Source organism: Flavobacterium aquaticum (assembly GCF_003259835.1).
GTDB classification, from domain to species: Bacteria; Bacteroidota; Bacteroidia; order Flavobacteriales; family Flavobacteriaceae; genus Flavobacterium; species Flavobacterium aquaticum.
Window position 1 is genome coordinate 57,672 of sequence record NZ_QLMI01000007.1, and the last position, 115,343, is coordinate 173,014.

107 protein-coding genes (1 of these 107 only partly in view) are annotated in these 115,343 nt (G+C 32.8%); 44 read left to right on the forward strand and 63 right to left on the reverse strand.

Annotated features, from left to right (window positions below; genetic code table 11):
• Positions 1 to 27: 27 nt before the first annotated feature.
• From B0I03_RS11080 to B0I03_RS11110, 7 genes are all read right to left on the reverse strand, one after another.
• Complete coding sequence (locus tag B0I03_RS11080; RefSeq protein ID WP_111567505.1) at positions 28 to 2,265, reverse strand: cation:proton antiporter domain-containing protein; 2,238 nt, start codon at positions 2,263 to 2,265, stop codon at positions 28 to 30.
• Between the two features lie 74 nt (positions 2,266 to 2,339).
• Positions 2,340 to 3,116: a polysaccharide deacetylase family protein gene (locus tag B0I03_RS11085; protein ID WP_111567506.1), complete on the reverse strand. Its 777-nt coding sequence runs from the start codon at positions 3,114 to 3,116 to the stop codon at positions 2,340 to 2,342.
• A gap of 2 nt (positions 3,117 to 3,118) precedes the next feature.
• Positions 3,119 to 3,727: a putative polyvalent protein kinase domain-containing protein gene (locus tag B0I03_RS11090; RefSeq protein ID WP_111567507.1), complete on the reverse strand. Its 609-nt coding sequence runs from the start codon at positions 3,725 to 3,727 to the stop codon at positions 3,119 to 3,121.
• A 45-nt stretch (positions 3,728 to 3,772) separates the two neighbouring features.
• The gene (gene purB, locus B0I03_RS11095) at positions 3,773 to 5,116 is read right to left on the reverse strand and encodes an adenylosuccinate lyase (protein ID WP_111567508.1); all 1,344 of its coding nucleotides are present in this window, start codon (positions 5,114 to 5,116) and stop codon (positions 3,773 to 3,775) included.
• Positions 5,117 to 5,193: 77 nt separating this feature from the next.
• A complete protein-coding gene (locus B0I03_RS11100; protein ID WP_111567509.1) occupies positions 5,194 to 5,880 on the reverse strand; it encodes an SIR2 family NAD-dependent protein deacylase in 687 nt (228 codons plus the stop codon).
• A 52-nt stretch (positions 5,881 to 5,932) separates the two neighbouring features.
• Positions 5,933 to 6,718 (reverse strand): anti-sigma factor, encoded by a 786-nt coding sequence (locus B0I03_RS11105; RefSeq protein ID WP_111567510.1) that lies wholly within the window; start codon positions 6,716 to 6,718, stop codon positions 5,933 to 5,935.
• Positions 6,711 to 7,241, reverse strand: a complete 531-nt coding sequence (locus B0I03_RS11110) for an RNA polymerase sigma factor (RefSeq protein WP_111567511.1) — start codon at positions 7,239 to 7,241, stop codon at positions 6,711 to 6,713. The genes B0I03_RS11105 and B0I03_RS11110 overlap by 8 nt, the downstream gene beginning before the upstream one ends.
• Positions 7,242 to 7,296: 55 nt before the next feature.
• Between B0I03_RS11110 and B0I03_RS11115 the strand changes: the two genes are divergently transcribed.
• A complete protein-coding gene (locus B0I03_RS11115; protein WP_111567512.1) occupies positions 7,297 to 7,968 on the forward strand; it encodes a TrmH family RNA methyltransferase in 672 nt (223 codons plus the stop codon).
• Between the two features lies 1 nt (position 7,969).
• Here the strand turns inward: B0I03_RS11115 and nhaA are convergent, their stop codons facing one another.
• The 3 genes from nhaA to B0I03_RS11130 form a co-directional block, all read right to left on the reverse strand.
• Complete coding sequence (nhaA, locus tag B0I03_RS11120) at positions 7,970 to 9,118, reverse strand: Na+/H+ antiporter NhaA (RefSeq protein WP_111567513.1); 1,149 nt, start codon at positions 9,116 to 9,118, stop codon at positions 7,970 to 7,972.
• A 67-nt stretch (positions 9,119 to 9,185) separates the two neighbouring features.
• Positions 9,186 to 9,959, reverse strand: coding sequence for a carboxypeptidase-like regulatory domain-containing protein (locus B0I03_RS11125; protein ID WP_111567514.1), 774 nt, complete (start codon positions 9,957 to 9,959; stop codon positions 9,186 to 9,188).
• Between the two features lie 86 nt (positions 9,960 to 10,045).
• Positions 10,046 to 11,947, reverse strand: a complete 1,902-nt coding sequence (locus B0I03_RS11130) for a DEAD/DEAH box helicase (RefSeq protein WP_111567515.1) — start codon at positions 11,945 to 11,947, stop codon at positions 10,046 to 10,048.
• Between the two features lie 183 nt (positions 11,948 to 12,130).
• Between B0I03_RS11130 and B0I03_RS11135 the strand changes: the two genes are divergently transcribed.
• Entirely contained in the window at positions 12,131 to 12,745 is a 615-nt protein-coding gene (locus B0I03_RS11135; protein WP_111567516.1) for a trimeric intracellular cation channel family protein, read from the forward strand.
• Here the strand turns inward: B0I03_RS11135 and B0I03_RS11140 are convergent.
• Positions 12,714 to 13,295, reverse strand: a complete 582-nt coding sequence (locus B0I03_RS11140; RefSeq protein WP_111567517.1) for a non-canonical purine NTP diphosphatase — start codon at positions 13,293 to 13,295, stop codon at positions 12,714 to 12,716. The genes B0I03_RS11135 and B0I03_RS11140 overlap by 32 nt on opposite strands.
• Before the next feature lie 248 nt (positions 13,296 to 13,543).
• On the opposite strand from B0I03_RS11140, the gene B0I03_RS11145 reads away from it, so the two are divergent.
• The gene (locus B0I03_RS11145) at positions 13,544 to 14,803 is read left to right on the forward strand and encodes an aminotransferase class I/II-fold pyridoxal phosphate-dependent enzyme (RefSeq protein WP_111567518.1); all 1,260 of its coding nucleotides are present in this window, start codon (positions 13,544 to 13,546) and stop codon (positions 14,801 to 14,803) included.
• A gap of 49 nt (positions 14,804 to 14,852) precedes the next feature.
• Here the strand turns inward: B0I03_RS11145 and B0I03_RS11150 are convergent, their stop codons facing one another.
• Positions 14,853 to 15,971, reverse strand: coding sequence for a GTP cyclohydrolase (locus B0I03_RS11150; protein WP_111567519.1), 1,119 nt, complete (start codon positions 15,969 to 15,971; stop codon positions 14,853 to 14,855).
• A gap of 1 nt (position 15,972) precedes the next feature.
• The gene (locus B0I03_RS11155) at positions 15,973 to 16,941 is read right to left on the reverse strand and encodes a transporter (RefSeq protein ID WP_111567520.1); all 969 of its coding nucleotides are present in this window, start codon (positions 16,939 to 16,941) and stop codon (positions 15,973 to 15,975) included.
• Positions 16,942 to 17,054: 113 nt separating this feature from the next.
• On the opposite strand from B0I03_RS11155, the gene B0I03_RS11160 reads away from it, so the two are divergent.
• The 6 genes from B0I03_RS11160 to B0I03_RS11185 all read left to right on the forward strand — a co-directional run bounded on the left by B0I03_RS11160 (position 17,055) and on the right by B0I03_RS11185 (position 23,303).
• The gene (locus B0I03_RS11160; RefSeq protein WP_245903025.1) at positions 17,055 to 17,303 is read left to right on the forward strand and encodes a DUF4834 domain-containing protein; all 249 of its coding nucleotides are present in this window, start codon (positions 17,055 to 17,057) and stop codon (positions 17,301 to 17,303) included.
• Between the two features lie 86 nt (positions 17,304 to 17,389).
• Positions 17,390 to 19,828, forward strand: a complete 2,439-nt coding sequence (locus B0I03_RS11165) for a YfhO family protein (RefSeq protein WP_111567522.1) — start codon at positions 17,390 to 17,392, stop codon at positions 19,826 to 19,828.
• Positions 19,829 to 19,864: 36 nt separating this feature from the next.
• Complete coding sequence (locus B0I03_RS11170) at positions 19,865 to 20,053, forward strand: hypothetical protein (RefSeq protein ID WP_146603293.1); 189 nt, start codon at positions 19,865 to 19,867, stop codon at positions 20,051 to 20,053.
• Positions 20,050 to 20,517: a hypothetical protein gene (locus B0I03_RS11175; protein ID WP_111567524.1), complete on the forward strand. Its 468-nt coding sequence runs from the start codon at positions 20,050 to 20,052 to the stop codon at positions 20,515 to 20,517. Before B0I03_RS11170 ends, B0I03_RS11175 begins: the two co-directional genes overlap by 4 nt.
• A 7-nt stretch (positions 20,518 to 20,524) precedes the next feature.
• Positions 20,525 to 21,817 (forward strand): glycosyltransferase family 4 protein, encoded by a 1,293-nt coding sequence (locus B0I03_RS11180; RefSeq protein ID WP_111567525.1) that lies wholly within the window; start codon positions 20,525 to 20,527, stop codon positions 21,815 to 21,817.
• A gap of 19 nt (positions 21,818 to 21,836) precedes the next feature.
• Positions 21,837 to 23,303 (forward strand): oligosaccharide flippase family protein, encoded by a 1,467-nt coding sequence (locus B0I03_RS11185; protein WP_111567526.1) that lies wholly within the window; start codon positions 21,837 to 21,839, stop codon positions 23,301 to 23,303.
• Between the two features lie 125 nt (positions 23,304 to 23,428).
• Here B0I03_RS11185 and B0I03_RS11190 read toward each other — a convergent pair whose 3' ends face one another.
• Entirely contained in the window at positions 23,429 to 24,106 is a 678-nt protein-coding gene (locus B0I03_RS11190; RefSeq protein ID WP_111567527.1) for a hypothetical protein, read from the reverse strand.
• Positions 24,107 to 24,360: 254 nt separating this feature from the next.
• Between B0I03_RS11190 and B0I03_RS11195 the strand changes: the two genes are divergently transcribed.
• Together B0I03_RS11195 and B0I03_RS11200 are read left to right on the forward strand one after the other, a co-directional pair.
• Positions 24,361 to 24,558, forward strand: a complete 198-nt coding sequence (locus tag B0I03_RS11195) for a hypothetical protein (RefSeq protein WP_111567528.1) — start codon at positions 24,361 to 24,363, stop codon at positions 24,556 to 24,558.
• On the forward strand, positions 24,542 to 25,102 hold the full coding sequence (locus tag B0I03_RS11200; protein ID WP_111567529.1) for a Smr/MutS family protein: 561 nt from the start codon (positions 24,542 to 24,544) through the stop codon (positions 25,100 to 25,102). The genes B0I03_RS11195 and B0I03_RS11200 overlap by 17 nt, the downstream gene beginning before the upstream one ends.
• 97 nt (positions 25,103 to 25,199) lie before the next feature.
• Here B0I03_RS11200 and B0I03_RS11205 read toward each other — a convergent pair whose 3' ends face one another.
• A complete protein-coding gene (locus B0I03_RS11205) occupies positions 25,200 to 25,703 on the reverse strand; it encodes a hypothetical protein (protein ID WP_111567530.1) in 504 nt (167 codons plus the stop codon).
• Between the two features lie 122 nt (positions 25,704 to 25,825).
• Between B0I03_RS11205 and B0I03_RS11210 the strand changes: the two genes are divergently transcribed.
• Positions 25,826 to 26,947: a cysteine desulfurase family protein gene (locus B0I03_RS11210; RefSeq protein WP_111567531.1), complete on the forward strand. Its 1,122-nt coding sequence runs from the start codon at positions 25,826 to 25,828 to the stop codon at positions 26,945 to 26,947.
• Positions 26,948 to 26,961: 14 nt separating this feature from the next.
• Positions 26,962 to 27,381, forward strand: coding sequence for a hypothetical protein (locus tag B0I03_RS11215; protein ID WP_111567532.1), 420 nt, complete (start codon positions 26,962 to 26,964; stop codon positions 27,379 to 27,381).
• A gap of 62 nt (positions 27,382 to 27,443) precedes the next feature.
• Here B0I03_RS11215 and B0I03_RS11220 read toward each other — a convergent pair whose 3' ends face one another.
• Together B0I03_RS11220 and pyrE are read right to left on the reverse strand one after the other, a co-directional pair.
• Complete coding sequence (locus B0I03_RS11220) at positions 27,444 to 27,836, reverse strand: SRPBCC family protein (protein ID WP_111567533.1); 393 nt, start codon at positions 27,834 to 27,836, stop codon at positions 27,444 to 27,446.
• 65 nt (positions 27,837 to 27,901) lie between these two features.
• Positions 27,902 to 28,549, reverse strand: coding sequence for an orotate phosphoribosyltransferase (gene pyrE / locus B0I03_RS11225; protein WP_111567534.1), 648 nt, complete (start codon positions 28,547 to 28,549; stop codon positions 27,902 to 27,904).
• A 7-nt stretch (positions 28,550 to 28,556) separates the two neighbouring features.
• Between pyrE and B0I03_RS11230 the strand changes: the two genes are divergently transcribed.
• Entirely contained in the window at positions 28,557 to 29,156 is a 600-nt protein-coding gene (locus B0I03_RS11230) for an NUDIX hydrolase (RefSeq protein WP_111567618.1), read from the forward strand.
• Positions 29,157 to 29,454: 298 nt separating this feature from the next.
• Here the strand turns inward: B0I03_RS11230 and B0I03_RS11240 are convergent, their stop codons facing one another.
• Entirely contained in the window at positions 29,455 to 30,117 is a 663-nt protein-coding gene (locus B0I03_RS11240) for a hypothetical protein (protein ID WP_146603294.1), read from the reverse strand.
• A 15-nt stretch (positions 30,118 to 30,132) separates the two neighbouring features.
• Complete coding sequence (locus B0I03_RS11245) at positions 30,133 to 31,857, reverse strand: M14 family zinc carboxypeptidase (RefSeq protein ID WP_111567537.1); 1,725 nt, start codon at positions 31,855 to 31,857, stop codon at positions 30,133 to 30,135.
• A gap of 176 nt (positions 31,858 to 32,033) precedes the next feature.
• Between B0I03_RS11245 and B0I03_RS11250 the strand changes: the two genes are divergently transcribed.
• Both B0I03_RS11250 and B0I03_RS11255 read left to right on the forward strand, forming a co-directional pair.
• A complete protein-coding gene (locus tag B0I03_RS11250) occupies positions 32,034 to 33,380 on the forward strand; it encodes a DEAD/DEAH box helicase (RefSeq protein WP_111567538.1) in 1,347 nt (448 codons plus the stop codon).
• Entirely contained in the window at positions 33,381 to 34,016 is a 636-nt protein-coding gene (locus B0I03_RS11255; RefSeq protein WP_245903028.1) for a class I SAM-dependent methyltransferase, read from the forward strand.
• 151 nt (positions 34,017 to 34,167) lie between these two features.
• Here B0I03_RS11255 and coaD read toward each other — a convergent pair whose 3' ends face one another.
• Together coaD and B0I03_RS11265 are read right to left on the reverse strand one after the other, a co-directional pair.
• Positions 34,168 to 34,626, reverse strand: a complete 459-nt coding sequence (gene coaD / locus B0I03_RS11260; protein WP_111567539.1) for a pantetheine-phosphate adenylyltransferase — start codon at positions 34,624 to 34,626, stop codon at positions 34,168 to 34,170.
• A gap of 3 nt (positions 34,627 to 34,629) precedes the next feature.
• A complete protein-coding gene (locus tag B0I03_RS11265; RefSeq protein WP_111567540.1) occupies positions 34,630 to 35,604 on the reverse strand; it encodes a D-alanine--D-alanine ligase in 975 nt (324 codons plus the stop codon).
• Between the two features lie 179 nt (positions 35,605 to 35,783).
• Here B0I03_RS11265 and B0I03_RS11270 point away from each other — a divergent pair, with 179 nt between their 5' ends.
• Both B0I03_RS11270 and B0I03_RS11275 read left to right on the forward strand, forming a co-directional pair.
• Positions 35,784 to 36,443 carry a PASTA domain-containing protein gene (locus tag B0I03_RS11270; protein WP_111567541.1) on the forward strand — a complete coding sequence of 220 codons (660 nt, stop codon included), beginning with the start codon at positions 35,784 to 35,786 and terminating at the stop codon, positions 36,441 to 36,443.
• Entirely contained in the window at positions 36,430 to 37,467 is a 1,038-nt protein-coding gene (locus B0I03_RS11275; protein WP_111567542.1) for an RluA family pseudouridine synthase, read from the forward strand. The genes B0I03_RS11270 and B0I03_RS11275 overlap by 14 nt, the downstream gene beginning before the upstream one ends.
• Before the next feature lie 24 nt (positions 37,468 to 37,491).
• Here B0I03_RS11275 and B0I03_RS11280 read toward each other — a convergent pair whose 3' ends face one another.
• A complete protein-coding gene (locus B0I03_RS11280; RefSeq protein WP_111567543.1) occupies positions 37,492 to 38,676 on the reverse strand; it encodes a cytochrome-c peroxidase in 1,185 nt (394 codons plus the stop codon).
• A 137-nt stretch (positions 38,677 to 38,813) separates the two neighbouring features.
• Between B0I03_RS11280 and fabG the strand changes: the two genes are divergently transcribed.
• Together fabG and B0I03_RS11290 are read left to right on the forward strand one after the other, a co-directional pair.
• Positions 38,814 to 39,560: a 3-oxoacyl-[acyl-carrier-protein] reductase gene (gene fabG / locus B0I03_RS11285; protein ID WP_111567544.1), complete on the forward strand. Its 747-nt coding sequence runs from the start codon at positions 38,814 to 38,816 to the stop codon at positions 39,558 to 39,560.
• Between the two features lie 72 nt (positions 39,561 to 39,632).
• Positions 39,633 to 41,660: a hypothetical protein gene (locus tag B0I03_RS11290; RefSeq protein WP_111567545.1), complete on the forward strand. Its 2,028-nt coding sequence runs from the start codon at positions 39,633 to 39,635 to the stop codon at positions 41,658 to 41,660.
• On the opposite strand, the gene B0I03_RS11295 is transcribed toward B0I03_RS11290, so the two are convergent.
• The 7 genes from B0I03_RS11295 to B0I03_RS11325 are packed head-to-tail and all read right to left on the reverse strand — an operon-like array spanning position 41,655 to position 48,170.
• Positions 41,655 to 42,503, reverse strand: a complete 849-nt coding sequence (locus tag B0I03_RS11295; protein WP_111567546.1) for an aldose 1-epimerase family protein — start codon at positions 42,501 to 42,503, stop codon at positions 41,655 to 41,657. The two genes, B0I03_RS11290 and B0I03_RS11295, sit on opposite strands and share 6 nt — an antisense overlap.
• Before the next feature lies 1 nt (position 42,504).
• The gene (locus B0I03_RS11300; protein ID WP_111567547.1) at positions 42,505 to 44,037 is read right to left on the reverse strand and encodes a hypothetical protein; all 1,533 of its coding nucleotides are present in this window, start codon (positions 44,035 to 44,037) and stop codon (positions 42,505 to 42,507) included.
• A 12-nt stretch (positions 44,038 to 44,049) separates the two neighbouring features.
• Positions 44,050 to 45,192, reverse strand: coding sequence for an ABC transporter ATP-binding protein (locus B0I03_RS11305; protein WP_111567548.1), 1,143 nt, complete (start codon positions 45,190 to 45,192; stop codon positions 44,050 to 44,052).
• 3 nt (positions 45,193 to 45,195) lie between these two features.
• On the reverse strand, positions 45,196 to 45,756 hold the full coding sequence (locus B0I03_RS11310) for a GNAT family N-acetyltransferase (RefSeq protein ID WP_111567620.1): 561 nt from the start codon (positions 45,754 to 45,756) through the stop codon (positions 45,196 to 45,198).
• A gap of 19 nt (positions 45,757 to 45,775) precedes the next feature.
• On the reverse strand, positions 45,776 to 46,384 hold the full coding sequence (locus tag B0I03_RS11315) for a DUF2238 domain-containing protein (protein ID WP_111567549.1): 609 nt from the start codon (positions 46,382 to 46,384) through the stop codon (positions 45,776 to 45,778).
• 7 nt (positions 46,385 to 46,391) lie between these two features.
• Entirely contained in the window at positions 46,392 to 46,886 is a 495-nt protein-coding gene (locus tag B0I03_RS11320; protein WP_111567550.1) for a DUF4199 domain-containing protein, read from the reverse strand.
• Positions 46,887 to 46,925: 39 nt separating this feature from the next.
• Entirely contained in the window at positions 46,926 to 48,170 is a 1,245-nt protein-coding gene (locus B0I03_RS11325) for an MFS transporter (protein WP_111567551.1), read from the reverse strand.
• A 170-nt stretch (positions 48,171 to 48,340) separates the two neighbouring features.
• On the opposite strand from B0I03_RS11325, the gene B0I03_RS11330 reads away from it, so the two are divergent.
• On the forward strand, positions 48,341 to 49,696 hold the full coding sequence (locus B0I03_RS11330; RefSeq protein WP_111567621.1) for a M28 family metallopeptidase: 1,356 nt from the start codon (positions 48,341 to 48,343) through the stop codon (positions 49,694 to 49,696).
• A 107-nt stretch (positions 49,697 to 49,803) separates the two neighbouring features.
• Here B0I03_RS11330 and clpB read toward each other — a convergent pair whose 3' ends face one another.
• The 3 genes from clpB to fahA form a co-directional block, all read right to left on the reverse strand.
• Positions 49,804 to 52,407 carry an ATP-dependent chaperone ClpB gene (gene clpB / locus B0I03_RS11335; protein WP_111567552.1) on the reverse strand — a complete coding sequence of 868 codons (2,604 nt, stop codon included), beginning with the start codon at positions 52,405 to 52,407 and terminating at the stop codon, positions 49,804 to 49,806.
• Between the two features lie 255 nt (positions 52,408 to 52,662).
• Positions 52,663 to 53,844 (reverse strand): hypothetical protein, encoded by a 1,182-nt coding sequence (locus tag B0I03_RS11340; RefSeq protein ID WP_111567553.1) that lies wholly within the window; start codon positions 53,842 to 53,844, stop codon positions 52,663 to 52,665.
• Positions 53,845 to 54,041: 197 nt separating this feature from the next.
• Complete coding sequence (gene fahA / locus B0I03_RS11345) at positions 54,042 to 55,328, reverse strand: fumarylacetoacetase (RefSeq protein ID WP_111567554.1); 1,287 nt, start codon at positions 55,326 to 55,328, stop codon at positions 54,042 to 54,044.
• Positions 55,329 to 55,440: 112 nt separating this feature from the next.
• On the opposite strand from fahA, the gene glyA reads away from it, so the two are divergent.
• On the forward strand, positions 55,441 to 56,715 hold the full coding sequence (gene glyA / locus B0I03_RS11350; protein ID WP_111567555.1) for a serine hydroxymethyltransferase: 1,275 nt from the start codon (positions 55,441 to 55,443) through the stop codon (positions 56,713 to 56,715).
• Between the two features lie 69 nt (positions 56,716 to 56,784).
• Here glyA and B0I03_RS11355 read toward each other — a convergent pair whose 3' ends face one another.
• From B0I03_RS11355 to B0I03_RS11400, 10 genes are all read right to left on the reverse strand, one after another.
• Positions 56,785 to 57,804, reverse strand: coding sequence for a M28 family metallopeptidase (locus tag B0I03_RS11355; protein ID WP_111567556.1), 1,020 nt, complete (start codon positions 57,802 to 57,804; stop codon positions 56,785 to 56,787).
• An 86-nt stretch (positions 57,805 to 57,890) separates the two neighbouring features.
• Positions 57,891 to 58,661: a tryptophan synthase subunit alpha gene (trpA, locus tag B0I03_RS11360; RefSeq protein WP_111567557.1), complete on the reverse strand. Its 771-nt coding sequence runs from the start codon at positions 58,659 to 58,661 to the stop codon at positions 57,891 to 57,893.
• A gap of 36 nt (positions 58,662 to 58,697) precedes the next feature.
• On the reverse strand, positions 58,698 to 59,891 hold the full coding sequence (gene trpB, locus B0I03_RS11365) for a tryptophan synthase subunit beta (RefSeq protein WP_111567558.1): 1,194 nt from the start codon (positions 59,889 to 59,891) through the stop codon (positions 58,698 to 58,700).
• On the reverse strand, positions 59,881 to 60,516 hold the full coding sequence (locus B0I03_RS11370) for a phosphoribosylanthranilate isomerase (protein WP_111567559.1): 636 nt from the start codon (positions 60,514 to 60,516) through the stop codon (positions 59,881 to 59,883). The genes trpB and B0I03_RS11370 overlap by 11 nt, the downstream gene beginning before the upstream one ends.
• Positions 60,513 to 61,298, reverse strand: coding sequence for an indole-3-glycerol phosphate synthase TrpC (trpC, locus tag B0I03_RS11375; protein WP_111567560.1), 786 nt, complete (start codon positions 61,296 to 61,298; stop codon positions 60,513 to 60,515). The genes B0I03_RS11370 and trpC overlap by 4 nt, the downstream gene beginning before the upstream one ends.
• A 2-nt stretch (positions 61,299 to 61,300) precedes the next feature.
• Positions 61,301 to 62,293 carry an anthranilate phosphoribosyltransferase gene (gene trpD / locus B0I03_RS11380; RefSeq protein ID WP_111567561.1) on the reverse strand — a complete coding sequence of 331 codons (993 nt, stop codon included), beginning with the start codon at positions 62,291 to 62,293 and terminating at the stop codon, positions 61,301 to 61,303.
• Between the two features lie 92 nt (positions 62,294 to 62,385).
• Positions 62,386 to 62,952: an anthranilate synthase component II gene (locus tag B0I03_RS11385; RefSeq protein ID WP_181452391.1), complete on the reverse strand. Its 567-nt coding sequence runs from the start codon at positions 62,950 to 62,952 to the stop codon at positions 62,386 to 62,388.
• A gap of 71 nt (positions 62,953 to 63,023) precedes the next feature.
• Complete coding sequence (locus B0I03_RS11390) at positions 63,024 to 64,424, reverse strand: anthranilate synthase component I family protein (protein ID WP_111567623.1); 1,401 nt, start codon at positions 64,422 to 64,424, stop codon at positions 63,024 to 63,026.
• A 207-nt stretch (positions 64,425 to 64,631) separates the two neighbouring features.
• Positions 64,632 to 67,034 (reverse strand): alpha-ketoacid dehydrogenase subunit alpha/beta, encoded by a 2,403-nt coding sequence (locus B0I03_RS11395; RefSeq protein WP_111567562.1) that lies wholly within the window; start codon positions 67,032 to 67,034, stop codon positions 64,632 to 64,634.
• Between the two features lie 183 nt (positions 67,035 to 67,217).
• A complete protein-coding gene (locus tag B0I03_RS11400; protein WP_245903030.1) occupies positions 67,218 to 69,968 on the reverse strand; it encodes a gluzincin family metallopeptidase in 2,751 nt (916 codons plus the stop codon).
• Between the two features lie 245 nt (positions 69,969 to 70,213).
• On the opposite strand from B0I03_RS11400, the gene B0I03_RS11405 reads away from it, so the two are divergent.
• Positions 70,214 to 72,181: an endonuclease gene (locus B0I03_RS11405; RefSeq protein WP_111567564.1), complete on the forward strand. Its 1,968-nt coding sequence runs from the start codon at positions 70,214 to 70,216 to the stop codon at positions 72,179 to 72,181.
• Positions 72,182 to 72,290: 109 nt separating this feature from the next.
• Positions 72,291 to 72,725, forward strand: coding sequence for a hypothetical protein (locus B0I03_RS11410; protein ID WP_111567565.1), 435 nt, complete (start codon positions 72,291 to 72,293; stop codon positions 72,723 to 72,725).
• Between the two features lie 48 nt (positions 72,726 to 72,773).
• Here B0I03_RS11410 and glmM read toward each other — a convergent pair whose 3' ends face one another.
• A complete protein-coding gene (glmM, locus tag B0I03_RS11415) occupies positions 72,774 to 74,162 on the reverse strand; it encodes a phosphoglucosamine mutase (protein ID WP_111567566.1) in 1,389 nt (462 codons plus the stop codon).
• 193 nt (positions 74,163 to 74,355) lie between these two features.
• On the opposite strand from glmM, the gene B0I03_RS11420 reads away from it, so the two are divergent.
• The 4 genes from B0I03_RS11420 (at position 74,356) to B0I03_RS11435 (ending at position 78,635) form a co-directional block, all read left to right on the forward strand.
• Complete coding sequence (locus B0I03_RS11420; RefSeq protein WP_111567567.1) at positions 74,356 to 74,952, forward strand: acyl carrier protein phosphodiesterase; 597 nt, start codon at positions 74,356 to 74,358, stop codon at positions 74,950 to 74,952.
• On the forward strand, positions 74,939 to 75,604 hold the full coding sequence (locus B0I03_RS11425) for a DNA alkylation repair protein (RefSeq protein ID WP_111567568.1): 666 nt from the start codon (positions 74,939 to 74,941) through the stop codon (positions 75,602 to 75,604). Before B0I03_RS11420 ends, B0I03_RS11425 begins: the two co-directional genes overlap by 14 nt.
• 53 nt (positions 75,605 to 75,657) lie before the next feature.
• Positions 75,658 to 77,475, forward strand: a complete 1,818-nt coding sequence (locus B0I03_RS11430) for a chloride channel protein (RefSeq protein WP_111567569.1) — start codon at positions 75,658 to 75,660, stop codon at positions 77,473 to 77,475.
• A 194-nt stretch (positions 77,476 to 77,669) separates the two neighbouring features.
• A complete protein-coding gene (locus tag B0I03_RS11435) occupies positions 77,670 to 78,635 on the forward strand; it encodes a Fic family protein (RefSeq protein ID WP_111567570.1) in 966 nt (321 codons plus the stop codon).
• A gap of 4 nt (positions 78,636 to 78,639) precedes the next feature.
• Here B0I03_RS11435 and B0I03_RS11440 read toward each other — a convergent pair whose 3' ends face one another.
• Complete coding sequence (locus tag B0I03_RS11440; protein ID WP_181452388.1) at positions 78,640 to 79,731, reverse strand: helix-turn-helix domain-containing protein; 1,092 nt, start codon at positions 79,729 to 79,731, stop codon at positions 78,640 to 78,642.
• Between the two features lie 137 nt (positions 79,732 to 79,868).
• On the opposite strand from B0I03_RS11440, the gene B0I03_RS11445 reads away from it, so the two are divergent.
• The 4 genes from B0I03_RS11445 to B0I03_RS11460 all read left to right on the forward strand — a co-directional run bounded on the left by B0I03_RS11445 (position 79,869) and on the right by B0I03_RS11460 (position 85,329).
• The gene (locus B0I03_RS11445; protein ID WP_111567572.1) at positions 79,869 to 81,089 is read left to right on the forward strand and encodes a choice-of-anchor L domain-containing protein; all 1,221 of its coding nucleotides are present in this window, start codon (positions 79,869 to 79,871) and stop codon (positions 81,087 to 81,089) included.
• 10 nt (positions 81,090 to 81,099) lie between these two features.
• On the forward strand, positions 81,100 to 81,603 hold the full coding sequence (locus tag B0I03_RS11450) for a hypothetical protein (protein ID WP_111567624.1): 504 nt from the start codon (positions 81,100 to 81,102) through the stop codon (positions 81,601 to 81,603).
• A gap of 80 nt (positions 81,604 to 81,683) precedes the next feature.
• Entirely contained in the window at positions 81,684 to 84,515 is a 2,832-nt protein-coding gene (gene uvrA / locus B0I03_RS11455; protein WP_111567573.1) for an excinuclease ABC subunit UvrA, read from the forward strand.
• 88 nt (positions 84,516 to 84,603) lie between these two features.
• The gene (locus B0I03_RS11460) at positions 84,604 to 85,329 is read left to right on the forward strand and encodes an LOG family protein (protein WP_111567574.1); all 726 of its coding nucleotides are present in this window, start codon (positions 84,604 to 84,606) and stop codon (positions 85,327 to 85,329) included.
• A 34-nt stretch (positions 85,330 to 85,363) separates the two neighbouring features.
• Here B0I03_RS11460 and B0I03_RS11465 read toward each other — a convergent pair whose 3' ends face one another.
• Positions 85,364 to 86,227, reverse strand: a complete 864-nt coding sequence (locus B0I03_RS11465) for an alpha/beta hydrolase (protein ID WP_111567575.1) — start codon at positions 86,225 to 86,227, stop codon at positions 85,364 to 85,366.
• Between the two features lie 167 nt (positions 86,228 to 86,394).
• On the opposite strand from B0I03_RS11465, the gene B0I03_RS11470 reads away from it, so the two are divergent.
• The 8 genes from B0I03_RS11470 (at position 86,395) to B0I03_RS11505 (ending at position 94,809) form a co-directional block, all read left to right on the forward strand.
• The gene (locus B0I03_RS11470; RefSeq protein ID WP_111567576.1) at positions 86,395 to 87,213 is read left to right on the forward strand and encodes a M48 family metallopeptidase; all 819 of its coding nucleotides are present in this window, start codon (positions 86,395 to 86,397) and stop codon (positions 87,211 to 87,213) included.
• 64 nt (positions 87,214 to 87,277) lie between these two features.
• Positions 87,278 to 88,567, forward strand: coding sequence for an MFS transporter (locus B0I03_RS11475; RefSeq protein ID WP_111567577.1), 1,290 nt, complete (start codon positions 87,278 to 87,280; stop codon positions 88,565 to 88,567).
• A gap of 40 nt (positions 88,568 to 88,607) precedes the next feature.
• Positions 88,608 to 89,327, forward strand: a complete 720-nt coding sequence (locus B0I03_RS11480) for a hypothetical protein (protein WP_111567578.1) — start codon at positions 88,608 to 88,610, stop codon at positions 89,325 to 89,327.
• A 197-nt stretch (positions 89,328 to 89,524) separates the two neighbouring features.
• Complete coding sequence (lon, locus tag B0I03_RS11485; protein ID WP_111567579.1) at positions 89,525 to 91,987, forward strand: endopeptidase La; 2,463 nt, start codon at positions 89,525 to 89,527, stop codon at positions 91,985 to 91,987.
• A 120-nt stretch (positions 91,988 to 92,107) separates the two neighbouring features.
• Positions 92,108 to 93,127: a type IX secretion system protein PorQ gene (gene porQ, locus B0I03_RS11490; protein ID WP_111567580.1), complete on the forward strand. Its 1,020-nt coding sequence runs from the start codon at positions 92,108 to 92,110 to the stop codon at positions 93,125 to 93,127.
• Between the two features lie 89 nt (positions 93,128 to 93,216).
• Entirely contained in the window at positions 93,217 to 93,618 is a 402-nt protein-coding gene (locus B0I03_RS11495) for a hypothetical protein (RefSeq protein ID WP_111567581.1), read from the forward strand.
• Between the two features lie 21 nt (positions 93,619 to 93,639).
• On the forward strand, positions 93,640 to 94,323 hold the full coding sequence (gene cmk / locus B0I03_RS11500; protein ID WP_111567582.1) for a (d)CMP kinase: 684 nt from the start codon (positions 93,640 to 93,642) through the stop codon (positions 94,321 to 94,323).
• A gap of 21 nt (positions 94,324 to 94,344) precedes the next feature.
• The gene (locus B0I03_RS11505) at positions 94,345 to 94,809 is read left to right on the forward strand and encodes a hypothetical protein (RefSeq protein ID WP_111567583.1); all 465 of its coding nucleotides are present in this window, start codon (positions 94,345 to 94,347) and stop codon (positions 94,807 to 94,809) included.
• Between the two features lie 48 nt (positions 94,810 to 94,857).
• On the opposite strand, the gene B0I03_RS11510 is transcribed toward B0I03_RS11505, so the two are convergent.
• From B0I03_RS11510 to truA, 8 genes are all read right to left on the reverse strand, one after another.
• Positions 94,858 to 95,835, reverse strand: a complete 978-nt coding sequence (locus B0I03_RS11510) for an MlaD family protein (RefSeq protein WP_111567584.1) — start codon at positions 95,833 to 95,835, stop codon at positions 94,858 to 94,860.
• Positions 95,836 to 95,842: 7 nt separating this feature from the next.
• A complete protein-coding gene (locus B0I03_RS11515) occupies positions 95,843 to 96,589 on the reverse strand; it encodes an ABC transporter ATP-binding protein (protein ID WP_111567585.1) in 747 nt (248 codons plus the stop codon).
• Positions 96,590 to 96,591: 2 nt separating this feature from the next.
• Positions 96,592 to 97,377, reverse strand: a complete 786-nt coding sequence (locus B0I03_RS11520; protein ID WP_111567586.1) for an MlaE family ABC transporter permease — start codon at positions 97,375 to 97,377, stop codon at positions 96,592 to 96,594.
• Between the two features lie 159 nt (positions 97,378 to 97,536).
• Positions 97,537 to 98,172 carry a hypothetical protein gene (locus tag B0I03_RS11525; protein WP_146603295.1) on the reverse strand — a complete coding sequence of 212 codons (636 nt, stop codon included), beginning with the start codon at positions 98,170 to 98,172 and terminating at the stop codon, positions 97,537 to 97,539.
• Positions 98,173 to 98,379: 207 nt separating this feature from the next.
• Positions 98,380 to 99,564, reverse strand: coding sequence for a hypothetical protein (locus tag B0I03_RS11530; RefSeq protein WP_111567588.1), 1,185 nt, complete (start codon positions 99,562 to 99,564; stop codon positions 98,380 to 98,382).
• 212 nt (positions 99,565 to 99,776) lie between these two features.
• A complete protein-coding gene (lpdA, locus tag B0I03_RS11535; protein ID WP_111567589.1) occupies positions 99,777 to 101,165 on the reverse strand; it encodes a dihydrolipoyl dehydrogenase in 1,389 nt (462 codons plus the stop codon).
• Between the two features lie 353 nt (positions 101,166 to 101,518).
• Complete coding sequence (locus tag B0I03_RS11540) at positions 101,519 to 103,270, reverse strand: ABC transporter ATP-binding protein (protein WP_111567590.1); 1,752 nt, start codon at positions 103,268 to 103,270, stop codon at positions 101,519 to 101,521.
• 39 nt (positions 103,271 to 103,309) lie between these two features.
• The gene (truA, locus tag B0I03_RS11545; RefSeq protein ID WP_111567591.1) at positions 103,310 to 104,056 is read right to left on the reverse strand and encodes a tRNA pseudouridine(38-40) synthase TruA; all 747 of its coding nucleotides are present in this window, start codon (positions 104,054 to 104,056) and stop codon (positions 103,310 to 103,312) included.
• 97 nt (positions 104,057 to 104,153) lie between these two features.
• On the opposite strand from truA, the gene B0I03_RS11550 reads away from it, so the two are divergent.
• Positions 104,154 to 104,648 carry a metallophosphoesterase family protein gene (locus B0I03_RS11550; RefSeq protein WP_111567592.1) on the forward strand — a complete coding sequence of 165 codons (495 nt, stop codon included), beginning with the start codon at positions 104,154 to 104,156 and terminating at the stop codon, positions 104,646 to 104,648.
• A 100-nt stretch (positions 104,649 to 104,748) separates the two neighbouring features.
• On the opposite strand, the gene B0I03_RS11555 is transcribed toward B0I03_RS11550, so the two are convergent.
• Positions 104,749 to 105,159 carry a DUF4293 domain-containing protein gene (locus B0I03_RS11555; RefSeq protein ID WP_111567593.1) on the reverse strand — a complete coding sequence of 137 codons (411 nt, stop codon included), beginning with the start codon at positions 105,157 to 105,159 and terminating at the stop codon, positions 104,749 to 104,751.
• 186 nt (positions 105,160 to 105,345) lie between these two features.
• Between B0I03_RS11555 and rho the strand changes: the two genes are divergently transcribed.
• Positions 105,346 to 107,133 carry a transcription termination factor Rho gene (gene rho / locus B0I03_RS11560; protein WP_111567594.1) on the forward strand — a complete coding sequence of 596 codons (1,788 nt, stop codon included), beginning with the start codon at positions 105,346 to 105,348 and terminating at the stop codon, positions 107,131 to 107,133.
• A 41-nt stretch (positions 107,134 to 107,174) separates the two neighbouring features.
• Here the strand turns inward: rho and B0I03_RS11565 are convergent, their stop codons facing one another.
• The 7 genes from B0I03_RS11565 to B0I03_RS11595 all read right to left on the reverse strand — a co-directional run bounded on the left by B0I03_RS11565 (position 107,175) and on the right by B0I03_RS11595 (position 111,942).
• A complete protein-coding gene (locus tag B0I03_RS11565; RefSeq protein WP_181452390.1) occupies positions 107,175 to 107,597 on the reverse strand; it encodes a hypothetical protein in 423 nt (140 codons plus the stop codon).
• Positions 107,543 to 107,935, reverse strand: coding sequence for a DUF1801 domain-containing protein (locus B0I03_RS11570; protein WP_111567596.1), 393 nt, complete (start codon positions 107,933 to 107,935; stop codon positions 107,543 to 107,545). Before B0I03_RS11570 ends, B0I03_RS11565 begins: the two co-directional genes overlap by 55 nt.
• Before the next feature lie 58 nt (positions 107,936 to 107,993).
• On the reverse strand, positions 107,994 to 108,848 hold the full coding sequence (locus tag B0I03_RS11575) for a hypothetical protein (RefSeq protein ID WP_146603296.1): 855 nt from the start codon (positions 108,846 to 108,848) through the stop codon (positions 107,994 to 107,996).
• Between the two features lie 55 nt (positions 108,849 to 108,903).
• Entirely contained in the window at positions 108,904 to 109,653 is a 750-nt protein-coding gene (gene tpiA / locus B0I03_RS11580; RefSeq protein WP_111567598.1) for a triose-phosphate isomerase, read from the reverse strand.
• Between the two features lie 111 nt (positions 109,654 to 109,764).
• Positions 109,765 to 110,265 carry a TlpA family protein disulfide reductase gene (locus tag B0I03_RS11585; protein ID WP_111567599.1) on the reverse strand — a complete coding sequence of 167 codons (501 nt, stop codon included), beginning with the start codon at positions 110,263 to 110,265 and terminating at the stop codon, positions 109,765 to 109,767.
• A 3-nt stretch (positions 110,266 to 110,268) separates the two neighbouring features.
• Positions 110,269 to 111,342 (reverse strand): DoxX family protein, encoded by a 1,074-nt coding sequence (locus tag B0I03_RS11590; protein ID WP_111567600.1) that lies wholly within the window; start codon positions 111,340 to 111,342, stop codon positions 110,269 to 110,271.
• Between the two features lie 60 nt (positions 111,343 to 111,402).
• A complete protein-coding gene (locus tag B0I03_RS11595) occupies positions 111,403 to 111,942 on the reverse strand; it encodes a DUF1599 domain-containing protein (protein WP_111567601.1) in 540 nt (179 codons plus the stop codon).
• An 89-nt stretch (positions 111,943 to 112,031) separates the two neighbouring features.
• Between B0I03_RS11595 and folP the strand changes: the two genes are divergently transcribed.
• Positions 112,032 to 112,853 carry a dihydropteroate synthase gene (folP, locus tag B0I03_RS11600; protein WP_111567602.1) on the forward strand — a complete coding sequence of 274 codons (822 nt, stop codon included), beginning with the start codon at positions 112,032 to 112,034 and terminating at the stop codon, positions 112,851 to 112,853.
• A gap of 3 nt (positions 112,854 to 112,856) precedes the next feature.
• The gene (locus B0I03_RS11605) at positions 112,857 to 113,594 is read left to right on the forward strand and encodes a hypothetical protein (RefSeq protein WP_111567603.1); all 738 of its coding nucleotides are present in this window, start codon (positions 112,857 to 112,859) and stop codon (positions 113,592 to 113,594) included.
• A 120-nt stretch (positions 113,595 to 113,714) separates the two neighbouring features.
• Here the strand turns inward: B0I03_RS11605 and rlmH are convergent, their stop codons facing one another.
• Positions 113,715 to 114,188, reverse strand: a complete 474-nt coding sequence (gene rlmH, locus B0I03_RS11610; RefSeq protein ID WP_111567604.1) for a 23S rRNA (pseudouridine(1915)-N(3))-methyltransferase RlmH — start codon at positions 114,186 to 114,188, stop codon at positions 113,715 to 113,717.
• 53 nt (positions 114,189 to 114,241) lie between these two features.
• On the reverse strand, positions 114,242 to 115,343 hold the 3' portion of the coding sequence (locus tag B0I03_RS11615; RefSeq protein WP_181452392.1) for a TonB-dependent receptor. It continues 374 nt past the right edge of the window; only the last 1,102 of its 1,476 coding nucleotides appear in the window; its start codon lies off the right edge, out of view; its stop codon occupies positions 114,242 to 114,244.

Sequence of the window (115,343 nt, forward strand, 5' to 3'; positions counted from 1 at the left end):
TAACTTAAAAAGAGATTAAATAGTATTTTACCCCTTCAAAAACTCATTAATCTTTTTTCTATCGCCAGCAATCCATAAAATATCATCTGATTCTAAAATCCAGTGTGATTCTGGGTTTAAGATACGTTTTCCGTTACGTTCGATTCCTACGATAATACCATGTGTTTTCTCTCTAATTTGTGATTCTCGGATGCTTTTTCCGATGCAAACACGGTTTTTAAGTTCTAATTGTTGTAAGATGATGTCTTCTTTTTCTATGGTTTCTGGAGCGTCGATTTCGTGCTTGTCTAAGTAACTCTTGAATAATTTTACTTGTTCGTCCGTACCAATTATGTTGATTTCGTCACCTGGAAATAAGCGCTCGGTTCTTATCGGAATATTAATCGTGACATCACCACGTTTAATAGAAGCGATATTGATTCCAAATTGCTCTCTAATTTTTAATTCTTCTAAGGTTTTACCAGCTAAATTCGATTCTTTTGCAATAATTAAATCGGCCATGTGACCATCCCAAGGTGACAGTACATTCTGTCTTTTGTTGGCTTGTTTCGTAATTTCTCTATCGTTGAAGTTTTTCAAGAAATGACCTTCGATTTTGTTGTAAAAAGCATGCAATCGTTTCGGGAATAAAATGTAAGAAACAATTCCAATAACTAAAGCAATAATAGCAATTACGGGAGAGAAAAACTCATTCAATACAAATCCGAAATAGAATAAGGTTAGCGCAATTCTAAAGAATACCAATACAATAATCGGACCTTGATATTTTCTGACTTGCATTAATTCCTGCACTTGTTCCACAGCCACTCTTCGCAACGATAATGCCCATAAAAAAGGTGATAAAATGACAACCGTTATTAAAGCAGCAATGGCATTTCCAAAACGCGAATCTTCTACCAAGGGCAGAATATATTTCGAAGAAAGTAAAATAATTGCCACAATAATAATCGAGTGAATTATTACTTGAGTTAAGTAGGCTTTCAATACAATTTGCCAAGTACTAACCGATTTGATAGCTTCGGTATTGGCGCTGTATCGTTCGATTTTTTTAACCCAACGTCTTGGTAATTTTTTCTCTAAATAAGACGAAAATGGTGTTGAAAATTTCACCATAAACGGAGTCGTAAAGGTGGTTATAGCCGAAACGGCTACGACAATTGGATATAAAAAATCGCTAGTTACATTCAACGTCATTCCCAATGTAGCGATGATGAATGAAAACTCGCCAATTTGCGATAAACTCATACCAGTTTGTATGGATTGTTTCAACGGTTGTCCCGAAAATAAAGCGCCAATGGTTGCACTTAACGATTGTCCTAAGATAACAACCAACGTTAAAATGGCTACAGGAAATCCGTATTTCATTAGCATTTCAGGATCTATCAACATTCCGACCGAAACGAAGAAAACCGCACCGAATAAATCTTTTACGGGTTTTACTAAATGTTCAATGTGTTCCGCTTGTGTGGTTTCGGCAATAATCGAACCCATGATAAAAGCACCAAGAGCAGGAGAGAAGCCAACATTTGCAGCAAATAAGACCATTAATAAACACAAAGCCAATGAAACTATTAGTAACATTTCATCAGTTAAAAGGTGTTTGGCTTTTTTTAGTAAAGTTGGTATAAAGAAAATTCCCGCTACAAACCAAATGGTTAAGAAGAAAACCAATTTTAAAACGGATTGCAATAATTCGGTTCCAGAAAACTGTTGACTAACAGCAACGGTTGACAACAAAACCATCATTAAAATGGCTAAAATATCTTGTACAATTAAGGCTCCAATTACATTTCCGGCGAATTTTTGTGTTTTTACGCCTAATTCGTCAAAGGTTTTTAAGATGATGGTTGTGGAAGATATGGATAAAATAACGCCTAAAAACAAACTATTCATTTTTCCCCAATCCATCAATTGTCCTACGAAATAACCTAAGGCTACCATTGATATGATTTGGGTTAAAGCGGTTATGGAAGCTGTTCCGCCGACTTTCATTAGTTTTTTAAAACTAAATTCGAGTCCTAAACTGAATAAAAGAAATATTACACCAATTTCTGCCCAAACCGTTACGCTATTCATGTCTTTAACCGTTGGAAAAAAACCGAATTTATTTCCTGCTAAAAAACCAGCGACCAAGTAACCTAAAACTAATGGTTGTTTTAAGATTCTAAAAATGAGTACAGCTATGGCTGCAGTGACTAAAATTAGTCCTAAATCGCTAATTAAATTGGGTAAATGAACAGTGGAAGCAGTTAGTAATATTGGCATAAATTTGAATTTTTACTAAAATAGTGAAAAGGGTTGGTTTTTCAAAATTTCAATTCTCTATGCGCTTAATTTTATTATTTTTTTAACGAATTTAGTTCTCGAAGAGTATAAAATTTCATTTGGTTTGAAACCACAAATTGACAAATTATTTCTACTGTTTTTAGTTCTACTTCATATTCTTTTGTTGCCTTTTCAACAGGTTTGTGTCCGTAAAAAACGACTATTTTATTGTGTTTTTTAGCGTAATTTAAAACTTTAGTAATGTAATTCAGGCTGAAATGTTCGTAGTTGCTGTCGATACCAATTCCGTTTGCTAATCGAGTTCCGTTGTAGAAATTGGAGTTGTCGGCTACTTTTTTGCCGCCTTTTGCTGTTCCTCTGATGATTTTGAAGTGTTTTTGTAATTCATAATCCAAGGTTTGTGTTTTGGCTCCAAATGGATAAGCAAAGGATTTAATTTCAATACCTTCTTTTTTAAACGCTTCGATTAATGGAAAAATTTCAACTGTTAAATAGTGCTGTTTGTTGTTTTTCTTAGTGAATTCTTTTGCATTGAGATGAAGAAAACCGTGACCAGCAATTTCATGCCCTTTATTTTGAAGTGCTTTTAAATTTGAGATATCTGAAGTTGTAAGCTTTTCAAAATTACTCACACAAAAAGTCACTTTCCAATTGTATTTTGAGAGTTTTGTATCTGCTTCTTTCCATTCGTTTACGAAATAATCGTCAAATGTGATAACAACTCCAGCTTTGGAATTTGTGGTTGCGGTTTTGGAAGATGAACAAGAATAAAAGAAAAAACCTATCAGTAAACTAATGGAAATTAATTTTATACTGATAGGTTTTGGCATGTTTAAATGATATAAAATACAGTGTCGATAAAAAACAAAAAACCATTTTGAGTTAATACATTTTCATCATGTAAATCTTCTAAAATAATTCCATAGTTTCTATTGATATAATCATTATTTCTTGAGTTTTCAAATCCATTACTCAACATAAATTGCTTTACTAATTCTAAATCTGTTTTCTCAGTTGCTTTTACAAATGGCTGTTCTACAACTGCATATAAAACATTTTCACTCTTATAAAATCCTAAAAGTTCATAAGCCGTATCAGAAAAGAAATAATTATTTAGCAATAAATTATTTAGGTAATCAATCCAAGAAGTGTAATATATGGAATCGTTTAGCTTGAGAACACTTTTGTCATCTTTTAAATATACTTTCTGTTCTGCACCTTGAGAAATATAATTTTCAAGATTAATGTTTTCGACCCAAAATTTATTTTGTTCAATAAATTCAATTAAACTCTTTGTTTCTTTTTCTTTGAAGTACTTATCTTCTTTAACCAAATTACTTGTTGCTTCGCTTCTTCTAAGGAAACTAATGACTGTTTGGATAAAATCTCCATGCTTAACTTGGCTCTTTCCTGAAAGGATATGTTGTATTTCATCGTTCACAAGTTTAGATTAAAATGATAATCAAAGATAAAGAAAATTTTGAAATTAAATCCCCAAATAGTTACTAGGTGTAATTTGCATTAACTCTGCTCTCACTTCTTCTGAAACGTTTAATGTTCCGATGAAATTGTGAATCGCTTCTTTGTTAATTACAGTATTCGTTCTGGTTAAGTCTTTTAAAGCTTCGTATGGATTTGGATAGCCTTCACGGCGTAAAATCGTTTGGATAGCTTCTGCAACTACCGCCCAGTTTTTCTCTAAATCTTCTGCGAATTTTTCTTCATTCAACAACAATTTGTTTAATCCTTTTAAAGTAGCTTCGAAAGCGATTAACGTGTGTCCCATTGGTACACCAATATTACGTAAAACCGTACTGTCAGTCAAATCGCGTTGTAATCTTGAAAGTGGTAATTTTGCTGAAAGATGTTCAAAAATCGCATTCGCAATTCCTAAATTCCCTTCCGAATTTTCAAAATCAATTGGGTTTACTTTATGTGGCATAGCCGAAGAACCAATTTCGCCTGCTTTAATTTTTTGTTTGAAATAATCCATAGAAACATATGTCCAAATGTCTCTATCTAAATCGATTAAAATCGTATTGATACGTTTTAAAGCATCGAAAAAGGCTGCAAAATGGTCGTAATGTTCAATTTGTGTCGTTGGGAACGAATGGTGTAATCCTAAACTATTTTCTACGAAATCTGTCCCGAATTTTTTCCAATCCGTGTTTGGATAAGCTACTTTGTGAGCGTTGTAATTTCCAGTTGCGCCACCAAATTTAGCTGCAAATGGTACGTTGAATAATAAACGCATTTGCTCTTCTAAACGTTCTACGAACACTAAAATCTCTTTCCCTAAACGAGTAGGAGAGGCTGGTTGACCGTGAGTTCTAGCTAACATTGGAACGTTTTGCCATTCCATTGCTAATTCTTTTAATTTTGCAATTACACTTACTAAACCTGGTAAATAAACGTTTTCAAATGCTTCTTTAGTTGAAAGTGGAATCGCTGTATTGTTGATATCTTGAGAAGTCAATCCGAAATGAATAAACTCTTTAAATTCTTGTAATCCTAAACTATCGAATTTAGATTTGATGTAATATTCCACCGCTTTAACATCGTGATTCGTTGTTTTTTCGGTTTCTTTAATCCAAAGTGCATCTTCGGTTGAAAAGTTCTTATAAATAGCTCTTAAAGAATCGTAAATCGATTTGTCAATTTTAGCTAATTGAGGTAAATCAGCTTCGCGCAAAGCAATAAAATATTCAACCTCTACCAAAACGCGGTATTTAATTAAGGCTTCTTCAGAAAAATAAGGAGATAATGAAATAGTTTTGCTTCTATAACGACCATCAATTGGCGAAATAGCGTTTAATTCTGTTAATTGCATTTTGTTGTGTGTTGTTTAAAGAAGTGCAAATTTAGTAATTAGTGATTAGTTATGAGTAATTAGTTTCGAGTTTTTTACTATAAATTTAAAAGTTCTTCTTTCACAATTTTCATTCCTTCAACTGCGGTTAGTGGTAAAACTTTCAACTCATTTGGTAAATCATAAATCGTGGCTGGATTTGGATCGATATAATACACGGGAACATTTTGATTCACATAATTCATCAATCCTGCTGCAGGATATACTTGTAAAGAAGTTCCGATAATGATTAAAATATCAGCGGTTTCTACGATATCAATAGCATGTTCAATCATAGGAACATCTTCGCCAAACCAAACAATGTGAGGACGTAATTGATTGCCTTCTAAATCGAAATCGCCTAAATTTAAATCGTGTTTCCAGTCGATTACGAAGTTTTCGTTTGAAATGCTTCTCACTTTTAATAATTCACCATGTAGATGAATCACTTTATTGCTTCCAGCTCTTTCGTGTAAATCGTCAACGTTTTGGGTTATGATGTGAATGTCGAAATGTGCTTCTAATTCGGCTAGAATTTCGTGGGCTTTGTTGGGTATAACTGTTAAAAGTTGGGCTCTTCTTTTGTTGTAAAAGTCCAATACTAATTCGGCATTTTTCTTCCAACCAATTGGCGAAGCTACTTCCATTATGTCATGACCTTCCCACAAGCCATCAGCATCTCGGAATGTTTTAATTCCGCTTTCGGCACTAATTCCAGCACCTGTTAGTACTACAATTTTTTTCATTTTTCTTTTGCAATTTTAAAAAACAAATGCGCCATAAAGACGCATTTGAATATTATACTTTTCCTAAGGTATAGAGTTGTTCCATTGTTGGTCCGGCACTTCCGCCAGCTGGTTCTAATGTAATTCCGAAGGCTTGTGCTTCGTTTGCGTTTTCTACTTTAATTACTTTCGTTGTACTTGTAGCATACGAATCAAGCAATCCAATACTTGTAGGGGTTAAAACAGGTTCTAATTTTAATGCCCATACTTGGTACACCATTCCTTCAGGAGGAGTTGGTAATCCAGAAGCATCAATGTATACTTCTTTTGTGTTTTTGTTGTAATATGCTTTTGCATAAGCGTTTGGTGCTACTTGTTGTCCTGCTAAAGCAACGGCAATGTTACTTGTATCTCTTAAAATGGCTAAAACTTCTTCAGATTCTTTTTTCTTCAATTCTAAATCCACAACCGATTCTTGTAATAAGTCTTTTTGTGTAGAAACGTTATTCAAGGTTTCGTTAGTTTGATTTAATTTATAAAATTGAAGTCCGAAACCAATAACTAATACTGCTGCGGCAACCCAACCCGTATATTGTGACCAATTTGAACGTGGTTTCATGGTTACTACTTTGCTTCTTCCTAATAATTCGGCTCTGATTTTTTCAAAATTCGTTGCTGATAAATGAGGTGCTACACTGTGTGATAAATTAATGACTGCTGATTCAATAGCCTTAATTTCCTCTCTCACTTCAGGATATTGTGCTGCCATTTGATTGACTTCCGCAATTTCTTCATCGGAAAGTTTTCCAAATACATACAGTTCTAAAATACCTGATTCTATATATTCTCTACTATTCATTGATCATTAGTCTTAATTCATTCATACAATTTCTGTTCTGCGTTTTCACGGTTCCTAATGGAATCTCTAATTCATCAGACGCTTCTTGTTGGGTATACCCTTTAAAAAACAACAAATCAATTAGTTGGATGCACTTTGGTTTCAATTTCTTGATAAACTCTTTAATTCCAATCGCATCTATTTTGTTGATGGTCTTCGAGTTATCGTCAAGTATATGTACGAAATTATCGGTAGATAAGTTTTTTTGATTGTTGTTAAATCCTTTTGAACGTAATTTATCAATAGAAGTATTACGTGCAATATTTAACATCCAAGTGTAAAGTCGGCCTTTAGAGGTATTGTAAGTATCAATATTTTTCCAAATTTTAACAAAAACTTCCTGAAGTACATCTTCAGCTTCTTCTTTGTCTTTAATTAAATTGAAAATAATTCCGTACAAACTCTTCGAATAATTATCATAGAGTAGCGTAAATGACCTATCGTCTTTTTTAAGTAATAGGGGCAAAAGTTCTTCTTGTGTCATGCAATTTTCTTTTTTTTGTCTAAAATAATAAAAAAAGTAGTATTATTTTTGCGATATGGAGAAATTTAATCAAGAGTTGTTAACATATTTAGAAGGTTTTCTTACCGAGAATAGAAAAGAAGGCTTTTTACGAGTGTTGAAAAACAGAACCAAACATTTCACTATTGCTATGGAAGATGTGTATCAATTGCACAATACTAGCGCAGTAATGCGTAGTTGTGAAGTTTTTGGAATACAAGAATTGAATGTAATTGAACAAAAATTTGGTAAGCGAATTGACACAGAAATTGCAATGGGCGCTCAAAAATGGGTAGATGTGAATCGTTTTAAAACCGTTCAAAGTTGTATTGATGAGATGAAAGCAAAAGGGTATCAAATTATTGCTACAACCCCTCATAATGACTCTTGTATGTTGCACGAATTTGATATTTCTAAACCTTCAGCTTTGTTTTTTGGAACAGAGCGAAACGGATTATCGGAAGAAGTAATTCAGCAAGCGGATGGTTTTTTGAAAATTCCGATGGTGGGTTATACCGAAAGTTTGAATATTTCGGTTTCTGCAGCGATTATTATCCAAAATATTACGAATCGATTAAGACAATCTAATATTGATTGGCAATTATCGGAAGAAGAAGTTTTAGAAAAACGTTTAGATTGGACTCGAAAATCGATAAAAGATATTGAGTTTATTGAAAAGAAGTTTCATGAAATGAATTCAAGTTACTAGTTTATTCTTCGAGATGCATATCTTTCAACGATAGTTTTAAAGTTATGAATCCGATTATTCCAGCAATTAAGGAAGAAAGCAAGATTATAAATTTTGAATTATTAATGATAGTTTCATCTTCAAAAGCTAAAAGCGTGATGAAAATCGACATTGTAAAACCAATTCCTGCTAAGAAACCTACACCAAGTATGGATTTCCAGTTGAGTTCATTCGGAAGTTGACACAATTTTAGTTTAATTGCTAAAAACAAGATGGTAATTATTCCTAATGGTTTTCCAATAATAAGTCCTAAAGCAATTCCAATGCTATAATTTTGGGATATAATACTATTAAAATCAGAACCAATTATAATTGCAGTATTAGCTAATGCAAAAATTGGCATGATGATAAATGCGACAGGTTTGTGTAAAAAGTGTTGTAAAATATAGGATGGTGATTTTTCTTCACCATCTCCAAAAGGAATCGCAAAAGCTAATAAAACTCCAGTAATTGTTGCATGCACTCCAGAATGCAACATAAAATACCACATTATAATTCCTCCAATAAGATAAGGAATAAGAGAGTGTACTTTTAATCGATTTAAGACTAATAAAAAAGCAAAAATCCCTAAAGCAATTAGTAAGTTGGTCCATAATAATGTTTTGGTATAAAAAACGGCAATTATAATGATTGCACCAAGGTCGTCAATTACCGCTAAGGCGGTTAAAAATATTTTTAGTGAAGTAGGTACACGATTTCCTAATAATGATAAAATTCCCAAAGCAAAGGCAATATCAGTTGCCATCGGAATTCCGGCTCCTGATTGTGTACTAGTTCCAAAATTAAATAGCAAAAAGATAGTTGCAGGAACAATCATTCCGCCTACAGCTCCAAAAACAGGAAGTAAAGCGTCTTTTATATGTGATAACTCGCCTTTGTATATTTCTCTTTCTAATTCTAAACCAATTAGTAAAAAGAAAATTGTCATTAATCCATCGTTAATCCAGTGTTCAATACTATGACCTGCAAATTGGGTTTCCCACAAATGAATGTAGGAATTTCCGAAGTTTGAATTGGCTATAAACAAGGAAGTCATGGTAAAGGCAATTAAGACTAGTCCGCCTGATTTTTCGCTTTCAAAAAAGTCTTTGTATAATTGAGTTGCTTTCATTCTATTTTTATTAAGCGTTACTGTTTTTAAGTAACTGAATTGTCAAATAGTGAATAGGAATTTGAAATTATTTATTCTTCTTTAAGATTTTATAATCTTCATAGCACGCACTAATGGCATCCATGATTTGTAAGTCGTTTGCAGTTTGAATAAAATATTCGGAATAATTACAATTTTGAAGAATTAAAGGAATGTCTTCTTTATTGATTTCCAATAATGCTGCAAGTGTTTCTCTATCAAATTTAGTGGCTAAAAGATTTCTAACGGTATCATCCTTTTTCATTTCTTTTAGCTTTTTCATTTCTTTTGGACGTTTGCCAAAGATATTATACAGGAAATCAGCTGGATTTGAAATAGAACCCAATACTTTTGCAATGGCTCCAGGTCGGTAAGTTCCAGCTTCGTAACCGGCTTTTAGTCCAGAAATACTGTAGCGATAAGAATCATCGGCAACAGGAATTAATTTGGTATCAACGTCAACATAGCCTGTTAAATTGTATTTAGCAACTACAACTTCGTCTAAAACATACGTTTTTTCGCTAAGATAAATTTTAGTTGGGTTTTGTTTAATCCAGTCGTTAGTTACTTTTACTTTTACATTTTCATAACCCACATAAGTAAATAATAAGGTGTCATTTACTTTAGCTTCAATTTCAAATGTTCCGCTTGGAGTGGTTACGGTTCCTTTTACGCGTGAAGCGTTAATAACGTGAACGTTAGCCATTGGAAGCTTAGTATCGTTATGAATTACGGTACCTTTTATATTCTTTACCAGAGAATCTGTTTGTGAAAAACAGATATTAGAAATTAATGCAAAAAGAAAAACTACAAAATATCTCATCCTTTAAATTATTGATTCAAAAATACGAATCAAAAGGTGATATTTTGTAGTTTTCTATAAAATTATAAGAAAATTAACGAAAATCGTTAGCTTCTTCTTGGTCTTCTTGGTCTTGATGAATCTCCAGCGCTTTCAGCACGTCTTGGAGCTCTGTCAGAAAATCCGCCTTCTCTTCTTGGAGCCGAACTGCTTCTTTCTCCTCTAAAACCTCCATCTCTTCCACCTTCTCTTCTTGGAGCCGAACCTCTATCGCTTCTGAAACCTCCGTCTCTTCCGCCTTCTCTTCTTGGAGCAGAACCGCTTCTTTCACCTCTAAATCCGCCTTCACGTCTTCCGCCACCAGAATTTCTTCCGTTGTGATCGCGTCTTCCGCCACCGTCGTTTTTAGAAATTTCAACGTTGATTCTACGACCATTCATGTCATATCCGTTAAGAACAGACATTACTTTGTCAGTATGTTCACCATCGGTATTAAAGAATGAGAAACCTTCTTTTACATCTACTTTAAATACGTCATCTCTGCCTAAATCTAAAGTTTCTTTGATGAAATCTTTTAATTGCATCCAATCGAAATCGTCTCTAGCCCCAATGTTGATGAAATAACGAACTGGATCACCCGCTCTAATTTCTCTTGGTTCAGAACTTCTTTCTCTATCACTTCCTCTTTCGCCTGTTAAATCACGTTTTGATTTGTAATAGTTAATGAATCTATTAAATTCAACAGAAACCATTTTCTTAATTAACTCTTCTTTAGATAAACCATCTAAAACTTCATTAATTGCAGGTAAATAGGTGTCAATATCATGATCAACTTCTGTGTCTTTAATTTTATTCGCTAAGTGTAATAACTGAATTTCGCAGATTTCAATTCCAGAAGGGATTGTTTTTTCTTGGAATTTTTGTTGGATAATACGCTCGATTGAATGAATTTTTCTCAATTCACTTTTCGTAACGATTACAATTGAAGTTCCTAATTTTCCAGCTCTACCAGTTCTTCCCGAACGGTGATTGTAGGTTTCAATTTCGTCTGGTAATTGATAATTTACTACGTGCGTTACATTATCAACGTCAATTCCACGAGCTGCAACGTCAGTAGCAACCAACATTTGAATTTGACGACCACGGAATGATTTCATTACGCCATCACGTTGTGCTTGCGATAAATCTCCGTGTAAAGCCGCTGCGTTGTAGCCATCTTCGATTAATTTTTCAGCAACTGCTTGTGTATCACGTTTTGTTCTACAAAAAACTACTGAGAAAATGTCTGGATTAGCATCAGCTAAACGTTTTAAAGCTTCATAACGGTCTCTTGCGTTTACTACGTAATATTCGTGAGAAACGGTAGCCGAACCTGAATTTTTGTGTCCAACCGTAATTTCTTCTGGGCTCGACATGAATTGTTTCGCAATACGCGCTACTTCAGCAGGCATTGTTGCAGAGAATAACCAAGTGTTTTTCTCGTCTGGTGTGTCCGATAAAATGGAACAAATGTCTTCGTAGAATCCCATGTTTAACATCTCATCTGCCTCATCTAAGATACAAAAATCGATGTTTTTAATGTTTACAAGACCTCTGTTAATCATGTCTTGCATTCTACCTGGTGTAGCCACAATAATTTGTGCACCACGTTTAACTTCTCTAGCTTGTTCTGTAATGCTTGCACCACCATAAACAGCCACAGTATGTAACCCCTTTATGTACTTTGAGTATAATTTAATCTCGTTGGTGATTTGTAAGCATAATTCACGTGTTGGCGATAAAATTAAGGCTTGAGTATTTTTGTTCTCAGCATCAATTTTTTGAATTAGCGGGAAACCAAAAGCTGCGGTTTTCCCTGTACCTGTTTGCGCTAGGGCAACTAAATCTGTGTTTTGTTCCAATAGTACTGGAATCGCTTTTTCTTGTACTTCTGACGGATTCTCAAATCCTAGATCTTTAATCGCCAGCAGTAGCGACTCATTCAATCCTAATTGTTCAAATTTATTCATAAAATATTTTAAATTGGGTGCAAAGGTACGCTTTATAAATCAGATTAACTAATTTGTTACTAATTGATTTTCAATTAATTACATTTTTGTGTTTTTTCACAGATTTTATAAAATATGTTTTATTGCAAGAAAGTGTGCTAAAAAAATTAGAAAGTGAGGTATTTTTGTATCAAAATAAGAGCTATGTTTGAACTGCTAGACATTATTGGAACATTAGTATTTGCTATTTCAGGTGCTTTGACTGCTATTTACAAAAAATTAGATTTGTTTGGCGTATATTGTATAGCTTTTGTAACGGCTTTAGGTGGAGGAACGGTTCGCGATGTCATGATAGGAAGAACGCCAGTAGGATGGATGTTAGATATCGATTATGTTTACATTATTACCCTTGGATTTTTTCTTTCAATTGTTTTTAATCGCTATTTAGAGCGTTTACGTATCTCCATGTTTTTATTTGACACGATTGGATTAGGGGTTTTTACCTTAATTGGTTTAGAAAAAGGTTTGGAATTTGGACTAAGCCCAGTTATTTGTGTAATCTTAGGAACTATTACGGCTACTTTTGGAGGTGTTATTCGCGATATTTTGTGTAATGAAATTCCGGTTTTGTTCCGAAAGGAAATTTATGCTACGCTTTGTATTGCTGGGGGAATTTTGTTCTTCTTATTACAAGAGTTACAAATACAAAGCAATATTATTTCATTAATAGTCGCGGTTTTTATTATTTCTTTCAGATTAATAGCCTTTAAGTACAATTGGAGTTTACCTATAGGCTCTGTTTTTGTAAAAAAAGAATAAGTTCTTTTACAGCAATTCCTCTATGACTAATGGTTGATTTTTCTTCCATAGTCAATTCAGCAAAGGTTTTTTCATATCCATCAGCGACAAAAATTGGATCGTAACCAAAACCGTTGGTTCCGATTTTTTCGCCAATTATTTTTCCGTTAATGATTCCTGTAAATAAGTTTTGTTTACCGTTTAGGTTTAGTGCAATAACGGTTTTAAAATTAGCTTTTCTATTCGATTTGCCTTTTAATTCCGATAAAAGTTTATCCATATTATTGTTGGCATCCTTTTGTTCGCCTGCATATCTTGCAGAATAAACTCCAGGAGCTCCGTTTAAAACTTCGACTTCTAAACCGGTGTCGTCAGCAAAACAATCGTAACCATAGTTGGAAGTAACGTAATTAGCTTTTAAAATCGCATTCCCTTCAATGGTATCAGCTGTTTCTGGGATATCTTCGGTGCAACCAATTTCTTCTAAGCTTAAAATTTGGATAGTATTGGGAACTAAAGCCTGAATTTCCTGAATTTTATTTTTGTTGTTAGATGCAAATACGAGTTTCATGAAAAATGATTTAAAAAAGCAAAGATACGAAATGTATAAAAAGCAAAAAGTCGAGGTGGAGCCCCCGACTTTTAAGGTGAACGTGTAACCACATTTCTGTGTCGTTCGGTGCAAAGGTAATTGCATTTATTGATTTACCAAGCTTTTTTGAATTTTTATTTTATCAGTGAATTTTTTTAGGCTTAAAATTTATAATAAAAACTTTTTTCTTTATACTTTTGCTTCGTTTTTAACACCTATTATATATCATGGTAAAAGATTTATTCGAAAGAATTCAAAACAATAAAGGTCCGTTAGGAAAATGGGCTTCACAAGCAGAAGGATATTTTGTATTCCCTAAATTAGAAGGCGAATTAGGTCCGAGAATGCAATTTCAAGGAAAAAATATTTTAAACTGGAGTTTGAATGACTATTTAGGATTAGCAAATCATCCAGAAGTACGTAAAGCAGATACCGAAGCAGCAATGCAATTTGGAGCGGCTTACCCAATGGGAGCTCGTATGATGAGTGGTCACACAAAATATCACGAACAATTAGAACAAGAATTAGCTGCTTTCGTAATGAAAGAATCGGCTTATTTATTAAACTTTGGTTACCAAGGAATGGTGTCTATCATTGACGCTTTGGTTACTAAAAACGATATCATTGTTTATGATGTTGATTCGCATGCTTGTATTATTGATGGTGTACGTTTACACATGGGAAAACGTTTCACATACAAGCACAACGACCTTGAAAGTATGGAGAAAAACCTTCAAAGAGCTACTAAAATGGCTGAAGAAACTGGTGGAGGAATTTTATTCATTACAGAAGGGGTTTTCGGAATGCGAGGACAGCAAGGTAAATTGAAAGAAATTGTTGCCTTGAAAGAAAAATACAATTTCCGTTTGTTAGTTGATGATGCACATGGTTTTGGAACACTTGGTAAAACAGGTGCTGGAGCAGGAGAAGAGCAAGGTTGTCAAGACGGAATTGATGTTTATTTTTCAACTTTTGCAAAATCAATGGCAAATATTGGTGCATTCGTTGCTGCCGATAAAGATGTTATCGATTATTTAAAATACAACTTACGTTCGCAAATGTTTGCCAAAGCGTTACCAATGATTCAAACTATTGGTTCATTAAAACGTTTAGAGTTATTGCGTAATTCATCTGAAATTAAAGATAAATTATGGGTAAACGTAAATGCATTACAAAACGGACTAAAAGAAAAAGGATTTAATATTGGTGATACAAATACTTGTATTACACCAGTTTATCTTGAAGGTTCTATTCCAGAAGCAATGATTATGGTAAACGATTTACGTGAAAACTACGGAATTTTCCTTTCAATTGTAGTGTATCCTGTAATTCCAAAAGGTATTATTTTATTGAGAATGATTCCTACGGCTTCTCACACAATCGAGGATATTAATGAAACATTAACAGCTTTTGAAGCAATTCGTGAAAAATTAGTAAACGGAACGTATGCTAAAATTGCAGCTTCAACTGTTGAAAATGTAGAATAACATTTATTAAAACTATAAAAAAAGGGATTCAATTTGAATCCCTTTTTTGTTATAACTCTTTTTTATACGTTCTTCTTCTTTTATTAATTTTCGAATTAAAATGCTTCCATAAATTATGAATCGCATGATTTTCTTCTAATTCGGGAGTTCTTATGCAGGTTTCAATTCCTTTTGCTTGACACACCTTATAATATTCGTCAAAAACAATAGCAGTAACTCCTTTACTTTGATATTCTGGTGTTATTCCAATTAAATAAAAAACAACTTCTTTTGAGTGTTTTCGCGCTTGTAATAAATGATAAAAGCCAAAAGGAAACAGTTTTCCATTCGCTTTTTTAAGTGCTTGTGCAAAACCAGGCATCACAATAGCAAAAGCAATCATGTTATTATTTTTATCGACAATAAATTTGATAAATTCTGGATTGATAAAACCAATGTATTTCTTTTTAAAATAAGCTTTTTGAATATCATTTATTGGAACAAACGATTGTAGTTTGGCATAGGTTTCATTAAACAAATCAAACATTTTGTCCACATAAGGCATAATGTCTTTTGTTTTTGTGAAATTCAGACTACGTAACTCGTAACGTTTTTTTATCAATTCACTTGCTTTTTGAAATGGTTCTGGATTAATACCGTTAAAAGAGAAATCACTTTCAATGTATTCTTTCTCTTTTACAAAACCAAGCTGTTCAAAGTGAGTAATATAATAAGGAAAACTGTACCAAGTAATCATGTTGCCCATTTGGTCAAAACCTTCACTTAGAATACCAACTTTGTCTAAATTAGAAAATCCCATAGGACCTTCCATGTGATCCATGTTGTGTTTACGTCCTAATTTTTCCACTTTATCTAAAAGAGCTTTCGTAACTTCAATATCGTCAATAGCATCAAACCAACCAAAACGAGCTTTTCTTTTTCCTAAAAGGTTGACTTCTTCCCAATTTATGATTGCGGCAATTTTACCAACAATTTTGTTGTCTTTGTAAGCTAAATAAAAGTGTGCTTCTGCAGTTTGAAGTGCAGGATTCTTTGTTTTGTCAAAAGTTTCTAATTCCTCAGCTATAATTGGCGGAATCCAATAAGGGTTATTTTTATACAATTCGAAAGAAAACATTACGTAATCTTTCATTTCTTTTTTAGTAAGAGCTTCTTTAATTGTTATCATTTTATTCTACTGCATCTTTTCTTTTCTTCGCTTCTTTTTCGCCTTTTTTCTTCATTTTTTTATCTGTCTTGCTTTCTGTTCCAGGTTTTGCAATTTGAACTTCTTGATATTGATCAGCAAAACGCCATGAAAATCCTATTCCAGCATTCAATAAGCCAGGCGTGTCCTTTATGTTTTTTCCTATTGAAGCATCCACTTGCATGTGTTTATCAAACAAAAAGGCAGCTCCAATTCTAAAAACACCATCGCTATAATAATCACCCATATAACCTTGGTTTTCTATAAATCCAGACCATTGAGCATTAAAGCCTCTTGTTAGTGTTAAAATATAGTTGATAGAAGCAAAGTCAGTTCCAATTTTATCATACGTTAAGTTGGTTACTAAAACCCATCTTCCTCCAAAATGATTTTGAGCAATTGCAGTTACTTTTGGACTAAAACTTGGTTCTTCAATAGTAGCCGGAGCATAATTAAAAGGTGTTTCTCCTACAGCAAAGTTAGCTCCCGCATACATAGCAAAAGCAGGAATAAATTGTCTCCATTTGAATTTTTTATTGGCTTTCCAACTGTATAAATTTGGCTTTTCTTCGTAATTTTTAAATGGGTCATAAATCAAATACTTAGCTCCTAAAGTCAGTTGTTTAAAACCACTTCTTTTTTCTTCGAAAGCACCCGAAGTCAGTTTATCATTTTGATACTGAATTTCAGCGATAACCTCTAATTCTTCTTTCCAAACACCATATCTAAGTGCTAATTCTCCCATAAAGCCTTTTGCTTCATATCCTAACAAATTATGATCTTCAGAAACATAAGTTACACCTGCTTCGGTTTGAATGATTTTCTTACCAACAGCAAATGCCATCATCGATTTTCCTGGACGATTAGAGTTGATTTCATCGGTAAATTGCCCAAATGAAATTTGTGATGTAATTCCGAAGATTAAAATAAAAAGTGCTTGAATTGATTTCATAGAAAAAGATTTATTTCCAAAAATAGTTATTTTATCATAATTTTAAGAAACAAATTTGAAGTTTTACCAACCAATATCTGTATTTTTGAATTTTAAAATTTATTAGCATGGAAATGGCTTCGCTTACAGGAACTATAAAGGTTATTTTTTATATTATTCTGTTTTATTATTTGTTTAAGTTTTTAATGCGAATTTTTGCTCCTATTTTAATGCAAAAAGCAGTAAATAAGATGCAAGAAAAAATGCAAGAACAGTACAGACAACAACAAGAACAATACAATAACACTACTCAATCGACAAATACAGCTCCAAAACCAAAAAAAGAAGTAGGAGAATACATCGATTATGAAGAAGTAAAATAAATCTTTGTTTATCAACATTACCTTAAAGGATATTATTACAATATCCTTTTTTTAGTTACTTTAGCACCTTTATTTATAGCAAAAATATGAAGAACATAAAAGCATTCTATCCGCATTTATTAGTTGTTGTTGGATTTATCTTAGTATCACTATTTTATTTTTATCCCGTTTTAAAAGGAGAAAAAATTTTCCAATCCGATATCGTACAATATACCGGAATGGCAAAAGAACAAATTGATTTCAGAAAAGAAACTGGAGAAGAACCTTTTTGGACCAATAGTGCTTTTGGAGGAATGCCAACGTATCAGTTAGGTGCAAAATATCCAAATGACGTAATCGGAATGTTAGACGATGCTTTACGCTTTTTACCACGTCCTGCAGATTATTTATTTCTTTATTTCTTAGGGTTTTATGTATTATTGATGGTATTAAAAGTAGATCCATTAAAAGCGTTTTTCGGAGCGTTAGCCTTTGGATTATCAACGTATTTAATCATTATTTTAGGAGTTGGACACAATGCTAAAGCACACGCTATTGCTTATATGCCAATGGTTGTTGCGGGAGTTTTATTGGTGTTCCAACGAAAATATATAATAGGAGGTTTGCTTACCATGATAGCAGCTGCATTAGAAATTAATGCGAATCACTTCCAAATGACGTATTATTTATTGCTTTTATTGGCAATAATTGCTGTTTATTATGTAGTTATTGCAATTAAAAATAAAGAATTCAAAGAATTAGGAAAGATATTTGGCGTTTTTGCCATTGCAGGAATTTTAGCTATCGGAACTAATGCAACGAATTTGATGGCAACGTCAGAATATGCTAAGTTTTCAACACGAAATAATAGTGAATTAACTTTCAATCCTGATGGTTCTCCAAAAACGGATAGCAATGCTATGTCGTATGAATATATCACCGAATACAGTTACGGAGTTGCAGAAAGTTTAAACTTAATAGCACCTGGACTTTTTGGAGGTTCTAACAATGAAAATTTAGGAATTGAATCTGAAACCTATCAAAATTTTGTAGCACAAGGCTATCCAGCTGATCAAGTGCAAGGATTTGTAGAACACGCACCAGCGTATTGGGGAGCACAGCCTATTGTTGCGGCACCAGCATACATAGGAGTAGTGGTGTTTTTCTTATTTGTAATGGCCTTTTTTGTTGAAAAACGAAATATTAAATATTTATTTTTAGCGGGAGCTGTATTCTCATTATTGTTATCTTGGGGTAAGAATTTCAGTATTTTGACTGATTTCTTTATCAATTATGTTCCGTTATATGACAAATTTAGAGCGGTTTCTTCTATTCAAGTAATTTTAGAATTGTGTGTGCCTGCTTTAGCCATATTAGGATTATATCAATTCTTTAAACAAGATGATGAAAAAGCTAAATGGAATGCACTTTGGAAATCTGGAGCGATTACATTTGGACTTTTAGTGGTTTTATTTTTAATAAAAGAAACTTTTAATTTCTCTTCAGCTAACGATGCTATGTACGCACAAGCGTATGGAGATGAATTCATTCGAACTCTAAAATTAGACCGCGAAGCACTTTATACTTCTGATGTATTGCGTTCAATGTTGTTTGTGGGATTAACATTTGTGGTTCTATTCCTTTTCGTGAAAAACATGATGAAAGAAACTACAGCGATTATTATAGTTGGAGTTTTAATGGTTTTCGACTTGTTTATGGTTGATAAACGCTATGTAAGTAATAATCCTGACCAATTCAAAAGTGCAAGAGAAGTAGATATGCCATTTGAACCTACGGAAGCCGACCAAAGAATTTTAGCTGATACGACACATTTCCGAGTTTTTGAAGTAGAAGGCGGAATGAGTAGTGCAAGAACATCGTTTTTCCACAAATCAATCGGTGGTTATCATGCCGCAAAACCAAGAAGAATGCAACAATTATTTGATTACCAAATCGCTAAAAATAACGTTCGTGTATTAAATATGTTAAACGTAAAATACGTTATTCAATCCGATGAAAACGGACAAAAATTAGCTTTAGCCAATCCAGCAGCTAATGGAAATGCTTGGTTTGTTGAGAAAATTAAGCTAGTAAAATCTGCAAACGAAGAAATGAAAGCGTTGGATAGTTTGGATAATAAAAAAGTTGCAGTAATCAATAATCCTGACTTTGGACCATTTTTTAAACCAGTATTTAAAAAAGATTATGTAGTTGATTCACTTGCTCAAATTAAATTAGTAAGCTATAAGCCTAATTATTTAAAATATATTTCTAATAATTCTAATGAAGGAATAGCTATTTTCTCTGAAATGTATTACGAAAATGGATGGAATGTATATATTAATGGAGAGAGAGATTCAATGTTAAGAGCAAACTACGTTTTAAGAGGTTTACAAATCCCAGCAGGAAAACACACTATAGAATTCAAATTTGAACCAGAAGTGGTGAAAACTGGAAGCACTATTGCGTTAATGAGTTCAATCGGAATGCTTTTATTGATTGGAGCTGGAGTTTATTTTGAGAGAAAGAAAAAGATTCAAGATTAACGATTTTTGATTTTTGAACTTGAATATTTTGTAAATTTGAAAGAATATCTATCAAAGAAAATGGAGGCAAAATTGAATCACGATAAACCCGAAAAGTTAGAAGCTAAGCGAATAGCTGAAATAAAATCGCTCTCTTATGTAGAACGATTAGAGCGATTGATGGCTATTATTGAGCTTTCTTATACTTTAAAAAATGCTACTAAAATATATTCCCTTAAGAAATGATTGCACAAATTTTAAATATTTGGAAATCTTTTCAAAAACATAATGTAAAGTACATCACTATTGGTGGTTTTGCTGTCAATATTTACGGTTATAACAGAAATACGGGAGATTTAGATATTTTAATAGAAGATTCGATTGAAAACAGGAAGAATCTTAGAAAAGCATTTGTAGATATTGGTATTGGAGATTTTGAATCTATTGAAACGATGCAATTTATTCCAGGTTGGACAGATTTCACATTAGATTTTGGACTTCGTTTAGATGTTATGACTTCTATGAAGGGTTTGGAGGATAAATCATTTGATTCTCTTTTGTCTGATGCTACAATTGTAATGATAGGCGATATTCCTGTTAATTTTATTGATTATAAAAACCTAGTCATTGCAAAAAAAGCAACTAACAGACTCAAGGATCAACTAGATTTAGAAGAACTAGGAAAATTAAATGATAATATTGAACCTTAACTGAATTTTGAAAACCAAAAAAATACTCATCATTTCGTATTACTGGCCACCAGCAGGAGGTCCAGGGGTACAGCGTTGGTTGAAATTTGTTAAATATTTACCTGATTTTAATATCGAACCTCACGTTTATATTCCAGAAAATCCAACGTATCCGTTGCTTGATGAGAAATTAATGGGCGAAGTTTCGGAAAAAGCAGTAATCATCAAACAACCGATTTTTGAACCTTACGGATTAGCTTCTGTTTTTTCTAAGAATAAGACTAAAAAAATCAGTTCTGGAATTATTCCGAATCAAAAAAAGCAATCATTTGTAGAAAAAGCAATGCTATGGATTCGTGGTAACGTTTTTATTCCAGATGCGAGAGTTTTTTGGGTAAAACCCTCGGTTAAGTTTTTGAAACAATATCTTCAAGAAAATCAAATCGATACGATAATTACAACGGGTCCGCCACATAGTTTGCATTTGATTGGTTTACAATTAAAAAAAGAGCTAAACATCACTTGGTTGTCCGATTTTCGTGATCCTTGGACAACTATTGGCTATCACAAACAATTAAAATTAAGTTCTTGGGCGGCTAAAAAGCACAAAGATTTAGAAAAGGAAGTCATGACGACTTGTGACCAACTTTTAGTAACGTCTCCAACCACAAAAATAGAATTTGAAGCCATTACTTCAAAACCAATCGAAGTGATTACGAATGGTTATGATGTGGAAAAAGTGAATAAAAAACCATTGGACGAAAAATTCACTTTGGCACACATTGGTTCGTTTTTATCAGCTAGAAATCCAAGAATTTTGTGGAAGGCTTTGAAAGAATTAACCAAAGAAAATCACGAATTCAAAAAACAATTTCAATTAAAGTTAATAGGTGCGGTGAGTGCTGAGGTGCTTCAAGCGATAAAAGAATTTAAGTTGGAGAAATATGTGAATCATTTGGGGTATTTGCCTCACGATGAAGCTATAATCGAACAACGAAGTTCACAAATATTGTTACTTATCGAAATCGATTCAGAAGAAACGAAATGCATCATTCCGGGGAAATTATTTGAATATATGGTTTCAGAGCGACCAATAATCGCCATCGGTCCTGAAAATGCTGATTTTGCTCAAATTATAAAGGAAACTAATACTGGAACTTTCTTCAAATATGACGAATTAGAAGCTTTAAAAGCACAAATTCTGACTTGTTTCGAACAGTTTCAGCAAAATAATTTAAAAGTATATCCAGTTGGTTTACAACAATACAGCAGAAAATCATTGACAGAAAAATTAGCCAAACTGCTAATCACTAATCACTAATCACTTTTTCACTAAAAATATGGGAATTGTCATCAAACAATCAATTAAAAACACCATCATTACTTACATAGGTTTTGGAATTGGTGCGATTAATACCTTGTTTATGTACGGACAATTTTTGGGCGATACCTTTTATGGTTTGGTTGGGTTTATTTTGTCGGCTGCTAATATTATGATGCCTTTAATGTCATTTGGAGTTCATAATACTTTGGTAAAATTCTACAACGAATACGAAACCGAAGAGAAAAAATCACAATTTCTTACCTTTGTTTTGGTTTTACCTTTACTGATAATTCTTCCTGTAAGTTTGATAGGTTATTTTGGTTATCATCAAATTGCTGAATTATTATCGCAGAAAAACCCAATTGTTTACGATTACGTTTGGCAAATTCCTGTAATCGGGCTTTGCATGGGTTATTTTGAGATTTTTTATGCTTGGGTAAAAGTACATTTGCAATCGGTTTACGGCAGTTTTGTGAAAGAAGTTTTGCTTCGTATTTTAATTTCAATCTTCTTATTTGCTGTTTATTTTGATTTTATTTCGCCGCAACAATTTGTTTTTGCCTTGATGGGAATTTACTTTTTATCGCTTTTAACAATGCTTTTTTATGCAATGAAAGTGAAATTACCTCATTTTAAACTAGTTTTCCCAGATAATTACAAAGCAATTTTAACTTATTGTTTTTTTATCATCTTATCAGGAAGTGTGGCAAATATGCTGTTAGATGTCGATAAATTCATGTTGAATTTTTATATCAACATCGATAATATTGCTTTTTATTCGGTTGCTATTTTTATTGCGACTGTGATTGCGGTGCCAAGTCGTGCGATGCATCAAATTACGTATCCTATTACGGCTAAATTAATGAGCGAAAACAAGCACGACGAACTAAATGAATTGTATAAAAAGTCTTCGATTACGCTACAAGTCATTGGTGGTTTGATTTTAATCGGAATTTTGGTGAACATCAATGAACTATACAGTGTTTTACCAGCTGGCTACAGTGAAGGAATTGCTGTGGTTTTCTTAATCGGAATTTCTAAGTATTTTGATTTGGTTTTAGGAAACAATAATGCGATTATTTTCAACTCAAAATACTATCAAGCGGTTTTGTTTTTAGGATTGTTTCTTGTTTTTCTTACGGTTTCACTAAATATGATATTCATTCCGCTTTATGGCTTGAATGGAGCTGCCATTGCAACGTTAATTTCGATTACGTTATACAGTTTAGCTAAATTACTTTTCGTAGTGCTTAAAATGAAGTTATTTCCGTTTACAAAGAATACTATTGTGGCTTTGGTCTTAGCAATGGTGAGTTTTGGGGTGTTTTATTACTGGGATTTCGGTTTTCATCCTTTTATAAATATAATCTTGAAATCCATTTTAGTAACTATTTTCTATTTAGGATTGAGTTATTATTTGAAGATTTCTTCGGATATTAATTTTGTAATGCACTCTATTTTCAAGAGAATTCTGAAGAAGTAATAAAGATTTTTTTAATTTTTTCAATCTGTGTTCCAAATAAAGATTTTTAAAATTTTAAAACAAAAAATCCTGCTTCATCTTCCCAGAATCCGCAGGATTTAAAAACAAACTTAACCAACCAATTTTTATTTTCTTTTAACTTCTAAAGTTTCTCTTTTGATTTCTTTTACGTCATCATCAGACATTTTTGCTTTAGAACCGTCTTTTCTGTAGTAGTAATAGTCATCGTCATTATAGTTGTCTCCATAATCATCTCCGTAACCATAACCACCATTTCCGCCTGAGTAATGAGTTCCTGGGTTGTAGTTATATCCGCCGTTAGCGTGGTTGATAAAACCATATACATCTACTATTCGTCCTCTTCTGTCGTAAACTATTCGCATGTTACCTACTTTAGTTACAGCAAAACTGTTATAGCTCATATAAATAGTTCCAATACGTTTTACTCTTCCAAAAGCGTCGTAGTTGATGTAAACATTTCCTACGCGTCTTACTCTACCAAAGTTATCGTGTTCAACTCGGATTCCTCTTTCAGAAGTTCCGTAGTACATTCCTCTTGGAGCACCACTTGTTCCGTTGACTCTTGGTCTAACCGCTGGTCTTGTGTTGAAATCAAATTCTCCATTTGGAAACAACATAAATTCAATACCGCGTTCTTTGAAGATAATTGGTTCTGCATCTCTATAATCGATGTAATAACCTCTTCTGTTTGTGTTGTCAGAAAAAACAGGGTTTTCTGACGCTAAAGCCATGTTCCCTACCAGAAGGATACTGGCTACTACTAAAAGTGTAATTTTTTTCATGATACAACAATTTAAAGTTGGGCAACTTTATTTTAAAACTCGTTTCTAAAACTTGTTGCTTGTTTAGGTATTTCCAATTGCTGTGCCAAACTCAAAAAAAGTGTTGTGAACGATTTGTTAATGAGTTGTTATTAATTTTATTTGGTCACCAATTTTAAACTTTTTGAGAAGTGTTTTTTATTAAAAATAAGATTGGTTTTTTTTGTTGACTTTTAAAAGACTACATTTGAAAATTGTATTTTAAAGAAAAAATTATGAAGCAATTTTTATACATCTTGATGTTCGCGGCAGTTGGAATTTTTGCTATGATCGAACAATCAAAACCGGCTCCAAATCGATTTATTATGATAGGAGCAATGGCTATTTTTATGTTTGGATTATTTAGATTGATGAAGAAAATTCCATCTAAAAATGATGGAGAAAACGAAGAAGAAAATGACACAAAAAATTGAAATAGGAGATAAGGTCGCAGTTTTAGACGACGACATTTCTGGAGTAGTAATTAAGGTTCAAAACAATGAAATTTCGGTAGAAACTACCGATAATTTTGTGATGACATTTTTTGTCAACGAGTTAGTTAAAATAAACAATTCCAATGAGTTAAGTGGTTTTTTCTCTACTCAAAGTTTAGGTTCAGTTTTAAAAGATAAAGAAGAACCAAAAAAGCGTAGTTTTGTCAAAGAAAAGCGTTCTCGTAAGGATGAATTTGTCTTAGAAGTTGATCTGCATATTGAAAAATTAGTGCCTTCAAAACGCGGAATGAGCAACTACGATATTCTCACTTTGCAAATGGAAACCGCAAAACGTCAACTCGATTTTGCGATCAAAAATCGAATGCCAAAAGTGGTCTTTATTCATGGTGTTGGTGAAGGTGTTTTGAAAGCCGAATTGGATTTTATGTTGGGACGTTATGACACCATTTCGTTCCAAGATGCGAACTATCAAAAATATGGTTTGGGAGCAACCGAAGTTTATATTAAACAAAATGTGAAGTAAGATTTTGATTTAAAATATTATTTCAATTTCCCTTCTAGAAATAAAAAAAGGACTATTCAAATTTGAATAGTCCTTTTTATTTTTATTGAAATTTAAATTAATTCGTTTCGTAATTTCCAAAATTATATTCCGTAAAACTAAACGAATTGGAACTTCCAGAAAAGTTTACATTAACGAATTTGATATTATGAGTAAGACCTATTTGTGTTACACCGTCTGAAGCAAATAATTTATCCGTAATAATTTCAATTGTTCCACCAGTGGCATTCCATTCGTCTTGAACAGTTGGACTTGCAGGTGGAATTAAATCGCAAATACTATCATCTGTTACTGTTCCAGAATAAATTCTGTATATAATTTGATTAGTTGAATTTACATCAATTATTTCAGGACTACCATCGGGAGTTTCATCAGTTGGAAAACTCGATTCTGGAATATTGAGTAACAACATTTCATTTCCATTGATTTTGAAAATCAAATTATTATCTGTGCATTCTTGAATGTTTACCGTATCAAAATTAAAAGATTCTAACGTAATATCCCCGTCATCACAGGCTTGTAGCATAAAAACTGAGGCTACTAAAACTATAAGTTTTTTCATGTATTCATCTAATTTGTGCAACAAAAATAAAGGTTTTAATTTATTAATTTGCTAAAGTTTGTTAATTTCAACACGAATTGATTTTAAGATTTCTAAAATAAAATGATTTGTATCTTTGCCGTATGAGAAAAGTGTATTTAGATAACGCCGCAACTACGCCTATTCATCCAGAAGTTATAACTGCGATGATGAACGTACTTCAAAACGATTTTGGAAACCCATCTTCTACTCATAGTTTTGGTCGAAGTGCTAAGACTTTATTGGAATCATCGCGTAAATCCATTGCGAAATTACTAAATGCACAAGCCTCAGAAATTATCTTCACGTCAAGTGCTACAGAAGCGACGAATTGGATTCTAACTAGCGCTGTTAAGGATTTAGGAATTAAACGCATTATCACGACTAAAATCGAGCATCATGCAACGTTGCATACAGTCGAACATCTAGCAAAGGAGTTCGGAATTCAAGTTGAATATATCACCATTTTACCAAATGGAAATATTGATTACCATGATTTGGCTGATAAATTGCATTTAGAAGTTCCAACTTTAGTATCATTAATACACGTAAATAACGAAATAGGAACGATTTTAGACATCAAACGTGTTTCGGAGCTATGCAAGTATGCAAAAGCACTTTTTCATTGCGATACAGTGCAATCTATCGGAAAAACGAATTTAGATGTACAAGAGTTGGGAATTGATTTTTTAGTAGCAAGTGCGCATAAGTTTCATGGTCCAAAAGGAATCGGATTTGCGTTCATAAAAAAGAATTCCATGCTACAACCGATGATTTTCGGAGGCGAGCAAGAAAAAGGCATGCGTGCCGGAACCGAAGCTGTACATCAAGTCGTTGGTATGGCAAAGGCCTTTGAATTAGCTTGCGCGAATTTAGAAAACGACACCAATTACATTTCTGATTTAAAAAACTACTGTTTTTCGGAATTAAGAAAAGTGTTTCCAGAGGTAAAAATCAACGGAGAAAATACGTTTTATAATCTTTTAAACGTTCAATTGCCTTTATCAGAAGAAAAGACTTCAATGTTGTTATTTACTTTAGATATGAAAGGAATTGCCGTTTCACGTGGAAGCGCTTGCCAAAGCGGAAGCATCAAACCATCACACGTTTTATCCGAATTTTTATCTCCAGAAGAGACAAAAAAGCCAAGTTTACGAATTTCACTCAGTCATTTCAATACAAAAGAAGATATTGATTTGTTGGTGGAAGCTTTGAAAACAGTATAAACTAATAAATAATTATGATTAAAAATTTTCTTATTGTTCTTGTATTTGTTTTATCTGCATGTAATAATTCTGTTCAAGAAGTAGAAATAAAAGAAGTTGAAAAGAAACGAATAATTAATGAAAACTTATTGTATTTTGATTATGAATTAATTAAAGATATTGATATTAATGATGAAAAAGAATCAGAGTTATATGAACTAAATAATCCTCAAGTTAATTATATCGAAGATGTAATTTATATTTCCGCTCTAATGAATAGAAATGCATGCGATCATTTTATAGCTGATTTCAAAATTAATGATAATCAATTAACACTTTTCTTAAAGAATGATTCTGAGGAACCTTGTATGTCAAACTCAAAATTTAAGATTAGAGTTTTAATCAAAAATCCTTTAAAGAAAAAATATAACGTTGTTTACGAAATTATAAAATAAAAAAAAACACGAATTACATCAATTAAATCATGCAATTCGTGTTCAATAAATTATTCAGGAAACTACAATTTCTCCATATTCTGAGCCAATGTCTCAATAAATTTTGTGATAGGTCCTTTGATCATCATGGCCATCATTGGGTTGAAATCACCTTCAAAAGCTAATTGTACTTCGGTGTTATTAGCGTCAATTGCATTTAAGTTTCCAGTTAAGGTAAAAGGCAATTTACTTGAAGCCGCTCCTAAAACGATTTGTGAATTTGGAGTTCCTCCTTTTTTAACCAATTTAATTTCTGGCATACCTTTTAAACCAAATTCAAAGCAATTTTCATCGATTACTTCAAACTTTGCAATGTTTTCAGGCATTAATTTCTCGAAATTCTTTACGTCGTTCAAAGCGTTGAATAAATATTCAGCCGATTTTGCTACGTTTACTTTTGGACTTTCTAAGTTCATATGTTTTTTTGTTTGTTATTGTTTCAAGTTTTAGGTTTTTCGCTTAACCGGTATTTTGTTTCAGATTAAACTTCTAAATTCCACTCAGCAGGATTTGCGTTCCAAGCGCTTAATGTTTCCAATTCATTTTCTGAAACATATTGTTTGTCAACCGCTTTTTGTAATAAGTTTTCGTAATTACTTAACGTGAAAACATCTAAATTTGCTACTTCAAAACGTTCCTTTGAAACTGGAAAACCATACGTAAAAATCGCTGCCATTCCTTTGATGTTAGCACCTTCGTTACGTAAAGCTTCAACTGCTAATAAACTACTTCCGCCTGTTGAAATTAAATCTTCTACGACTACCACGTTTTGTCCTTTTTGCAAGAAACCTTCCACTTGATTTTGTCTTCCGTGTTTTTTTGGTTCTGGTCTAACGTATACAAAAGGCAGTCCCATTGCTTCTGCAACAAGTATACCAATTCCAATTGCGCCAGTTGCAACGCCTGCAATTACATCGGGTTTGCCAAATTTTTCTTCAATATGTTTGGCAAATTCATCGCGAATATAATTTCTAACCGCTGGAAATGAAAGGATTATGCGGTTATCACAATAAATCGGAGACTTCCAGCCTGAAGCCCACGTAAAAGGATTTTTAGAATTTAATTTAATTGCGTTTATTTGTAAAAGCAATTCGGCTGTTTGTTGTGCTGTGTTGTTGTTAAAAATCATATTGCAAATGTATAAAGTTTTTGTGAACGATAAGCCACTTTTTTTGACAAATCAAGTTCAAAAGGAGACCGATTTCAAACTTTTTTTATTGGAAAGTGTTGATATCAAGAAGTTGATTGTTAAAATTTTTCAGAATAAAATTCAGAAAGCGTTTCTGTATCATCCCGATGAAAAGTTAATCATGAAAACACTTCGTGCGAAATTACCTGTGGAAAAAGCAGGTGGTGGATTGGTTTACAACAAAGACGGCGATGTGCTTTTTATTTTTAGAAACGGCAAATGGGATTTACCAAAAGGCGGCACCGAAAAAAATGAAACCATTGAAGAAACCGCCATGCGCGAAGTAGAAGAAGAGACGGGCGTAACTGGTTTAGCCATCACCGAAAAACTACAAAGAACTTACCATATTTTCAAAAGAAATGGTCGCTATAAACTAAAAATTACACAATGGTTTGAAATGCGTACCAAATACGAAGGCACACCTCAAGGTCAAGCTGATGAAGGTATTGAACGTGTAGAATGGGTGAATCCAAAGGATATTAAGTTTTTATTGGAGAACTCGTACGAGAATATTAAATTGTTGTTTGAGGCGGAGAAGGTGGTTTAGAAATGATTTATGAAAGAATTAGTTTTAATGATGAAATACAAGCTATTAATTTTAAGTATTTTGAATTTAATTTTATCAATTTTTTTATTTGATTTAAAAATTTCAAATGCTTTAATTAGTTCATCACTAGGGATACTTTTTTTTGGATTGCTTTTTATTTTACCCTTGGTTAATTTATATCATTTTGCAAGAAGTATTTACTATAAAAAACCATTATATCTTTATTACCTAGTTTCATTAGTATTTAACGTTTTTACTTTTATACTTTTCAATATTGAATTTAGTAATAAAAAATGACCTAATTTGTAAATAAAATTTCTTTATTTCGTTTGAAATATGACTCTATTTCATCAATAATTTTCAAATCAACAATTTTTTCGGTAACAGGATAATTATCAACTAGAAGTAAATCGTATTTAGATCCAATTTGATTTAGTAAATTTACAATTTCAGTATTTAATTTTGTATCTCTATTGTTTGAAACAAACCAAATGTTTTTAACAATATCGTCTTTATGCTCTATGAAAATAGTGTCGCCTAAATATCCATAAGCAATTGTGTTTCGGCAATCATTTATCACAATATCACCAATTCCTAGATAAGATATTTTTTTATATTTATTAATTCCAATTTTTTCTAAAAACTCTGTAATTTCTTTAATCTCAATTTTTAAAGTTTCGGTTTTAAATTTTGTGTAACTAGATAATGCTTTGCTTTTATCAATATTTTTATCAACTAAATACTCATAATTTATTGCCGGAATAATTTCAATCATTAAATATTCTTCTTCCCATAACAAAGTTTCATCTTCATTATAACTTTTATTTTTTTGTATTTGAGATTTTGTTACGGTTGTATTATTCTCAACTTTATTTTCTGCTTTAATCGCCTTCTTGGAATCGTAAATGATATAAATTATTGCCAAAGCAATAACTATAAACAGAGCAATATTTGCTAACATCATTTGATTTTTTGTTTAATTCACTCTATAAACCGGATACTGCAAATGCGCTTTCTCATAGTAAGGCGATTGTCTGTACACCCAATCTAATTGCGCTGCACCGTTTTCAGCGAAAGCTTTGTCGTTTTGTTTCTTTTGCTCTAATTCGCCTTTTATTTTTGGATTTTTATCTAGAAATTCTTTCGCCAAATCTTCAAATACATAACTCGAAAAATATTCTTTTTGTTGTAAAATAGGGTCGAAGAAGTTCCAATTGAAATAACTGTCCACCGCTTCTGGTTCTAAGGTTTCAACTAAATATTTCACACCGGGTTGATTCGTGTAAAACACATAATCGCCCATGAAAAATTTCACTTTTTGAGTGGATTTGGAAACTTTTGTATTGTAATGCGCGTAATGTCCTTCGTATGGCGATTTTGAGGTTTGATAACTTTCAATTTTATATGATTCAACTTCAATAATGGTATCTTTTTGAAGACGATGCGTATTGATATTGTTCAATTTCAAAATATCCAACACTTGCCATTGCGATTGCGGAATAATATACGCTTTTGGAATGTTTACGAATTTCGAAGGTTTATAATTCCCATAAAACGGAATTTTCTTGGTAAACGGTTTGCTTTTATCGTAAAACAAGCGGTCTTTTCCTGAAATATCGCTTGGTTTGTAACCACCTTGATAGCCTTTGAAATCAATATAAGATACTTTGGTTGAATCAATTGCCCAATCCAACGGATATTGCATTCCAGCTTGATATTCGTTCAACGCTTCTTTTCGCATTTGCTTGATTTTTTGCCAATTTGTATCTGCAAAATGTATCGTGCTGACCATAAATTCGTAAGTCACTTTCACACGTTCTTTGTAGACTTTCAACATGTGTGTTTCGGGAACAAATCCTAAAGTGTGGAATAAAGTTGAATAACCTGTCGCATATCTTGGTGTATCGGTAAATTGCTCAAAACCTTTATCAGGTGTGGTGCTGTGTACATTCACATATGGAACCACATCGATTTTCTTTTTGTTCATGTCTTTCACAACCGAAGGATACAATTCGTTGATGAAATAATTGCCTAATTTGTTTCCCAAACGTTCGTGTTGGGTTGTAATACAAGTAAATGTATATTGATAATCCGCACCATTAGAAACGTGATTGTCTAAGAAAATATCAGGATTTAATTCGGTAAACAATTTTTGAAAACTTCTTGAATTTTTAGTGTCCGATTTAATAAAATCACGATTCAAGTCATAATTGCGCCCATTCCCTCTAAAACCATATTCTTCAGGACCATTTTGATTGGCTCTCGAATGCGAATTTCGATTCAACATTCCACCAACACTATATACCGGAATAGCAGCAATTAAAGTGTTTTTAGCTGTTTTTATTTTTCCCATAGCCAAATCACGCATCAACATCATCGTAGCGTCAATTCCGTCAGGTTCACCTGCGTGAATGCCGTTGTTGATTAAAATTACGGCTTTATTTTTAGTAAAATATTCGTCAAAATCAAATTTGCCTTCACTTGAAAAAAGTACCAAATGCAAAGGTTTTCCACTATCGGTGGTGCCTTTGTGAATCATTTGGATGTTCGCAAAACTTTCGTCTAATTTTTCATAAAACGCAATACATTCTTCATAAGTAGTGGATTGATTGCCATTGCCACGTTCAAATGGTGTGATAAAATTGTTTTGTGAAAACACAGAAATCGACAAGAAAAGCAAACTTATTTTTAGGAATCGCATAGTTGAATTGTATTTGATTTTCAAAAATAAAGAATCTTTTTGATGTATAATTATTTTTAGCCACAGATTAAAGGATTAAAAGGATTTTAGATTGTTTTATAGAAATAATCCGTGCTAATCTGTGTAATCCGTGGCAATTAATCACTTATTTAAATAATTGGCTTTATCTTTGCCGCATGAGTCAAAATCCATATTCCAACAATTTACTATTGAATCTTGGTATTCAAAGTTTAAACAAAATGCAAGAAGTAGCGCAACAAGCTATTTTGAATGAAGATAATATTTTATTGCTTTCTCCAACAGGTTCGGGGAAAACCTTAGCGTTTTTATTGCCTATTTTCCAATTATTAGAAGAAGATGTAAAAGGTGTGCAATGCTTGATTTTAGTGCCTTCGCGCGAATTAGGTTTGCAAATTGAACAAGTTTGGAAAAAAATGGGCACACATTACAAAGTCAATACATGTTATGGTGGCCATTCGATTGATATCGAAATCAATAATTTAAGTAATCCACCAGCATTGTTAATTGGAACACCAGGAAGAATTGCAGATCATTTAGACCGTGGAAGTTTTGCTACGGATAACATAAAAACCTATGTGTTAGACGAATTTGATAAATCGTTGCAATTGGGTTTCCATGAAGAAATGTCTTATATTATTGGGAAAGTTACCAGAGCTAATAAACGCATCTTAGTTTCTGCGACTTCTGGTGTGGAAATTCCGAAATATATCAAAGTAATTGATCCGAAAGTAATCGATTTTATTCCGAACCAAAAACAGAACGATAATTTAGATGTTCGCATCGTATTTTCGAAATCCAAAGATAAAATTGATTCGTTGTTTCAGTTGATTTGCTCTTTAAATTCAGAAGCTGCGATAATTTTTTGTAACCATAGAGAAGCGGTGGAACGCATTCATGATATGTTGACTCAAAAAGGTATTATTTCCACGTTTTATCATGGTGGATTAGACCAAGACGAACGTGAACGTGCTTTGATTCAGTTCAGAAACGGAAGTGTTTCCTATTTGATTACGACCGATTTAGGCGCGCGTGGTTTGGATATTCCAGAAATGAATCACGTAATTCATTACCATTTACCAGCCAAAGAAGACGAATTTACACACAGAAACGGAAGAACGGCTCGTATGCTAGCCACCGGAACAGCTTACGTTTTGGTAAACGAAACCGAAAAGAAAGCCGATTATTTTGATTATGGCAAACGCAGATTAGATGTTTCTAATGCGAAATCGTTACCCAAAGCGCCTTTATATCAAACGCTTTACATCAGTGGTGGAAAGAAAAATAAGCTGAATAAAATTGATATCGTAGGTTTCTTTTCTCAAAAAGGAAAACTAGAAAAAGACGATTTAGGCTTAATTGAAGTCAAAGATTTTATTTCGTTTGTAGCGGTGAAATATCCAAAAGTTAAATCTTTATTGCAAAACATCAAAGACGAAAAAATGAAAGGGAAGAAATATAAAATTGAAGTAGCAAGAAAGGTGATTAAGAAGGAGGAAGAGTAAATGATTTCGCATAATTGCCCACTTTGTAATTCAGCAGCAACGCTTTTCTGCGAAAAGCCAAAACATTTGTTTTACAAATGTGATACTTGCGATGGTATTTTCAGACCAAAACATACTTTTTTAACCGCTGAAGAAGAAAAAGCACATTACGAAAAACACAATAATGATATTTATGATGAGCGCTATCAAAACTTTGTTTCGCCTATTGTAAATGCTGTTTTACAAGATTTTTCTCCAGAAGCTAAAGGTTTGGATTTCGGTTCAGGAACAGGTCCTGTAATTGCTAAAATGTTGACGGATAAAGACTATCAAGTGCAGAATTATGATTTGTTCTTTGCGAATGATGTAGCACTTTTAAATCAAAAATACGATTACGTTTCGTGTTGCGAAGTAATGGAGCATTTTCATCAGCCTTACAAAGAATTTGAATTGCTGAAAAGTTTACTACTTCCTAAAGGAAAATTATACTGTAAAACAGAAGTTTTCAATAACCAAAAACCTTTTGAAAATTGGTATTACAAAGATGATTTTACTCATGTTTTCATTTATCAACCCAAAACATTGGAATGGATAAAAACCGAATTTCACTTTTCGGATTTAATTGTAAAGGAGAAGTTGATTATGTTTGAATGCTAAGTATGAATTATTAAAAGTAATTAACCACATAGAAACATAGTAAGTGAGTTTTTTATAGATCATAAATGATTACATAGTCTATGTTTACTTCAATTAGTGAAACACCTTTTTAGTGTTTTTTAAAAATCTATGTTTCTATGTGGTTAAAAAATTACTTTTTATCCAAAACCGATTCCGGAACCAATTGAGAAATATCGCCACCGTTTCGCAACACATCACGCACAATACTTGAAGAAATGAATGAAGTTCTAGCCGCTGTTAATAAGAAAACGGTTTCTATTTTCGACATGACACGATTGGTATGAGCAATAGCTTTTTCAAACTCAAAATCAGCTGGGTTTCTAAGTCCACGTAAGATGAAATCCGCTTTTTCTTTTTTACATAAATCGATTGTTAAACCAGAGTAGGTGATGACTTTAACTTTTGGTTCGTCTTTAAAAGCTTCTTCGATGAATCGTTTTCTATCTTCTAAGGAAAACATGTATTTTTTTTCAGCATTAACACCAATCGCTACAATTACTTCATCAAATAAAGAAACGCCTCTTTTGATAATATCGAAATGTCCGTTGGTAATTGGGTCGAACGAACCTGGAAATATTGCTTTTTTCATAGTTTACTTATTTAAAGCCAATTCAATAGCGTTTTCAAATAATTCCGGTAATGAAATTCCTGCTTCGCGAGCTTGTTGTGGAAGAATACTTTCAGTGGTTAGACCTGGAATCGTATTCATTTCTAACATATGCGGTTCATTGTTTACGATAATGAATTCACTTCTCGAAAAACCTTTCATTTTTAATACTTCGTAGGCTCTTTTGGCAACCGTTTCGATTTTTGTTTTTAATTCGTCCGAAATTCTAGCAGGCGTAATTTCTTTTGATTTGCCTAAATACTTCGCTTCGTAATCAAAAAAGTCGTTTTCTGATACGATTTCGGTAATAGGTAAAACCGTAATCGTTCCTTTATAATTGATTACTCCAACAGAAACTTCTGTTCCGTCAAGGAAGCTTTCAATAATGATTTCGTCGTCTTCTTTATAAGCGTTTTCAATAGCAGGAAGAAATTCTTCTCTAGTTTTTACTTTCGAAATTCCGAAACTCGAACCCGATTTATTTGGTTTTACGAAGCAAGGTAATCCTACTTTTGCTAAAATTGAATCAACGTTAATTTCATCACCTAAATTCAAATAATACGATTCTGCTGTTTTGATTCCGTAAGGCTTTAAAACCGATAACATATCGCGTTTGTTGAACGTTAGCGCTGCTTGGTAATAATCACAAGAAGTTTGTGGAATATTTAGTAACTCAAAATACGCTTGCATCAAACCATCTTCGCCTGGAGTTCCGTGAATCGCATTAAAAACCACATCAAAATTGATTTTTGTTCCATTAATTGTTACTGAAAAATCGTTTTTATCAATAGGGAATTCGGCATCATTTTCGTCCACATACACCCATTTTTCTTTAAAAATATGAATGCGATACGGATTAAATTTAGCACGATTAATATTGTTAAACACAACATTTCCGCTAGTTAACGAAATTTTGTACTCGCTAGAGTAACCTCCCATGATAATGGCAACGTTTTTCATTTTGAAATTCTAAAAGTGATACACAAAATTACATTATTTATTGAGATTTTACGTTCTTTTATTCGATTACCAAAGAAATATTTTTGTAATTCATTCGTTTTAAATGTGTGAAGAAATGAAAATGAATTGCATCGTAATTTCTTTTTGAATTTTATATCTTTGTCAAAATATCATTTTGTATGAGTTTATTTAAATATTTAACTAGTAGAACATTTTTTACTCAAGCTTTTTTAGCCGCTTCAATAGTTGTGGGTTTTACTTTTTTGGTAATCCAATTTTTAGATTTTAGAACCAATCATGGTCAGGAAATCAAAGTGCCTGATTTATCTAAAATGAAACTAGAAGTAGCTGAAGAAAAACTTAACGAATTGGATTTAGAAGTATTTTTATTGGATACAGTAGAATTTAATGCCGATTTTCCTCCTTTTACTATTTTAGAACAAGATCCTAAAGCAGGAAGTTTAGTAAAAGACGGTAGAAAAGTTTATGTAAAATTGAATGCTGGTGAATTTACGGATATTACCATTCCAGAATTCAAAGATAAAACGTTCCGACAAATTTCGGCTACGATAAAATCATTAACGTTAAAAGAAGGAAAAATTACTTACAAACCGCATATTGCGAAAGATGTGGTATTACAAATCTACCAAAATGGAAGACGTTTAAGAGCAGGAGATAAGGTTAAGAAAAGTTCAACATTGGATTTTGTATTAGGTGATGGAAAAGAAGTGTTTAATGAAGAAACTTTTAGTTCAGAAGAACCAGCAGATACTTTGCCACCTGCAGAAGAAGGAGTAACAGAACCAGTAGAATTTAAAGAAGAAGATGGCGGATTATAATGTAGGAACCGAACTCGAAGACGAGTTATACGAACATCATCGTTTTGAAGCAAGTAAAGGACAATCGACCTTACGAGTGGATAAATTTTTGATGAACATGATTGAAAATACAACCCGAAATAAAATACAACAAGCAGCAGAAAATGGTTCGATTTTAGTGAACGATGTTGCGGTAAAATCCAATTACAAAGTAAAAGCTGGTGATGTGGTGCGTTTAGTATTGGCACACCCAACTTACGAGCAATTGCTAACACCCGAAAATATTCCATTGGACATTGTGTATGAAGATGATCAATTGTTGGTTATCAATAAACCAGCAGGAATGGTTGTACATCCGGGTCACGGAAATTATTCGGGAACTTTGGTGAATGCATTAGCATATCATTTTAAGAATTTACCAATGAATAGTTCGGAAAGACCTGGTTTAGTTCACCGAATTGATAAAGATACCACAGGTTTGCTAGTAGTAGCCAAGACCGAACACGCAATGGCCTATTTGACCAAACAATTTGCTGAGAAAACTTCGGAAAGAGAATATGTTGCATTAGTTTGGGGAAATATCGAAGAAGATGAAGGAACTGTGGAAGGAAATATAGGTCGTCATGATACAAATAGAATGCGAATGGCTGTTCATGAAAGTGATGAAAAAGGAAAACACGCAGTAACACACTATAAAGTTTTAGAACGATTTGGTTATGTGACTTTAGTTTCGTGCCAATTAGAAACAGGAAGAACACATCAAATTCGTGTGCACATGAAACACATTGGTCACACACTTTTTAATGATGAACGTTATGGAGGTGATTCTATCTTAAAAGGAACGACTTTTACTAAATATAAACAGTTTGTCGATAATTGTTTCAAAGTGTTGCCAAGACAGGCGCTTCACGCAAAAACATTAGGATTTGAACATCCCATCACAAAGGAATTTTTACGATTTGATACGCCAATTCCTCAAGATTTACAGGAATGTATCGAAAAATGGCGTGTGTATTCAAAAGCACAAACGTTTACAGAGGAATAAAAAAGCCCCAATTTGGGGCTTTTCTTAATTAAATGGATTCGACCATTTTGTATTGGTATAAACATCAGTTCCTGAAAGTGTTCTTAAAAATGCGATTACGGCATTTACTTCTGTTGCCGTTAAATTCAATTGTTGTCCAATTCCTCCAGGTGTTAATCTTGGATCTAAGTTGTTGTTTCCTGGAGCAATATTTATAGTTCCGTAATGTCCAATAGCTGCTTGCAAAGTTGTGATAACACCTGTATGCATCATGGGGCCATTTATAGTTCCATCTGTTCTAACTAAATCACGAAGGGAAGGAGCACGAGTGTTTCCAGTATCAATTCCTGTTCCAGCAATTGTTCCAATAATTCCGTTATTTAAAGTATTAGGATCTATATCAAATTCTGGTGCTCTATGACAACCAGCACAACCTAAGCCTCCGCTTGTCCTTACTCCATTTGCATCAAAAACAGGTGGCGATAGGAATAAGTTTTTACCTTGATTTTCTTGTGCTGTAAAATTAGAGAAAGGTTGTCCGTCATTAGTAGCTAATGCTCTTCCTACATCATATTTAGAATCAAATGATTGAATGCTTCTGATAAATTGAGCTAAAGCACTTTGAATTTTAGCTTCTGTAATTTCTTCTGTCCCATAAACAAATTTAAAAAGTTCTCTATAATAACCAATTGCACTTAATTTTGTAATTAAATCATTAAAAGATAAATCGCCATTTTCACCACTGAAGCCCATTTCGCCATGATCTTTAATAGGCATTGTAGTTTGAGTTTCTAAATTAATGGCTCTTTCGTTCCAAAAGAATTTAGTTTCTGTTGCAAATCTCGAGTTTATCAAACGCATGGAATGCCTTCCAGTTGTGCCATTAACACCTGTGCTAGCTACATTGGTGTCACTAAATGCAAATTCTTGTTTGTGACAACTCGCACAAGATATTGTATTGTTTGAAGAAAGATTTTTATCGTAAAATAAAACTCTACCTAATGTTGCTCCTCTATCAGTAATTATATTTCCTTGGGAATTATTTTTAATGATATAAGATGGTACAGATTGGTTGGCATAATTTGATAAATTTTCTAAATCAATTGAAGAACCAAATTCAGCCTCTACAAATGGATAAGACGGAATTTCTTCATAATTACTATCAGAACTATCGCTACAAGAAGTCAATCCAAAAATTGCTAAAAGACTTAAAATAATTTGGTTTTTCATAATCGTTAGTTTTAGGATTATATTTGTAAGACAACATTTGATAAAAAAGGTTTAATTAAAAGCATGACTTTTTTTATAGTTTAAAATATTCCTATATTTGAACTTTATTATTAAACAAACTAACACGAATATTTACCATGAAATTATTAGAAGGAAAAGTTGCCATTATTACAGGTGCAAGCCGTGGAATTGGTAGCGGTATAGCAAAAGTTTTTGCAGAACAAGGAGCAAATGTTGCCTTTACATACAGTTCGTCTGTAGAATCAGCGATGGCTTTAGAAAATGAATTAAACGCTTTAGGAATTAAAGCAAAAGGATACAAATCAAACGCGGCGGATTTTAATGAAGCGCAAAAATTAGTAGATGATGTTATTGCTGAATTTGGGACAATCGATGTTTTAATCAACAATGCTGGAATCACTAAAGACAACTTATTAATGAGAATGTCAGAAGAAGATTTTGATAAAGTAATCGAAATCAACTTGAAATCGGTTTTCAACATGACTAAAGCGGTACAAAAAATTATGTTGAAAAACCGTAAAGGTTCTATCGTAAACATGAGTAGTGTAGTAGGAGTAAAAGGAAATGCTGGTCAGGCTAATTATGCTGCTTCAAAAGCAGGTATGAACGGATTTACAAAATCAATCGCCTTAGAATTAGGTTCAAGAAATATTCGTTGCAACGCAATCGCTCCAGGTTTTATTGAAACTGAGATGACTGCAAAATTAAACGAAGATGTTGTTAAAGGTTGGAGAGATGCTATTCCATTAAAACGTGGTGGAACTCCTGAAGATGTAGCAAACGTTTGTGTTTTCTTAGCATCTGATATGAGTGCTTATGTAACAGGTCAGGTTCTTAACGTTGATGGTGGAATGTTAACTTAATAGTAATTAGTAATTAGTGAATAGTAATTAGTCAGCTATTCACTAATTACTATTCACTAATCACTTATAAAAATGACAACAAACACAATCTTACTTCTACTATTATCAGTAATTATTGCTGCTGGATTGTCGTTTTACCAATATTTGTATAAAGTCAAAAATCAATCAAAATTGTATTGGTTTTTGGCTTTTTTGCGTTTTATAAGTTTGTTTTCGATCTTTTTATTGCTGATTAATCCAATTTTCAGTCGAAAAATAACAGACATTAAGAAAACTCCACTACCAATAGTCGTAGATAATTCCAAATCTATTTCCGAATTAAAAGCTACTAAAGAAGCATTAGAGTTATATCAAAAAATAGCTGATAATAAAGCTATTGCTGAAAAATATGATGTCCAACTATTTTCGTTTGCAGAGGAATTTCAATCTTTAGAAAAGCTCGATTTTAAAGGAAATCAATCACATATTGATGGTGTTGCTAAGAATGTGAAGCAATTATACCGAAATACCAATTATCCTGTAGTTTTATTTACCGATGGAAATCAAACCATGGGAAATGATTACGTATTTAGTTTTCAAGAAAATACAAGTGTATTTCCAATAGTTTTAGGTGATACTACTACGGTTTTGGATTTAAAAATTAACCAAATCAACGTTAATAAATACGCTTTTTTAAAGAATAAATTTCCAGTTGAAGTATTTTTACAATACAATGGAAATCAGTCTATTTCAACCACTTTTTCGATACAGAACGGTAATCAAACCATTCATAAACAAACCGTTAGTTTTTCGAAAGATAAAAGAGCACAGTCTATTTCTGTTTTATTAAATGCTGACAAGGTTGGAATTGCAAAATACAAAGCCTTAATTTCTTCCAATATAAAAGAAAAAAACACGGTTAATAATACTAAGAATTTTGCTGTAGAAGTTATTGATCAACGTAGTGAAATTGCTTTAGTTTCAGCAATTAATCATCCTGATTTAGGGGCTTTGAAGCGAAGTATCGAAACTAATCAGCAACGAAAAGTTTCAATTATAAAACCAAATGAAATTAAATCGTTACAAGATTTCAATGTTTTAATTTTGTATCAACCTTCAGCTGCTTTTAAATCGATATTCGATCAAAATAGGGTAGCCCAAATCAATACGTTTGTGATTACAGGAACAGCAACTGATTTTAACTTTTTAAATCAAGTTCAGGACGATTTGAATTTTAAAATGTCAACATCAAAAGAGGATTATTTGCCAACGTTTGAGTCGAATTTTAATTTGTTTGCCCAAACGAACATTGGTTTTGAAAATTTCCCACCATTGGAACATAATTTTGGAGTAATAACAGCGAAAAATAATGTAAATACGTTACTTACAGCTAGAGTTAGAAATGTTCCGGTTCAGAATCCAATTTTAACTTTTACGGAAAATGGAAGTAAAAGAGAAGCTTATTTATTGGGTGAAAACATCTGGAAATGGCGTTTGGAAAATCATTTAAACAAAAAATCATTTGAAGATTTTGATTTGTTTGCTGATAAAATCATTCAGTTTTTAGTTTCCAACGCGTCCAAAAAGAATTTGAATGTTACTTACGAAAGTTTCTATAATTCAGGTGAAAGTATTGAAATTACAGCCGAATATTTCAATAAAAACTACGAATTTGACGAAAAAGCGCAATTAACCATTCAAGTTACTAATTCCAAAACAAAAGCTACAAAGAAATACGATTTGCTGAAAGCTACCAATTCCTACAAAGTAAATTTAGACGGTTTAGAAGCTGGAAATTACACATTTAAAGTAACTGAAAAACAATCGAATACTAGTTTTTCAGCATCTTTTGAAGTGTTAGATTTTGAAATCGAGAAACAATTCGTAAATCCGGATAAAAATCGATTAGAGCAATTGGCAACAAATACGAATGGTAAAGCGTATTATCCAAATCAAATCGAAAATTTAATTCAGAGTTTGATAGATGATGAAAATTATATTCCTACCCAAAAAGAAATCATCAAGAAATCACCTCTTATTGATTGGATTTGGTTGTTAGTTTTTGCAATTACAGCTTTAGCAACTGAATGGTTTATTCGAAAATATAACGGTTTGTTATAAAATAGAAATATTAATTTCTTTTTGAAATTCAGCATTATTATCTAGAAGTTGAATTCCTTCTTTCTCATAAATGTTTCCATTGTGATTTACATTATCAGCCAAACCACACCAAGGTTCGATGCATAAAAAAGGCGCGTTTGGTTTAGTCCAAATTCCCAAATAAGGAAAGTCTTTGAATTCCACCGAAAGATAAGGTTGGTTCTTTTTTGAAAGCGTAAGTTTATTCGATTTTAATTGTTTAAAAACCAAAGCATCTTTTTCAAATAAAGCATAATCTAAGTTGATTTTTCCATTTTCTGAAGGTATTTTTCTGAACGAATTATTAAACTGTTCATTTTCTAGTTCATAGGATACAAATTTCTCTGCTTCATTAAATTGTAAGGAATAGTCTGAAAAAGAATCTTCAATAGCAAATGCTGGATGCGCTCCAATTGAAAACGGCATGATTTCTTGCGATTTATTTAGAACGGAGTAACTAATCTTTAAGCTATTTTCTATCAATTCATATTTTAACCGCAATTCAAATTGAAAAGGATAATTCTTCAGAGTTTCAGTGTTATCTCTTAAAATAAATACAGCAGAACTTTCCGTTTGATTTGCTACTTCAAATTCAAAATTTCGTGCAAATCCGTGACGTGGTAGTTCGTAAGTTTTGCCATTAATTGAATACGAATCATTTTTTAATCTTCCTACAATGGGAAATAAAATAGGAGAAGTTTTGTTCCAAAAAGCTTCATCAATTGTCCAAATGTAGTTTTGGTTATCTTTTTCTAATTTCATTAATTCGGCACCAACTGTATTAATTGATGCCGAAATTTTTGTATTTGAAAGTGTAATAATCATATTAATCTTCTGAAATTCCTTTCCAGTTTCTAATAATTTTTGATAAAAAGAAAAGTGTTAGTACGGCTAAAATAAAATTGAATGAAAACATATGAAGTATATGATCTCTAAACCATAAATATTCAGGAGAATTATAACTATAACCCATTCTATAATCATATTTTAAAGCATAATGTTCTTGTATTATGAAATAAATCAAAGGAATAATTCCTATGAACGACCATAAAAACAAATTCAAAGCAATTCTACTGAGTTGTAAATTCTTCTTATTGAAATAAATTAAAAAGAAATAAAATATAATTCCTAAAATGGTAAATAAAATTAAATAAGCATACATGTTTCCTACACCAGTAATTGCTGTGAAAATACCGTAAACAATGTTAATAACACCTGTTGAAACTAATGCAATTAACCAACTTTTTCCAGATGTAACTCGGAAAGAAAAAATCAAAATAGATAATCCAAAAGCGCCATATAAAAACCCTAAAATTATTTCAATTTTGAAAAAAGAATCCGTGTGTGCTTCGGAAACGGTATCATATTTATCTTTTAATACATCTTGTTGCACAAAATATTTGGAGTATTTTCGTTCGCCATTGCCAACTTTAGCTACATAGTCATAACTATTATAGGAATTATCAGTTTCGTACTCTCTCATATAAGGTTGAATGTATAAAAACTCATCAAATTCGGGCGCTTTGTAAACAATATCAAACCATTTGTCTAAAGTTAAATTGGTTGCTAAATTGTGCTCTCTAATTAAACTCAAATAACTATCCATTAGCTTTTTAACTTCAGCTTGATTGTCTTGATGTAGCCAATTTTGAATTTGTATTCTATTTAAAGAATCTTGTTCTCTTGAAATAACCGTAAATTCAAACGTATTACGATTTACTAAAGAAAATTGATTGTATTTTTTTCCGTTAAAGATGATATGGTTTTTGTAAGTATATGCCGCAGCTACAGATTCAGGATAATAATCTGGATTATTGTTATTTATACTATCTATCTTTTCCTGATTGATAACATTTCCTAAACTGTCAATTAGTCCAGATGCTAATGAGTCAATTTCTGTTTCTGCAAAACTTCCATCAATAAACATATCTGCAGTAGCAATAGTTTTGCAACGATTGGTGGTTTCTTCAAGCGAATAATAACTTTTTTGATGTAATTGTTTTCCAACTGAAAAAGGTAAATAGAATGTAATCAATAAGGTACTGACTACAAATATTTGTAACCATTCGTAAAACAAGCTGTATTTTGATTTGCTATAAAATGATTTTAGCGAGTTGTTTTTAAAGTAGTTAACTAACCATAAAATAATAACAATTACAACAAGTAAAACTCCAAATAGGATGCAAGTTACTTCAATATCTAAGTTGTTTCTGTTCGAAAAATCGATGGTTCCATCTAAATAACCTAAGCCAAAAAAGATGAGGTGTAGTAGTAATCCAATGGCAACCATAGGAACAAACTTGGTGTTCCAAAGTAGTGGATATTTGAGTAATAGTTTTTTCTGTATATCTTTAAACATGATTTTATTTTTTTAGTTCACAAAAAAGCGACGTGTTGAATTTGAGATGTTTCGCATATAAGTTATGGGAATCGATTGGTTTATGACCACTTTCAAGAAATCATTCATTTCAATTTTTTCTGGAAAAGTTGCGATAAAAGTTCCGCCATTTTGTTCCAAAGAAATTACTTCTAAAGCAGTAAAAGCTTGTTTTAAATCGCTTAAATTCAATGAACTTTCGAATTCGATAATGCAATTTTTAGCTGTGTCATTTTCAGCATTCAAATTCTTTTGTGAACCACGTTTTAAGAAAACCACCTGATTTGATGTTTTTTCCACTTCGTACAATTGTTGCGAACTCAACACAATAGCAATCGGTCTAAAAGCCGAATTAGCGATGTTTCTAAAATCATCTAAAATGGTTTGCTGTGCCAAAATATCTAAGTTTGCTAAAGGTTCGTCAATTAATAAAATCTTTGGTTTACGGAGTAACATTCGAGCCAATTCGAAACGCATTTTGTAACCAGATGATAAATTATTCCAGTAATGTCTTCTAAATTTTCGCAATCCTAAACGCGTGATGACTAAATCAACTACCAAATTATTTTCTTCTGGAGAATAACCGTAGCAGCTTGCAGTGAATTCTAAATTTTCATACATCGAACCGCGCCAAGTGTCAGTTCGTTGTGGAATGTAAACTAATTTTGTTCGTAAATCATACAAATCATCATACTGGAATTGATAATTTATGGTTCCAGATGTTGGATGTAATTCACCACATAAACTACGAAGTAAAGTTGTTTTTCCATTTCCGTTTTCGCCAACCAAACCAATGATTTCACCTGTTTTGATGTCTAAATTTATTGGTCCTAATCCAAAAGAAGCATTGTAAACTTTTTGAAGATTTTTAACCGAGATAATGGTTTGATGATTGTGACATTCTTTTTTGCTTAAAAACGAGTGAAGCTCATCTAGTAAGGTTTTTAAACGAGTTTTTTTATCATCGTCTTCTTTTTCATTATTATCTAACCAATTTAAAAATTCATTGGTTTTGGTGTAAAAATCAATGTTTTCGGTATCTAAAGTAAAATCGATTACTCGTTTTATGGTTTGATTGAAGTCGTTAAATTCGAGAAGTTCTTGTACTTCGCGGAATTGTTTTTCAAATTCGGTCATATATTATTTTATAAAATTTCGTTTTAGTAAACCATACATTACGGTATCGGTAAATTCATTATTGTAATAAAAATCTTCTTTAAAATGCGCTTCTTTTACAAAGCCAACTTTTTGTAAAACACGTTCCGAAGCACTATGTCGTGAATCGATAACAGCAACAATAGAATGAAAATTTAAGGTATTGAAAGCAAAATCTAACAACGTTTTCACGGCTTCTGTTACATAACCTTTTCCGTTATGTTCAGGTGTAATCATATAACCTAATTCGGTTCTAAAATGTTCGGGTTGGGTTCTGTAAAACCCCATAATTCCAATGCATTTATCACTTCCTTTTTCGGTTACTGCCCAATTGATATCAATATTTTCATCAATTTTATCGTTAATCATTTTTATGTGTGACAAAGCGCCTTCGATATCAGTTACTAAAGGTCTTGGTATGAATTTCATAGTTTCAGGATTACCTCGAAGTACTATAATTTCTGGAGCATCAGCATCAGTTAATTTTCTAAAACGTAAACGTTCGGATTCTAGTATCGGAAAAGGAGAGAAGTTGAGTTGTAACATTTTTATAGTTTGTATTTTTTTATTGAGTTTGAAATTGCTCTTGAATTGCTTTGTCATGTTTTTTACTGAAGAAAATCAGCATACAAATGGCACCAATTGTTGCATATAACATGTCTGATTGTGTGTCCCAAACATAACCTTGTGTTCCTAAAAAGGCATCGCCACCTTCACCCGTACAAAGTGAAACACCCCACTCTAACCATTCGTAAGCGGCACTTATTGCTAAACAGACCGCTACAATGATGAAATTGAAGAAACTTTTATTTGAAATGACATTTTTGCGAATGAATAATTCTCGCACAATCATAGCAGGAACAAAACCCTGAGCAAAATGCCCAACTTTATCGTAGTTGTTTCGAGTTTGATTAAAAGTTTCTTTTATCCATTCAAAAGGTGGAACTTCAGCGTAGGTATAGTGTCCGCCAAGAAATAAGATGTAGCAATGAATGAGAATGAAGAAATACGTAAAATTAGTAAATTGAAATTTTTTATAGGTAAAAACCAAAATCAATAAACCAATAATTGCTGGAGAAACTTCTAAAAACCAAGTGAAATATTCCTTTGGATTGATTCCTGAAAGAATTAATCCGATGAAAAATAACGGAATAAAGATTTGTGGTTGTTTCATTGTAAATTTACTTTTTCTTTAAAATTAAAGCACTTACTAATGAAAAAACAATTCCCAATGGCAAAATTTCCATGTATGTAAATAAGATTACCCAAATTGGATTTTTGTACATTTTTTTAAAGGAATTCATTTCTTCAGTTACTTTTACTATTTCCTCTGGACTTGCTTTTGCAATAGCCATATCTGTATAATGTTCTGCAAAATTTGGGAAGAAATTATACAATATCACCAACCAAACTAAAACATAAATTGTCGAAATAATTAAAGTAATCCAGAAGCCTGTTAAAAAAGCTTTACCAAATGAAATGAATCCGTTATTTACATCTCTTTGTTGTTTAATTCCTTTAACTACAAAGAAAAAAGCCAAAAGCATTCCAGCAAATCCAACCATCATGCTTACTTCTTTTTCAGGATTTGATTTCATGTACATAGTTATTGATATTAGCAATGCCGAAACAATACTACTTCCAAGTAATCCATTTTTTAAAATAATGTTGTTCATGATGAATAGTTTTTGGTTAGTTAATCAAATATAATGAAATTATTCGATGAAATCTAAATCCTTATTGTGGGTTTCAGATATGGTTAAAGTAGAATAGATTCCTAATGCAAAAGCAAAAACACCTACAATAGCCGCAGCAGTTATAACGCCATTATTCACTTTTAAACAGTCAAAAGCTAATAACATAACAGGAACTAATCCTCGAACCATATTAGGAATGGTGGTGGTTGCGGTACTTCTGATGTTAGTTCCAAATTGTTCTGCTCCAACTGTAACAAACATAGCCCAATAGCCAGTTCCTAAACCTAACCAAGCACAATAGAAGTAATACATGTTTTCGGTTTTAGTACCTCCATAAAGCATTAAAACCACACCAATAATGGTAAATAACATCATGTAAACAATGGCTTTTTTTCGAGAATGTAACCAATGCGAAATAAATCCACTTGCAAAATCTCCAATAGAAATCCCAACATACGCCCACATAATAGCTTTTCCAGGTTGAATATTTTCAATTCCCATAACTACAGCAAATTGATTCGCCATCACCGCTAAAATTCCGATACAAAACCATGTTGGTAATCCAATGGCAATACATTTCATGTATTTTACAAAACGATTCCAATTGGTAAAAAACGAAAAGAAATTCCCTTTTTTGACACTACTATCGTGTTTGATATCGTTGTAAATACCTGATTCCGCTACACTAATTCGCAACACTAAAAGCATTAATCCTAAAGCACCACCAATATAATAGGCAATAGTCCAATCGCCTGCTAATTCTACTGTTAACTGAGCTACTACAGCTCCAAGAAGTCCAAAACCTGCAACAATTGAAGTTCCGATAGCGCGCAATTGCTTAGGTAACGATTCAGAAACTAACGTAATTCCAGCTCCTAATTCTCCAGCTAAACCAATTCCGGCAATGAATCGCAACCAAGCATATAACATAGTTTTATCTTCTACAGGAAAATGTGGTAAAAATCCGCAAGCAATATTAGCTAAAGAATACACTAATATAGAACCGAACAAAACCGAAAGTCTTCCTTTTTTATCTCCTAAAACACCCCAAAGAATTCCGCCAAGAAGCAATCCTACCATTTGATAATTTAGAATAAGAGTTCCAGCGGTATCTACGTCTAAATTCAAATCTTTTAAACTAGGAACACGAACAATTCCAAAAAGAAGTAAATCATAAATATCTACAAAGTAACCTAGAGCGGCTACAATCACAGGAAATGAGAGAAGGTGTTTTAGTTTTTCTTTCAGCGTAAAATCAGACATGGTTAGTTTTATTGGTTGGTTAATTCTGTAAAAATATAAATAAAAGCACTAAAACAATTTTGCATGAATACTATTTTTTAACAAAAATCTTTAACAAAATTTGTTGGTTTTGTGTTGGTTTTCAGGGATTCAATTCACTTCAAATCATTAAATTTGAAATAAAAAAAGTTATGAAAAAATTGTACATTTTTGTTCTGGTGATTTTTAGTCAGTGTATCTTTTCACAAACAGATGCAAGGATTTACGAAATCATCGAATCCGTTTCCACTAAGCGAATTGAAAGTGATATTCGAAAGTTGGCTAGTTTTGGTACCCGAAATACTTTCAGTGATACGATTTCAAATAAAAGAGGAATTGGAGCCGCTCGTCGTTGGATAAAATCTGAATTTGAGAAAGTATCTAAAGATTGTTCTAATTGTTTAGAAGTGTTTTATCAAAAAGATTTTGTGACAACTAATGACGGCGAACGTGTTCCAAAAGATACATGGATTGTAAATGTAGTAGCCGTTCAAAAAGGCACCAAAAACAGCAATCGTTATGTAATTATGACGGGCGATATTGATAGTAGAAATTCAGATCCTATTGATTTTATTAAAGATGCTCCAGGAGCTAATGACAATGCAACAGGAATGGCAGGAACCATTGAAGCAGCCAGAGTTTTATCTAAATATAAATTTGATTACAATATCGTTTATTTAGGATTGTCAGGCGAGGAGCAAGGCTTGTTTGGAGGAAAAGGTTTTGCTGAATATGCTAAAAAACAGGGTTGGGACATCATTGGAGTTTTAAATAACGACATGATAGGAAATATTGAAGGTGTTGACGGCGTAATTGATAATCGCACTTTCCGAATTTTCTCTGAACCAACCCCAATTACAGAAACAGAAAGAGATCGAAATAATCGCCGTTTTTATGGAGGTGAAGTAGATGGAAATTCAAGACAATTGGCGAGATATATTCACAAACTAACCACAACGTATATGCCTGAGATGAATCCAATGTTAGTTTATCGTTTGGATAGATTTGGACGTGGTGGTCATCACCGACCTTTCAACGATTTAGGTTTTGCAGGTGTTCGAATTATGGAAGCTCATGAAAATTACAATCGCCAACATCAAGATTTAAGAGTAGAAAATGGAATTAAGTATGGAGATGTTATTGAAGATGTAAATTTTGAATATGCAAATAAGTTAACGGCTGTAAATGCAATTACCCTAGCAAGTTTAGCTTGGGCAACTCCTGAACCTAAAAATGTGAGAATTGGTGGAATTGTTGAGCCTAATACCAAATTACGTTGGGAAAAATCAAGTGATGAAAATATTGTTGGATATAAAATTTATTGGCGATTAACTACTTCACCTCAGTGGGAATTCAGTCGTTTTGTAGGCGATGTTGATAATTTTGAATTGAAAGGAATTGTGATTGATAATTATTATTTTGGAGTGGCTTCTGTTTCAAAATCGGGGCATGAAAGTGTGGTTGTTTTTCCAAATGATATTATCCGAACTACTTTTAAGAGAAAATAATTAGTAAAAAGAAACACCGATTCAAAATTGAACCGATGTTTCCCAAACTAAAACAAACTTAACCCATTATGAACCCATGGATTGTGGGTATATTTTATGAATTGGATTTAGTTTACCAACTCACTTTGATTTCTAAATACTAATTGACCATCAAAACTATCTAACAGAATGATACTATCAGTAGTCACTTTTCCAGCTAATATTTCTTTCGAAAGTTGGTTTAATACTTCGCGTTGGATTACTCGTTTTACTGGTCGCGCTCCAAATTGAGGATCGTAACCTTTTTCTGCCAAATATGCTACCGCTTCTGGAGTTGCATCCATTGTAATGTGTTGCTGTGCTAACATTTTAATCACACTCTTCAATTGTAATCCTACAATCTCTTTAATGTTTTTATCGGTTAACGGTGTAAACATTACGATTTCATCGATACGGTTTATGAACTCAGGTCTAACGGTTTGTTTTAATAAGCCTAGAACTTCTGTTTTTGCTGCTTCAGTTGCTGCTTCAATTCCACCTTTTAAATTTTCGAATTTCTCTTGAATGATATGGCTTCCCATATTCGAAGTCATGATGATAATGGTGTTTTTAAAATCTGCCACACGACCTTTGTTATCCGTCAATCTTCCTTCGTCTAAAACTTGTAATAAAATATTAAACGTATCTGGATGTGCTTTTTCAATTTCGTCTAGCAATACTACAGAATACGGTTTTCTTCTTACAGCTTCAGTCAATTGTCCGCCTTCGTCATACCCTACATATCCTGGAGGCGCACCAACTAATCGGCTCACCGCATGACGTTCTTGATATTCACTCATATCAATTCTGGTCATTGCATTTTCATCATCGAATAGATACTCGGCTAATGCTTTTGCTAATTCGGTTTTACCAACACCGGTTGTTCCTAAGAATAAGAACGAACCAATTGGTTTTTTAGCATCTTGTAAACCAGCGCGACTTCTTCTAACGGCATCACTTATCGCTTCAATCGCTTCTTCTTGCCCAACTACTCTGCGATGTAATTCATCTTCTAATTTAAGTAGTTTTTCTCTTTCACTTTGAAGCATTTTGGTAACTGGAATTCCAGTCCATTTGGCTACCACTTCTGCGATATCGTCGTGGGTTACTTCTTCTTTGATTAAAGAAGTCCCAGCTTGATTTTCTGCTAATTGTGTTTGTAAAGCATCTAATCGTTCTTGTGCTTCTTTTATTTTTCCGTAACGGATTTCAGCTACTTTTCCGTAATCGCCATTTCTTTCGGCTTGTTCGGCTTCTAATTTGAAATCTTCAATTTCTAATTTTACCGCTTGAATGTTATCTACAACGTCTTTTTCAGATTTCCATTTGGTGAAAATTTCGTTGCGCTCTTCTTTTAAATTCGCTAAATCTAAACCAAGAACTTTTAACTTAGTTTCATCATTCTCACGTTTAATCGCTTCAATTTCGATTTCCAATTGCATGATTTTTCTATCCAAAACATCTAATTCTTCTGGTTTTGAATTGATTTCCATTCGCAATTTTGAAGCCGCTTCATCCATTAAGTCTATCGCTTTATCTGGTAGAAAACGATTCGTAATGTAACGTTGCGAAAGTTCAACCGCAGCTATAATGGCGTCGTCTTTGATACGCACTTTGTGATGTGTTTCATATTTTTCTTTGATACCACGTAAAATCGAAATCGCACTTTCAGTATCAGGTTCGTCGATATTTACTTTTTGAAAACGTCTTTCTAACGCTTTGTCTTTTTCGAAATATTTTTGATATTCATCCAAAGTCGTTGCTCCAATCGCACGTAATTCACCACGAGCTAAAGCGGGTTTTAAGATATTGGCCGCATCCATAGCACCTTCGCCACCGCCAGCTCCAACCAAGGTATGAATTTCGTCAATGAAAAGTACGATATCACCTTCGGCAGAAGTCACTTCTTTAACTACGGCTTTTAATCGTTCTTCAAATTCTCCTTTGTATTTCGCACCAGCAATTAGCGCTCCCATATCAAGCGAATAAACAATTTTATCTTTCAGATTTTCTGGAACGTCTCCATCTACAATTCGGTGAGCCAAACCTTCGGCAATAGCTGTTTTACCAACACCTGGTTCTCCAATTAACATCGGATTGTTTTTGGTTCTACGAGTTAGGATTTGTAACACTCTACGAATTTCTTCATCGCGACCGATTACTGGATCTAATTTGCCATTTCTTGCTAAATCATTTAAGTTTTTAGCGTATTTGTTTAGCGAATTATAAGTTTCTTCAGCCGATGCTGAGGTTACTCGTTCCCCTTTTCTAATTTCGGCAATTGCTGCTTCTAAACCTTTTTCGGTAACGCTTTGGTCTTTTAGAATTTGGGAAACTTTACTTTTCGATTTGAAAATAGCCAATATCAAATGCTCGATAGAAACGTATTCATCGTTCATTTTTTTTGCAATGATTTCGGCTTCGGTAAGTGTTGAAGAAGCACTTCTTGAAAACATTAAATCGCTACCTGAAACTTTTGGAAAACTCTGAATCGTACTGTCTAATACTTTTTTGAAAAGCTCTACGTTAACATTCAATTTTTTCAAAATGAAAGGTGTAACGTTTTCGTCTACTTCTAAAATTCCTTTGAATATATGTTCGTTTTCAAGCTGTTGATGCCCAAAACTTTGTGCAATTTGCTGTGCTTGTTGCAAAGCTTCTTGCGATTTGATTGTAAATTTGTTGATATTCATATTCTTAATTAATCCTTTTTAGTGAGTTGTTTGATAGGGATTATTCAATATATGTTCCAATCTTAAATAGATGCCAAAATGTCTTTATTTTAGCATTTTTGTTAAATTTTAATGCCAAAATGACGTTTTTTTTGGGTTTAAAAAGACATATAAAGGTGCAAAAAAAGACATATAAAGGTACAAAAAAAGACATATAAAGGTACAAAAAAAGACAGTATCGTTACATACTGTCTTCTGTTAATTAAGTTATAAAATTTACCTTCTAAACTTATTATTGGTAATAATTCCTTTTAGTTTGACTTTTAAATCTTCGCCTGTATCATAAACCATTTGTTCATTGCTTGGGAAAGGTACGGCTCTTCGGTCAAAATATTGATAATAGGTTTCTTCACAAGCGCGTTTGTCTCCATTGTAGTTTGCGTAGATGTAATCAAAAATAAATTCGCTCGTTACTGGGAAAGCATCAATTAATTGATTAGTTCTAAAATCAATATAATCTACTTTAGCCGTTACTTGACACGATTTGAATTGCGTAAATTCGTAAATACTAACCGTGATAGTTTTCATGTTATCCACTTTAATTGGATTGCCCAAACTATCTTTTACTACATTTCCGTTGGCATCTAAAAGTGTTTTAACACCATCTTTGATTTGTTTTTCTTTAACAAATTGCTTTTCACGAACTTGTTCTGGAGAAATATTAATCTGTCTGAAATTTACAATCATCCCAAAGTCATAATTAATACCCTTTTGTTTGTTGTTATGATATACCGTCCATTTATCATTGATTCCATACGTGCTAAAATCCAATAAATCGTCTTGTAAACGAGCTGGAATCACCATATTGGTTTCGTTTTTTGTATACACATGAACAAAATCGGTTCCTTTAAATTGCGCTTCATCCATTAAAGCACGAACGTCTTTATAACCTGGATTCAATTTATCTAAATACGCTAAATCATCAAAAGCTTGTCTAAAATCCATCTTGTTTTTAGAAGCCAATAGTTTTTTAGCATTACCATATAAAAATCCCGAAAGATTATTTTTACTACTAATTAATTCATCAGAATAATCATCCATTGGGAAAATTGCATTTCTGCCTTCTTTCAACAATTGCAGCGGTAAAAGAGGTTTAATACGTTCTTGACGATTGTGTAATTGATTATAAAGATTAAATATTCTTTCGTAGTTAGCCGGATTATTTTCTTTGATTAACAAATTCAACGATTCTAAATCACGTTGCTTAGCTTTTGCAAAAGCTTCCTCTAATAAATATACATAATCTTGTTTACCTTTTGAGTTTTTGTTGGTTCTTAAAGCATCAACTGCATTAATGATAGCGCCATCATAGTCACCATTACTTAACATAGATTGGGTTTGCTTTACACCGCATGAAAAGATAACTAGCGATAAAAATAATAGGGTAATTTTTTTCATAAAAATCAAATATTTTGTCAAAGATAAAATTTTTTTGGAGCTATTTCCTGCTGTACGTTCTATCTTTTTGTTTTTAAAGGAAAAACAAAAAGGATGCCACTTCCATCAGGGCTAAAAAATAAAACTCCGAAAGACGATTTCGGAGTTTTAAATATGATATATATATATATATATATATATATATATATATATATATATTAGAATTTCAATTCTACAGCGGGTAACAATTTACTTGAAACTTCTCCAAAACCAATTCGTAAGTTATCTTTTTGGCAAAATCCTCTAATAATTACAGTATCGTTATCGTTGATGAATTTACGTTCTGAACCATCGTTCATTTTTAACGGTTTTTGTCCGCCCCAACTCAATTCTAACATCGAACCGAACGAATCTTCTGTTGGTCCAGAAATGGTTCCACTTCCCATCATATCGCCAGAGTTTACTCTACAACCATTAATGGTATGGTGCGCTAATTGTTGCGCCATTGACCAATACATATATTTAAAGTTGGAACGAGAAACAACAGTTTCTACTGCATTTTCAGGCTGAATAGCTACTTCTAAATTAATATCAAATGCTTTCTCTCCTTTTTGTTTTAAATAAGGTAACGGTTCTGGTGATTGCTCAGGTCCTTTTGTTCTAAAAGGCTCCAAAGCATCCATTGTTACAATCCAAGGTGAAATTGATGATGCAAAGTTTTTTGCTAAGAATGGTCCAAGTGGCACATATTCCCATTTTTGAATATCGCGTGCACTCCAATCGTTAAATAACACCATTCCGAAGATATGTTCTTCTGCTTCTTCTACGGGAATTGGTTCTCCCATTAAATTCGCATCGGTAGTAATAAAAGCAGTTTCTAATTCGAAATCTACTAATTTTGAAGGACCAAAAACTGGAGTAGTTTCTCCATTTGGTAATGTTTGTCCATAAGGTCTGTGAACAGGAATGCCTGAAGGCACAATCGTAGAACTTCTTCCGTGATAACCTACAGGAATGTGTAACCAGTTCGGCAATAATGCATTTTCTGGATCACGGAACATTTTTCCTACGTTTGTAGCATGTTCTTTTGAACTATAGAAATCGGTATAATCTCCAATTTGAACTGGTAAAAGCATTTCAATATCTTCCACTTTAAAGATTACAACTTCTCTATGGTCTTTATTGTCTCTTAAAAGAGGATTGTTTTCATCAAAGATTTCAGCTAATCTATTTCTTACTAAACGCCATGTTTTTCTTCCATCAGAAATAAAATCGTTCAGTGTGTCTTGCATGAACATATCATCAGTAAGTTCAATACCTTCAAAATACCCTAATTGTTGTAAAGCACCCATGTCAATGGCGCAGTTTCCAATTCGAGTTCCTATGGTGATAACATCTTCTTTTGTAATAAAAACACCAAACGGAATATTTTGGATAGGAAAATCACTATTTTCGGGAACATTTATCCAAGATTTTCTTAGGGGGTCGTTTGCTATATTTGGCATAATTGTATTGTTAGTTTGTTGTTGAAAAATTATGAATCAAATATAAAATTATCTATCAATGTAACAAACCTTTTTCGTAATTTTGACCTAATTTTAACGAATATTTATTGCAATGCAACGCGACGAACAAATTTTTGACCTAATTCTTGATGAACAAGACAGACAAATTCACGGAATTGAATTAATTGCTTCTGAAAACTTTGTTAGCGACCAAGTAATGGAAGCTGCAGGTTCATGTTTAACCAACAAATACGCTGAAGGATATCCTGGTAAAAGATATTACGGAGGATGTGAAGTAGTAGATATTGTAGAACAAATTGCAATTGACAGAGCAAAAGCTTTGTTTGGCGCTGAATACGTAAACGTACAACCACACTCGGGTTCTCAGGCGAATACAGCTGTTTTTGCAGCTTGTTTAAAACCAGGTGATACTATTTTAGGATTTGATTTATCTCATGGAGGTCACTTAACACATGGTTCTCCAGTTAACTTTTCAGGAAAATTATACAATCCAGTGTTTTATGGAGTAGAAGAGGAAACAGGTGTTTTAAACTATGATAAAATCCAAGAAATTGCTTTAGCAAACAAACCAAAAATGATTATTGCAGGAGCTTCGGCTTATTCTCGTGATATGGATTTTAAACGTTTCAGAGAGATTGCTGACAGCGTTGGTGCTTTGTTGTTAGCAGATATTTCACACCCAGCTGGGTTAATTGCTAAAGGTTTATTGAATGATCCAATTCCACATTGTCATATTGTAACTACAACTACTCACAAGACTTTACGTGGTCCAAGAGGTGGAATGATTATGATGGGGAAAGATTTCGAAAATCCTTGGGGATTAACTACTCCAAAAGGAGAAATCAGAATGATGTCTCATGTTTTAGATATGTCGGTTTTCCCAGGAAATCAAGGTGGACCTTTGATGCATATTATTGCAGCTAAAGCGGTGGCGTTTGGAGAATGTTTAACCGATGAGTTTTTCCGTTATGCGATGCAAGTGAAGAAAAATGCACAAGCAATGGCAGAAGCGTTTAATAAAAGAGGTTACAAATTAATTTCAGGTGGTACAGATAACCACATGATGTTAATCGATTTAAGAAACAAAGGAATTTCAGGTAAAGATGCTGAAAATGCATTAGTAAAAGCTGAAATTACAGTAAATAAAAACATGGTACCTTTTGATGATAAATCACCATTTGTTACTTCTGGTATTCGTGTGGGAACTCCAGCTATTACAACTCGTGGTTTAGTGGAAGAAGATATGGAAACGGTTGTTGCTTTAATAGATAAAGTATTAATGAATCATACTGATGAAGCTGTTTTAGAACAAGTAGCGGAAGAAGTAAATGATTTAATGAGCGAAAGAGCAATGTTTGTTTTTTAATTTCAAGCATTATCCAAATAAAAAACTCCTGAGATAATCAGGAGTTTTTTATTTTTATGAAGTTCGGATTTATTTTCCGTCTCTATCTACTTTTATTCTTTCAGGACGATTTGCTAATTCCCAAGCCAAACCAAAAGCTAATTGAGCACGTTTAGCTAACGCATCATATTCAATTTTGTCGGGAGTATCACTTGGTAAATGGTAATCTGCATGAACTCCGTTAAAGAAGAAAATTGAAGGAATTCCTTTTTTAGCAAAGTTATAATGGTCAGAACGATAGTAAATTCTTTCAGGATCGTTTCTGTCGTTGTATTTATAATCAAAATCTAATTTGGTATATTTCGCATTTACTTCTTCATTGATCGTATGTAATTCACTACTTAATCTATCAGAACCAATTACGTAAACATAATTATTGGTGTTTGGATGTAAAGTATCACGTCTTCCAATCATATCAATATTAATGTCAGCAACAGTATTTGCTAATGGATATAACGGATTTTCTGAATAATATCTTGAACCATGTAATCCATGTTCTTCTCCAGTTACGTGTAAGAATAAGATAGAACGTTTTGGTCCATGCCCTTTTTTCTGAGCTTCTTTGAAGGCTTGAGCAATTTCTAATAAAGCAACAGTTCCAGAACCGTCATCGTCTGCACCGTTGTAAATTTCACCATTTTTCATTCCAACGTGATCGTAATGTGCCGAAATCACAATAATTTCTTCAGGTTTTTCCGAACCTTTTATGAAAGCCCAAATGTTTTCAGAATCATTTAATTTTGGAGCAAATCCTCTTTTCATAAATTCAGAAGGTACTTTTTGATACCAATCGGAAGCGGCTTCTGGGTAAGAAATCCCCATTTTTTTATACTCTTCAATTAAGTATTTTCCAGCTTTCTTTTGTCCTTCTTCTCCGGTGTTTCTACCTTGCATTTCATCACCAGCAACAATATACAAGTGTTTACTTAACTCGGGAGCCGTAATTGTGTTAATGTAAGTGCCAAGATCTGCTTTTGTAGCGACCTTTGTTGACGAACAACTCATCAAAATCAAAGATAAAACAGCACCTGAAAACAATATTTTCTTCATAGTTTTTGTTTGGTTTTTTAAGTATTAAAACAAATATAAAGAGTTAGTAGCTAAAGTCAATTTTTTATTACGGTCATTTCAATATTTTAACATTTTTTAATGAAAGTATTAATAAATGAATATGTGTTTTTAATCGGATTTTCCTTCAAAAAGTTTATAAAAGCACTCCCGATAATCGCTCCTTTTTGATATTGTGTAGCTTGTTGAAACGTTTCTTCATCTTTAATTCCAAAACCAACAATTTGCGGATTTTTTAAGTTTAAATTTGAAATTCGTTTGAAATAATCCATTTGCTCTGAACCAAATCCTGATTGACTTCCCGTAACCGCAGCCGAACTCACCATATAAATAAAACTATCGGAAATTGCATCAATTTGTTGGATTCTTTCTTCGGAAGTTTGTGGCGAAATTAAAAAGATGTTTTTCAAGTTATATTCCTCGAAAATCGATTTGTATTCGGTTTCGTAAACGAATAGCGGTAAATCAGGAATAATTAAGCCATCAATCCCAACTTCTGCACATTTTTGACAAAATTTCTCTATTCCGAATTGCATCATCGGATTGAAATAACCCATTATGATTAAAGGAATTTGAACGGTTTTTCGAATATCTTTCAATTGCTCAAATAGAAGCGAAGTTGTCATTCCGTTTTCAATTGCTTGAGTTGAGCTTTCTTGTATAGTTGGTCCATCGGCTAACGGATCCGAAAAAGGTAACCCAATTTCAATCATATCTACTCCGTTTTTTTCCAATTCTTGAATGATGGAAACAGTGTCGTTTAGCTTTGGGAATCCTGCTGTGAAATAAATGGAAAGCAGTTTTCTATCTTCTTGTAATTTTTGGTTGATTCTGTTCATGTTATTTGTTTTTGACTAATCACTTTTCACTTTTTACTATTCACTAAACTTAAAATAATCAATATAAGTATTCAAATCTTTGTCACCTCTTCCTGATAAGTTGATAATCACAATATCGTTTCGTTGGAATTGTTTTTTATCCAAAACTGAAAAAGCATGTGCTGTTTCAATTGCAGGAATAATGCCTTCTGTTTTTGATACTTCTAATCCAGATTGCATGGCTTCGGAATCTGTTATTGCTATGAATTCTGCTCTTTTGGTATCGTGTAAATGCGCATGAAGTGGGCCAACTCCGGGATAATCCAATCCTGCCGAAATAGAGTAGGGTTCAGTGATTTGTCCGTCTTCGGTTTGCATTAATAAGGTTTTACTTCCGTGAATAATTCCAATTTTCCCTAAAACAGAAGTCGCAGCACTTTCACCTGAATCAACGCCATGTCCAGCCGCTTCTACAGCGATTAATTTCACCGATTCTTCGTCTAAAAATTCGTAAAAAGCCCCAGCAGCATTGCTTCCGCCACCCACACAAGCAATCACATAATCTGGATTTTCTTTGCCTTCTTGTGATAATAGTTGGGATTTAATTTCTTTGGAAATCACACTTTGAAAACGTGCCACCATATCAGGATAAGGATGAGGTCCAACCACCGAACCAATAATATAAAACGTATCAATCGGATTGTTAATCCAATCGCGAATAGCTTCATTGGTAGCATCTTTCAAAGTTTTCGAACCTGAAGTTGCGGGACGAACTTCCGCACCTAACATTTTCATTCGAGCTACATTTGGTGCTTGTCTTTTAATATCGACTTCGCCCATATACACAATGCATTCTAATCCCATTAGAGCACAAACGGTTGCCGTTGCCACGCCGTGTTGACCTGCACCAGTTTCAGCAATGATTCGGGTTTTACCTAAACGTTTGGCGACTAAAATTTGACCGATGGTGTTGTTGATTTTGTGTGCTCCGGTGTGACATAAATCTTCTCGTTTTAGATAGATTTTTGTGTTGTATTTTTTGGATAAACGTTTGGCAAAATACAATGGCGTTGGGCGACCTACAAATTGTTGTAATAAGTCGTTAAACTCTTCTTGAAAAGAAGGTTCGTCCATGATTTTTAAATAGTTTTCTTTTAATTCCTCAACATTCGGATATAACATTTCGGGAATAAAAGCGCCTCCAAATTGGCCATAAAATCCATTTTCGTCAACATTATACTTAGTTTTCATATAGCAATTTTTTAAATTTTTGTAATTTCATTTTATTTTTTATGCCTGGTTTTTTCTCAAAACGACTATTAACATCAATTCCATAGCACTTATTTGCAGCGGATGATTTTAAAAATTCTTTTAATCCGTCAATTTCTGTAGTTCCAATACCACCGCTTAAAAAGTAAGGAATATCGTAGTGGTAGTTTTCTAATATATTCCAATCGAAGGTAATACCATTTCCACCGGGAAGTTTTCCTTTGGTATCAAAAAGAAAATAATCGACAGCTAATACATATTCTTTAACCACAGAAAAATTGAAAGTCGAATCTATGGAAAAAACTTTTATGACTTCAACACCGAGTTTTTTCACATTTTTACAAAAAATAACCGACTCATTTCCATGTAATTGAATGATGTCTAATTGGTATTGATTAATTTTTGCAGCAATTTCTTGTATGGACGCATCTACAAAAACTCCTACTTTTTTGGTAGTTTCATGAAGTTCAGGAATCGAATCCAAAGTCATATTTCGTTTTGATTTTTCCCAAAAGATAAAACCCAAATAATCAGGATTTAAAGCCGATATTTCCTTAATATTTTCGATTTCTTTCATCCCACAAATTTTTAGTTTTACGTTTTTCATATCACTAATTTTTGAATGAATCGTTTAGCTTCCAAACCCGGATTTTCGGTTTTCATGAAATGTTCTCCCATTAAAAAACCTTGATAACCATATTGTTGTAATTCTTTAACTGCTTCAATTGAGCTAATCCCACTTTCAGATACTTTTACAAATTCGGTTGGAATTTTAGATGCTAATTCTTTGCTGTAATCTAAACTCACTTCAAAAGTTTTTAAATTGCGATTGTTCACACCAATCATATCTAAACTTGGCATAATCGATTTTTTCAATTCTTCTAAATTGTGAACTTCCAATAAAACTTCCAGTCCTAAACTTTGAGCAAATTCAGAAAGTTGCTTGATTTCTTCTCGAGTCAAAACCGCTGCGATTAGTAAGATTACATCGGCACCATGCGCTTTGGCTTCCAAAATTTGGTATTCATTAACAATGAATTCTTTTCGTAATAAAGGAATATTCACCGAAGCTTTTGCTAATAACAAATCATCCAAGCTTCCACCAAAATATTTAGCATCCGTCAAAACAGAAATTCCGCAAACACCAGCATTTTGGTACCCTAAAACCACATCTTCTACTGAATGATTGTTATTAATTATTGTTTTAGAAGGTGAACGACGTTTGTGCTCTGCAATAATTCCTGAAACACTATTTTTCAAAAGTTTACTTAATGAATAGGTTCGCGAATTAAATAGAACGGAAGCTTCTAATTGCGAAACCGGAATAATGCTTTTCTTTAACTCGACTTCACGTTTTTTGTCGGTGATGATTTTATCTAAAATACTCATGGTTAATTACTTATTGCGATTAATTTTTTCAATTTTTCCAATGCTTTTCCGCTTGATAAACTTTCTTGTGCTTTGGATAAAGCTTCCCCATAATTCGATTTTTCAACGGTTTGAATCGCGATGGCAGCATTAGCACAAACTACATTGTTTTGAGCAGTAGTTCCTTTTCCAGAAATAACATCAAAGAATATTTTTGCAGATTCGTCTACGGTTATTCCTCCTTTGATGGTTTCAAGTTTACATTCAGGTAATTTGAAATCGGATGGTTTTAAAATTTGTTCGGATGCATTCGAAATGATTTTCACTTCATCAGTCAAGGAAACTTCATCAAAACCACTTAATCCGTGTAAAATGGAGTAGTTGGTAGTAGTGTTTTGGTACAAATACGCATACATTCGAGCTAATTCCAAACTAAAAACGCCCACCATTTGGTTTTTGGGAAACGATGGATTTACAATAGGTCCCAACATATTAAAGAAAGTTTTTACACCAAGTTCTTTTCGAATCGGACCCACATTTTTCATAGCAGGATGGAAGAGTGGCGCATGTAAAATGGCAATATTGGTTTCTTCAATTGATTTGGTGAGAAAATCGGAATCATTCGTAAATTTCACCCCCATTTTTTCCATTACATTACTCGATCCCGAAATAGAGGAAACGCCATAATTTCCGTGTTTTGCAACTTTAATTCCAGTTCCAGCAACTATGAATGAAGCTAAAGTCGAAATATTGAAAGTGTCTTTACCATCGCCACCCGTTCCACACAAATCGATGGTATTGTAAGCGGAAAAATCAACAGGAATACACAATTCCAACAAAGCTTCACGGAAACCAACTAGTTCTTCAATGGTAATGCTTCGCATCATGTAAACGGTCATGAATGCTGCAATTTGACTTGGATTATAACTTCCAGAAGAAATATTTACCAATACGTCTTTGGCTTCTTCTTTAGTTAAGATTTCATGTTGAATTAATCGATTTAATATATTTTTCATTTCATTTATTTTAAAATTGGACATAAGTTGGGCTGTACTTCACTGATTTTGTTTTAGTGAAGCAAGAAATTAAGCGTGTATGTTGTTGTTAATTAATGGCTAAGCCAATTTTCTAGAATTTTTTTCCCGAAAGGAGTTAAAACGCTTTCTGGATGATATTGAACACCTCGAATATCGAATTGCGCATGTTTCATCGACATAATTTGACCGTTTTCATCAGTAGAAGTTACGATTAAATCGGCTGGAAGGTTTTCATTGGAAACCACCCAAGAATGGTAGCGACCCACTTCGAATTCGTTTGGTAAATCATTGAAAATAAAGTCATCTTCGATTTTTGTGACTTTGGTTGCCACACCGTGATACACTTTTTCTAAGTTGGTTAAAGTGCCACCAAAAACTTCTCCGATAGCTTGTAAACCTAGACAAACTCCAAATATACTTTTAGTAGCAGCATATTTTTTGATAACTTCTTTCAACAAACCCGCTTCATCAGGAATTCCAGGTCCGGGAGAAAGTAGAATTTTATCGAATTTTTCTAATTCATTCAACTCAAATTCGTCGTTTCTAAAAACGGTTACATTCGCATTCAAATCCTCTAAATAGTGGACTAAATTGTATGTAAAACTATCGTAATTATCTATAACTGCTATTTTCATAATTTTTGTTTCATGTTTTTTTTGTTTCAAGTTTCAAGTTCCAATTAACCTGAAACCTGAAACTTGAAAACTTTTTATATGTTTTCTGCTAAATCTAAAGCTTTTTGTAAAGCACCTAACTTATTGTACACTTCTTGCATTTCGTTTTCTTCGGTTGAACTTTCAACAATTCCGGCTCCAGCTTGAAAATGTAGTGTATGGTTTTTACTCAAAAAGGAACGAATCATAATCGCGTGATTGAAATTACCTTCAAAATCTAATACACCTATGGCGCCGCCGTAGAAACTTCGGTTGGTTTTTTCGATGTTTTCAATCAATTGCATGGCTTTTACTTTTGGTGCTCCGGTTAATGTTCCCGCTGGGAAAGTCTTCGCAACTAACTCCATAAAAGTATGATTTTCTTTTAATTTTCCTGATACTTTTGAAACCAAATGAATTACATGAGAGAAAAACTGCACTTCTTTGTATTTTTCTACTTTCACATCATGGCAACTTCGACTTAAATCATTTCTTGCTAAATCGACTAGCATGACGTGTTCGCTATTTTCTTTTGAATCTTCCCCTAATTTTTTAGCTAATTCGGCATCTTGTTCATCGTTTCCGGTACGTTTGAATGTACCTGCGATAGGATGAATTTCGGCAAAATTGTTTTTGATTACCAATTGTGCTTCTGGTGATGAACCGAATATTTTGAAATTTCCGTAATCGAAAAAGAACAAATACGGAGAAGGATTGATGCTTCGTAAAGCACGATACACATTGAATTCATCGCCTTTAAAACCTTGTGAAAATCTTCTAGATAAGACCAATTGGAATACATTGCCACGTAAACAATGTTTTTTGGCTAACGAAACGTAGTTTTTGAATTCCTCATCAGTTAAGTTAGAAGTTCCATTTCCTGATTTTTGAAACGAAAAGGAAGCAAAGTTTTTCGATTGTAATAATTGTTCAATTTCAGCGATATTATTGCTTCCATCAAAACTATGACAAAATAAATACGCTTCATTTTTGAAATGATTAATTGCGATAATGTTTTGATAAACAGCGTAAAAGATTTCTGGAATTTCGTTTTCCTTTGATTTTTTTGCAATCGAAACTTTCTCAAAATATTGAATCGCATCATAAGCTAAATAGCCAAATAATCCATGTGTAATGAATTTAAAATCTGACTTTTCGGTTTGGAATTGATTAGAGAAATTCTCGATTTCTTTAGCCACGTTTACATCAGTATCAATTGGAATAATTTCTGAAAACCCATCTGGAAAATTCGTTTCAATTTTTTGATTTTCTACTTTTATAGAAGCAATCGGATTGAAACAGATGTATGAAAAACTGTTGTCATTCGCATGATAATCAGAACTTTCTAGCAAAATGCTATTCGGAAATTTATCACGAATTTTCAAGTAAACACTCACTGGCGTAATGGTGTCGGCAAGAATTTGTTTGTAGTTGGTATGTAATTTATATTTTTTCATTTGATTTTGAATTTTTGGCAATAAAAAAAGGCTTGTCGTGATTGACAAGCCTTTTCTATGTATTTGGTTTTAAATGATACTATAGCAGGTTTCGCTCACGAAGTTCGACGTAAGTTAGACCACCACCAAGTATTGTTTAAAATTAAAATCATTTTCTTAATTGTATGTTGCAAATATTTCTAATTAATTTTCGAATAAACAAATTTTTTAATATAAACTTGGATATTTTGTTGGATTTGCCTCATTCATAATCGCATATACTTTCTCAAAAATGTCTTCTGTTGAAGGTTTTGAGAAGTAATCACCATCGGTTCCATAAGCAGGTCTGTGCGCTTTTGAAGCTAATGTTTGAGGTGCGCTATCTAAATGTTTGTAAGCATTTTGATTCTCCACAATTTCTTGTAAAATGTATGCACTTGCTCCACCAGGAACGTCTTCGTCAATTACTAATAAACGATTGGTTTTCGCTACCGATTTCACAATATCGTGATTGATATCGAAAGGTAATAACGATTGAATATCAATGATTTCTGCACTAATTCCAACCGATTCTAACTCATTTGCTGCTTGTTCAACCAAACGTAAAGTTGAGCCATAAGAAACTAAAGTAATGTCAGTTCCAGTTTTAATCGTTTCAACTACTCCGATTGGTGTTTTGAATTCGCCTAAATTCGTTGGCATTTTTTCTTTTAAACGGTAACCATTCAAACATTCAACTACTAATGCAGGTTCGTCAGTTTCTAACAAAGTGTTATAAAAACCTGCGGCTTTGGTCATGTTTCTTGGAACTAAAACGTGAATTCCTCTGATGGCATTGATAATCATTCCCATTGGCGAACCTGAATGCCAAACGCCTTCTAAACGGTGACCACGAGTTCTAATAATTAACGGTGCTTTTTGGCGACCCGCTGTTCTGTATTGTAACGTTGCTAAATCATCACTCATGATTTGAATAGCGTACAACAAATAATCTAAATATTGAATTTCGGCAATTGGACGTAATCCTCGCATTGCCATTCCGATTCCTTGACCTAAAATTGTAGCTTCACGAATTCCTACATCGGCAACACGTAATTCTCCGTATTTCTCTTGCATGCCTTCCAAACCTTGGTTTACGTCACCAATGTTTCCTGAATCTTCACCAAAAATTAACGTTTCTGGATATTTTGAGAAGATAGCATCGAAGTTGTCTCTTAATACTAAACGTGCATCCACATCTTCTGCAGTTGCATCGTAAGTTGGAGCTACTTCTTTGGTTTTTAAAACCGTTTTATCCGATTGCGAAAATAAGTGTGAACTGAATTTTGGTTGGATTTTCTCCGTATAATTTTCAATCCAAGTAGCTAAAGTAGCACGAGAATTTTCTTTGATAATCATGCGCAACACTTTACGAGCTGCAACTAAAATATCTTTACGAATTGGTTCTTTTATTGACGCAACATCATTAGCAATTTTCTCTATAAATACTTTGTTTTCACTTTGTGAAGCGATATTATTCAACAAACCAACTAATTCTTGTTGTTCTGCTTTTGTTGGTGCTGTAAAGTTTGACCAAGCTACTTTTTTACCTTCTAAAACGTCTTTTTTAGCTTGATTATCAATTTCTTCTAATTCTTCTGAAGTAGCGATATTGTTTTCGATTAACCAAGTTTTCATTTTAGCTAAACAGTCAAATTCTGCTTCCCAAGCCAAACGTTCTGCATTTTTGTAACGTTCGTGACTTCCAGAAGTAGAGTGACCTTGCGGTTGTGTTAATTCTTGTACGTGAACTAAAACAGGAACGTGTTCTATGCGTGCAATTTGCGATGCTTTTTGGTACGTTTCTACTAAAGCTGGGTAATCCCAACCTTTAACACGTAAGATTTCGTAACCGTTGTTTTCTTCATCACGTTGGAAACCTTTAAGAATTTCAGAGATGTTTTCTTTAGTTGTTTGATGACGAGCATGAACCGAAATTCCGTATTCGTCGTCCCAAACGCTCATTACCATTGGTACTTGTAAAACACCAGCAGCATTGATAGTTTCAAAGAATAATCCTTCAGAAGTGGAAGCATTTCCGATAGTTCCCCAAGCTACTTCGTTTCCGTTTTCAGAAAAATTAGTTTGGTTGATACCAGAAACATTTCTGTATATTTTTGAAGCCTGAGCCAATCCTAATAAACGAGGCATTTGCCCAGCAGTGGGAGAGATGTCAGAACTCGAGTTTTTTTGTTGGGTTAAGTTTTTCCAATTTCCGTTTTCGTCTAATGAATGCGTTGCAAAGTGTCCGCCCATTTGACGTCCAGCACTCATTGGATCAAAATTAATATCGGTGTGGCCATACAATCCAGCGAAGAATTGCTCGATATTCATAGCACCAATTGCCATCATAAACGTTTGGTCACGATAGTATCCAGAACGGAAATCTCCATTTTGAAACGCCTTTGCCATGGCTAACTGTGGTACTTCTTTACCATCGCCAAAAATTCCGAATTTCGCTTTACCTGTAAGCACTTCTTTTCTTCCAAGAAGACTGCATTCTCTACTGATTCGGGCGATTTTATAATCGTTGATGACCTCTTTTTTGAAATCTTCAAAAGAAACTACTTCCGATGTTGTTGCTGTTTTCATAAGCCGTTTAAACGAAATTGATAATTAAACAAATTTAATTAAAACCGGTTATAAAACAATAGGGAGTATGATATTTTTTTAATTATTATTAAATTATCAATAGATTTGATTTGAAAAACGCAATGAATTCATTAAAAAACGATTTTTAATTGTTGAATTGTCAAATAAATTAATAAAAACCTATTAAAACCATTTTCTAGTAAAGAGTGAAACTAATGTTTTTGGGCTTAATGTTACTACAAAACGAATTTGTTGTCCATAATTAACATCATCTAATGCAAAACCATTTGAAGAATAAACAGGTAAGAACAATTCAAAATAATCAGGAACAAGATTAAGATGTAAGCCAGAATCATAAACAAATTTTGCGCTAGTGTATTGATTTTTAAACATTCCGGCATCGCCATAAATTTGAATCCAATTCCAAATATTGAAAGTCCCGTTTATAGTGGTCATCCATTGATTGGCAAATCTTGTATCTAATTTAGACTTGAATCCACCTTCAGCATAAACGTATTGTTGGCTGTAAATTCCGGTGGTTTCACTTCGTCCTAACAAATTATAATCAAACATATAATCGTTTGGTCTGTCTAACCCAAAACTGAAAAATTCGGAATTAGTACTTTTAAACATGAAGGCACCAGCATAAAGGCGTAAGCTAATTTGTCTGTTGTTATTAAATAGTTTGCGATAATGTACTTCGGTTGCGACTTTTCCGAAGGAATTCGAAATTTGTAAATCGTTTAAAATAGAAAAATGTTTGGTTCCTTCTGATTGGTAATTTCCGTATTTAAAATTAAAAATATTGTAATTTTCCGTATTTGAATCGGTTACTGACTCTAATTTATCTCGATTTACATATACTTGTCTTAATTGGATGAACTCGTTTTTGTTTGTTCTTAAATTTTCATCTCTAAATTTAAATTGTACTACAGGAATAAAGTAAGTATAGAAAGCGTCTTTTGTATAATGAAATCTGCTTCCAGTTACTAAATATCGAATGTTGTATAATTTACCTTTTTCGCGAATATTGTCATCAACAAAAGCAGAAAATTTACCTACAAGAGTTCCTGTATTACTTGAATACATTGGTGTAACGCTAAAACTAAATGGTTTGTTTAGGATTGATTTATTGTTGATTCGCATTCCTAAGGCAATACCATCATAAATATTAAATTCTACTTCTGGTACAAAAAATATTTGATTATAATAAGGCTCTTCTAAATCTTTGAAGAAAATAAATTTAAAAGGACGATTATTAAAGAAAAAACCTTTTAATGATTTCCAGTTGTTTCTTAAGTTGTATTCTGGAACTTCGTTATTGTAATTCAGAGTTAATTTATCGGCACCCATTCTTGGAATTACGATTGTGGAATCGGTTTTAATATTGGTTAACCAAATTTTATTAATTACCTGATCATCTTTTAATTGATATAATGAAATAGGAACATTTGTATTGGTTTTATTGATAATATTTACAGAAAGCGAATCTTCGGTTTTTGTTACTTTTCCAAATTTATAATCAATTAAATCGCGAGTTTCTATGACTGTTCTGAAAAACCAATCGATGTCTTTTGGACTATTTTTGATTAAAACGGTCTCAAACTGACGTGAATTAGTTCCTAAGTACTGATTTTCTTGAATATATTCTTTGATAGTATTGTGAACAATATTGTTTCCTAAATAACTATCAAGATATTTTATACTTAAACCAGCTCTGTATTTACTTGCTATTTGCTCATTGAATTTTATTAATCGGTTTTTAGGTTCGTTTAAAGGTTGATCTAAGTTTTTTCGAGCCATCAACATATACAAATAGCTGTATTGTTGGTTAAAATCTAAATTAATAAAGTGGTATGATTTTAAGATTTTCAAATTTGCAACATTACCAGTCATTTTTAATTCTGGAAAATATTCATCAGCATATTGCATCATGATAAACATTTGAATTCCGTCATAAATCCAATAGTCGCGTCTTTGATTTAAGTTTAAATTTTCTTTTAAATAGTTGTTTAAATAGGTTTTTAGAAACTTCAATTCGAACATTAAATTATCAGAAAACGGACTTAAAAAACTAGGTAATTGATTTAATCCATAAAAAGGTTGACGAGCATAATCTTCTTGAGAAATTAAAATTTTAGAGGTAAGTGGTAAACCTAATTTTGACGCCGTAAAGCGACTTACTTTATCAAAAATAATGGCTTTGTCGATATCACTAACTCTTTTATCCTCAAGACCACAGCTTACCTCAATAATTTCGTTTTTATAGGTTTGATAAGAATTGTTTGGTTGAATAGTGATAATTACTTCACTCTTATTTTTTGCATTTAATAGTGTTTTTTTAGTGTTTTCAAGTTCAACAGTATTGATTTCAGATAAATTACTAGCTAAATTATGATTTATTGGAAGTTCAACTTCAATTTCAAAATCGGAAAAAGCATTTGGAATATCGTCTAAATTTTCATTACTAATTTGTACAAACTGCTTGTGTTCGTATCGAGAAGGATTTAGATACCAATTTTTTAGAATAATTTTTCCGTTTGTATCATAACCATAGCGAGTAAATTTAGCATCTGGAATTTTTACTTCGTAAACTAACGTGAAAGTTTGTTTTGAACAAGGTAAAATAGGTTGGTTTAATTCTAATTTAACCAAATCTACTTTCTCATTTGGTCTTATCCAATTAACGGATTGATAGTTAGCATCTACAACTGTTTTTATTACTGTAAAGCCTCTTTCTTTTTCGCTAGCTAAATGAAAAGCTCTTACAAATTCGTCGGAATATTTTTTTGCTAAAGCTGAAGTTTTAGAAGAAAAGGCATTGTTCCAATCATTTAAAATAACATGTTTTAAAGTATCGTTACTCGTATTGTTAAAAGTAAGGACCTGATTAACCATAAGGGTTTTCGCTTCTGTATTAATTCTCACAGTCATTTTTGAAGAATGCTGAGAAAAAATCAGAATTGGAAATATTAAAAATACTATTTTGATTAGAAATTTCAAATTGAATGTATTGATTTTATGTTAGATGACAAATAAAGTAAAAAGTTGCTTTAAAATTGTGCAAAATATAAAAATACTCGTACAGTAGCTTTAAAAATGGCTTAAAATTTATTGAAATGGATGTTAAATTGAGTTTTTTCTAATTTAATATTCGTATTTTTGATAAAATTAGTTTTATGCCCCCTAAATTATACCCCCTTTTATTCCTGTTTTTAGGAATGTTTTCTCATGGCCAAGTGGTTATTAATGAGATAGATTCTAACACGCCAAGTTTTGATCAATTAGAATTTGTTGAGTTAAAATCAACCGCACCTAATTTTCCTTTAGATGGTTATGTTTTAGTTTTTTTTAATGAAACAAATTCATCAAGTTATTATACAATTGACTTAGATGGATATGTAACTGATGTAAACGGAATAATTCATTTTGGAAATAATTTGGTTGCTCCTTCTCCTGTAGGAAATATACCAAATGAACAAATACAAAATGGTCCAGATGTTGTTGCTTTGTATTTAGGGAATGCCACCGATTTTCCGTATACAAGTACTACAGGAACATTAGCTACAACAAATAATTTGATTCATGCATTAGCATATTCTAATAATAATACTCCTCCATCAAATTTAATGACGATTTTAGGCTTGTCTGTTTTTACTAATGAAAACGCAACTTCAAATATTGAAACTCATTCTATTCAAAGAAAAAATGACGGAACTTATGAAGTTAAGTTGCCAACCCCTGGAGTAAATAATGATGGAAGTGGTACCGTTTTTAATTATATTTCAGTAACAACTTCTATTTCTTTGATAAATGAAGGCAATAGTTTTAATTTTATTTTCACAACAAGTCAGCCTGTTCAAGACAATCCTTTAGTTTTTAATTTCACATTGAATAATGGAAATTTTAATTTGGCTGATTTTTCAGGAGTATTGAATGTTTCTATTCCTGTAGGACAATCGACTGGACAAGCTAATGTAACAATAATTGATGATGGTTTAGATGAAGGAGATGAAGAAATGAAATTTGTTTTTCAACCACTTTCATCGGGCTATGTTGCTAACAATAATAATATTATTTACAGAGTATATGATGCAAATTTTGTAGTTCAAGCATTTGGAACACCTTTAAATCCTACTTACGGAATTGTAGTTCCTTCTATTCCAGTTGGATATTATGATTCGTTAGAAGGTTTGTCTGGAAGTTCACTAAAACAAGCACTTCAGGATATCATTGCTAATCCAGCAGTTGTTAGGGCTCATAATTATGGTGATATTGAATTTATTCTAAAAGAAGCAGATAAGAATCCATTAAATTCTAATCAGGTTTGGCAAATGTATGTTGAAAGTCCTAAGCCAATTTTAGATTATCAAACAGGTTCAAGTAATGTTGGAGTTTGGAATAGAGAGCATATTTTTCCGCAATCAAGAGGTGGATTTTCTGGAGGAACTTCATCTAATGCAGATGGAATAAATGTTTGGTTACCAACAAATGCTAATGATATTTTAGCAGGACACGCTGATGCACATCACTTAAGAGCAGAAGATGGAGTAGAAAACTCAACAAGAAGTAATAAAGACTATGGTTCTGATTATAATGGACCAACTGGAAATCAAGGGAGTTGGAGAGGCGATGTATCAAGAGCATTGTTCTACATGGCGGTTAGATATAATGGGTTAAATTTAGTTAATGGAAATCCGTCAGATACATCAGGAAACCAAATTATGGGCGACTTAGCATCCCTTTTAACATGGAATACTGCAGATCCAAGTGATGATTTTGAAATGAATCGTAATAATTACATCTACACTTGGCAAATGAATCGAAATCCATTTATTGATCATCCTAACTTAGCGGATTATATTTTCGGAGCTAATTTTGGACAACCTTGGTTTTCTAATTTATCGACTCAATCTCCAATTGAAAATAAAGTAGCTGTTTATCCAAATCCAGCTTCAGAATATTTAATTGTTTCTGGTTTAGAAGGAAGTTCAAAAGTGGAAATTTATACGATTACGGGACAGTTACTTCAGACAGAAAATTTTGAAAACGAAACACGTGTTAAGTTAGATTTAAATGCCGGAATGTACTTGGTTAAAGTTACAAATGGCGTTCAAAGTAGTACCAAAAAAATCATTGTGAAATAGACTTTTTTCTATTTAGAAGAAATGTTAAAATGAGTTAAAAATTCCTAAAAGCATAATTTTGGCAGTATTATTGGGTTATTAATACAAATAATTATTAAATTTAATCACTATGGAAACTAGTAAAAACAGAATAGCAACGCTTTTTGGGGTATTAATTTTAGTATTTATGTTGGTAGTGCCAACAGACGTTTTTTCGCAAGGGCCACCACCTTGGGCTCCAGCTCATGGATATAGAGCAAAAACAAGACATATTTACTTTCCTGATCAAAATATGTATTATGATATCCAAAGAGGAAATTACATTTATTTCAACAACGGAAAATGGTCGGTAAGTGTAAAAGTTCCTTCAATTTTTGTTGGAATTAATTTAGGTAGAAGTGCCCAAATTGAATTGGATTTTTATGGCGATAGACCACAACGTTATAATTATTCGCATAAAACAAAATATAAAGTAAAAAAACACAAAGTTAACCACCATCACGGCCATAAACACAATAAAGGTAATGGTCACCCAGGAAAAGGGAAGGGGAATAATGGTAAGTGAAACGGTAGATAATAAAAAAGGTCAGATTTAAATCTGACCTTTTTTGTTTTATATTCCTGCTATTTCTTTTAATTCTTTAACGAATCTTTCAGCTAAAACATCGGCTTCTGTTTGTGTTGGAGCTTCTGTGTAAATTCTAATGATTGGTTCTGTGTTTGATTTTCTTAAATGCACCCATTCTGTTGGGAAATCAATTTTCACTCCGTCAATAGTAGAAATGTTCTCTGATTTGTATTTTTCGGTTAGCGTAGCTAAAACATTATCCACATCAATTTGAGGTGTTAACTCAATTTTGTTTTTACTCATATAATATTGAGGAAAACTTGCTCTAATTTCAGCTACCGTTTTATCTTGGTTAGCCAAATACGTTAAAAATAAAGCTGCACCCACAATACTATCTCTGCCATAGTGTGATGATGGATAGATAATTCCGCCATTTCCTTCACCACCAATGATAGCATTGGTTTTCTTCATTAATTCTACCACATTTACTTCACCCACAGCACTTGCTTGATATGTTCCGCCGTGTTTTTCTGTAATATCGCGTAAAGCTCGAGACGATGACATATTAGAAACTGTATTTCCAGGAGTTTTTGATAAAACATAATCGGTAACAGCTACTAAAGTATATTCTTCACCAAACATTTCGCCATCATTTGAAATGAAAGCTAATCTGTCAACGTCTGGGTCAACTACGATTCCGAAATCCGCTTTTTCTTCAACAACTAATTTGCAAATATCGCCTAAGTGTTCTTTTAAAGGTTCTGGATTATGAGGGAAATGTCCGTTTGGTTCGCAGTATAATTTTACGACTTCAACGCCCATTTGTTCTAATAAATTTGGGATAATAATGCCGCCTGAAGAATTTACACCGTCCACAACGACTTTAAATTTCTTAGTTTTTACCAAATCAGCATCAACCAATGGCAATTCCAATACTTCATCAATGTGAATATCCATATAAGCATGGTTCTCAGTAACTTCTCCCAACGAATCTACATCTGCAAAATCAAAGGCTTCCGCTTCTGCAATTTCTAGAATTTTTGCTCCATCGGCACCGCTTAAAAATTCGCCTTTTGCATTTAATAATTTCAAAGCATTCCATTGTTTTGGATTGTGCGAAGCTGTTAAGATAATTCCGCCATCCGCTTTTTCCATTGGAACTGCAATTTCAACTGTTGGAGTAGTGGATAAACCTAAATCGATAACATCAATTCCTAATCCAACTAATGTATTCACCACCAAATTATGAATCATTGGCCCCGAAATCCTCGCATCTCTACCAATGACTACTTTTAGTTTATCTTTTGCAATGTTTTGTTTTAGAAAGGTTCCATAAGCAGAAGCAAATTTCACCGCATCAACTGGAGTTAAATTATCACCAACTTTTCCACCAATGGTTCCACGAATTCCTGATATTGATTTTATTAATGTCATTATTTTAGTTTAAAAGTTATAGGTTTAAAAGTTTAGTAGTAAACCAAATTGTGTCACAAATATAAAAAGTTAGAAATTGGAATTCATCAAAATTTAGAAAGATTTTTATATATTTACTTTTGATAATTATGTGTAAACAAAATCACCAATCCTTTTAAACTTATAAGCACATAAACTTTTAACCTTTTCCAACATGAATTTTCTCGCTCATATTTATTTGTCTGGTGAAGATGATTTTGTCAAAATTGGCAATTTCATGGCAGATAGTATTCGAGGTTCTAAGTATTTAGATTATCCAAATTCACTTCAAAAAGGTATTTTATTGCACCGACATATTGATAGTTTTACAGATGCGCATCCAATTTATCGCAAAAGCAAACATCGTTTGCACGAAAAATACGGACATTATTCGGGTGTGATTATGGATATTGCATACGATCATTTCTTAGCGAAAAATTGGAGTAAATATTCTAATGAAAAGCTAGAAGATTATGCTGCTGATTTTTACCAATTGATGCAAGATAATTATGAAATTCTAACCGAAAGAGTAAAAGGAATGTTACCATATATGATTGGCCGAAATTGGCTGGTAAGTTATGCAACCATCGCAGGTTTGGAAATGATTCTTTTTCAGATGGATTATCGAACCAAACACAGAGCACACATGCAAGAAGCGATTGTGGAAATTCAAGATTTTTATACCGAATTTGAATCGGAATTTTTTCAGTTTTTCGAGGAATTAGTACTTTCGTGCCAACAAAAATTAAAAGAACTCAATGAAATTTTGTAGTGATTTAGAAGCTGATTTTCGAAAAGTATCCAATAGAGAATTGGCAATTCCGATGGAAAATTACATGAAGAATAATTTTACCTATTTTGGAATTAAAACCGAGAATAGACGATCAATTTTCAAATCAAATTATGAACTAAATAAATTAGAAGTTAAATCTAATTTTAAAGCAATTGCTTGGGAATTGTTTCAAATGAAAGAACGCGAATTTCATCAAACAGCAATAGATTTATTGCTAAAAGAGTTCAAGAAAAATTTTGTTTTGGAGGATATTCAATTGATTGAAAAAATGATAATTACCAATTCTTGGTGGGATTCAGTTGATACGATTGCGAAATATATTTTAGGAGGTTATTTGTTGCAATTTCCTTCGGAAACTTTAAAAGTAATTGAACGTTTTTCAAATTCTGAAAACATGTGGTTAAATCGAAGTGCTATTTTATTTCAATTGAGTTATAAAGAAAAAACCAATTTTGAAATTTTAAAATCAGAATGTGAAAAACACAAAGATTCCAACGAATTTTTCATTCAAAAAGCAATCGGTTGGGCTTTACGCGATTATAGTAGATTCAATCCAAATGGAGTCGAAGCTTATGTAAATTCTACTAATTTGAAACCTTTAAGTAGAAAAGAAGCCTTACGTTTACTCTAATTTTGTTTCATTTTTCAGATTAAAGATTTACCTTCGTAAAATACTTCAAGACAATGCCAAGAAAGAAATCTTTTTCCTTAAAAACGTTTACACACAAAACCTTCCGACGTTTAGAGCGATTTGTTTTTCTTTTGAAATCGCTACTAACACCGCGACAGTTTATCTATTTTTCGTGTGTTTTAGTTGGAATTTCTTCGGCATTAGCGGTAATTATTCTAAAAACATTTGCGCATTGGGTTTATAAATCGGCTCAAAGATTAGATGATGTATTCCATCTTCCTTATAGTAATAGTACGCTGCCAATAATTGGTATTATTATTACGGTAATCATTGTTAAAAAGGTTTTGGATGGTTCTATAGAAAAAGGAACTTCTCAAATTATGTATGCTGTTGCCAAAAAGCGCGGTATAATGCCCAGAAAACAAATGTTTGCCCAAATCATCACGAGTTCGTTTACCGTTGGTATGGGCGGAAGTGCCGGTTTAGAATCACCAATTACTATAACTGGAGCTGCTTTTGGAAGTAATTATGCGCAAAATTATCGTTTAAGTTACAAAGACAGAACACTTTTGTTAGCCTGCGGTGTTGCTGCCGGAATTGGTGCTGCTTTTAACGCTCCGATTGCAGGAGTTTTGTTTGCTATCGAAGTAGTTTTGGCTGAAATCAGTATTACAGCATTTATTCCGATTATGATTAGTGCGGCAACGGGTGCTTTGGTTTCAACGGTTATGTTGAATGAAGATATCTTGTTTTCGTTTAAAAAAGTGCAATTTTTCGATTATCACAATTTACCCTATTATATTTTATTAGGAGTTTTAAGTGGTTTAGTTTCGATAAATTATGCTAGAACTTTCAGAAAAATCGAACATTATTTCAGTGGATTAAAATTTAATATCATCAATAAAGCATTGTTTGGAGCTGGAATTTTAGGAGTTTTAATCTTCTTGTTTCCATCTTTATTTGGTGAAGGATATGAAAGCATTAAAATTTTAGCAGACAGTAATCCCGAACGATTAGTTCAAAACACGGTTTTCGAGCGCTTCGAAGATTCAAAATGGATTTTGTTATTGTTTGTTGGTGCTACCATGTTGATTAAAGTTTATGCTACAAGTTTAACATTAGGCGCTGGTGGAAATGGAGGTAATTTTGCGCCTTCGCTTTTTGTAGGTTCGTATTTGGGATTTTGTGTAGCTTATTTTTTCAATATAATTGGTTTCGCCAAGTTACCAATTGGAAACTTTACGCTTGTTGGAATGGCGGGGATTTTAAGTGGATTGTTTCATGCACCTTTAACCGCAATTTTCCTTATTGCTGAAATTACAGGAGGTTACAATTTGATGGTTCCTTTAATGATAGTTTCATCAGTAAGTTTTGCGATTTCGAAACGTTTCGAACCGTATTCATTCGATATTAAAAATTTGGCTGATAAAGGAGAAGTTTTTACGGATAATCGTGATGCTAATATTTTGAATTCTATTGATGTGGCGAAATTAATTCAAACCGATTTCAAACCGATTTCAGCTAGTAATAATTTGGAAGAATTAGTTGAGAAAATTCAACAATCAGATGCTGATATTTTTCCTGTCTTGGATAAAAAAAATACGCTTTTAGGCTTGATATTGTTAGATGAAATCAGACCAATTGTTTTCTCGCAATTCAAAGTAAAATACACAGCAACAAATGAAGTCATGCAACCTCCAAAAGAAATTATTTTCTATGATGAAACTTTAGAAACCATTATGGAGAAATTTGATACATCAGGTTGTAAAGTCTTACCAGTTTTAAAAGATGGAATCTTCCTTGGATTCATTTACAAACAACTTATTTTGGAAAAATACAGAATGCGATTGAAATCGATGATTATAGAATAGTTTATATACAAGTTCAATCCCGAAGTTTCGGGACAAATTCAGAATTCAATTTTATTTTTTTGGAACACGGATTTAAGAAATTTTTAAAATTTATTTTCTTAAATGTAATTTTTATTGTTAAAAATATTAATATCGGATAAAATATTTTTTTATCCTATCCGATATTAATACCTTTGTGGTGAAATAAAAAAGTTATGTGGAATATCGATTTGTCATATCGCGAAGAATTTCAATCAACATTCGATAGATTGTATGATAAACTTGCTGTGCTCAATCAAAACAGACCGCTTCCATACTCGGCTATTTCAAAAATTAAAGAATCACTTTCCATTGAATGGACTTATAATTCGAATAGTATTGAAGGAAATACACTTTCACTTCGAGAAACACAAATGGTACTTCAAGATGGAATTACCGTGAAAGGAAAATCATTGCGAGAACATTTTGAAGCTAAAAATCACGAGCATGCGATTAATTATTTATATCAAATAATTAATGATGATTATGTGTTGAGAAGTATCGATATTTTATCGCTACATGGTTTGGTTTTGCGCACAATAGAAGATGATTTTGCTGGAAGAATTAGAAATGCTGGTGTTCGAATCACGGGAGCAAATTTTATTCCGCCAAATGCTAATAAAGTTTCAGATTTGTTAGATGAATTAATTCAATTTGTAAATGAAAATCCATTGCAATTAAATGACATTGAGTTGGCCACTATTTTTCATCACAAATTAGTTTGGATTCATCCTTTTTTTGATGGAAATGGAAGGACGGTTCGTTTAGCCATGAATTTATTGCTTATGCGAAGAGGTTTTCCGCCAGCAATCATCTTAAAAAATGATAGAAAAAAATATTACGATGCTTTAAATCAGGCTAATAATGGTAACTATCAAAAGTTAACGTTGTTAATGTGTCAAGCTTTGGAAAGAACTGTTAATATTTATCTAACTTCTATTCCAAGTGATAATGATGATGAATATCAATCTATTGCTAATATTGTTAGTGAGCCTAATACTCCCTACAGTCAAGAATATGTTAGCTTGTTAGCGCGTCAAGGAAAAATTGATGCTTATAAAGAAGGAAGAAATTGGGTTACTACAAAAAAAGCCATTAATGATTACATTTCAAATAGACAGAGAGTTAGGTTGTTAAAATAACAACTTAATTCTCTTTGTTTTTCTTTTTAAATTCAGAAGGTGTTATGCCTGATATTTGCTTAAAAGCATTATTAAAGGAAGACTTTGAATTAAATCCAACCAATTCACTTATTGCTTCAATTGTATAATTTGAATATTCTTTACTAAGTAAAATATCTTTTGCTTTATTAATTCTGTAAGTATTAATAAATGTAACAAAATTGCATTTTAGGTCTTGATTTAATATATTAGAAATATAACTACTGTTGATATTAATTTCTTTTGAAATGTCATGAATGGTTAAGTCTTTTTTTAGATAAATTTCATTTTTTTCAACAAACGCCACTAAATTTTTTAAAATTTCTTTTCTTTTTAGCTCGGGTAATCCATTTTGGATTTCTTTTTTTGAAAAATTTTCGTCAATTAATTGAAGTTCAATGGAGTTTTGGTTAAATCTCTGAAAATAGAGATATAAGCTAATCATCAAAAAAGGAATATAAACTACAAAAGGGGATGCATTTGGGCTTAACCCGAAAAAGCAAATTATAAAAACGATATATCCCAAAACAAAAAAGCTTATCCATTTAAATTGGATTCCAGCTTGATACGAATATTCTTCTTTAATCCTTTTAGAATTCATCTTAAACACATTATAGGCTTTTATTAAATAGTAAATATTCATTAAGATAAAAGTCACTTTTAGTGAAAAGAAATTGGTATAATCTAGTTTTTTAGTAAGATCTGTAGCATTACTGTCAAAAATTAAAGGTATTAAATTAAAAAGTAAAGATTGAATTGGAATAAAGAAATGAATCCATAAATCTTTTCCAAACTCTTCATCGTGGTTATGTACTAATGATTTAATATAGAGAAAAACTAAAATGGGTAATGAAAGCATTATTGGGTAGAAAAAGACTTCCACATACTTGAAAACGGTTGCTATAGACTTTAAAAATTCCATCAAAAAATTTAATGAAATTGCAAATAATGCAAATGAAAAAAACAAGAAAAATATCCCTAGAATTATTTTTGAAAATCCTTTATCGTGTTTTTTAAAGAGTAATAATACTCCAATTAAAAAAGAAATAATTATAGGAAAAAATAGAGTAAACAGCATATTTATAATGTTTTGCAATTTAAAAATGTATGAATTATTGAAATCAATACATATTTGATAGCTCATTTAAAATAAAAAACGGCTCTTAAAGATAAATTTACGCAAAAAAAAATGCCAACCAAATATTTAATGATATTATGAAAAGAAATTATTTTCTATTATTCTTTGTTTTTGTATTTCATATTCATTTTAGTCAAATAACGATTTCTAATGCTACCTATACACCAACTCAATTAGTAGATGGTGTTTTGGTTCCTACAGGTAGTGGAGTGGTTATTTCAAATGTTACTTTTAGTGGAGTTCGTAATGTTTCAAGCCGATACCAAGTGGGATATTTTTCAACATCAACCACTACTTTAGCTCAAATGGGGTTTTCATCGGGAGTAGTTTTAACAACAGGAAATACTTCAGAAATTCCTCTGGCACTTGGTGTAAATCCTGGGGCTGCTGCTCAAATGAGTAGAAATTATACGTCATGTACTACAGGCGAAGTAAGAAAATCAGGAACTTGTGGGGTTACAATTAATGATTTGGATATACTTTCAGGTGGTTTTAATTACTTTAACACAGCCATTTTAGAATTTGATTTTGTTCCAGAAAGTTCAGAAGTATCCTTTAGATATATTTTTGGTTCTGAAGAATATTCAGATAATGGTGGATTTATTAATTATCAGTGTTCTTCCTTTAATGATAAATTCGGATTTTTAATAAGTGGACCAGGAATTTCAGGTGGAGCAGGGTACACAAACGATGCTCGTAACATAGCAAGATTAGATAATGGTTCTGAAGTTTCGATAAATTCTGTAAATAACGGAGTTGTAGGTTCAAGTGGTGGTGCTCCAAATGCTAGTCGATGTTCTTCTGTGAATCCAAGTTGGGTTCAAAATAATACAACTGCTGAATTTTTAGGAACTATTGATGGAACTCAATTAAACGGAAATACTAGAATATTAACGGCCAAACAAACAGGTTTAACACCAGGAGCAACCTATCATATTAAATTGATTGTAATGGACATAAGTGATGGTGCTTATGATAGTGTTGTGTACTTAGAAGCGAATAGTTTTAAAAGTATTTGTGAGTATGACCCAAATTTAATTGGAACACCAAATCCATCAAAAGTTGGAATGGGAACTTTTCAAAATATAGATTCAAATTGGTTAACCAACATAAATAACGGGGCTTTAGTTTTAGATTCAAGCTCAAAAGGTTTGGTAATAACAAGATTAACAACTACTGAACGCGATGCGTTAAATGCAATAGAAGGAATGTTGATTTATAATACTTCTATAAATTGCTTTCAGTTGTACAACGGAACTACATGGAATTGTATCAAGTTAGCCTGTATTAATGATTAAATTATTAGCTATGAAAAATATATTCATTACAATTTTAATTCTAACACCATTTTTTATTTTTTCACAAGTTGGAATAGGAAAATCAAGTGTTGATGGCGATGGTATTTTAGATTTTGAAAACCCAGCTAAAGGAGGAATAATTCTTCCATCGGTTACTAGTTTACCAACAGGAAGTGCCGCTACTAATGGAACAATTTTATACGATTATACAAATGGTAGAGTTAAGATTAGGCAAAATAATGTTTGGGAAAATCTTACTCCAAAACTTGGCGATACATCAGATATTAATTTAAATACTTCACCAGAAACTGGAAATGGTGTTATAATTGGAGCAAATTCCTCAAGTGCTGATGGAGTATTAGTTCTAGAATCACAAACAAAAGCACTTATTCTTCCAAAAATTGATCAACCACATTTAAATCTTGTAAATCCTTATCCGGGAACCATGTGTTATGATACTTATAATAAAGCAATTGCTGTTTTTGATGGTTCTAAATGGTATTTTTATAAGTAAACAAACTATATAATTTGACTGACAACTTAGTTAGTTTATAAGTTTACAATTCAGTATCTTTGCGTTTTGCTTAAAAAAACATGCAACACACAGAAGAAACTATCGAAATTATTGGAGCAAGAGCTCATAATCTTAAGAACATAGACGTTACTATTCCGCGCGAAAAACTTGTAGTTATTACAGGTTTATCGGGTTCAGGAAAATCCTCATTGGCTTTTGATACGATTTATGCGGAAGGTCAACGAAGATACATCGAAACTTTTTCAGCTTATGCACGTCAGTTTTTGGGTGGATTAGAACGTCCTGATGTAGATAAAATCGACGGACTTTCGCCTGTGATTGCTATTGAGCAAAAAACCACGAGCAAATCGCCTCGTTCTACTGTGGGAACAATTACCGAAATTTATGACTTCTTGCGTTTGTTGTATGCTCGTGGCGCTGATGCTTACAGTTACAACACAGGAGAAAAAATGGTTTCGTATTCCGATGAACAAATCAAGCAATTGATTTTAGAAGATTTTAATGGGAAAGGCATCAATATTTTAGCACCAGTTGTTCGTTCTCGTAAAGGACATTATCGCGAATTATTTGAGCAAATTGCCAAACAAGGCTTCTTAAAAGTTCGTGTAAATGGCGAAATTCGTGATTTAGAATACGGCATGAAAGTCGATCGTTATAAAACGCATGACATTGAAATCGTAATCGATAGAATGGCAATTGATAACGAAGAAGATACTGATAAACGTCTATCAGAAAGCATCAAAACCGCTATGTATCATGGCGAAGATGTCATGATGGTGATTGAACAAGAAAGCCAAGAAGTGCGTTTTTACAGTCGTAATTTAATGTGTCCATCTTCTGGAATTTCGTATCCAAATCCTGAACCGAATAACTTTTCATTCAACTCTCCAAAAGGAGCTTGTCCGTGTTGTAACGGATTAGGAACTGTGAATGAAATCAACCTTCAAAAAATTATCCCAAACCCAAAATCATCAATAAAAAATGGTGGTTTTGCTCCTTTGGGAGAATATAAAAGTTCATGGATTTTCAAGCAATTGGAAATTATCGCACAAAAATATGATTTCAAAATAACCGATGCCATTGAAACCATTCCGCAAGAAGCAATGGATATGATTTTGTATGGTGGAAACGAAAAATTTTCAGTCGTTTCAAAGGTTATGGGAATTACCAAAGATTATAAAATCGATTTTGAAGGAATTTCTAACTTCATTAAAAATCAATATGATAATTCCGATTCAGCTAGTATTAAACGTTGGGCAAAAGAATTCATGGACGAAAACGATTGTCCAGAATGTGAAGGAACGCGTTTGAGAAAAGAGTCATTATATTTCAAACTTAACGGTAAAAATATTGGTGAGTTAGTCCAAATGGATGTTGCTGAATTATCCGAATGGTTTGCAGATTTAGATAATCATTTGTCTGAAAAACAAAAAGTTATAGCAGTTGAGGTTGTAAAAGAAATCACAGCGAGATTGCAATTTTTGTTAGATGTAGGTTTGAATTATTTATCACTAAACAGAAGTTCAAAATCGCTTTCAGGTGGTGAGGCGCAACGCATTCGATTGGCAACGCAAATTGGCTCTCAACTAGTTGGGGTTTTGTATATTTTAGATGAACCAAGTATCGGTTTGCACCAAAGAGATAATGAGCGTTTGATTAAATCTTTAGAAAGTTTACGCGATATTGGTAACTCAGTAATCGTAGTGGAACACGACAAAGACATGATTGAACGTGCCGATTATGTGATTGATATTGGTCCGAAAGCTGGTCGTTTTGGTGGACAAATTATTAGTAAAGGAACTCCAAAAGAATTGTTGAAAGAAGATACCATTACGGCTCAATACATGAATGGTAAAATGCAAATTGAAGTACCAAAAACACGTCGAGAAGGTAATGGTAAATCCATCAAATTATCTGGTGCAACAGGAAATAACTTGAAAAATGTTTCGATTGAAATTCCGCTTGGAAAATTGGTTTGTGTTACTGGAGTTTCGGGAAGTGGAAAATCGACATTGATAAACGAAACGTTGTATCCAATTTTAAACGCGCATTTTTTCAATGCAGTTAAGAAACCACAACCTTACAAGAAAATTGAAGGTTTAGAACATATCGACAAAGTAATTGACATTGACCAAAGTCCGATTGGAAGAACACCGCGCTCTAATCCAGCTACTTATACCGATGTGTTTTCTGAAATTAGAAGTTTATACACGCAAACGCCTGAAGCGATGATTCGTGGTTATAAACCAGGAAGATTCAGTTTTAACGTAAAAGGTGGTCGTTGTGAAACTTGTGAAGGTTCAGGTGTTCGCACGATTGAAATGAGCTTTTTGCCTGATGTATATGTAGAATGTGAAACCTGTATGGGAAAACGTTTCAACCGAGAAACATTGGAAATTCGCTATAAAGGTAAATCGATTTCTGATGTGTTGAACATGACAGTGGATGAAGCAGTAGATTTCTTTGAAAATATTCCGAAAATTTATCGAAAAGTTAAAACCATTCAAGATGTTGGATTAGGTTATATCACATTGGGTCAACAAAGCACAACGCTTTCAGGTGGTGAAGCACAGCGTATCAAATTAGCAACAGAACTTTCTAAAAAAGATACTGGTAATACCTTTTATATTCTAGATGAACCCACAACCGGCTTACATTTTGAAGACATTCGCGTGTTAATGGATGTCATCAATAAGTTGGTTGACAAAGGAAATACGGTGTTAATTATAGAGCATAATTTAGATGTAGTAAAATTATCGGATTATATTATCGACATTGGTTACGAAGGAGGAAAAGGCGGCGGAGAAGTCGTTGCGAAAGGAACTCCAGAAGAAATTGTAAAAAATAAAAAAAGTTATACAGCGCAGTTTTTGAAAAAAGAATTATCTTAGCAACCTAATTACTACACACAACAACACTGCTAAAACTTTATTATTTAATCGTAATAGTTTGTTTACAAACAAATTAACTAAAATTATTATGGCAGCAGATCAGTACGAAAACGAAGACCACAGAATTCAAGAGAAATTCAAGCAAAAGACTTGGAATGAAATAAGAACTAATGATTCATGGGCAATTTTTAAAATCATGTCAGAATTCGTAAATGGTTACGAATCGATGGGAAGAATTGGTCCTTGTGTATCTATTTTTGGTTCGGCAAGAACAAAACCAGAAGACAAATATTATTTATTAGCCGAGAAAATCGCTTACAAAATTAGTAAAGCAGGTTACGGAGTAATTACTGGTGGTGGTCCTGGTATCATGGAAGCAGGTAACAAAGGAGCACATTATGGAGGCGGAACTTCGGTAGGTTTAAACATCGAATTGCCTTTTGAGCAACACTTTAACCCGTATATCGATAAAGATAAAAACTTAAACTTTGATTACTTCTTCGTTAGAAAAGTAATGTTTGTTAAATATTCACAAGGTTTCGTGGTTATGCCAGGAGGTTTTGGAACATTAGACGAATTATTCGAAGCGGTTACCTTAATTCAAACGAAGAAAATTGGAAAATTCCCAATTATTTTAGTTGGAACTGAATTTTGGTCAGGTTTATTAGATTGGATTAAAAACGTGATGATTGACAAAATGAAAAACGCTAGTCCAGAAGATATGAACTTAATCAAAGTAGTTGATACAGAAGATGAGGTATTGGAAGCGTTAGATAACTTCTACAAAAAATACAATTTGTCACCAAACTTCTAAAAAAGCAAAAGTCCTTCAAACCGAAGGACTTTTTTTATTTTGAAATAAAAGCTGTTATCTTTTTTATGACTTCATCATCACCAAGAATTTTACGATGACCTAAACCTTCGGTAATTACAAGTTCTGAACCTTGTAAATGTTCATGAATATGATAAGCCGCTTTAACGGAAACATCATCATCTTCTTTATCATGCATGATTAAAACTGGGATTCTAATTTCAGCAGCTGCTTTGTAGGCCGAATAATCATCCATTTTTCCGACAAAACGTTTTTCAAAATGATCTTTTAATTTGATTCCGTATTCTGGTTTTAATTGTAATTTCTTGATAAAATCATCAATAATATCTTGAATGATATCACCAGCTCCAATGGTAACGGCTTTTTTAACATTCAGATTTTGCTTAATCGCATTCAAAACCGACATACCGCCAAGCGAATGTCCAATCGCATATTCAAATGAACCATATTGCTTTTCTAATTCTAAAATTGAAGCAATAAATTCGGTCATAATGGAATAATTTCCTTTCGATTTTCCGTGTGCTGGCGCATCAAAACTTATGGTCATGTAGCCCATTTTTAGTAACTCATCCGCAATTTTAACCAATTGCGTCCCGCGACCAGACCATCCGTGAACTAAAAGTACCATTTTATCACTTTTTCCATATTCATAAACTACAATTTCTTTGTTTATAGATGGAACCATAATACTTTTTTGAACACTTTCACGTTCCATGTGTAATTCACGTTTTGGTAATTTATGGCGGATTGGAGTTGTAAAAAGTTTTGCAGCAAATTTAATTGTTAAACTTGATGAAATAGCTTGGAGAAATTTAGCTATATATAAAATAGGTTTAGGTATTTCAATAACTTGTGATTGTTTTTGTTTCTTTTTGGGCATAATCTGAAATTTTGCGCAAGTTACAATTTATGTAAATCGGGTAGTAAAATGAAGGTAATAAAATAAAGTTAAATTCTAAATTACTTAAGATTGTAAATTGGTACAAAATTTGTTTAAGGATGAATTGTTAAACTATAAAATCGTATTTTTGTAAAAAATTTTCACTCATGAATTTTAAATTTAAATTTATCGCATTTGCTATATTGATACTAGTTGTATCATGCGCTAAGAATCCGTTTACAGGAAAAAGTACAATGGCATTAGTTCCTAATAGTCAAATTTTTCCATCGGCTTTTCAACAATATAATCAATTTTTATCTGAAAATAAGGTAATAAAAGGTACTGCCGATGCAAAAAGAATTGAGACAATTGGTTCTAAAATAAAAACAGCATCAGAGAGATGGTTAACTGCTCATAATCAAGCAGATTATTTAAAGGATTATGCTTGGGAATATAAATTGGTAGATAGTAAAGAAGTTAATGCTTGGTGTATGCCAGGTGGAAAAATTGTTTTTTACACTGGAATTTTACCAATTTGCAAAGACGATGCGGGAATAGCTGCTGTAATGGGACATGAAGTGGCTCACGCTTTAGCAAATCATGGTCAACAAAGAATGAGTGCTGGACTTTTACAGCAATTGGGAGCTGTTGGAACTCAAGTAGCTGTTGGTAACAAAGATCCTCAAACACAAGCTTTAATTATGCAGGCGTATGGAGTAGGTTCTCAAGTAGGAGGTATGTTACCTTTTAGTCGAGCTCATGAAAGTGAAGCAGATATGATTGGATTAACATTAATGGCAATTGCAGGTTATGATCCAATTAACGCCGTAAAAGTTTGGGAACGTATGTCGGCAAATTCAGGTGGACAAGCACCACCAGAAATCTTAAGTACACATCCAAGTAACGAAACACGTATTAAAGAATTAACCGCTTTAATTCCGCAAGCAAAAGCCGAAGCAGCTAAGTTTGGTGTTACTTTTAAATAATTAAAAAATTACTATTATATTTGAATCCCGACAGTGTCGGGATTTTTTATTTAAAATAACTTTTATGCAACAACTTCAAAAAGGAGATTCAAAACTTTTAAATGCTTGGGCTTTTTACGATTGGGCAAATTCGGTTTACGCTTTGGTGATTTCTTCAACTATTTTTCCATTGTACTACGGCGCTTTATTCCGCCAAAAGAATATTGAAGAGATTGTCTTGTTTGGTTTTTCTATTCGAAGCGAAGCCTTGATAAGTTATGTTACCGCTTTAGGATTTCTAATCATCGCATTTATATCGCCATTATTATCAGGAATTGCTGACTACTTGGGGAATAAGAAGTTTTTCTTAAAACTTTTTTGTTATGTAGGAGCTGTTTCTTGTATGAGTTTGTATTTCTTTTCATTAGATACAGTTGTTTTAAGTTTAGTTTCGTATTTACTAGCCTTGATTGGTTTTTGGGGAAGTTTAGTATTCTATAATTCCTATTTACCCGATATCGCTCACAAAGAACAACAAGATACTATTAGTGCAAAAGGATTTAGTTTAGGATATATTGGAAGTGTAGTTTTGTTATTGATTTGTTTAGCTATGGTTATGTCAGTAGAGGATGACCAAAAATTACAAATGATGCAATATTCGTTTCTTTTAGTAGGTATTTGGTGGTTAGGATTCAGTCAATACACTTATTACTACTTGCCAAATAATAAAAACGAAAACAAACTGCATAAAAATGTACTATTCAATGGTTTTAAAGAATTACGAAAAGTTTGGCAACAAATTAAAGAATTAAAATCTTTACGACGTTATTTAGGCGCTTTCTTCGTTTATAGTATGGCAGTGCAAACTATCATGATTATTGCTGCTTATTTTGGTGAAAAAGAAGTGCAATGGGGTAGCGATAGTAAGCGAACAATGGGATTAATTGTGAGTATTTTATTAATTCAATTAATTGCTGTTTTAGGTGCTTGGCTAACATCTAAACTTGTTGCTAAATATGGAAATATCGCAATTTTAATTGGTTTAAACTTCTCATGGATTTTAATTTGTACTTATGCCTATTTTGTAGTTACTCCAAATGATTTTTACATTGCTGCAGCCTTTGTGGGATTAGTAATGGGAGGAATTCAATCTTTATCACGATCTACTTATTCTAAATTTATTCCTGAAGATACAAAAGACACTACTTCGTTTTTTAGTTTTTACGATGTTGCGGAAAAAATAGGTATCGTAATTGGAATGTTTACCTATGGCTATATCGCCGATGTAACGGGTAAAATCCAAAATGCTATCTTGTTTTTAATCTTATTTTTTGTTGTAGGATTACTTTTATTACTCAGAGTACCAAAAAAATAAAATATCTTTATATATTTGGAAAAATAATTCAAATTAACTTATGAAAACTATAAAATCAATTGTAACACTTTTCGTTTTAACTTTAGCTTTTACAACAGTTTCATGTGATAATGAGCCTGTAGATCCAGATTTAGAAATTGGTGGTGGTGGCGGAGGTTCATCTTCAGGAGATTATTGGCCAACTGCAATTAATAACGAATGGATAATGGAACGCGATGGTGTTGAATTAGATCCTATAAAAATAATTGGAACAGGAAATTTTGGAGGACAAACCTATTACAAATTTGCTCCTCAATCAGGTTCAGGTTCAGCAGTTTCAGGTTCGGCTACAACTTGGTTAAATAAAAACAACGGAGTTTATAAACTAAAAACGGATGATTTAGTCATAAATGCTGGCGGTTTAACTGGAACTCAAACAGGTTATGAATATATTGTTTTAAAAGATAATATTGCTGTTGGTCAAACATGGAATGGATCTTACACGCAAACAACATCGTACACAGGAATTCCTTCCATTACATTAACAATAAATTATACAGGTACAATTTTAGCAAAAAATGTAACTGCAACAGTAGATGGAGAAACTTATAATGATGTAATTAAAGTAAGTTTTGTTCAAAATACTATTATGCCAGGAGCTCCTCCATCAACAATAAATTCTGAATATTGGTTTGCAAAAAATGTAGGGATTATTAAATCAGTAACTAATTCTTCAGGAATTATTTATGAGTCTATCTTAATTGATTATACTCTTTTTTAAAAACTAAAGTGAAATATATACAGAATCCCGAATTAACACTTCGGGATTTTTTATGGCATACAAATTGACCTACTAGAATTGAAATAGTGATTTAAATTTATTTTATGGTTTGATTATCAATAAAATAACGCCTTAATGCGTAACTTTGAATACTATTTCAAAATAAAATTACTGACAAAAAGACCATAAATATTATTATGCCGAATCAAAAAATACTAGCGCTTGACAATTTGTCACTTCAAGAAATGGATCCAGATGCGGAATTGATTCCGTTAATGACGCCTGAAGATGAAGAAGAAATGAACAACGAGGCTTTGCCTGAAGATATCGCCATTTTACCTTTACGAAATACCGTTTTATTCCCAGGAGTGGTTATTCCAATTACTGCCGGAAGAGATAAATCGATTAAATTAATTAATGATGCCAATGCGAAAGGTAAAATCATTGGTGTGGTAGCACAAATTGATGAAAACGTAGAAGAACCAACTCCAAATGACGTACATCACATTGGAACTGTGGCTCGTATCATGCGAGTTTTAAAAATGCCTGATGGAAATACAACCGTTATTCTTCAAGGTAAAAAACGTTTTGAAGTAGAAGCGTTTACGCAAGAAGAACCTTATTTGAGAGCCAAAATCAAAGAGGTTACCGAGGAGCGTCCAGATGATAAAAATGTCGAGTTCAAGGCGATTGTAGATTCTATTAAGGAATTGGCAATCCAAATTATCAAGGAAAGTCCAAATATCCCAACAGAAGCTACTTTTGCAATCAAAAATATCGAAAGTAATCCGTTTTTGATCAATTTTGTTTCTTCTAACATGAATCTTTCGGTAGAAGAAAAACAAGAATTACTATCGATTCCAAATTTAAAAGATAGAGCGCTTGAAACTTTGCGTTTCATGAACTTAGAGCTTCAAAAATTAGAAGTTCGCAACGATATTCAATCAAAAGTTCGTTTCGATTTAGACCAACAACAACGCGAATATTTCTTACAGCAACAAATGAAAACTATTCAAGAAGAATTGGGGGGCGTTTCGTATGAAGCTGAAATTGAAGAAATGCGCGCCAAAGGGAAAAAGAAGAAATGGGATGATAAAACAGCGCAACATTTCGAAAAAGAATTGTCTAAGCTGCAACGTACCAATCCAAATTCACCTGATTTTGGTATCCAACGCAATTATATTGAGTTGTTTTTAGAATTGCCTTGGAATGAATTTACCAAAGATAATTTCGATTTAAAACGTGCTCAAAAAATTCTGGATAGAGACCATTATGGTTTAGAAGATGTAAAGAAACGTATTGTTGAACATTTGGCAGTTTTAAAGCTTCGTAACGACATGAAATCGCCAATTCTATGTTTATACGGACCTCCAGGAGTTGGTAAAACGTCAATTGGGAAATCTATTGCAGAAGCTTTAGGAAGAGAATATATCAGAATGTCGTTAGGCGGTTTACGTGATGAAGCGGAAATACGTGGTCACAGAAAAACGTATATCGGAGCTATGCCAGGAAGAATTCTACAAAATATTAAAAAAGCAAAAACATCAAATCCGGTATTTGTTTTAGATGAGATTGATAAATTATCGTCAAGTCATAATGGTGATCCATCTTCGGCTTTATTGGAAGTTTTGGATCCAGAGCAAAACAAAGAATTCCATGATAATTTCTTGGAATTAGGGTATGATTTATCAAAAGTGATGTTCATTGCGACTTCGAATAGTTTGTCAACCATTCAACCAGCACTTCGTGATCGTATGGAAATCATCGAAATGACAGGTTATACGATTGAAGAGAAAACGGAAATCGCTAAAACACACTTGTTACCAAAACAATTAAAAGAACACGGATTAACCGCTAAAGATTTACAAATAGGTAAAAAGCAATTAGAAAAAATCGTAGTAGGTTACACGCGTGAATCAGGTGTTCGTGGTTTAGAAAAGAAAATCGCTCAAATGGTACGTCATGCTGCAAAATCAATTGCCATGGAAGAGCCATATAACGTAAAAGTTTCGGATGCTGATATTTTAGAAGTATTGAAATCACCAAGAATGGAGCGTGATAAATACGAAAATAACGATGTGGCTGGAGTTGTTACAGGTTTAGCTTGGACATCAGTTGGTGGTGATATTTTATTTATCGAATCCTTAATCTCAAAAGGAAAAGGAGCTATGACGATGACAGGTAATTTAGGAACTGTAATGAAAGAATCGGTTACGATTGCTTTGGAATACATTCGTGCTAATGCGGAATTCTTAGGAATTGATCCGGAAGTTTTAAATAATTATAACATTCACATTCACGTTCCAGAAGGAGCAACGCCAAAAGACGGACCAAGTGCTGGAATTGCCATGTTGACCTCGATGGTGTCTTCTTTCACCCAAAAACGAGTGAAAAAACACATCGCCATGACAGGAGAAATTACACTTCGTGGAAAAGTATTGCCAGTCGGCGGAATCAAAGAAAAGATTCTAGCTGCGAAAAGAGCAAACATCAAAGAAATCATTTTGTGTAAGGAAAACAAACGTGATATAGAAGAAATCAAAGCGGATTATATCGAAGGATTAACATTCCATTACGTTGATCGAATGAGCGAAGTTTTAGACATTGCCATTACGAATCAAAAGGTGAAAAACGCTAAAGTTTTAGAAAGTAAAAAGTAAATTCACAAGAATTAGAATAGGAACTCTCAATAATTCATTTATTGGGAGTTCTTTTTTTGTTTCCTAACCGATATAATTTTATCTTCGCAGTTGCGTTATAAGTAAGATTAACACCAAAAAATGCTAAGAAAACTCGTATTACTACTCTCATTTCTACTATCGGCTGTATCTTTTAGCCAAATAGGAGGTAAAGCAGTATATCAGTTTTTGAACTTAGCGCAATCACCACGACAAGCCGCTTTAGGTGGAAAAACGGTTACAGTTGTCGATTATGACGTAAATCAAGCGTTTTATAATCCAGCTACAATTAATGCCGAAATGCACAAAAGATTATCGGTAAATTATGGAAGTTATTTTGGAGAAGTTTCTTATGGAACAGCCGCTTATGCGTATACTTACGACCGACATTTGCAAACGTTTCATGCCGGAATAAGTTATGTTAATTACGGAACTTTTGAAGGACGCGATGAACTAGGAAATTTAACTTCTGATTTTACAGGAAGTGAAGCCGCATTGTCAGTAGGGTATGCCTATAATATTCCTTGGACCGATATGTTTGTGGGCGCCAATGCAAAATTAATCTCATCCACTTTAGAAAGCTATAATTCTTGGGGAGCCGCTGTAGATTTAGGATTTTTGTATGTGGATTACGACAATGATATCAATTACGGATTAACGGTTAGAAATTTAGGTTTTCAAATCAAACCATACGAAGATACGAATGAGAAATTACCTTTAGCCATTGATGCTGGAATTTCGCAATTAATGGAAAATGTACCTATTCGTTGGCACATGACTTTTGAAAATTTACAACAATGGAATATTGCTTTTTCCAATCCAAATAGAGCAGAAGGCAGTTTAGATGGTGGTTCGGAAGAAGAAAAAGTATCTTTTTTTAATAACGCTTTACGACATGTAATTTTAGGTGCAGAATTATTTCCAGAAAAAGGTTTTAATATTCGATTGGGTTATAATTTTAGAAGAAGCGAAGAGTTACGAATTTTAGAACAACGTAATTTCTCAGGAATATCAGTTGGTTTTGGATTGCGATTTGGAAAAGTGAAATTTGATTATTCGTATTCCAGATATACAGTGGCGGCCAATACCAGTTTATTTGGTTTGATGATTGATTTGGAGTAGAAATGAGTGATTAGTGAAAAGTAATTAGTGATTAGCTTAAATGCATTTCATTATTACTAGGCTAATTTAAATTTAATAGAGGATTATTTATGAGAAATTTTATATTACTAATCTTGTCATTTTTAGTTTTTTCTTGTGCTGAATTAAACAAAGATTATGCATTTAAGGGGAAAGATATTAATAAGGCAGAAGATGGTTCTCCTATGCATCATCCAAATTATGATTCTGTTGCAAAGTATGGTCCAGAAATAAGAAATTTAGAAAAACAAGTTTTGACTGATTCAACTGTAATTAAGTTTAATGTTTATTCAGATTGTTGTCAAAATCCAATGGATGATGTGAAATATTCTAATGATACAATATATGTTAACCCTTCATTTGAATCAGGACCATTATGTGACTCATATTGTGAATATTTGTTTGAATATCATTTTTCAAATAAAGCAATCAAGAATAAAAATATTATTGTAAGATTAAATTATGTAGATTAGATATTCTACATTTAAATAAAAATGAAAAAAATTACCATAGCAATAGACGGTTTTTCGTCAACAGGAAAAAGCACATTGGCTAAGCAATTGGCTGCAGCATTGGGTTACGTGTATGTAGATACGGGTGCGATGTATCGCGCTGTGGCATATTTTGCTATGCAACATAACTTGGTTTCTGAAACGCATTTAGATAAATCAGGTTTGGTGGCTCAATTGCCAAATATCAATTTGCGTTTTCAATTCAATCCAACTTTAGGATTTGCCGAAATGTATTTAAATAACGAAAACATCGAAAACCAAATCAGAACAATTGAAGTTTCGCGTATGGTAAGTAAAGTGGCTGAAATTTCAGAAGTTCGGGCCAAATTAGTAGAACAACAACAAGCCATGGGCAAAGACAAAGGCATTGTAATGGATGGAAGAGACATCGGAACCGTTGTTTTTCCTGATGCTGAATTGAAATTATTCATGACGGCAAGTTCAAAAACCAGAGCACAACGTCGTTTTGACGAATTAGTTGAAAAAGGACAACATATTACTTTCGAGGACGTACTTCAAAACGTTGAAGAACGCGATTACATTGATACGCACAGAGAGGATTCTCCACTTGTAAAAGCGGATGATGCTATTGAAATTGATAATTCTAGCTTGACAAAAAAAGAGCAATTTGAATTGGTATTAAATTTGGTAAAAGAGAAATTATAAATAACTTAAACAAATAACAACATGAAATTTTTAAGCAATTCTTTAAAGGTAACTTTCTTACTATTATCGGTTTTATTTTTAAATGGTTGTAGTAGTGATGGAGACAGTGACGAAACATCTGCAAATATAGAAGGTGTTTGGCAATTAGGAAAAATGTATGGTACAGCCAATTACACAGGAATGAATGCCAATTTAGAAGGTGACTCAGAGGGAACTATGGAGTTTAAATCTGATGGAACTTATGATAATAATATTATAAGTGCATATTTAACCGTTTCGATTCCTGCTATGAATTATTCTGAAACAACTCCCATTGAAGCATCTTCAACGACAGGAGATTATTATTATGACCAAACAACTGATGATTTAGAAATTGATGGCGAAATGTCGAAAGTAGTAGTTTTGAATGCTAATTTTATGAAAATTAAAACATTAATCAACGATAGCGGTGTAACAGGCGAACTTTTTACCGAATATCACCGATAATTAAAAAGCATATGAAAAAGGCTGTCACTTTAAAATGACAGCCTTTTTTTAATTTGTTTTCTTTTTGGCTTTCTCTTTTTCTTGTTTTTTGAAGTAACCTCTAAACAAGAAATTGTGTTTTAAAGCTTCTAAATCTTCATTTAGTTTGATGCTCGCTTTGTTGATGTTGGTAATTGTAGAATCAATTTGTTTTACCAATTTAGGATCATTCGAAAGGTAATTTATCGCTCCTTTTCCATCTTTTACATTGGTAATGGTGGCATTTAAATTGGTCACTACTTTATCAATTTCATTGCTTGATTTTTCTAAATTGATTATAATTTTCTTCATTCGATTGGCCACAACTGTATCGTTTAAAGTGCCGATAACATTGTCTTTTCGGTTTAAATCGGTGATTAATTTGTTCAGATTCGCTACCGATTCCGAAGTTCCTTTAGAAGTTTGTCTCAAATAACTCATGGTGGCTTTCAAATCTTGCGCCATAAGTGTATCTCGTATCAAAAGCCCAACGGTTCCGTTTCCTTGTGTGATTTCTTGTGTGATTTTTAATAAATCAGCGGTTAACATGGCGGCATTTTCATTGGTTACATTTAAAGTCTCAAGCATCGCATCAGTTCCAATTCGGCTATAGGATTGAATGGTGTCGCCATTTTCAACTTTTTGAGTAGCTCCTTTTCCCGGAATAATATTGATAATCATGTTGCCCACCAAACCATCCGAACTAATCGTAGCAATCGCATTTTTCTTAATGTGTTCCATAATTTTGTTATCAATAATCATATGAACACTAATAGTGGTATCGTTAATCATTTCGATTTCTTTCACCGTACCAATATCAATTCCAGCATAGCGAACGTTGTTTCCGGGTTGCAATCCGTTTACATTTACAAAAACTGCTTTCAAATGCGAAGTATTGCCAAACATATTTTGCTTGTTTCCAATAAAATAAATTGCGGCTAAGAATACCAATGTTCCAATGATAACAAAGATTCCGAGTTGTATTTTTTGAGAATTTGATTTTTCCATTACTAAACTATTTAAAAAATGCTTGTACTTTTGGATCGGTTGAACTGGCTAATTCGTCAAACGTTCCTTCTATATAATTCACACCATCAATCAATAAAATCATACGATTGGCAATGACTTTCGCGCAATCCACATCATGCGTGATGATAATCGAAGACGTGTTGTATTGTTTCTGTATCGAATTCATCAAAAGTACAATTTCTTTTGACGTAATCGGGTCTAAACCGGTTGTAGGTTCGTCGTATAGGATGATTTTTGGTTTTAAAATCAAGGTTCTAGCTAAGGCTATTCTTCGTTTCATTCCGCCCGAAAGTTCGTTCGGCATTAAATCAATTGCATGAGCTAATCCAACACTTTCCAAAGCTTCCATAACCAAAGGCGTAGTATCTTCAATAACGCCAAATTTTTTAGTATGACGACGCAACGGAAACTCTAAATTTTCTCGAACCGACATCGAATCGTACAACGCGCTCCCTTGAAATAAAAATCCAATTTCGGTGCGTAATTCGTCTAAATCTTCTTGTTCTAGGTTGTTGATTTCCTGATTCATGACTAAAATCGAACCGCTATCAGGTTGTTCTAAGCCAATCACACATTTAATCATCACCGATTTACCCGAGCCCGATTTTCCCATTACCACTAAATTTTCTCCTTCAAAGAGTTCCAAATCGAAACCATTCAAAACCACATTGCTGCCAAATTGCTTGTGCAAATCTTTGATGGTGATAATCGCATTTTTAGTTGGAGTTGTCATGGCTACATATCGTAAAAAATGTTCGTTACAAAAACCGCTACAAAGTCAATAATAAAAAGCAACATAGAAGTATAAACTACCGCTGCATTTGCTGCTTTTCCTACGCCAGCCGTACCTTTTTTACAGTTATAACCTTTGTAGCAACCCACTAAACCAATCGCAAACCCAAAAAAGAAGGTTTTGATGGTAGCCGGCACAATATCGCTGTATTCTAAAATATTAAAAACCTGATTGAAATATAAGGTAAACGACACATTTCCTTTAATGTTTTCTACTAAAAACGAACCGTAAATAGCGATGAAATCGCCTACGATTACAAGTAACGGTAACATTAAGGTAGTCGCTAAAATTCTAGTAATGACTAAATATTTGAATGGATTGGTTCCCGAAACTTCCATCGCATCAATTTGTTCGGTTACTTTCATGGAACCTAATTCGGCACCAATTCCTGAACCAATTCTTCCAGCGCAAATTAAAGCGGTGATGATGGGACCAATTTCTCGAATAATAGAAACACTCACCATAGACGCCATCCATGAAACAGCACCAAATTCCTGCAAAGTAGGGCGCGATTGCAACGTAAATACCAAACCAATGATAAAACCTGTAACGCTAACCAACAACAAAGAACGGTTTCCAATGTAAAAACATTGGCGCAACAATTCTTTGAATTCGTAAGGCGGTTTCCAAAATTCTTTGAAAAAGCGTCCTGCAAAGTAGGAGAGTTCGCCCACTTCGATGAGGAAGTTCTGTAAAGCTTCAGTAAGATTGTCGAAATATTTTTTCATGAAGCATCTTAATTACAATCAAATATAGTGATTTTTAGTCAGATAAAACATGACATTTGTAAGAGTTGTAGTAAAAAAATGGAGTTGTGTTTTGTGTTTGTTTTAGTTTGTGAACACGGATTGTAAATCCGCACTATCAAGTTTGGTTAAAATTGTAAATTATAACTTTTTTAAAATTTCGATACCGTTAAAAACTTTTTCAGGACCATATTCCCCATAATAACTGTAAAAATTTCCATTAGGAGCAATTACAGTACAATTTCCATAACTAAATTGAAAAGGATAAAATAAATTTTTAATAAAACTATCCTTTTCTTTTAACCAATTAATATGAGCATATTTGTAGCTATCTAAATGTATTTGTGATTCATCATAAATCCAAAATTGTTTACACTTTACTTTTTTGTGTAATTTTTTAATGTAATTAGGTTGAAGAATTGTCCAAAGAGATAAGTTGTTTTCTTTTTTTAAAAGGGGATTGGCAGTAATGTAGTTTATTACAATATATTCATCATTAGCAATTTTTTGTTCATAGTTTAATTCGAGGTGTTTTTTTAAATTTCCTAAAGCTAAAGTATCTAAGGTATCAAGATTAATTCGGTTTACTAATTTAAAAACTTGTAATGAGTCATAATCTAAACCAATGGCAAGATTAATGTTGTGATTTTCTAATTTTAAGAATTCTTCTTTAGAAATTTTCTTCCCATTAGTGTCATAAAATTCTTGTTTAATGCTTTGTGCATTTATATTTAAAGTTTGGATTAGAACGAAAAATATAATTACTTTTTTTATCATATTTATAGAATTTTTAGTTTTAAATAAATCAACAGTAAAAGCTTCAGTAAGATTGTCGAAATATTTTTTCATGAAGCATCGTAATTACAACCAAATATATTGATTTTTAGTCAGATAAAACATGATATTTGTAAGAGTTGTAGTAGAAAATTGGAGTTGTGTTGGAGTTGGATTTTTGTTTGTTTTGTGTATAGTTGTGAATTTGAGTTAAAATGGTAAGGAGGAATTGTCATGGGATACTTCAGTTGGCATCCAAGGATATTTTTCTGCACTAGAGATAAAATCTTTATCATAATAACCCAATGATCCCCAAAATTCAACAGGACTACTTTCATCTAGCTCTGTTGAGAATGAATTAGCTCTCAATTCATAATAATCACTTTCATTTATTTTTCTATATGAACAATCAACAACTTCAATTAATTTCCCTCTTGCTAAATTATCGTCCTTAATTAAAGTAATTTCTTGAGAAATTTTTAACAAAATATTCTCTAAATCTATTTTAATTGATAAATAGTTTTTTTCAATACTTTTAATACCAAATGTAAATTCTATGATTTTGCTTATTTGATGATTATCCGGATTTTGAGTATACGCAGATGGATTAATTTCATTCACAGAGATACAACTATTAATTAAATTATTATAAATAGTAGATAAATTATCAGATCTTAAGTTAAAAGTTTTGACTATATAACCAGGCCATCTAATATTTTTTGATATTACTGGAGGTGTAAATTTTAATTGTAATTTAATCCATTCACCTTTTTTACTTTGTTTAAAACTTATTTTACACTCATCAATACCAATTGTTATTAATTCTTTATACCAATTTTCCTCTGTATTAGTAGGTACTACATCTCTACAATTTAAAAAATCATTGATTGTTTTTTCTATTTCAGATAAAGTGTGAATAGAATTTTGTTTTACCAATTCAATATCACCCTTTTTAATGGGTCTAAAATGTGCTAACGAATTTCTAACGTTACCAATTTCATCAAGTTTATTTTTTATTATTTCTTTTGAACCGGGAAAATAATTTTTAAAAAATTTCCAATATGATTCAGATGTAATTATTCTTATAAGTTCCCCACTAGTAAGATGTAACAAAGGACTTGATATTACATAACCTAGATAAGCAAAATTTTTATCTTGAGCTATACGTTTTTTTGCTATTGCTCCGATAGTTGAAGTTTCAGAATCATCTGAAGTTACTGCTAAATCTTTCCATTTTTCTTTGAATTCGTTTTTAAGAATTATATAAACGAAAATTCTCAATGAATTTTCCACACGAAATAATATATTTAATGCCTCAAAATATTCTATTTTAAGCCAATCTCCTGGTAATTCGTAATTATTTTCATTTAAATTTTTAGCACTATTCCAATTCATATAAAATCATTTTTAAAATAACAGCTCAATTTGATAACAATTATTATAATTCTATTTATGTTTAGATAAAAGTAAATCTAAACTAGAAGTTTTCTCAAATATAATTAATTTTTCCTACAAACTCTATCCAAGTTATCAACAAAAAAATCCGACCTGCTTTCACAAATCGGATTTAATCTATTTTCTAAAATCTATTTTCTTTGTTCTAAAGACTACAAGTGAATTACTTCACCATAAGCATCAGCCACAGCTTCCATAACTGCTTCACTCATCGTTGGGTGAGGGTGAACTGCTTTTAAGATTTCGTGTCCTGTAGTTTCTAATTTACGGGCTACAACTGCTTCAGCAATCATATCGGTTACTCCGGCACCAATCATGTGGCAACCTAACCATTCACCGTATTTCGCATCAAAAATTACTTTTACAAATCCGTCTGGAGTTCCAGCAGCTTTTGCTTTTCCTGAAGCTGAGAATGGGAATTTACCCACTTTGATTTCGTATCCTTTTTCTTTCGCTTGTTTTTCAGTCATACCCACAGAAGCAATTTCTGGAGTCGCATACGTACAACCTGGAATGTTTCCATAATCTAATGGCTCAACATGTAAACCTGCAATTTTTTCCACACATAAAATACCTTCAGCAGAAGCAACGTGTGCTAAAGCTTGTCCAGGCGTTACATCACCAATAGCGTAGTAACCTGGAACGTTAGTTTGGTAATATGCGTTTACTAAAATTTTATCTCTATCGGTAGCAATACCTGTTTCTTCTAATCCGATGTTTTCGATGTTGGTTTTAATTCCAACTGCTGATAATAAGATATCTGCTTCTAAAACTTCTTCTCCTTTTGCTGTTTTAACAAATGCTTTCACTCCGTTTCCAGTAGTATCAATTCGTTCCACAGAAGAATTCGTCATTACGTTGATTCCTGCTTTTTTCAACGAACGCTCAAATTGTTTTGAGATGTCTTCGTCTTCCACTGGAACAATGTTAGGCATGAATTCAACAATCGTAACTTCTGTTCCCATTGCGTTATAGAAATGAGCAAACTCAACTCCAATCGCACCAGAACCTACAACAATCATTTTCTTTGGTTGCTCAGGTAATGTCATTGCTTGGCGGTATCCGATTACTTTTTTACCATCTTGCGGTAAGTTTGGTAATTCGCGAGAACGCGCTCCTGTTGCAATGATGATATGATCTGCAGTATATTCAGTAACTTTTCCGTCAGCAGCAGTAACGTCTACTTTTTTACCTGGTTTTACTTTTCCAAAACCATCAATAACGTCGATTTTATTTTTCTTCATTAAGAATTGAACTCCTTTGCTCATTCCTTCTGCAACCGAACGCGAACGTGCAATTACAGCGTTGAAGTCTTTATCAAATTCTTTAACGGTTAATCCGTAATCTGAAGCATGTTTTAGGTAATCAAATACTTGAGCCGATTTTAATAATGCTTTCGTTGGAATACAACCCCAATTCAAACAAATTCCACCCAAATTTTCTTTTTCGATAACGGCTACTTTGAAGCCTAATTGTGATGCTCTAATAGCAGTTACATAACCACCAGGACCACTTCCTAAAACTATGATATCGTATTTCATTTTTTATAAAGTATTTCAGTTTTATTTATAAGTTGCGAATTTAAGGAAATATTTTAAAAGTTTAAACGCAAAGTTCGCAAAGTTTTACGCAAAGAAACGCAAAGGGAATCTGTGATTTATATTCAAGTTCAAGGTCAAATTCAATTTCAAGTATAAAAGTGTAACGTCTCTGTGTAGCTCTCAACACAAATCAAATTAAAAAAACTCTATGAATCTCTGTGTAAAAAAGATTAACCGCAAAGTTTGCAAAGTTTTACGCTAAGAAACGCAAAGGAAAATCAGTAAAAACCCGTTTAATCTGTGTTATCCGCGTTCTAAAACTGAACACTTACCACTGAATACTGAACACTATACTACTCAACCTCCACAGCAAACTGCGAATCGTACAATTTCTTATAATAACCATTTGGCTTATTCACCAATTCGCTATGTTTTCCGAATTCTACGATTTGCCCTTTATCCATAACGATGATTTTACTCGCATTGATAACGGTTGCTAATCGGTGAGCGATTACGATAGAAGTTCTGTCTTTAGTAATGGTTTCCGTTGCTTTTTGAATTAATTCTTCCGAATGCGTATCGATAGAAGAAGTCGCTTCATCCAAAATTAAAATACTTGGATTGCTTACATACGCTCTCAAAAAGGCAATCAATTGGCGTTGACCCGACGAAAGCATCACTCCGCGTTCTTTTACGTTGTAATCGTAGCCTTCAGGTAAGCTCATAATGAAATCGTGCACGCCAATTTTCTTAGCGGCTGTAATGACGTCTTCTCTTGTAATGGCTTCGTTATGAAGGGTAATATTATTGTAAATCGTATCAGCAAACAAGAAAACATCTTGCAATACAATAGCAATTTGCTTGCGAAGACTTTCTAAGGTATAGTCGTTAATATTTCGATTATCAATCGTAATTTCACCCGAATTAATTTCGTAAAAACGATTCAATAAATTGATAATAGTTGATTTTCCAGCACCCGTACTTCCTACAATAGCAATGGTTTCGCCAGGTTGGACTTCTAAATTGATGCCTTTTAAAACTTCTTCGTTTTTGATATAACTAAAACGAACATCTTTCAATTGAATAAATCCTTTAAAATGCGTCGCTTCAACTGTTCCGTTGTCTTGAACATTCTCTTCTTTTTCTAGAATTTCAAAAACTCTATCTGCAGCGATAATTCCCATCTGCATCACGTTGAATTTATCCGCAATTTGACGCAATGGATTGAATAACATGTTGATTAACATGGTGTAAGCGAATAAATCTCCTACAGTAGTCAATGTGTCTCCATTTATGATGGAAATTCCAGCGTAATACACAATTGCTCCTAAAGTCAATGAAGAAACGATATCGGCAATAGGGAAGAAGATGGAGTTGTACAAAATGTTTTTCAACCAAGCTACGTTGTGTTTCTGGTTGATTTCTTTGAACTTTTCTAATTCAATCGCTTCTCTATTGAACAATTGCACGATTTTCATTCCAGTTAATCGTTCTTGTACAAAAGTGTTTAGGTTGGCTACTTCGTTTCGAACTTCGTTAAAAGCGACTTTCATTTTCTTTTGGAAAACATCAGTAGCGTAAATTAAAACAGGCATTGCAGCTAAAACGATTAACGATAATTTCCAGTTCATGAAGAACATGATACCTAGAATTACAACCATTTTTAGCACATCACTCACAATCATAAATAAACCTTGACTGAAAATACTAGCAATCGATTCGATATCGGAAACCGAACGTGTCACCAATTTTCCAACAGGTTCATTATCAAAATACTTCATTTTAAAGGAAGTAATATGATGGAATAATTTATCGCGAATGTCTTTAATAATGTCTTGTCCGAGCCAGTTTGCCCAATATGTAAAGTAAAATTGCGCTAAAACCTCTAACAAAAGTACTACTGCCATTAAAACAACATAGAGAAGTAATCCGTTTTCGTCTTCGGGTTTGATGTATTCGTCAACCGTTTGTTTCAATAAATACGGACGCGCTGCAGCGAAAATAGAAAGTAAGATAGCCCAAACGATTACCCAATTGAACCTTTTTTGGTAAGGTTTCGCATAGTGCAATACTTTTTTTAGTGAATTGGATTTGATGAGCTTCATTTATCTATTTTCTATATTCTGTGTTCTATTTTCTAAAATCTATTTTCTTTCTTTGATATAAGGATATCTAACATTCACCAAATACAATCCGTGTGCTGGAACTGAAAATCCGGCTTTTCCTCTGTTTTTACTTTCGATAATCGTTCTTAAATCAGCGACTTCTATTTTGCCTAAACCAATGTTAACCATAGTTCCTACAATCGCTCTTACCATATTACGCAAAAATCGATCGGCGGTGATGGTAAAGATAAGCTGATTTCCCGATTGTTTCCAATGCGCTTCCGAAATTTTACAATTAAACGTATTCACATCGGTATGTACTTTCGAAAAACACTCAAAATCAATGTATTCGAATAAGATTTTACATGCTTCATTCATTTTATCCAAATCCAAATGATGCGAATGATACCAACTTCCATCAGTAATAAACGCATCTTTAAAAGTGTGCATGTAATATTCGTAAGTTCTCGAAGTCGCATCAAAACGTGCATGCGCATCATCCGCTACTTTAAAAATATGATACACTACAATCGACGGCGGTAAAAACGAATTCAATTTGTGTGTCCAATAGTCGGAATCCAATTCCAATTCGGTTTCAAAATGCGCATACATTTGCTTGGCATGCACACCCGAATCCGTTCTTCCAGCACCTACAATAGCGATAGTTTCTCTGAAAAGGGTAGAAAGTGCCTTCTCCAAAGTTTCCTGTACCGAAGCGGCGTCAGGCTGACTCTGAAATCCGTGGAAGTTTTTTCCGTTGTAGGCAAATTCTATGAAATATCTCAAAATTAGGTGTTCGGTTTTCTTAAATAGCTTGCAAATTTACAAAATTCAAAAGTAAAGTTCCTTTCAAATTATGATAATAAAAACTTAATTTTGTCTTATGAAGAAAATTCTATTGTTATCCGACACGCACAGTCACATTGATGATGCCATTTTGAAATACGTCAACCAAGCCGATGAAGTTTGGCACGCAGGCGATATTGGCGATTTAGCAGTTACTGATGCGATAAAAAAGTTGAAACCACTTCGAGGCGTTTATGGTAATATTGACGATGATAAAGCTCGAATGGAGTTCCCTTTAAACAATCGTTTTTTCTGTGAAGGAGTGGAGGTTTGGATTACGCATATTGGCGGTTATCCTGATAAATACAACCCAGCAATTCGAGCTGAAATCACTAAAAATCCTCCTAAGTTATTCATTTGTGGTCATTCGCATATTCTAAAAGTGCAATTCGATAAAAAATTGAATTTATTACACATGAATCCAGGTGCTTGTGGAAAATATGGTTTTCATCAAGTAAGAACGATGTTACGCTTTGAAATCGATGGAGATAAAATCCAGAGTTTGGAAATTATTGAGCTTGGGAAGAAATAGTGTTCAGTATTCAGTCGCAGTTTTCAGTTTAAATAAACAAAAAAATCCGAAACTTTCGCTTCGGATTTTTTCTTCGCACTAATAAACTAAGATGATAGGTTTATCGTAATCGATCAACAGATTTTACGAGATCTTCGTCCTTTTTAATTGCCTTGTTGGCCAAGACTAATAAAACGATAGAAATTGCAGGAAGAAACATCCCAATACCCTTCTCTGAAACTATAGTTTCTCCGGATAAGTTTAGCGAGCGATACACAAAAAATCCTAGTAAAATAAAGTTAAATATCATGTTCAATCTGTTTAACACAAATTGATGTTGTCTCTTTTTAAAATTGATAATACTAAAAACCGCTAATAAAGCTGAAACCACGAAAAAAATGATATACAATAAAGAAGAAGTAAAAAACACTTCTTTTTTATCGGTTGTTGTCCATAAAGAAAACACAAATGGCAAAGCACCCATCGCAATAGCGCTGATAGCCATATAAACCGTTTGAATTCTTTGTATCATTTTGAATTGATTTGTTGAGCAAAAATAGTATTTCTTTTCAATTAAAACTATTGTTATATTCAAATTTATTCGTATTATTGCATTGTATTAGTCGTAAGTACTTCATTCTGCGACACCTTACACCTCAAAAAAAATCTATCATTTTTTTGTTTTAACCCTATCAACAATTTTATTCAACTTATATCCATGTTTGATATTGAAGTATTAAAGGAGATGAAACTCTCTGATTTGCAAGAGATTGCAAAAGTTGCGAAAATCAATAAATACCGTTCGCTAAAAAAAGACGATTTGGTATATATGATTTTAGATTTGCAAGCAGCTAAACCAGAAGTTATTAAATCAGATTTAGCTCCTGAACAGCCTACTGAGCAACCGAAAGAAAAAAGAGCGCGAATTACTCCAAAAAAAGAAGTTAACCAAGCGCCAAAAATCAAAAAAGACTTGTTTTCAAAACCTTTGAAAGATTTACCAGAAGATATTGTTCCTAAAGTAACTGAAAAAGTAGAAGAAGAAATCAAATCTGCTGAAACCAAAGCAGTTTCACCAAAGCCAAATGATAAGCTACCTCGTAAAGATTTTAAAAATAAGAAACCTTTACCAAATAAAGAAGCTACTAACGAAGATGTAGCTAAAATTGAAAAACCTGTAAAAGAAGTGACTACTACAGAAACTTCTCAGAATGATAAAAATTTGCCTAGAAATCCAAATCATAAGGCAAACCAAAATAACCCCAACCATCCTGATTACAAAAAAAGTAATCCTACCGAAGGAAGTAATGGAAACAACGGGAACACTACAAACACCAACAAAAATCCACATCAAAACAAAAAGCAAAATTTTAGAGAGCCTGATTATGAGTTCGACGGAATTATTGAAAGTGAAGGCGTTTTAGAAATGATGCCTGATGGTTACGGATTTTTACGTTCTTCAGATTACAATTATTTAGCGTCTCCAGATGATATTTATTTATCAACGTCTGAAATTCGTTTATTCGGATTAAAAACAGGTGATACGGTAAAAGGAGTAGTACGACCTCCAAAAGAAGGAGAAAAGTACTTCCCATTAGTAAAAGTATTAAAAATCAACGGTCACGACCCACAAGTTGTGCGTGATAGAATTTCTTTTGAACATTTAACGCCAGTTTTTCCAACAGAAAAATTCAATTTAGCAGAACGTAATAGTACAGTTTCGACTCGTATTATTGATTTGTTTTCGCCAATTGGAAAAGGGCAACGTGGTATGATTGTAGCCCAACCAAAAACGGGTAAAACTATGTTGTTAAAAGATGTTGCTAATGCTATTGCGGCTAATCATCCAGAAGTTTATCTAATTGTTTTATTAATTGATGAACGTCCAGAAGAGGTAACCGATATGCAACGTAGTGTTCGTGGTGAAGTAATTGCTTCAACTTTCGACAGAGAGCCACAAGAGCACGTTAAGATTGCTAATATCGTATTAGAAAAAGCAAAACGTTTAGTAGAATGTGGTCACGATGTAGTGATTTTATTAGACTCGATTACACGTTTAGCTAGAGCTTACAATACAGTTCAACCAGCTTCAGGAAAAGTATTGAGTGGTGGTGTTGATGCGAATGCATTACAAAAACCAAAACGTTTCTTTGGAGCGGCTCGTAATGTAGAAAATGGTGGTTCGCTAAGTATCATTGCAACCGCATTAACAGAAACCGGTTCTAAAATGGATGAAGTTATCTTTGAGGAATTTAAAGGAACAGGAAATATGGAATTACAGTTGGACAGAAGAATTGCCAACAAACGTATTTTCCCTGCAATCGACCTGGTTTCTTCAAGTACGCGTCGTGATGACTTGTTGTTAGACGAAAACACCATTCAAAGAATGTGGATCATGAGAAAATACTTAGCCGATATGAACCCAGTAGAAGCTATGGATTTTATCCACGACCGATTTAAGAAAACCAGAAACAACGAAGAATTTTTAATTTCGATGAATCAATAAAAAAACTCCGATGAAAATCGGAGTTTTTTATGGGTTATAAATTATAAAAAATGCATTTTTATTTTTTTAATTAAATCTATTATTTCATTATTTTTCAATTCTTCCGTATTTAATTCCCAAATAGAATAGTTATTATATGGAGATGTTTTATATTTTTTATGCTTAAAGTCAGAATGAATTTCACTGATTAATGTTGTTAATGCATCGATTTTATCTTGATTAATATTTTTGAAGGGATATTTTAGTCCAATTTTCTCTTTTCTAATAAATACTGTAAAAGATATCGATTTTTCAATTTTTGAAATAATATAGTTATCTCTAAAACCAAATGTTTGATCATTAAAAGAATTGTTTAATTCTTCGTTAAATTTTTTTAATTCAAAATCATTTCTCATTTCATTTTTTTTTTTTACTTCAACCTTTCCAAAACTCCTTTTCGCTTTACAATATTCTTGTAATCCCACTGAATTTCTTTTGCTTTTTGAAACCAAATTTTTAAATCAGCACTATTAATTTCATTAACGGAATTATAAAAAATAGAAGCGTCTTGAAATTTACCTCCTAAAACGTTGAGTTTAGTCTCTTCAAACGATTTTCCACTCCAAAACATCAATCGAATGCCTTTCTTTTGTTTGCTGTACCCTACAATCGGATTCCCTTCTAAAAACCAAACAGGATGCGCGTGCCAAATTTTATTTTCAGCTTCGGGTAAATGCAAGTTGATTTGTTCTGCTAATGAATTACTGATTAACCGATCTTCTTCTGATTGAGAGTTATTGTATCTAGAGATTTCTGGATTCATTGAAATGTTGTTTGAATCAAATTTAATAAAAAACTCCGAGAAGTATCGGAGCCAAGTTTTATTTTATAATGTCTATAGTTTTTCGAATTTCTGTAATATCGGGTTGTTGATTCTCACATTTTTGAACACTTTCGGGATGAATTTTTTCGATAAAACGATTGTAATCTTTACAACTTTTAAAAATATTGAATTCTTTGTTTTTGAAATCCCAAACTATTCCTTTTTTATTAATCATTTCTTGCGCAAGAGTGTAACCAGATGCCCCACCAAGACCAAATGCAGCACCTTGAGCCCAAATGTTTGCTAAATCCATTTCAGCATAAAAATAGTTATCTCCACCTTTTATGACTCTTGTAAAACTATGTGGTAAATCATTTGTTTGTGCATTATCATTTTTATTTCTGTTAGAAATTGCAATAACGGCCTTAATTTGAAAGTACAAATAACCTTTGTAAGAAATCGCAAAAACTTTTTTTATCTTTTTTTCAGAAACTTTATAATAGAAATAACAATGATCTTCGATAGATTCAAGCTCTTCATCTTCGTAATCCGTTAAATCTTTTGCGAAAATTTTAGGATTTTCATTCGGCGTTTTTTTTATAAAGTCTTCTTTCGTGTAATAAATTCCGTCAGGATAATTTGCTTTGAAAAGAATTTCTTTAGGTTTTTCTGTTAAACCTTTTTCTTTTTTTATTCTTTCTTCTTCTTGAAATTGTTGACTTTTGTAAACTACATTCTCTTGTTCGTCAACAACTAATTTTACTGCATTTTTGAAATAGATAAACTCAGATTTCGTTGCGACATTTATAAAAGTAACCTGATTATTTACCGTCTTTAAATTGGTAAACTCGTATTTTTGATTCGTTGTTAGTGTAATAAAACCTTTTTTTGTTTCTGGAATTTCTTGTCCCAAAATAACGGAGCTAAAAAAAAGGAAAAGGTAAATTAATTTCAATTTCATAACTTAATTAAAACCCATTCACAATAGCCAAAAAGTCATCTGCTTTTAAAGCGGCACCACCAATTAATCCACCATCGACATCAGGTTTTGAGAAGATTTCTTTGGCGTTATCTGGTTTTACACTTCCTCCGTATAAAATGGTTAAGTTGTCTGCAATGTCAAAACCGTAAACTTTTTCAACTAAAGTTCTAATGAATTTATGCATTTCTTGCGCTTGTTCTGGTGAAGCGGTTTCACCTGTTCCAATTGCCCAAACCGGTTCGTAAGCCAATACAATATTCGCCCAATCTTTCTTCTCTAAATGGAATAAACCATCGCGTAATTGGTATTCTACGACATTAAAATGATTGTCATTTTGGCGGTCTTTTAACTCTTCACCAAAACAAAAAATAACTCGCATTTCATGTTTTAAAGCCGTATCGACTTTACTAGCTAACAAAGCATTTGTTTCATGAAAATAGGCACGTCTTTCACTGTGTCCTAAGATTACTGTGTTTACGTCGATATCTGTTAACATAGAAGCTGCAATTTCGCCTGTAAAAGCACCACCTTCCGCTTGATGCATGTTTTGTGCGGCTACTGTAATTCCTTTTCCATTCGTAATTTCAACTGCTTTTGACAAGTTGACAAACGTTGGAGCTACAATAATTTCAGTAGTAGTATTTGGTTTTTTTGCTATAATTTCTTCTAATAATGCAACTGTTTCTTTTTGAGTTTTGTGCATTTTCCAGTTTCCGGCAACGATATTTTTTCTCATTGAAATTTCATTTTTAATAATTTCAAAAGTACTAATTTGTTTGTTTAATTAGTATTTTTTGGTCACCTCATTGTAATAAATTTACGCAAAGGTTTGCGAAGATTCGACTATTTATTTAACCTTGTTTAATACCTCTTTTATTTTGTCAAAATCTTTTTCTATGGCTCTGTATAAAACAATTTTACCAGTTTTGTCTACTATTAAATATCTTGGAATCCAATCTACATCTAATGATTTTCCAAATGTTCCTTTCATATTATCACCAATGAAATAATTCTCACCTTCCACTTCATGTTTTTCGATTCCTTGAATCCATTTTTCAAATGTTTTGTCAAAGGATAAGTTTACAAAAACAACGTCTTTTCCATAAGCTTGGTTTAATTTTTTTACTTCTGGCATTGCTTTGATACAATCTGAACACCATGAAGCCCAAAGTTCTATAAATATAGTCTTTCCTTCATGTTTTTTTACTATTTCTTGAAAAGTAATTGGTTTGTCTTCAGTTGTTTTTAAAACGTAGTCAAGACTTTCTTTTTTAAATGTACTTTCTTCTTTTTGAGCACAACCTAAAGTGCTGATTAGCATGGTTGCTAAAACGAATATTTTTTTCATAGCTTATTTTTTTAATTCCGAATACGGTTTTTTAATTAATTTTTTGAATTCAGTTCCGTTGAATTTATTTTCATTGATGCCGTCGTAGTATTTGAATTCATTACCATTCCATAAATATTTCACTCCAGGAGTATCTCTTCCTGTTCCTAATTCGGTCCAAAACGGAATTACATCAATCATTTTATATGGGAATTTCGTTCCTGCGAATTCAAAGAAGGTTGGAATTTTCTCTGGTTCTTCGTTCATGAAAATTACGTAAACAGGAGGGAAGTTCTTATCTTTTTTACGCATTTCGTTCAATTCTTTTGCGGTATCCATACAATGGTCGCAACCTGGAACAAAATAGCACAGAATTTTTTTATCAGTATCAATTCCTGGGAAATATTTCTCGTAACCCGATTTTACTTTTTTAGGAGTGTCTTCGGTTTTCTTTTCTTCCACTTTTTTAATAGTATCTTTTACTATTTCAGCTTTTGGTTCTTCAACAGTTAATAAAGCGCTAGAATCCGCAATAACGCCTAAATTGTCTTGAATTTCAGAAGTGGGTTCTTCAATAACTTCTGCAACCGGGCGAATAGGAGCCAACATGAAAAGTCCTAAAATACAGCCTAAAGCAACCGATTTCAACAACCAAAAATTCGATTTTCCATCAGCAGGTAATATTTTGAATAACCAAACTAACAATCCTATCGCAATGATATTTTTAATGATGGCTTCTACTGGTGTCATAGGAATTAATTCTCCAAAACAACCACAGTTTCCTGCATTTCCACTTGCAAACGTAGTGTAACTCAAATGAATCGTAAATACCGCCAATAATAAAATCGTAGCTGGAATCGTGATTTTTTTCAAGTAATCTTTTAATAAAATAGCAATTCCTAATGCAAATTCAATTCCGATTAAAATTCTTGAGAAATAAGGAGCAAAACCTTCTGAAAATCCTAATGGATACAATTGTTTTACTTCAAAAGTGGATATCGCAAAATAAGGTGAAGGATATAATTTGGCTACAGCCGAAACAATAAATAAGGCAGAAATAATTAGGCGTAAAATCCAACTTAAGTTTTCTTTTTTCATGCTTTTTTTGATTTTTGATAAAAATACAACTTACAAAAAAGGTAATGTGTTAACGACTTGTTATTTATTTTCCATTAAAATCAAGGCGAAAACCGAATAGTTAATCATGTCTTGGTAATTGGCGTCAATTCCTTCTGAAACTAAAGTTTTTCCTTTGTTATCTTCAATTTGCTTCACGCGAAGTAACTTTTGAATGATTAAATCGGTTAACGAACTGATTCGCATATCGCGCCAAGCTTCGCCATAATCATGATTTTTGTTTTCCATTAAGGCTTTAGTTTCTGCGATTTTTTCATCGTATAAGCGCACCGCTTCATCAGCTGACATATCAGGTTGACTTGCAACTCCTTTTTCCATTTGAATCAATGCCATCGCACAATAATTGATAATTCCAATGAATTCTGAAGCTTCACCTTCGTCCACTTTTCGAATCTCATTTTCTTGTAAACTACGAATTCTTTGCGCTTTAATGAAAATTTGATCAGTTAAAGAAGGCAAACGTAAAATACGCCATGCAGTGCCATAATCGTGTGCTTTTTTGGAAAATAAATCGCGACAAACCGCTATAACTTTATCATATTGTTGAGAAGTATTCGACATTATTTGCTTTATATTTGTGTGAGAATTTTCAAAAGTAATCATTTAAGTGAAAAGTGAAAAGTGAAAAGTGAAAAGAAATACAAATTAAGATGAATATCAATTGCAACGGAAATTTAATCGATTTATCAACTCCAAAAGTAATGGGGATTTTGAATGTGACGCCCAATTCGTTTTACGATGGTGGCAAGCACAAAGAAATCAATTCGATTATTCATCAGGTTGACAAAATGCTTTCGGAAGGAGCTGATTTTATTGATATTGGAGCTTATTCGAGTAAGCCAAGTGCCGAATTTGTCTCGGAAGAAGAAGAAATCAAACGTCTGGTTCCGATTGTGAAATCATTGGTTGAAACGTTTTCCAATATTATTTTATCGGTAGATACATTTCGAGCTCAAGTTGCGAAAGCTTCAGTAGAAAATGGAGTTGCGATGGTAAATGACATTGCAGCAGGTTTGTTAGATGATAAAATGTTGGAAACCGTTGCCGAATTGAAAGTGCCGTATATCATGATGCACATGCGAGGCAATCCGCAAACGATGCAAAGTCTAACCGATTACGAAGACATTGTGAAAGAAATGATTTTCTATTTTTCGGAGCGAATTCAAAAGGCGAGAAGTTTTGGAATTTCGGATATTGTGATTGATCCTGGATTTGGTTTTGCCAAAACTGTAGAACAAAATTACGAAGTATTACATAAAATGGAATTGTTTTCGATGTTAGAATTACCATTGTTAGCCGGAGTTTCCAGAAAATCAATGATTTATAAAGTATTGGAAAATTCGCCACAAGAAGCGTTGAATGGGACTTCGGTTTTGAATACAATCGCGTTACAAAAAGGAGCTAAAATTCTCCGAGTTCATGATGTTAAAGAAGCGGTTGAGTGTATAAAATTAGTTAGTAAATTAAAATAAAGAATGAAGAAATTAGTTGCTATTGTTGTCTTAATGGGTTTGTTTTCGTGTAATAACGAAGAAGTATTGTTACCTCAAGAAAGTGTTTCAGTTTTAAAAGAAATGACCGATCATTCTCCTATTTATATGTTTTTTAAAACAGAAGAGAATCCAGATGGCAAAGAGAAATTAGATACGATTGTAGAAGTGAATCGTAAAAATTCAATTTCTTCAACCAATTGGGTTTTTAATATCGACAAACGTTTGCCATTGAAATTAGTCATTCCAGAAGTGATGAATTTACAAGACAAAAAGAAGCGCAGTTCGCATTCGAAAGAAGGAACTATGAACGTTTTCACCTATTCAGATAGCGTGGCTAAGAATTTGGCTTTTTTTCCTTTTACGGACGTAGAGTTCAAGTATAGCAAACATTTTTCTAAGTTTTTCATTAAAAAACACGCGGAACACTATAGAAACTACCACAATTTCACCGTAAATTTCAATAAAGACAACAAAATTACTGTTGATGGAAACGATGTTTCAAGAGAAGAATTTATCGATTTTATCAGAGACTTTGCTGACTTTACAAGTGATGGAAAAATCACGATGCTACATTTGAATTTTGACAATCGCTTAACGTACGACCAATACATTCAAAATAAAATTTTGGCATGGAAAGCAACGAATAGTGAAATTCAATTGTCTTCTTTTGAGTTCGTTTATGATGAGAAGAAGTTGCCTGAATGTGGATGTAAGCTTTAGAAGAGTTTTGAGTTAGGAGTTGGAAGTTGGGAGTTTTTTAATTGAGTTAATTGATTTTATGAAGTACATTTTTCTTGGCAAAGCTAATTTCACAATTTGAAACTCTTAACTCGCAACTCGCTACTGATGATGATACGGCTCGTTTCTCAAAATCGTGAACCCTCTATAAATTTGCTCGATGACAAATAAGCGTACCATTTGATGCGAAAACGTCATTTCGGATAACGAGACTTTTCCTTGTGCTTTTTGGTAAACGGTTTCGCTAAATCCGTATGGACCACCGATTACGAATACTAACGTTTTAATTCCGGCATTCATTTTCTTTTGTAAAAAATCGGAGAAACCTACACTGCTGTATGTTTTTCCGTTTTCATCGAGTAGAATTAATTGGTCGGTTGGTGTGATTTTGGATAAAATCAATTCGCCTTCTTTTTCTTTTTGTTGGGCTTCAGATAAATTCTTTACGTTTTTGATATCGGGAATGATTTCCAAATCAAATTTCACGTAAAACGACAAACGCTTGGTATAATCATCAATCAAAGTTTGAAGCGCTTTATTATCTGTTTTTCCGATAGTTAAAAGACGAATGTTCATGTGGATTGTTTTGTGAAATGAAAAATCACTCTTTTTAGGAGTGATTTTCAGTATTAGTTAATTTCTTCAGCTTCTTTTTCTTTAAAATCGACTTCGCAAGCGTAAGAGAATAATTTTTCATTTTTAATGATATCAGCAGTTCCTTCCGGAAGCATATCTTCCCAACCTGATTCTCCTCGGCAAATCATTTTTAAAATTTTTCTTGAGAAAATATCTAAGTTTTTTTCATCAAAATCTTTGATATCAATAACTTTTCCGTTGAATTTAAAGAATTTGTACAATTCTTTCATTCTAGGATGTACTTTTAAGTTTTCTGAAGTAATGATGTTACCATTATTATCTTTCATAGGATATAGATACACTTTTAAATCGCGATAGAATAATTTTCCAAAAGCTTCTAAAATTCCTCCTGATAAATGGCGGTAGTACTTTTCGTCAAAAATTTCAATTAAATTATTAACTCCCATGGCTAATCCCATTCTAGCTTTCGAATAGTTAGAGAAGTATTCCACAACTTTGAAATATTCTTGGAAGTTCGAAATCATTACAGTTTGCCCTAATTTACATAGTAATTCGGCTCTGTCTAAGAAATCGCGTTCGTCAATTTCACCTTCTGCTTTTAAGTTGGAAAGTGTGATTTCAAAGACAACGAAAGTATTTTCTTTATCAACTTTGTTTTCCTGAATGAACATCTCATAAGATTTCTTGTACATGTTCATGTTTACCTTTGTAACAGGTCTAAAACTTCCTCTTAACGCTAGAATATTTTTCTTATACAAAACAGCTGCTGGAAGTATGTTTTTTCCATCAGGACCAAACATAACGGCATCCGTCATTCCATTTTTAACTAATTGTAAACTCATCAAACGATTGTCTACATTCGCAAAGCGAGGTCCAGAAAAGTTAATCGTGTCGATTTCTAATTGGTCTTTATCTAAATGGTCATATAAGTAACGAAGTAATTTTTTTGGGTCGTTGTATTTATAAAAAGCACCATAAATTAAGTTTACACCAAGGATTCCTAGCGTTTCTTGTTGTAATTTGGCGTCATTTTCTTTAAAACGAATGTGTAATGTAATTTCGTTATAATCTTCGTCTGGTTCAACTTGATACACGATTCCAACCCAACCATGTCCTTTAAACTGTTTAGCAAAA

Bases quoted from the DNA above. Each gene is read 5' to 3' on its own strand.
- B0I03_RS11330 (WP_111567621.1), top strand. From the start codon at position 48,341: ATGAAAAAATTGTACATTTTTGTTCTGGTGATTTTTAGTCAGTGTATC.
- B0I03_RS11465 (WP_111567575.1), bottom strand. From the start codon at position 86,227: ATGCCCAAAAAGAAACAAAAACAATCACAAGTTATTGAAATACCTAAA.
- rho (WP_111567594.1), top strand. From the start codon at position 105,346: ATGTTTGATATTGAAGTATTAAAGGAGATGAAACTCTCTGATTTGCAA.
- B0I03_RS11555 (WP_111567593.1), bottom strand. From the start codon at position 105,159: ATGATACAAAGAATTCAAACGGTTTATATGGCTATCAGCGCTATTGCG.
- B0I03_RS11430 (WP_111567569.1), top strand. From the start codon at position 75,658: ATGCCAAGAAAGAAATCTTTTTCCTTAAAAACGTTTACACACAAAACC.
- B0I03_RS11595 (WP_111567601.1), bottom strand. From the start codon at position 111,942: ATGTCGAATACTTCTCAACAATATGATAAAGTTATAGCGGTTTGTCGC.
- B0I03_RS11270 (WP_111567541.1), top strand. From the start codon at position 35,784: ATGAGTTTATTTAAATATTTAACTAGTAGAACATTTTTTACTCAAGCT.
- B0I03_RS11440 (WP_181452388.1), bottom strand. From the start codon at position 79,731: ATGCTGTTTACTCTATTTTTTCCTATAATTATTTCTTTTTTAATTGGA.
- nhaA (WP_111567513.1), bottom strand. From the start codon at position 9,118: ATGAAAGCAACTCAATTATACAAAGACTTTTTTGAAAGCGAAAAATCA.
- coaD (WP_111567539.1), bottom strand. From the start codon at position 34,626: ATGAAAAAAGCAATATTTCCAGGTTCGTTCGACCCAATTACCAACGGA.
- B0I03_RS11290 (WP_111567545.1), top strand. From the start codon at position 39,633: ATGACAACAAACACAATCTTACTTCTACTATTATCAGTAATTATTGCT.
- B0I03_RS11590 (WP_111567600.1), bottom strand. From the start codon at position 111,342: ATGAAAAAAGAAAACTTAAGTTGGATTTTACGCCTAATTATTTCTGCC.
- B0I03_RS11195 (WP_111567528.1), top strand. From the start codon at position 24,361: ATGAAGCAATTTTTATACATCTTGATGTTCGCGGCAGTTGGAATTTTT.
- B0I03_RS11210 (WP_111567531.1), top strand. From the start codon at position 25,826: ATGAGAAAAGTGTATTTAGATAACGCCGCAACTACGCCTATTCATCCA.
- B0I03_RS11215 (WP_111567532.1), top strand. From the start codon at position 26,962: ATGATTAAAAATTTTCTTATTGTTCTTGTATTTGTTTTATCTGCATGT.
- folP (WP_111567602.1), top strand. From the start codon at position 112,032: ATGAATATCAATTGCAACGGAAATTTAATCGATTTATCAACTCCAAAA.
- B0I03_RS11340 (WP_111567553.1), bottom strand. From the start codon at position 53,844: ATGAAAAAAATTACCCTATTATTTTTATCGCTAGTTATCTTTTCATGC.
- B0I03_RS11605 (WP_111567603.1), top strand. From the start codon at position 112,857: ATGAAGAAATTAGTTGCTATTGTTGTCTTAATGGGTTTGTTTTCGTGT.
- B0I03_RS11515 (WP_111567585.1), bottom strand. From the start codon at position 96,589: ATGACAACTCCAACTAAAAATGCGATTATCACCATCAAAGATTTGCAC.
- B0I03_RS11395 (WP_111567562.1), bottom strand. From the start codon at position 67,034: ATGAAAACAGCAACAACATCGGAAGTAGTTTCTTTTGAAGATTTCAAA.
- B0I03_RS11165 (WP_111567522.1), top strand. From the start codon at position 17,390: ATGAAGAACATAAAAGCATTCTATCCGCATTTATTAGTTGTTGTTGGA.
- B0I03_RS11110 (WP_111567511.1), bottom strand. From the start codon at position 7,241: ATGACACAAGAAGAACTTTTGCCCCTATTACTTAAAAAAGACGATAGG.
- B0I03_RS11140 (WP_111567517.1), bottom strand. From the start codon at position 13,295: ATGAAACTCGTATTTGCATCTAACAACAAAAATAAAATTCAGGAAATT.
- pyrE (WP_111567534.1), bottom strand. From the start codon at position 28,549: ATGATTTTTAACAACAACACAGCACAACAAACAGCCGAATTGCTTTTA.
- B0I03_RS11245 (WP_111567537.1), bottom strand. From the start codon at position 31,857: ATGCGATTCCTAAAAATAAGTTTGCTTTTCTTGTCGATTTCTGTGTTT.
- B0I03_RS11255 (WP_245903028.1), top strand. From the start codon at position 33,381: ATGATTTCGCATAATTGCCCACTTTGTAATTCAGCAGCAACGCTTTTC.
- B0I03_RS11305 (WP_111567548.1), bottom strand. From the start codon at position 45,192: ATGACCGAATTTGAAAAACAATTCCGCGAAGTACAAGAACTTCTCGAA.
- glmM (WP_111567566.1), bottom strand. From the start codon at position 74,162: ATGACATTAATAAAATCAATATCAGGAATTCGTGGAACCATTGGTGGA.
- B0I03_RS11265 (WP_111567540.1), bottom strand. From the start codon at position 35,604: ATGAAAAACGTTGCCATTATCATGGGAGGTTACTCTAGCGAGTACAAA.
- B0I03_RS11450 (WP_111567624.1), top strand. From the start codon at position 81,100: ATGAAAAATATATTCATTACAATTTTAATTCTAACACCATTTTTTATT.
- B0I03_RS11325 (WP_111567551.1), bottom strand. From the start codon at position 48,170: ATGTCTGATTTTACGCTGAAAGAAAAACTAAAACACCTTCTCTCATTT.
- lpdA (WP_111567589.1), bottom strand. From the start codon at position 101,165: ATGAAATACGATATCATAGTTTTAGGAAGTGGTCCTGGTGGTTATGTA.
- B0I03_RS11585 (WP_111567599.1), bottom strand. From the start codon at position 110,265: ATGAAAAAAATATTCGTTTTAGCAACCATGCTAATCAGCACTTTAGGT.
- cmk (WP_111567582.1), top strand. From the start codon at position 93,640: ATGAAAAAAATTACCATAGCAATAGACGGTTTTTCGTCAACAGGAAAA.
- B0I03_RS11105 (WP_111567510.1), bottom strand. From the start codon at position 6,718: ATGAATAGTAGAGAATATATAGAATCAGGTATTTTAGAACTGTATGTA.
- glyA (WP_111567555.1), top strand. From the start codon at position 55,441: ATGCAACGCGACGAACAAATTTTTGACCTAATTCTTGATGAACAAGAC.
- B0I03_RS11480 (WP_111567578.1), top strand. From the start codon at position 88,608: ATGAAAACTATAAAATCAATTGTAACACTTTTCGTTTTAACTTTAGCT.
- porQ (WP_111567580.1), top strand. From the start codon at position 92,108: ATGCTAAGAAAACTCGTATTACTACTCTCATTTCTACTATCGGCTGTA.
- B0I03_RS11300 (WP_111567547.1), bottom strand. From the start codon at position 44,037: ATGTTTAAAGATATACAGAAAAAACTATTACTCAAATATCCACTACTT.
- B0I03_RS11100 (WP_111567509.1), bottom strand. From the start codon at position 5,880: ATGAAAAAAATTGTAGTACTAACAGGTGCTGGAATTAGTGCCGAAAGC.
- B0I03_RS11230 (WP_111567618.1), top strand. From the start codon at position 28,557: ATGTATAAAGTTTTTGTGAACGATAAGCCACTTTTTTTGACAAATCAA.
- B0I03_RS11115 (WP_111567512.1), top strand. From the start codon at position 7,297: ATGGAGAAATTTAATCAAGAGTTGTTAACATATTTAGAAGGTTTTCTT.
- B0I03_RS11200 (WP_111567529.1), top strand. From the start codon at position 24,542: ATGACACAAAAAATTGAAATAGGAGATAAGGTCGCAGTTTTAGACGAC.
- B0I03_RS11175 (WP_111567524.1), top strand. From the start codon at position 20,050: ATGATTGCACAAATTTTAAATATTTGGAAATCTTTTCAAAAACATAAT.
- B0I03_RS11540 (WP_111567590.1), bottom strand. From the start codon at position 103,270: ATGAAGCTCATCAAATCCAATTCACTAAAAAAAGTATTGCACTATGCG.
- B0I03_RS11355 (WP_111567556.1), bottom strand. From the start codon at position 57,804: ATGAAGAAAATATTGTTTTCAGGTGCTGTTTTATCTTTGATTTTGATG.
- B0I03_RS11185 (WP_111567526.1), top strand. From the start codon at position 21,837: ATGGGAATTGTCATCAAACAATCAATTAAAAACACCATCATTACTTAC.
- B0I03_RS11410 (WP_111567565.1), top strand. From the start codon at position 72,291: ATGGAAACTAGTAAAAACAGAATAGCAACGCTTTTTGGGGTATTAATT.
- purB (WP_111567508.1), bottom strand. From the start codon at position 5,116: ATGCAATTAACAGAATTAAACGCTATTTCGCCAATTGATGGTCGTTAT.
- B0I03_RS11550 (WP_111567592.1), top strand. From the start codon at position 104,154: ATGAAGAAAATTCTATTGTTATCCGACACGCACAGTCACATTGATGAT.
- trpA (WP_111567557.1), bottom strand. From the start codon at position 58,661: ATGAACAGAATCAACCAAAAATTACAAGAAGATAGAAAACTGCTTTCC.
- uvrA (WP_111567573.1), top strand. From the start codon at position 81,684: ATGCAACACACAGAAGAAACTATCGAAATTATTGGAGCAAGAGCTCAT.
- B0I03_RS11250 (WP_111567538.1), top strand. From the start codon at position 32,034: ATGAGTCAAAATCCATATTCCAACAATTTACTATTGAATCTTGGTATT.
- B0I03_RS11085 (WP_111567506.1), bottom strand. From the start codon at position 3,116: ATGCCAAAACCTATCAGTATAAAATTAATTTCCATTAGTTTACTGATA.
- B0I03_RS11570 (WP_111567596.1), bottom strand. From the start codon at position 107,935: ATGAATCCAGAAATCTCTAGATACAATAACTCTCAATCAGAAGAAGAT.
- B0I03_RS11160 (WP_245903025.1), top strand. From the start codon at position 17,055: ATGGCTTCGCTTACAGGAACTATAAAGGTTATTTTTTATATTATTCTG.
- tpiA (WP_111567598.1), bottom strand. From the start codon at position 109,653: ATGAGAAAAAATATCGTTGCCGGAAACTGGAAAATGCACAAAACTCAA.
- B0I03_RS11505 (WP_111567583.1), top strand. From the start codon at position 94,345: ATGAAATTTTTAAGCAATTCTTTAAAGGTAACTTTCTTACTATTATCG.
- B0I03_RS11445 (WP_111567572.1), top strand. From the start codon at position 79,869: ATGAAAAGAAATTATTTTCTATTATTCTTTGTTTTTGTATTTCATATT.
- B0I03_RS11520 (WP_111567586.1), bottom strand. From the start codon at position 97,377: ATGAAAAAATATTTCGACAATCTTACTGAAGCTTTACAGAACTTCCTC.
- B0I03_RS11370 (WP_111567559.1), bottom strand. From the start codon at position 60,516: ATGAAAAACGTAAAACTAAAAATTTGTGGGATGAAAGAAATCGAAAAT.
- trpD (WP_111567561.1), bottom strand. From the start codon at position 62,293: ATGAAAAATATATTAAATCGATTAATTCAACATGAAATCTTAACTAAA.
- B0I03_RS11280 (WP_111567543.1), bottom strand. From the start codon at position 38,676: ATGAAAAACCAAATTATTTTAAGTCTTTTAGCAATTTTTGGATTGACT.
- B0I03_RS11400 (WP_245903030.1), bottom strand. From the start codon at position 69,968: ATGACTGTGAGAATTAATACAGAAGCGAAAACCCTTATGGTTAATCAG.
- fabG (WP_111567544.1), top strand. From the start codon at position 38,814: ATGAAATTATTAGAAGGAAAAGTTGCCATTATTACAGGTGCAAGCCGT.
- B0I03_RS11275 (WP_111567542.1), top strand. From the start codon at position 36,430: ATGGCGGATTATAATGTAGGAACCGAACTCGAAGACGAGTTATACGAA.
- B0I03_RS11460 (WP_111567574.1), top strand. From the start codon at position 84,604: ATGGCAGCAGATCAGTACGAAAACGAAGACCACAGAATTCAAGAGAAA.
- B0I03_RS11125 (WP_111567514.1), bottom strand. From the start codon at position 9,959: ATGAGATATTTTGTAGTTTTTCTTTTTGCATTAATTTCTAATATCTGT.
- B0I03_RS11315 (WP_111567549.1), bottom strand. From the start codon at position 46,384: ATGAAACAACCACAAATCTTTATTCCGTTATTTTTCATCGGATTAATT.
- B0I03_RS11510 (WP_111567584.1), bottom strand. From the start codon at position 95,835: ATGGAAAAATCAAATTCTCAAAAAATACAACTCGGAATCTTTGTTATC.
- B0I03_RS11320 (WP_111567550.1), bottom strand. From the start codon at position 46,886: ATGAACAACATTATTTTAAAAAATGGATTACTTGGAAGTAGTATTGTT.
- B0I03_RS11390 (WP_111567623.1), bottom strand. From the start codon at position 64,424: ATGAAAAAATATAAATTACATACCAACTACAAACAAATTCTTGCCGAC.
- B0I03_RS11470 (WP_111567576.1), top strand. From the start codon at position 86,395: ATGAATTTTAAATTTAAATTTATCGCATTTGCTATATTGATACTAGTT.
- B0I03_RS11155 (WP_111567520.1), bottom strand. From the start codon at position 16,941: ATGAAATCAATTCAAGCACTTTTTATTTTAATCTTCGGAATTACATCA.
- trpC (WP_111567560.1), bottom strand. From the start codon at position 61,298: ATGAGTATTTTAGATAAAATCATCACCGACAAAAAACGTGAAGTCGAG.
- trpB (WP_111567558.1), bottom strand. From the start codon at position 59,891: ATGAAAACTAAGTATAATGTTGACGAAAATGGATTTTATGGCCAATTT.
- B0I03_RS11145 (WP_111567518.1), top strand. From the start codon at position 13,544: ATGGTAAAAGATTTATTCGAAAGAATTCAAAACAATAAAGGTCCGTTA.
- fahA (WP_111567554.1), bottom strand. From the start codon at position 55,328: ATGCCAAATATAGCAAACGACCCCCTAAGAAAATCTTGGATAAATGTT.
- B0I03_RS11435 (WP_111567570.1), top strand. From the start codon at position 77,670: ATGTGGAATATCGATTTGTCATATCGCGAAGAATTTCAATCAACATTC.
- rlmH (WP_111567604.1), bottom strand. From the start codon at position 114,188: ATGAACATTCGTCTTTTAACTATCGGAAAAACAGATAATAAAGCGCTT.
- B0I03_RS11425 (WP_111567568.1), top strand. From the start codon at position 74,939: ATGAAATTTTGTAGTGATTTAGAAGCTGATTTTCGAAAAGTATCCAAT.
- B0I03_RS11420 (WP_111567567.1), top strand. From the start codon at position 74,356: ATGAATTTTCTCGCTCATATTTATTTGTCTGGTGAAGATGATTTTGTC.
- lon (WP_111567579.1), top strand. From the start codon at position 89,525: ATGCCGAATCAAAAAATACTAGCGCTTGACAATTTGTCACTTCAAGAA.
- clpB (WP_111567552.1), bottom strand. From the start codon at position 52,407: ATGAATATCAACAAATTTACAATCAAATCGCAAGAAGCTTTGCAACAA.
- B0I03_RS11495 (WP_111567581.1), top strand. From the start codon at position 93,217: ATGAGAAATTTTATATTACTAATCTTGTCATTTTTAGTTTTTTCTTGT.
- B0I03_RS11220 (WP_111567533.1), bottom strand. From the start codon at position 27,836: ATGAACTTAGAAAGTCCAAAAGTAAACGTAGCAAAATCGGCTGAATAT.
- B0I03_RS11530 (WP_111567588.1), bottom strand. From the start codon at position 99,564: ATGAATTGGAATAGTGCTAAAAATTTAAATGAAAATAATTACGAATTA.
- B0I03_RS11475 (WP_111567577.1), top strand. From the start codon at position 87,278: ATGCAACAACTTCAAAAAGGAGATTCAAAACTTTTAAATGCTTGGGCT.
- B0I03_RS11080 (WP_111567505.1), bottom strand. From the start codon at position 2,265: ATGCCAATATTACTAACTGCTTCCACTGTTCATTTACCCAATTTAATT.
- B0I03_RS11240 (WP_146603294.1), bottom strand. From the start codon at position 30,117: ATGTTAGCAAATATTGCTCTGTTTATAGTTATTGCTTTGGCAATAATT.
- B0I03_RS11310 (WP_111567620.1), bottom strand. From the start codon at position 45,756: ATGTTACAACTCAACTTCTCTCCTTTTCCGATACTAGAATCCGAACGT.
- B0I03_RS11130 (WP_111567515.1), bottom strand. From the start codon at position 11,947: ATGAATAAATTTGAACAATTAGGATTGAATGAGTCGCTACTGCTGGCG.
- B0I03_RS11190 (WP_111567527.1), bottom strand. From the start codon at position 24,106: ATGAAAAAAATTACACTTTTAGTAGTAGCCAGTATCCTTCTGGTAGGG.
- B0I03_RS11205 (WP_111567530.1), bottom strand. From the start codon at position 25,703: ATGAAAAAACTTATAGTTTTAGTAGCCTCAGTTTTTATGCTACAAGCC.
- B0I03_RS11135 (WP_111567516.1), top strand. From the start codon at position 12,131: ATGTTTGAACTGCTAGACATTATTGGAACATTAGTATTTGCTATTTCA.
- B0I03_RS11405 (WP_111567564.1), top strand. From the start codon at position 70,214: ATGCCCCCTAAATTATACCCCCTTTTATTCCTGTTTTTAGGAATGTTT.
- B0I03_RS11150 (WP_111567519.1), bottom strand. From the start codon at position 15,971: ATGATAACAATTAAAGAAGCTCTTACTAAAAAAGAAATGAAAGATTAC.
- B0I03_RS11295 (WP_111567546.1), bottom strand. From the start codon at position 42,503: ATGATTATTACACTTTCAAATACAAAAATTTCGGCATCAATTAATACA.
- B0I03_RS11525 (WP_146603295.1), bottom strand. From the start codon at position 98,172: ATGATAAAAAAAGTAATTATATTTTTCGTTCTAATCCAAACTTTAAAT.